We start from the raw sequence: 115343 nt of genomic DNA on the forward strand, positions 1-115343 counted from the left end.
ACCAACATGCCATAACGTGACTGTAATATTTTCTTGCAGCGCATTAGCGGCGACAATATATCCATCCCCGCCATTATTACCTTTCCCGCAACATACTAAAATGTGAGTCAGTCTTGGGTAACGGTCTTTAAGTAATTCGAAAGCGGCTCCACCAGCTCTTTGCATCAAAGTATACAGCTCTATTCCTGCATGCAAAGCAGCCTGCTTTTCACCAAGCTTGACGGATTCGGCGCTATAAACCCTACTGGGAAGTACACTGCTATACTTTGGTTTTACAGTGGGCTTGGGCATTCCACTCTATCCTTCTCGAAACTTGGTTAAGTTTCCACGCGCTCTAACCTAATAACTTACCGCTAAATTAGAATTGTGGCCAAAAAATGTGAAATGCAAACCGTATTACAATGGCAGCGATCACAAGCGCAACGCCAAGGCGATAGCGCTTATATTCAGACACATTCATTGGTACACGTTTGTAAAACATGGTCACAACGCCTTTCCAATCGTGACTTCTACGACCGTACTGCACCATCCCAGCTAAGATGAACAATATACCGACGATGAGTAATCCTTTTTCCGCTAAAAATAGACTGGTTTCCATTTGTCCTGCTCCTAGTGCATATTTCTAACTTCGATTGTAAGCCGAACCAACAATCAAAGCTGTAGGACTATAGTCTAACGCCATTCCCGCCATGAGATCGGTAGCAATATCTCGCCATTCATCAATTTCTTTAGCCAAATGTTGCTGCTGCTTGTTAGATAGCGTATTCAACGATTTAGCAATATACTCCGCGGCGATGACTCGGTTCTTCTTTATTTTTTCCATTAACGCATCAGTGTAGTAACTCTCTGGATCATTCATAAAGCGTTGAAATTCAGGTTGATAATAAGCAATGTCACTACGACGACGTAGCAGCTGATTGACGTACTTTTGCATGTTTTCTCGGTGCATTTGCCAATCAATAACGGTAAGCGTCATTTCTTGAGACCAACGATATGCGAGGTTTTGATGTTCATCGGTTACCTCCCCATACCAACGTTCAAAACTGCTTTCTATTCGTTCTTGATAAATTACGCGAATCGCTTTTTCATCTAACCCTTGGTATTTTTCCAACAACTTGTCATCTTGATCGGCCAAATTAGCGACTAGCTCCTCCACTTGCTCATCACTAAGTTGTTGCGTTAAGGCGTACAAGTCTGGAGTCATCTGCTCAACTAATCGCTTTCCATGAGCCCGAAGCTGGGTCATTTGTTCGGCGACAAAACTCGCACTCACTAGACTAGGATCCTGATTACGGATCGTATCGAGTTGACGAAGATATATTGGAAGCTCTTGTTTTTTATGCCAACGACTTAACAGTTCAATTCTGTCACTTAGAATTGCCTCTTGCCCACGACTTAACGATACATAGTCATCAATATATTCAATGACTATCCAATCTAAGTTGCTATAGATAAACTTGGTGCCGCAACCTACCAATGTGAACAACAGCGACGCTATTGCAATGCTTCGTTTTATTTCCTTTATCTTCATGACTAACTTTCCTAGCTAAACGTTTACCGCAGGGCACTGCGCTTCCTATGCCCCACGGTATTGTCTCACTATTAATAATAGATGAAAAAACTGCGCTAACTCAGGAAAACCAACCCTAACTATTATCATTAACCGCCCGGACACGACCCAATATTGTTAAACCGCCGTGTTCCTAGGGTCTTAGCGCAAAGGAAGCCGTTTGATACTCTCAATCACCCCCCAATAACCCTACGTTGGACGATTCTAAATTCACACTGTAAATCCCCACTAATAAAGGGCTTTAACACACTAAGCAAGTGTTTCTATCCGTACTACACCGTTAACTTTTAGGCTGAACTATTTCTCGTTGTTACGATGAAAGCTGCACAACACTCTTATTGTCAAAATTACCATTAATAAAGTGCCATCAACCCAGAGTGAATGGGATATGAAACTAAGCCAAATAACTTTGCGAAAGTGCCACTGCTACACTATTTTTATCTGTGATATCTCTAATCAAAAAAACAGATTGAATAATAAAGGACGTTGTTATGAGAAAGACAGTGGTAGCGGCAGCAATTATGAGCGCCATGACCGTTCCTCAGGTTACGGCTGACGAAGGATTTTACTTAGGTGGACGTTTGGGGGGCTCGCAGCTTTCCGATGCTTGTAATGTCTCTGGAGCTGAGTGTACCGATACCGGATTTAGCGCTGGTTACTTCGCCGGATACGATTGGAATGACTATATTGCCTTAGAGTTTGCCTATGACTGGCTGGGCAGTTACAAAACTTCGTTTAACGCAAACAGCCTGAGCTATACGCAAGACGCGAGCTTGAGTGCGATAACCCTAGCCCCTAAATTTTCTTACCCATTTACCGATGACTGGTCAGTCTTTGGTAAAATTGGTGCCGCTTACACCATCTATGGTGATCGGAAAGCAACGGCTCTAATGGGTGGCGTCGGAGTAGAATATGATTTTGCAACGGCGTGGTCTGGTCGATTTGAATATCAACGCATCAACGATGCTAAAGATGACTGGTTTAACACCGATGTAGACACTCTTTGGCTAGGTATCTCGTATTCATTTGGTAACGCTGCGGCGGCGGCCGCGGCAACGGCTGCTGCAGCGGCAACAACGCAAGTTGAACCGGCGCCAACAGAAACCGCGACGGTTGCTGTTGTTATGACAAAAACATTCGAACAGGCTTCAGGCCAAGAAAACTTTGCACTAAACAGTACTTCCCTCGATGAGTCTCGACAATCCGACTTTGATCCCTTGGTTGCTCTCATGACAGAGCACCCAGAATCGACTGTCGAAATCGTCGGCTACACTGACTCTTCAGGCCCAGAAGCGCTAAACCAAAGAATTTCTGAAGAGCGTGCAGAATCCATTGCCGCTTACTTAGAATCTCAAGGGATTGAACGCTCTCGAATGACAGTAAGTGGGATGGGCGAAGCCAATCCAATTGCTGACAACGCCACTAAAGAAGGTCGTGCTCAAAACAGACGGGTAGAAATTACCGTTCCGGAGTTTGAATATACCGTCGAAGAGATGCGTAGCGAATAAAACTGAAAAAAGTCATGTCGAGTGAATGAAGCGTAACTACTTTCCCTTCGCTTATTGCATTCGTCGAGTTAGCGTCACTTAATAAAATGCCAGTCTCGTATCAGACTGGCATTTTTAGTTCTAGGCAGGACTTAGAGCAAACTAAGCAAGCGCAAACTGGATAACAAACAACTGCGTTTCACCGGGATAAATCTCAGCAATCACGCTTTTCAATTGCGCTAGAGTCATATTTTCTTGCTCTGCGTGTAGGTCATTAATGTCATCAAAATCAATCGCCTCGACAGAAAGTACTTTTAGGTGACAAAATAGACGCCCATCCTCAAACGTGGATACTGGTACAACAGCGCCAATCTCATAGTCTTTTTCAGACGCATCTCTAATTGTGATGGTTTTGGTACCCGCTAAAATATCCGTTTCAAAGCGCTCGAAAAATGTCATTGCTGTTAACATAGCTTTACCTATTTAATGGATCCGTTCACGGATCTTAATCGACGAAATTCGTCGTTCTAATTAACTAAACTCACCGTGCTGCCCACCCTTGATGCGTGAACATCTAGGCGAAGCGGCATTTGTTCCTTTAACTCGGAAACATGCGAAATAATACCAATGGTACGCCCAGACTGCTGCAGTTCGATCAATGTTTGAATTGCTAAATCTAGGGACTCAGGATCTAAGCTACCAAATCCTTCATCAATAAATAATGTATCTAACCGTATACCACCACTGTATGACTGCACAACATCTGATAAACCTAATGCCAACGATAACGCAGCCATAAAGGATTCACCACCCGATAAAGTCGCAACGTCGCGCCACTTACCTGTATAGGCATCTTCAACGATCAAATCTAGCCCCGAGCCAGCATTGCCTTTACTGCGTACTTCTTTGCGTTTCAAGTCGTAACGACCTTTACTCATTAGCCTTAGACGTTGTGAGGCTTGTATAAGAACATCATCCAGCAATACCCCTAGCACAAAGCGGTGTAAGCTTACTTTACTGCCAGTGCGACCATTGGCGACGTCACTAAGTGTCCCAACCACTTTATACTCTTGCTCAAGTGCATCGTTCTGTGCGTGCAAGGTTGTTAAAATACGTTTTACTTTCAATATATTATCGAGTTGAGACTGAGCGCTTTGGACTTGCTGCAGTGTCAGTTGATAGCTTGCCTCCGCCTGTTTTACTGCGTCGCTAAAGACCATAATATCAAGTCGTTGGTTACCTTGAAGCTCATCTGAAAGCAATGTTAACCGCTCGGTTAGTTGAGTCGTTCGCCGCTCGTAGGCGCGAATGTCGCTCTCTAACTGGTCCAAAACAGGCTCTGTCACTAAAGCGTCCAAAAATGCCTGCTCATGCTCAAATTCGCTGCCTTGTAAACTCGCTTGCCATTGTGCTTCACTCACCTTGCACTCTTGTTGCAGCTGGGTACTTTGTGTTGTTAGCGTATCAAAATGCGCCGTATAACGTGTCAGTAAATCTGTCGTTTCCGTGGCTTTAGCGCGAGCGGCCTCCAGCATGGCATCCAATTGGCGTCGTTCAGTCTCCACTGTCTGCTGCCTACCCGTAAGTTCAGCTAAGGTTTTATAGGGAGAGGCATTTTGTGACTCCAATTTTTCCGTCACCGCTTTTAGCCCACCGATTGTGGTTGTTAGCTGTTCTAATTGCTGAAGTTTTTGTTCAACTTGTGTTTGTGTCTCTGTATAGCGTTTATGTGCTGTCGCGACCTGAGCGCTAATCGCATCGAGGTTTGTCTGATTTAATTGTGCGATGTTAGATTCTAACGTGCTGATGTCGTGTGCCAATTGCTGACTCACCGTATTTACCGTCGATAAATCAATAGCAAACCGCACGATCATGTCCTGTTGACGCTGCTGCAGTTGAGACAACTCACTCTCAATACGATTACATTCAATGACTAATGCATCCAGCTGGTTCTTACGCGCTTGCTCTTTCTGACGATAGCCGTCAACCATATCAGCGGTCACTTCATTACCGTTAGGCTCCGCTTGGTTTGGGTGTGTTTCACTACCACATACCGGACACGGCTTGCCGCTTTCCAGCGTCTTTGACAGTAGATAGGCTTGACCTGAATGCCAATCTATTTCTGCCCGAATACGTTGCTGTTCCGCCTTTTTGTGTTCGGCAGTTACTTCTGTGATCTGAGCTTGTATCGCGTGATGTTTGGGAGTCATCTGAGATACTTGTTGAACTAACTGATTAAGCTGCCCAATCGATTGCTGCTTACTTTGTAACGCGTCTAGAGATAAACGCTTTTCGTTTAATGTCGCTAACGATTTTTCAGATAGTATCTGATGTTCTTTAGCTTGCTCATAGCCATTAAGTAAGTTTTGCAGCTGTAACTTACTGGCGTTAACGTCATCGGTTAACGTTGTTAATGCCGTTGCGGTTTTATCTTGCTCGATACGTTGCTGTTCAAGTTGCTGAACATTAACCATATAGCCTTTGAGCTGATACAACTCTTCATCTAGAACCTTACTCACTAGGTGCTTTTGCTGGCTCTCTTCCAGCGCCTTCTTAGCTAGGACACTCAACTCATTAGCCTGTGCAATTTTCTTGGCTCCAACGTCTAAACGCTGCTCCAGTTCGTTGCTGTCTTTGGCAAGCTTACTTCTTTGTTCAAACACCGCGCGCAATTTTGTTGCGGAATGATACGCCGCGACCTGTTTTCGGTTGAGCACATCAGCCGTTTTATTCTGTTCATGCTCATGAATAGCAAGTTGAACGTCGTCGCGCTCTTTGAACTTACGTTCTTGCGTTGTGGCCAAATCACACTGCTTTCGCTTGTCAGCCAATTGTGCTTCGACGCCGGTCAATTGCACTTTAAGCTCGTTAAGCTGTGGAAGTTGCGCCTGCTCTTGATCAAGTAACTGCTGCTCAGACTCCAACCCTGCGACTTCTAGCGCGCCTTTAATTTGATTATCGAACTCGTCCTTAGCTTTACGAATACTTGCCGCTTTATCGAAAAGTGTTCGCTCGATATTACTGTATATATGCGTCTGAAATAGTTGACCAAAAATCAGTTCCCGCTCTTTCGAACTTGCCGTCAGCAACTCTCTAAACTTACCTTGTGGCAGCACCATCACTTGACGAAACTGTTTAACATCCAAGCCAACTAACTCGTGAATCGCCGTCGCCACCTGCTTAGGCTTGTTAGCAATCAGGCTTTGATCGGTGAGCTTGGTTAGCACCGCTGAATGTGTGCGTTTTGTCGTACCCTCGCCTCGCTGTTTAGGCACTTCTTGATCAGGGCTACGCTCAATACAATAAACGTGTCCTGATAGCTCAAACTCGAACACCACAGACGTCAATAATGTCGCTTCCGCGTAATCACAGCGCATTTGATCGCCAGTTCGCTCACTGCCTGTGGTTTCGCCATAGAGTGCGTAGCATATTGCATCTAAGATCGAGCTTTTTCCCGCACCTGTTGGCCCATTAATCAAAAACAACGGTGATGTGCCCAGCAGTGAGAAATCGATCACTTCAGTCTTAGCAAAGGGTCCAAATGCGGAGAGGGTTAATTTAATAGGTTTCAACGTGACTACTCCTTATTACCTTTGGACAACGCGCCAACGATATCAGCGACCATTGATTCTTGCTCAACCGTTAAGACTTCCCCTTGAACGTCATGAAAAAAGTCTTTGAACATGTCGAGTTCAGAATGTGCCAGTCTCGCCTGTGTCATTTCTCTATCCACCCCCACCAACATCCCCGGCTTTTCCAGGTGCAACACATTAGGGTATACCTCCCTCAATTTCGCCATCGGGTCTAAGATGGCGTGCTTATCCATTAAACGTACTAACAAGTAATCCTCGTTATGCTCATCATGTTGCCCTGCCTCGAGTAACTCAGACAAGGTTCCTTCCAAAATACGCATATTATGAGGCGCGGTCAGTGGGATCATGCTCGTCGTAACGTTGCCATCACCATCAAGCTCAACCAATGTCATGCTCTTATTGTGGTACTGCTCTGAAAAGGAGTACTTCATGATAGAACCTGAGTAGCGAATATGCTCAGCACCGCGCTTTTGCGCCTGATGCAAATGCCCCAATGCAACATAGTTAAAATGGCTAAAATGACTAAAACTTACACGGTCAGCACCGCCTATCGACAGGGTTCTTTCTGATTCTGAGGGTTCTGCGCCATCAATAAAACAATGGCTAATGAGAACATTCTGCTTTGATGAGTCCATGACTTCGCTGAGCTGCTGCGCCATGATGCGATGAGCATCATCATGATTACTGACCGTCACATTATAAAAATGACGGACATGCTCGGGGTCGCTATAAGGCATACCGTAAAAGTAGACGTCTGGTTTATCCGTTGACGAGATTACGATTGGCGTGGTCATCTGTTCAAGGCTGCTGATGATATGAAGTCCTGAACGGTCTAGCTGGCGGGCACCAAATCCCAATCGCTTCGCACCGTCATGATTTCCTGAAATCATAATGACGGGAACCCCAATGTCTTGAATGACCTTGGTTAAGAAATCATCTAACACCTCAATCGCACTAGTCGGAGGGACTGAACGATCATAGATATCGCCAGCAATAACGAGCGCATCGACGTTATGATCTGTTAAATAGTGCTCGATTTGCTGCAGTACGGCGCGCTGATCGTCTAATAATGAGACGTTGTGAAACTGCCTGCCTAAATGCCAGTCTGAGGTATGGATAAATTTCATACGGTTCAATTCGTTACCTTGTTAATACGTTAGCTTGGCTAGTATATAACGTTAATGAACACTTGGCAGCGATAGATTTCGGACGAAAGAATTTGCTGATGGCGAGAGAAACGTGGACTTAGTAACCGATACCGACATCCACGTATAAAAAGGAAAACAAATGGTGAGATATCGGCTTTATTCCGCAGGTTTGTGTGGGAAGATGAGACAAAAACAGGCACCACCTAACTCGCTATCACACACGCTCACTTTTCCATTGTGTCGAAGCATTATGTGTTTCACGATTGCTAACCCCAATCCATAGCCACCCGATGTACGATCACGGGCTTTATCGACCCGATAGAACGGTTCAAACAAGGATGCCCAGTGTTCTTTTGGAACCCCGCACCCATCATCATGAACCTGAATCACTAAGTGTTCTTCGTTACTTTGTACCTTAATAACAATCTTCTCATTGGCATAGCGTTTCGCATTACTCAATAAGTTAACGACCATTCTGCACAGAAGAAACGGATCGACATTCGACATATGAGGAACATAATTATCAGGATGACCAACAGGATTATCCAAGCGATTCAAGAGTGAATTGTTATCACTTGAGTCTTTAGCTGAGGTGGTAGAACCACTGCAACTCAGGGCACTATCGATATTGAGAGAAGGATCAACATAGATTGAAAAATCGACGCCTACATCTTTTTTCCATTTGTCTTCATACTCTTGCAACCACGCTGCTACATCGATATTCTCCAAATGAACAACGGCGTCAGGCCTTTCTACCCGAGCATAGTAAAGTAATTCATCGACAAGCGTTTCCATGTCCTCTGTATCTTCAATAATACTCTGCAACTGTTTTTTATGTTCCGGTGAGGCAACTTGATCAAGTAACACTTCACTTTGCCATTGAATGCGAAAAATAGGCGTTCTTAATTCATGTGCTACTGCATTGGTCAGCGCCTTGTTGTTGACCATTAGATTAGCGATTTCATCGGCCATTTTATTGAATTTTCGGTTGAGTTTCCCCAACTTGATCCAGTGCCTTTCTGATGCTCGAGCATCAAAATTACCACTTGCAAACTCAACGGCGGTTTTTTCCAGCACTCGCAAACGTCGGCTAAGAAACCAAATAAAACCGGAACTAAAGGCGACAAAACTGGCAAGGAAAAACAGCCAAACCACTTGATTACCGAATTCTATCGCCTGCAGCAATTCCGACTCAGGGTCGTCATACATTTTGATGTAATCGCTATTGGTATCAAACTTGAGCCAGAGCTGGTCATCGTCATCGAGTAAAAAAGGGGTATTAGGCTGCTCAATGAAGTATTGCGCGATCTCATCGGGAAGTTCAGACTCCGGCATGGTATCGAGTAATCGGTGGGTTTTGGTTGCGAACATTTGCAATAAATCTGTCGCGCGTTCATCACTTTCATTCACCGCGACATGATTCATTATGTCTCTAAACGCTTCAACTCTCAGGTTTGCATCTACGAGGTCAGGGTCGGATTTTCCGTATATTAAATACTCATAACCGACAATACTCGCCCCAAATAGTAAAATGAGCCCAATGAGAGATTCTACAAATATTCGCCACATACTCTGATTGACCCTAACCTAGCCAGCCGTCAGAAACAAACAAGTAACCTTTTCCTCGTACTGTGATGATCCCCTTCGGATTGGTCGCGTCATCAAACAGTTTTTTTCGTAACGTCACAATGCGGTTGTCTATTGTACGGTCGATACCGTCATAATCGATTCCACGTAGCTTTTTAGTTAGGAAGTCACGCGACAAGGTTTCGCCAGGCGACGATGCCAATAACCACAATAGGTCAAATTCACTATCAGTAAGAGATACATCAATGTTTTGATATTTGCAGTTACGGCTTAATTGACTGATGACCAACTGTCCGTACTTCAGTGAATGTCCCGTCTTAACGACCTGTTCATCGGCTGATTTACGTAACAGGTTGCGGATTCTCGCAAGCAAGACGCGAGGTTTAACGGGTTTAGTGACAAAGTCGTTTGCACCCGTTTCTAGCGCGGCCACATGGTCAAAATCGTCATCGCTCGCGGTTAGCATGAGGATTTTTCCGAAATAATTATCTCGTACAGAGCGACAAATCGACAGGCCATCTTGCCCGGGAAGCATTAAATCTAATACGATAAGATCGGGTTCAAACTCATGAATAGCTTTTTCGGCTTTTGCGCCGTCTAACACCGTTTGAACTCGAAAACCTTGAGTTTCAAAGTATTCCGCGAGCATCTGATTTAATTTGACATCATCTTCAACGATTAGCAGCTTTTGACTTTCCATCACCCATCCATCACATCTATACAATCTGCCGCTACCATACAGAGTTTTACATATTTACTCAATCACACCTACATTGTATGACATCAGCATCAAAATAAGACATATTTGTGAATTTACTAGGGCATCCTCAGCATTTACTACCACACTCATAGAAAGTTTAATACCGCTTCAATCGATTTTTCGCCACTTTCTCATAAATCGCCAAATGAATACGTTGTCTCCCTCCATTTAATGTAATCCATCGTCACCAAAATAATGACAAACCCATACAAAAAAAGCACCTCATAGGAACCCTATGAGGTGCTTTGTAAATCATGATACTAATTGATATTTAGAATCCGTTAGTCGTCATCAAGCGGTATTAACTTAGTACTGCCCCCTTTCACTTTTTCACGACGACGCTGAATCAATGCATAAAAACCAGGTATGAGTAATGTACCTGCAAGTAATACACACAATAGGCCACCCACAAGGGAAATACCTAGTGAGTTCTGGCTGACATGCCCAGCTCCAGATGCAAACACTAAGGGTACAATGCCTAAGATAAATGACCATGACGTCATGTTGACCGCTCGGAAACGTAGCATACCGCCGCGCACGGCAGCGTCACCAATCGGTACGTCTTTATCTTCACGCTCATTCTTGGCAAACTCAACAATAAGAATGGCGTTTTTGGCGGCGAGCGCTATCAACAAGACTAACCCTATCTGAGCGTATAAGTTCAGTGGCGTACCGGTAAGGTTTAACGCCAAAAACGACCCGAGTGTAGCAACCGGCACCACTAAGATGATTGCCAAGGGGATGGACCAACTCTCGTACTGCGCCACCATAAAGAGGTAAATAAAGATCAGCGCTAAGGCAAAGGCATAAATAGCCTGATTCCCCGCTAAAATCTCTTGATAAGCCATACCCGTCCATTCGTACTGGTAACCCATTGGCAATACGTTTGCCGCTACACGCTCCATGGCAGCAAGGGCATCGCCACTCGAGTAACCTGGTGCGGGCTGCCCTTGTATTACCGCACTTCGGTACATGTTATAACGCCACGCTACATCAGGCTCAAACACCTGATCGTAAGTCACTAATGTACTTAAAGGGATCATATCACCATTGGCGGATCGAACATGGAACAGTTGCAAATCATCCATGCCACTACGATATTCCGCATCCGCCTGCATCGTCACACGGAAGTTCTTACCAAACATCGTAAAGTCATTGACGTAGAGTGACCCTAAGTTGCCCTGCAAAGTTTGGAATATAGATGATAGCGGTATGCCAAGTTGCTGCGCTTTTTCCCGGTCAATATCCACGTAGTAATGTGGAACGTTGGCTCGGAATGTACTAAACGTATAGGCAATTTCAGGTTGCTTGTTCGCTTCTTGAATCACCTCTTGCATCACATTCGCCAAGTCGGTACGACTTCGCCCTAACGTATCTTCGAGAACAAATTCAAACCCAGATGCGGCACCCATACCCGGAACCGCGGGTGGTCCCATAGCAAAGACGACGGCGCCTGGAATTTCCTGAGCCGCCATACCGTTGATACGCGCGGCAATGGCGTTGGCAGAATGATCGCCTTCAAAACTATTACGTTCACTCCAGTCTTTTAACTTGATGAACATCGACGCACCATTAGAGGCAGCAGCGCCAGTCATGAACGCATAACCGTTCGCGACAGTCACACCATCAATGCCTGGCTCTTGCTCAACGAGTGCCATTAAGTTGCTTGTTGTTTCCGTCGTTCGAGACAAAGATGCGGAGTCGGGTAACTGTACGTTAACCAGCAAAATACCTTTATCTTCTTGCGGGACAAACGCCGTTGATGTCGATTTCGCAAAGAAGGTTACCGCCGTTAATGCCACGACAAAAAATGCGATTAGCAATAGCGTTTTCTTAACGAGGAAGCCGGCAATTTGACCATACTTTCGTGTGATACGTTCCAGGCCTTTATTAAAGGTTTGGAACCAACGAGCCGTATTGCCGCCCCCTTGTTTTAGCACCAATGAACACAACGCAGGTGACAAGGTCAATGCATTAATAGACGAGATGATTACCGAAATACAAATGGTCAACGCGAACTGTCGGTACATAATTCCGGTGATGCCGGGTAATAACGTTACCGGAATAAACACCGCCAGAAGTACCAACGTCGAGGTGATGATTGGGCCGGTTACCTCTTTCATCGCCATTAAGGTTGCTTTACGTGGCGACAAAGTCGGATCACGCTTCATGATGGTATCCACGTTTTCAATCACGAGAATCGCATCATCTACCACAATACCAATTGCCAGAATCAAACCAAACAAGGTTACCGTGTTGATGGTAAACCCTGTCATGTTCATGATGGCAAAGGTACCAATCAATGATACGGGTATCGCCACAACAGGAATTAACGTCGCACGGGCACTGCCTAAGAATAAATAGGTAACGGCAATAACCAATAAAATCGCTTCAATGAGCGTTTTAACTACCCCTTTAATCGACTCAGCAACAAAAATAGTCGTGTCATAACTGGTTTCGTATGCCATACCATCAGGGAAGTTAACACTCAACTTATCTAGCATCGCCATGACGGCCTTGCCACTTTCAAGCGCATTGGCATCGGATTGAAGTGACAATGTCACGATAGAAGCATCTTGCCCCCTAAATTCACCCGAACCATCATAGAACTTTTTACCTAATTCAACACGAGCCACGTCTTTTAGATAAACCGTAGAGCCATCAATATTTGCGCGTAGCACAACATTTTCAAACTCACTGACACTCTCTAAACGGCCTTTGGTCACCAAGTTGAATTGCACTTCCTGTGGATCAGCATAAGGTGCAGCGCCCACACGGCCAGCAGCGACCTGTACGTTTTGTTCAGCAAGTGCTGAATACACGTCCGACGTCGTCATTTTTAGGTTGGCGAGCTTGTCTGGGTCTAACCAGACTCGCATCGAGTACTCACCGCCCCCAATCACACCTACTTCACTGATGCCCTTAACTCGTGCCAGCTGATCTTTGATATTCAGGTTAACGTAGTTTATTAGGAACTTGTCGTCGTAGGTGCCATCTGGAGAATAGAAGTTCAGTACCATTAGCAAGTCAGGTGAACGCTTCTTCACCGTCACGCCAACCATACGCACTTCTTGAGGCAATTTAGATTCAATTTGAGAGACACGGTTCTGTACATTGACTTGTGCCATGTCAGGATCGGTGCCGATATCAAACGTCACATTGAGTGAATAAGAACCATCATTCGCACTTTTTGAAGACATATAAATCATGTCTTCAACACCATTCACTGAGGTTTCAATGGGGTCTGCAATGGCTTCTTCAACAACCTCGGCGCTTGCACCAGTATAATACGCGGTGACACTTACCGAAGGAGGGCTAATTTTGGGATATTCCGCAACAGGAAGGACCATTAAGGAAATGGCGCCTGCTAGCGTTAATATAATAGAAATGACCAAAGCAAACTTTGGTCTTTGAATAAAGAAACGACTTAACATCTAGGCACCTTGTTCGGTTGATTCCGGTTGTTCAACTCGTACAGGAACTCCATTCCTTACACGCTGTAGACCCTGCGTGATCACAACATCGTTAGCACTTAAACCAACTTTGATAATGATGCCACTGTCTGTCTGAGGACCTAATGCGACGTTTCGGCGTTCAGCAACATCACCTTCCGTAATGACCATTACAAAGTCGCCTTCAAGATCGGTTTGAACCGCACGCCTTGGTACCGTTACGACATCAACCGCTTGCTTCTCCATTAACTCAACGCGAACATGTTGGCCCGGCAGCAAGCGCTGCTTAGGGTTTTCAACCACAGCGCGCATGGCCAATGTGCCAGTGTTTAGATTGATTCGATTGCCGAGAAAATCCAGCCTTCCTTGATGATCAAACAATTGTCCATCTTCAAGAATAATATTGACCGCTACACCGTTTGATTCATCGCTACCATCACCTTCTATTTCATCCATCCCTAATACCAGGCGCTCACGCTCACTGATACTAAATGAAGCATAAATAGGATCCATACTGACAAGCGTCGTTAGAACACCTGAAGAAGGTGACAATAAATCGCCGGTACTCACCTTGCTATCAGCAATACGGCCAGTAAAAGGCGCGCGTACTTCTGTATAAGATAAATTTACCTCTGCAACTTTCAGCTGAGCTTTACCCGCTGCTAGTTGTGCACGCGCGCTCATTAATGCAGCGGTGAGTGCATCGAATTCAGCTTGAGAAATGTTATTGGATTTGACTAGGTTTTGGCCTCGAGCGAAATCGAGTTGTGCCTTTTTGAGGGTGGCTTCTGCTTCTGAAACCTGTGCGTGAGCACTGGCAACTTGAGCTTCGAATGATGAAGGCTCAATGGAATACAGCAGTTGGCCTTTTTCTACAATTTGTCCTTCATAAAAATGTCTTTCTTTGAGATAGCCAGAAACCTGCGCAGTAATAGCAGTATCTTCAACCGCATCCATACGACCGATATAAGATTTGCTTTGCTGGTGCTGCACGACACTCACCTCTTGCGTTTGTACAAGAGGGAGCGGCGCGGCAGATTTATTCGCGGTATTATCACCACAACCCGTTAGTAACGCAGTTGTAATTAAGCTTAGAACAAGTATTTTTTTAGGCATTGAAACACCAATATATTTTAGTTGGAACAGGCATTGCACAGTATCCAACGAAAAGTCAGGTCAATGTCCGAGAATCATCAACATATCATATGAAAGTGTTTCAAAATATAACAGTATGTTTTTAAATACGTTTCCTATTTTTCTTTCGGGAATGCGTTGGAATATATCAACATAAAGTCGGCACGAATTTCTTGCTCTAAATGTGTCGCCAATTCAGTCGGGCAAAATATCATCACATTAACGATCTGCTCACCAGTAGCACCGCTCGAAAGATAGACATGAGGTTCCGATCCTGGCAAATCGACGCCTGCATGTTTTTCAATCACGCCATTATAACGACGGGCGACATCAATAAAGCTTTCACTGTGGTTTTCTATTTGAGTGATCAGGTCAGGGACGAGTGGAAACAAGTTGTCAAAACCCGGCACAATAATGGAAAAGTGATGATAGACATAGCGCTTCATAAAGTTGAGGTTTTTCACCGCGTAGGTGAAAAACATACTATTAGGCAGCGTGATGGTTTTGCCCGTAAAGTGATAATGACCATGATACAGGTCGATTTCCTGTACAACGGTGGCCATTAGATTATGTTCAATCACTTCCCCACTGGTTTTACCGACCTCGATCCAATCACCAATTCGGAACGAGCGAGAGCTGGCTCGTTGAATAGAGCCCGTAAAGCATAAGATAATTTCTTTGGATGCAACCACTATTGCAACGGCAATCGCCGTTACTGACAATGCAAATTCACTGATCTCTGATTTCCAGATCAGAAATAGAGTCAACACAATGAGTGCAAATGACCAGTTTTTGGTACGAGACATCCACTTGCGTTGATCTTCAGAAATAAACGCCACATCGCCGCGGATTGCGCCTAGCGTAATCCGACGAACAATGAGTATAAAAAAGAGAATTAAAGCACTCAGCAGGAGTTTGTTTTCGTATAAATACGCGATGACTTTTTCTGTATCTTCCATGTGAGCCTACATCAATTATGGTTTGGCTCAACGATACCGAATTGCTGTCTCTTTCGCAATTTGCACAATCACTTTTACTGCTAATTCCATACCTTGCACAGTAATAAACTCATGAATACCATGAAAATTGTAACCACCAGTAAAAATATTCGGACAAGGAAGTCCCATGAATGACAATCTAGCACCATCGGTCCCACCGCGGATTGGTTTGATATCCGGTTGCACGTCACAGGCGATCATCGCTTTTTCAGCAAGCTCAATAATATGTGGATGAGGCGTCACCATTTCACGCATATTCGAGTAGTTATCGACTAACTGTAAGCTCACTTTCGCGCGCTTACTGCCTAACTCAAACGCTGCCACCTTGTCCTGAAGGTACGCCTTTCGCCTTGCCAATCCATCACTATCAAAATCACGAAGAATATAATGCAGTGTCGATTTCGCCACGGACATATCGGCAGACCCCAGGTGATAGAACCCTTCATACCCTTGAGTGGTTTCTGGGGTTTCATCGCTAGGCATTTCAGCATGGAAGCGGGATGCCAGCGTCATAGCATTGACCAGTTTTCCTTTCGCGGTTCCAGGATGAACGCTAACTCCGGTAAATTCTACGGTCGCGGCAGCGGCATTAAAGTTCTCATACTCTAATTCCCCCACAGGTCCACCATCAACCGTGTACGCCCACTGTGCTGAGAACTTTTCAACATTAAAAAGATTTGCACCACGCCCTATTTCTTCGTCAGGCGTAAATCCAATTTGAATATCACCATGCGGAATATCAGGGTGTGCCAGCAAATATTCAACTGCAGTAATGATTTCTGCAATACCGGCTTTATTATCAGCACCGAGTAGCGTTGTGCCATCCGTGGTAATGATGTCATGCCCATGCAAGTCATGAAGATCTGGATATTGAATCGGTGATAACACCTCATCCCCTTTCCCTAATGCAATATCACCGCCAATATAGTTCTCAACAATCTGTGGCTTCACATTACGACCAGAGGCGTCAGGTGCCGTATCCATGTGAGCAACAAAACCAATCGCCGGAATGTCACCTGCTACGTTTGAGGGTAGCGTCGCCATTAGGTAACCATTGTCATCTAGGCTTACATTCGATAGACCTAAATCAATCAGTTCCTTTTTTAAATGCTCTGCGAAATGCGCTTGCCCTTGAGTACTTGGGCAACAACCTTTAGATGAGTCTGATTGCGTGTCAAATGTGACATATTGAAGAAACCGATCCGTAAGACTTGCCATGTGTTTCACCTAGTTATTATATGTAATCGCGAACCATAATACGGATTAGACGCATCGAGACGTTGAGATAAATCAGATTATATTGCTTCAGTAAAAATGAGTTCATTTAATATCCTCCCCTTTACCTACGCCTTAAATAACTGGATTTGGGTTGATGTTGCTTAAGACTAAACTGACTAAAATCAACTGAATACCTTACCCAAACGCATACTTATCAACGCAAAACCATATCTATGTAAGCGATCATATCTATGTAAACGACTAAGGTACGCGCTTAATTTTGATAGAGAGTGACAGAACAATGAACGATATCTATTACGTATTTTCTCCTACATATATAGGGCAAGATCCCTGCACAACAGATGAGGAGTTTGAGACCGAACAAAAAAGACGCGAGCTCATCGCGCAGCGACTAAGAGAAGGCGGCCTGACAGACTGACCTCAGTTACGGTACGACGAACTGCTTTGGCCCTTTCCTAAAAATTTGCTGTGTTCTTCCGATGTACAATGGGTACCAATAAAAAAAATGGGCACCAACTCTTGTTGATGCCCACTTTAGGTATTCGCTTTGCTTATGCTTGTTATCGGTTAAGGCCGATATCTCGCTGCATATGACTAGACAGTTCATTTGAGTAGTAAGTATTTTCTACTTCACCTTTACCGAACATGATATCTAGTAGGTGTGCAATCAATCCTTTGAAGTTAACCGCGTAGGCTTTCTTATCCATAGAGGGTGCTAGAGCGATGGTGTCGATATTCATTGCTTGTGCCATGATTGCCTCTCTTTACAAATTCATTTTTTGTCGTTGTTGGAGCAATAATAGGCAACAAAACGCGTGTAAAGAAATGACAATTTTTGGAAATTCAGATTAGTTATTCTAATGGAACAATGCGTTAACAAGTGCCGTTTTTAACCATTCAAAACTGCTGCATAATTACCCATAAGAAAGCGATTTGGATAAATAATTGCTCACTTACCCAAACCGCTACGTTCAATTGTTAAGCATTTGTTACTTAAAAATATTCAGTTTTTCTTATAGAATTCAACAGCCTCTCGTCAACCATTCTAATCTATTGCTTTAGGCAAATTACGCTCATGATACAGCGACGCTAATGTTGCTAGTAGCATAGTGACAAGTATAACGCTGAGTGATACCCATGTTGGTATCGCCCAAGCGCTGCCTACCAATAACATTTTGATACCTATAAAAACCATAACGAATGACAATGCTGGCTTTAGGTACACAAAACGGTTCATCATACCTTCCAGTACAAAATACAATGAGCGCAGACCTAACAAAGCAAAGACGTTCGCTGCTAGTACCAAGAACGGCTCTCTGGTGACAGCAAAAATTGCTGGGATAGAGTCAAGTGCAAACAACACATCCATAAACGCGATGACACCGATAACAATAAACATTGGCGTAAATACGCGTTTACCATTCTCTATTACCGACAACTTATTCTCACGATAATCATCTGATACCGTAAAGAGCTTTCTGATAATTCGCTCTGGCAAAGGATTAATCTCATCTTCACCATGATCTCGTGCTAACTGTATGCCCGTCCAAATTAAAAACGCCGCAAATAAGTACATGACCCAGTGGAACTGAGCAAGAAGCTGTGCCCCAACACCAATCATGATAGCGCGTAAAACCAGTGCACCAATTACGCCCCATAGCAACGCTCTTGGTCGCAAATGAACTGGTACTGTGTACTGGTGGAAAATAATCGCGAATACAAACAAGTTATCGATGCTTAGCGATTTTTCCAGTAAGTAACCCGTTAAAAACGCAACGGTTGCCTTTTCAGCACTGTAATCACTACTTGGTGCGTAAACATCCCAATAGAAGTAAATCGATGCTGCAAAAACAAACGCCAACAGGAACCAAAAACCACTCCAAAGTGCAGCTTTGCGAATGGTGATGAGCCCACCACGGGTTTGGTAAATATCCAACGCAACTAAACCTAGCGTTAGTACTAGAAATGAAAGATAAACAGATAAGGGCATAAGTCCTCCAGGCAGAAGGACGATGAGTGAGTGTCGACCTTCCGCAAACCAATATACACCCGAGTGAAAATGCTCACTCGAACTTTGATTGCGTTGGTCTCGTCAAAGCACACAAGGTGCTCTTATTTGCCGGATAAGCATTGGCTTAACGAGATGACGACAAATAATTTAGGTGACTACTCCCCAAAACGAGCGGATTGTATGCCTGAATTTGTGGGTTGTCTATTGGTTTTTTAGAAAGATTTTTTCGAGGGCCAGAAATGCAAAACCAGCAATTAAGATTGCCGGTTCACTAGTGGTTTTTACAAATTTTATAGCATTGATTAATTTATGCTTTTTCTCTATCCGTTGTTTTTTGATTGGTTTCTTTCCAATACTGGATACGACAACGATGAAGTCGAGCACGTCTCATTTTTTTCATGGGTTAACTCCTTCTCTACTCTACGCATTCCAAGTTACTTACGTTATGTAACAGTGAAATGACAACCGTAAGACTATTGTGTGACAACGTTAGAAAGCTGGATTCGAAATCCATTCGAGCGAAATCTGCTCTTTGTCACTTTTCATACAGAGCTTTTCTGCAATGAACCTATTCTGAATCTCATTTTTATGAATCCAGGTAAACAGTTTAGAGTCGGAAATGGGATGTAAGTTCAAAAATTCAACCAGTTTCTTATCCACTTCATTTGAAGAATGATTTTTCAGCGATTCTGGTACGTTAAATTTTTCTTGGCCAATCGTCACTTCTTCCAGCTGATAACTATCAATACGAAGGTTATAAGGAATGCGTGTGTAATGGTATGGCGTCATATCGGCTGTGAATTTAATGTGAGTGACCTGCCCTTTCGCAAGGTGTATTTCCGCATTCATTGGAACGCCGCGATAATCCAAATCAAACCCACAATAATATTGATGTTCCGTTTCGCCGCAGTCATAGACCTCCATCAATGCTTCAACATCCTTTAAGCTAGTAACCTCTACATGTCCTGCGATGAAGTCATCGATCCAACTCGCTTGCACAGGAAAAGTGACGGTAAAGCATAACAACGTAGTGAGAAGTAACTTTGTTAAATGGCGATTGTTCCGCATATGTAGCCTACTCCCCTGTCAAAGTCTGATTGTTATTTGCAGGCTATCTTGCCCTACTTACTTCGTGGCTAGTTGATACTTAAGCGGCTTAAGTCCGTCATTTTTCTCACTGCTAGGTCACTGAATTTTCGATAATTCCAGATATAGATGTCACTATATCACCACACCATCGTTTACTTCGCAGTTTCGCAGAAAATTATTCCTGATTCCGTTCTGAATAATTGATGACTCTGATAGAATTCACCAGTCCTATTTAAACTCAAAAGAAGTCATGAACGTTCGTCAACACTCTCTTTCTATTCTGATTGCCTGCACTTTGCCGCTGATTCTCACCGCATGCAATAGCGATGACACCGTATCACTCGGGGATATTATCCCTCCAGCCCCTGTTAAAACCTTTGGGCCAGAGTGCGACGTGTCAGCCACGTCTCAAACCGTGCGGTTTATTCACGTCGCCGATCTTCATGGACATTTCGGGTTCCAAGAAAAGTACTACAGCAAAATCAAAGCGATACACAACCAAGCCCTTACCGAGCAACCTTACACGCTATTTACCAATGGCGGAGATGACTATGAAAAAGGGTCTGTCGCCGAGCAACTATCGCGAGGAGACGCGACGCTGGAAGCGACCCAAGCCATGGCTTTCGACTATCGTGTTATCGGTAACCATGATTTTGCCTGGGGACCAGAACAATTAATTAAGTACTCCAAAGATGATGTTGCAACTGTACTGGCTTCAAATACCGAGTATTACGGCAACGATCCGCAAGGATTTGACGGTATTAACTTTGCCATTGCTCAAGTTGGCTGTATCAAAATTGGCTTTTTTGGCATGACATCCGGCCCATGGAACGAATTAGATCAAGAAATTAAGCCTCAAACCGATTTTATTCCAGATTTTCGGATGCGTTGGGATTGGAACGATCGAGCAAGGCAGTTAATCAGTGACTATGCTCAAGATGTTGACTATATGATTATGCTCAGCCACTTAGGCTTTGGTACTGATAAAGCCCTGGCCACCTATGTTGACGGCATTGATTTGATTCTGGGAGGACACTCGCACACCTCACCTGACGCTGAGTTAGTCAATAAGACCATGGTGGTTCTCCCGGATTTTAACGCCAAAGGCTACACCGATATTGAAATCACCTTTGACCTCAATGATAAGTCAGCGGTGATAACCCAACCTATTGTCAGCACTGACATTGAGCTCTCATCAAGCGTAGATAGCACAACACAACACAAAATCGACGCAATTCTTGGTCGCTACGCGCCAGATGCCCATACCGAAATCGCCGTATCAAAAAGCCAGCCTACTCGCACACAAATGCGCGATATCTTGTATAACGCTATGCGCTCTTTTACCAATCCAGAGACTCAAGAGTATTTTGAAATAGATGCTAGCATTCTTGATGAAAACGAAATCGAAGACAGCGAAATCTGGGCTCCAGGTTCACTGACGCAAGAGCATTTCCACCGCTCCTACCCAATTGAGCGACAACCCGCTAACACACCCGGATTTAGCGCTTTATATCAAGTTCAGGTCTTGGGGTCAGAGCTTAAACTCATGGTGAATGCAAGAAATGAGCTACAGTACAACGGACCTGCAATCGATGACATAAACGACCAACAGGTGTACAAGGTCGCCTTATTCAAATCTGCGGCTTGGAATCCGGAGCTGTTTTTTAATGCTGACTATTACCAAAAAGAAGACGCAGTGTTAATTGCAGAAGCGTGGCAAATTTACGACGTTTACGCGCGAAATAGAACAGCAAACTGCCAATTTATCGATTCAGACGACCTGCTTTATAGCTGTGATAACGATGTCATTAATGCGACGACAATCTGGAACTTCAATGACCCGGCTAATATTTTTGGCGGCGAACAGAGCCAACTATCATCACTATCACTACACACCAATGACAAGGCTTCCGCTGACTGTGATAGCGCTATTATGTCGTGTGGCACAACGGCATCATTTGGCATCCCTTCCCTTCCTGATGGCTCACAAGGCAATGTTATTAAGCTTGAAGCGCTTATCGCCGATGATAACGGCGAGATGCTGCTAACAACATCCCATGCTGCTAACGGCGACTTCGCATCACAAGATCTCATCTCTAATTACACCTTAGTCTTTGACGTTCTCTGGCCCGACAGCAGCAGTAATGAATATCGAGCGATCCTTGATGCTAATGACCTCAACAACAAGGTCGAAATATATTTAAATGAAAGCAACCAGTTAGGGTTATATTCACAATATGCTGGTACGTTTGACGCCAATACTTGGTACCGAATTGCATTGGTTTTTTATGCCTCAGAGGCGGGTGATGTGGTTTACAAACTCTATGCGGATGGAAAGTTTATCTCAACCATGAGATACAGCGCTGGCGAAGGGTACAAGTGGGCAATGAGCAAAGATAAGCTGCGTTTATTCACCGATACCGAATATCAAAAGTATGAAGCTGAACCCGTTTATCTGAACGCTTTACTTTATACACCAAGGCCCCTTACCGATTCTGAAATCGCGAGCATGGGCCCGGTTAAAGGTGCATTGACCTTCACGCCCTCAGTTCGAGCGCTAAATCAAACCGTTGAGCGATACTATGAAAATGCGCCCGAAGACTGGGCACACAAATGGATTAATCAGCGTGCTAAGTTTATGAAACCCGGTCAAAAACCATCAGATACTCAAGGTATATCACAGCCAATACGCCTTAATTAAGCACCTCTATTAAGGCGGTGGCAGATGGTTCAATTAAGTTGAGTTTAAACAACTAGGTTGAGTCAAAACAACTAGGGCTATGATTATTTTGAATCAGCCCTAGTAATAACTCGAGTAAAGTCTTAATGGGTCAGGTTGCAGCTCCGCACGTTGCCATGCTGGATCAAAGTGATATTTGAAATAAAGGTTAAACAAGCTCGGCTGATAGTCACTGGAGAATTGCTGAGAAAGGTAACCCACCAATGTCCAATGATCACTCATTTTATATTCTGTATAAAGCTGCAAGGCACTACTTACGCCTGAGCTTGTTGACGCACTTCCGTCGAGTCCATATGGGGCATCAAAGCTTGCGTTGGACACAGACAAGGTACCTCTCGCACCATATGTCCAATCGTAATTAACCCGTCGGTAATAAGAAACGGGCAGTGACAACGATACATAAGACTGTGGGCTGTAATAATTACCATGGCCAATCACGACTTCATTGACGTTTTTGTCATAACCCATATAAAACACTGAACCGCCAAGTGACAATGATTCATCATTACTACTGATCAGGTTGTAATAGCCCCCAAACATTCCAGATAAGCGATCATTATCTGCGACATTTTTACCCGTCAATTGATGATATTCACCATAGCCCCAAAAACCATAAGGACGCCCATCGTTCCATGACGCGCTGACAGTTCCCCCCGTACGTGTTATTCCCCCAAACTCGGTGACATTGCCACGACGGTCAGCCACTTCAAGACCCGAGTAAGAAATAAGGCTGGATGTCACAGGTCGTTTACTCAGGCTGCCACGCACCGAAACGTCTCCCAATGACACTGTTCCTTCCACTCCTCCTACCCAATCGTTAATACGAAAACCCATAGGCGTTGTGCCTAAATCGGCACGCCATTGGTCCGCTTCCCAACCAATTGAAAATGCTTGCCCAACGCGGTCGCGCTCAAAGCTAACACCCTCATTATAATAGGTAAGCTCACCACTATTGAGGTAAACAGATTCAGTTCGAAGCTTTAAATGACCATCCCAGTCAGGCATAGCGATGCTAAGTTCAAGCGGTGCGGTAAGAAATGTGGCGCCATTGGGTACCGAGTTGAACTCAGTACCAAACATAACATAACTTTGATTTCGCTCTCGAAGCACATCTAACGTTGAAATAAGATCATTCGTCATCCACTGATCATCGGCATTTCGATAGGCCGCTCTCATTGTACGGACGTTGGCGAGTTCATGGCGCTCTTTATCATCAAGAAGCAAACTCTTTTCCGCATAACGCTGTACAAGGGCATGATTGTCTATCTCATTGGCTTCTTCCTCTAGTCGCCAATAATCAAATGCCGTCAGCGTTTTTTGCGTCGAATGATTGTTGAAAAAGTTGATATACGCTTGATTATTCGTTCTTATTGCTGCAATTTCAGCGGTCAAGAACTGCTCTTTTGTCAGCTGAAATACATTATCCGCAGAAGCTTTAATTAACGCTTCTGCATGCTCGGGGGACTGCTCTACGAGTGAAAGGTATCGCTCCGAACCTAAATCAAAACCATCATTGATCAATTCAACGTAAAGCGCTGTCGCTTTCCCTGCTTGGTTATTGGCAAGGTAGCGGTCTGCGTTAAACGCCTGTTCTCGCTCATTGATAACCGATACGTTTATTTCTCGGTTGTGCACTTGGCTATAAACGGCGTGATGGAGCGCGGCTTGATTGAGGTCAAAGCTCACTTGAGAATAAAGAACAAGCTCGTAATCTTGCAGTTGGCTAACATCCACCGAGGCTAGCGCTGTATTCGCCTGATCTTGATACCCAAATTCGTTCCACAGCACGATTGCAATCGGCAAGTTTTGCTTAGAAAGGCGGCGAATATAGGGTTCAATAACTTGGTCATTAGCTTGTTTGTTTCGTACCACCTGACGGTGATATTCAAGCGTAATTCGAGTGAAGGTGGCTTGCTCAGACGGCGTTAAATTTACATACTTATTCTCATTAACAACACCGTACGCCTCTTCCCAGCGATTTTGTGAAACCAAAAACAATGAGTAAGCGTGGCTGTGTTGAGCATCCTGATGCTCAATGTAAGCGTTACGCATCGTTCGGTTGGCTAATTCAGGTTGACCTAAACGAAGTAACTGCTCGGCAATATCTTTTTTCAACCAAGGTAAATTCGCTGTACTTGCCACGACATCTTGAAACAATTTTGATTGCGCTAACGTAGGGGATAAAGCGTCCACGACTTTCAACCGGTTCAATATAACGCTGTGCTCAACACGCGCAGAAAAAGCGCGTAGTGCTTTACGCTGCTGCGACGATAACGTATTAAGGGCGAGCATTTGACCTTCCACACCAAGATTCGGGCGATACGTTTCAACCCAAAGTTCAAGTGCGCTGGTGCTTAACGGCTCTATCACTATAGCTTTTTTCGCCCACTGATTGGCCTGTTCTAGCTCGCCTTTGCTGCGTAATATTTGCCCTTTGAGCACATAACCCAGAGCAATGCTTTCATCCGTTTTTAGCGCTCTATTAATATAGGCTTCCGCCTGAGTAAGATTCTGCTCAACAATCGCTTGACGCGCCAAGTCAATCGCTTGCCAATACTCGATTGAACGCTTCTGAGACGAATAGAAAGCCGCTAAATCTGGATTGTCATCATTAGTCTCTGCTCGATGCAGATAGGCTAATGACGCTTTGTAATTACCACGTTGAAACTCATGTCGGCTCAGTGCTATCAGAATATCAGGTGAATTCGGCCACTTCTTATTGGCAGCTAGCAACGCGGTCAATCCCGACTGTGAATACTGACTGTTATCCACCTCTTTTAACGCACGTAGCTTTGCACGATAGCGGGGATCTTTTCGCAACGTCTTTTCCTGCGACCAACGATTGACCGCAGTTTCATATTTTTGCTGGATCGCTAAATCAGTAGGGTGATAACTGGCAACCCGTGAATAGGTGTCAAACCATTGTTGAGAAAGTGGCTGTGAATCGAGTTCATTTAGCCATAAACTGCTTGCAAAAACGCCAAGCTGAGCGTCATTCGCTAAGTCTTGATAAATGGCGATCGCTTGTTTTTCATCGTAATAACGAGCTAAATGACGTGCCAGCCGAATTCGGATCTCCCCCACATCTGGAAAAGCACTATCAAGTGCTTGATAGCCTTGCAGGGCTTCATCGGCACGCTCGGGAAAGGTGGATAATAAATCTAGATACTCAAGCTCATAGGTAATATCTGGGCGTTGGTCACCAAACAAAACATTAAAACGTGCTAGCGCGGCTTCATTCTGTCCACCTTTTTGCAGCAGGATAATTTGGTTAAAATCACTTTTGCGCTCAGCATTGACTAACAGGTAAGACTCGAATGCACGAATAACGTCTTTGTTGCTTTGCTTTTTCACCTTCATCAGCAGCGATGAAGCTAAGTCAGGCTGATCATTTCTCACCAACCAACGACCTTTTGCAAACAAGGCCTCGGGATTTTCCGGGTCAATGGCAAGCCAGCGCTCTACCGCAGAGAGTACTAACTCTTCGTCTTTTTTAAGCTCACCGATAACAATCTGATTTTCTAGCCAAGTTGGCGCAGATTGATAATAAATCACTGGCGCAACGGGTGTGGCACTTACAGAGATGACACTCGATAAAGCGAGTGTACATAAACCAACCGCAAGATGAGGCACTTTGACCATTATTCAGCCTGACCCGTAGATTGTGCGTTACTGGCCCAAGGTACAATCAATTCCCCCTTGGCATTAAATCGAAATTTGTCGGTATACCAAGCGGTGCCGAACATCGCCAACACATTGTTGTAGTATTCGTTATCTCTATCGGTAATGAGTTGTGTTTTCACCTCTAAGTTAAAGGTAGCAGCGAGTTCTGTCTCACCACTCGCGACCAAAAAGGGCAGCATTGCAGCGGTAAAACCAACGGGAGACGTACCTTGAGTCAAGCCACTATCTGCGTACGTCGTCAATGGAACTTGCTTATTTTTGCTAATCGACTTCGCCAAGGGCTGTAAAGAATGAAGCTGTTCCACCTGCCCTTCCATGTCTGAAGGCATCATACCAGCCCACAAATACGTACGAATGGCGTTATAGCTTCCTACCGACGTCGTATTGCTATCGTAAAAATACTGTTTCCCATCATAAAGGACCCAATCAGGGCTGACACCGTGTGACTGAGTTTGCAGTAGTAGCTCGACTGACCCTGCCCATAGTTCCTGCCAGCGTTTATCGTCGGATGAATAAGCAAACTTCGCCAGTAGCGGTAAGGGTACATAGCTAGGATTGAGCTTTGCGACAGACTCGCTCATGAAGCCCTTTTTGCCCGGAAGTAACTGACGAGTTCCTGCCGTTAAACTGACTGTTTCTTCAGCTAAAATGCGCAACGCTAATAAATAACCTACATTTTGGTAGTAGTCACTTTGCCACAGCCGCCCAGCCTCTATTAACGTATAAGCAATCCATAGATCAGAATCTGATGCTGAATTATCGTCCAGCACACCTTGATGCTTATTTTCACTTCCCCATAACCAAGCAGGCAAACGAGCAGTCAAATCACCTTCGGCAAGGTGAATACGAGTCCACTCATATAAGCGATCAAAGGTTTGTCGATCGTTTTCCACTAATGCAAAGAACAACGCATAAGACTGTCCTTCAGAGGTGGTGATCCGTCTGGGATCCGAGCCATCAATCACTCGTCCATTATCGATGATGTAGACCCTTTTAAATTCCTGCCACGCTGATAGGTCTTTCGCCCAAACGTTAGAAAAAGACAGCAAAAGAATAAAAGTAATAAGTAGCTTATTCATTGTGCTGCCCCGTAGATTCATTTAAACGACGTGACGCATAAGCTCTGAGTACTCGCCATATCACTAAGGTGAAACCCATGACCAGCAGTAACGCGACGATAACCATCAACATGGGTCTATCGGAGAAGTGATACCACACTAGGTCATATAAAGGGAGTGAACCAACAAAATAGTTATCCCCTATCTGATAACCGTTAATATCATATTTGGTAATGGCGACTGCCGAACCTGACAACTTGGCGCTGTTCTCAGCAAGAGCCTTTTGCAACAACGGGATCGAATGTTCATTACGAGCCGATAATACCGTCACCGTCCGGTTGGCCGTCAATGGCGATTCAAAGCTGGCCATTGACGCAAACTCTCCGCGGGTCGATAAATGCGTTGCTACCGTTGGAGATTGCCCGCTTAATTTCGCAAACCCGCGCGGTTTGGTTACTTCCGCTTTCACTGTTGCCGTCATAAATTGACCATCTTCCGATGAATTGACGTAGGCCAGTGACTCAGAGGCTAGTCCAAATTGAGAGGCTGACTGGATACCCAATACCAGAATATCCTTATCCGCTAGCTTAGCCTCATCCCATGTATCTAAAAGCGTATAGCGGTATGCCGGTAAACCCGTCTTCTTTGAAATAAAGCCAACGGTTTCTAACAGCAATTCTATTTCCTTGTTACTTGGTTGAGGCGTAATCACAATCGCGGTCTCAGATAGATCAGCCATTCTAGAATATGGAAAACCCGAGCTCGCAAACACTTGACTGTTTGGCATACGTATATAGTGAGGAAATCCTGAAAAATCGAGCGTTGAGTTACCATCTATGGCCGCATACTGTATTGAAGAAGAACTTCCCTGACACTCCCCTGCGACGCTTTTCGCTAACTCAAAATTAAAACCAACAGTATTGCTTGTCGCGACTTTAAAGCCTGGGACATTTACCTTTTTAGATTCGCTGAAGGACTCACTGCCTAGAACAGGAAGACGCCAAACCGAAACTTGTTGCGGATCAGTGTCATCAAGTGAGAAAGCTCGGACAAAACGATCGTTGACAGTAACACTCATTTTTGAGCTGGCTGTCCCCTCTTGAGGCGGTGAATGACGGAAGTTCAACTTCATCGGTATAGAATTGGCGTTCCAGGTAAATAGATCTGGAGGTAAGGTGAAGCTCACATTGATTGGCGCTAAATTAACGCCTTGTGTTTCAAGTTGGTAGTCGCCCTCAATCAACTCAGAAAATCTCACCGCCCTATCAGTTGGCAGCCAGTTGGGTGCATCGTAAGGTTTGCGTTGCTGTAAATTTTTCACCTTTTTCACATAGGCAACTTCCCCAGACATTAACTGATTACTTGAGGCCAGCCCTTTCACGGCCAATGACAGTTGTTGCTCATCCGCTCCTAGAAGCAATAACAGTTTAATATTTGGGTTTTCTGGATGACTCACCATCTGGATCGTCGGCTGTGTAATGTCAGGTAAATCTTTTAGAAATGCGGGTCTGGCATTATTGGTGGCAAACACGACGGCGTGTCGAGTTGGCAATCGATCGCTATAAACAGGAAACTCAATGTCTCGCCATTTTACGTGACTGGCAAAATAGCTGGCCACCGTCGACACGGAATGAACGTCCGTCAACGTTAAACCTTCTGGCACGACAAATGGAATAGTGACGTCATGAAAATCACGCGCGTCAAAAAACGGCGCCGGTAATAGACTTAATTCATTGGCTATCGCCAAACTACGCACATTAAGCTCAATTGAGCTTGCTGAACTAAGCTCCCACCAAAGCGCAGGATCGCTTCCGTCACTGCACATCGCGTCGATTTGACCGCTCAGTTCAAACTTTAGTTGGTTGTAATTCTTAAAAAAGCGACCGTCGAGTGCAATGGTTTGACTCTGCTTCTGAACAGAATCGTTATTACTGATTTGAACCACGTCCATCAGTTCATTATTTAGGAAGACTCGAACATGAGATACGGAGGCCTTGAGAGCGGGTGAAGGCAAAAACTCCAAATGTAGCGTTCCGCCAGTGATGACTTGATCGAGTCGAGAACCAAAACCAAGAAAAGCGGTACTTTGGTTGCCCCTCATCGCAATAGATGAGTCTCCAGAAATGTCCGCAAAAGTATATTCCACCTTACCATTAGACTGACTCGTTAGATCGGCGCTTGTCGCTGCAGCCGACAGTACCGATGAAATCATGCTCAATGATAAAATAGAGAGAGCTCGCATTATTTTCATTATTACTTTCCTAAGACGTCCATTTCGGTCTAAACGACACCAAAATCAAAATACACTTTTCCATTGCGAAATATGCCCGTTGAACCACCTTTGGGCTATAGTCCACTATTTTTCTAAATCCAATAACACTCACAAAAGCCATGCCTTTCAAACTTTCCAATGGCTTATCTTCATCGTATGATTTCTGCCATTGTGACCACGTGTCTGAACGAGCAAACGTGCACTGGATAAAGTGTTTCTCTTTTTCCAATGTCATCGGCATAAGTTGGGTACCTACCGTGCCGTTTCGACAAAATTTAATCTCACATAAAAACGATTCTGTAATGCCATAACGCTGCAGTGCCACATGAACTTTGTCGCCCACCATAAGCTTAATCTCTGGGTGTGTTTCAAAGCCGAGTCCGCCAAAAGAAAAGTCTTTTAGCTGAGCAGGGTAATGATGGCCATCTGCCGTGGTAAAAGAGATAGGGTAATCCACATCAATCCGATGCGTTTGACGAACTTGCTTCTCTTCTGCGGCTACCGCTAACGCAACTCCTAAAACAAACAAGTTATAAGTCGTCCAGAACAAGTTAACCAGCACCGTGGTCGTTTCAGTAAATTGATGATCAAATAGGCGATAAACCCCTACGCTCATACCCAGTAGATTCAACAGTAAAAGTGCGATGATCGGCTTACTAATGTTCCAGTCAAAGAAGCTCGATTTGATTAGTCCGCCCTTCGCCGTTACGTTAAATGAGCCTTTATTTGGCGCAATGAGTGCCACTGTAGTGGGGATAGCGATATACCAAGCAAGTACTGTTTCGTATACTTCACCCCAAAACGAATGACGATATTTACCCTGAATGCGCGAATTTGCCACATTAGCGTGAAAGATATGCGGCAGAACAAACAACACAATCGCGATGGCTGGTGCATAGATGATATAAGCATCAAGGAGCAAAAACGCCAGCGGTGCGACCATAAATACAAGGCGCGGAATACCACTTAAAAAATGCATCATGCCGTTTAAATAACAAAGCCGTTGCTGCCACTTCAGCCCACGGCCAAGTAATGGGTTATCAACCCGGAAAATTTGCGCCATACCTCTGGCCCAGCGAATTCTTTGCCCAATATGAGCGGATAAGCTATCCGTTGCTAAACCTGCCGAGATAGGCTCTTTCAAGTAAGCACTTCGATAGCCAAGGCGGTGCATTTTTAAAGCGGTATGAGCATCCTCTGTCACCGTTTCAACTGCTACGCCTCCAACCTCTTCTAATGGTTTTCGTCGCAATATGGCACATGAACCACAAAAGAAGGTTGCATCCCACATGTCATTGCCGTCTTGTATCAAGCCATAAAACAAGTTGCCTTCATTAGGCAGTTTTCTAAAGTTTGATAGATTACGTTCAAACGGGTCAGGTGAGAAAAAATGATGAGGTGTTTGCACCAATGCAAGCTGTTCATCTTTAAGAAAGGCGCCCATCGTCACTTGAAAAAACGCACGGGTAGGAATATGGTCACAATCAAATATTGCCACAAACTCTCCCGACGTCTGTGCTAACGCGTAGTTCAGATTGCCCGCCTTGGCATGCTCATTTTTTGGCCGGCGAATATACCCCACCCCAACTTGTTCAGAAAACGCTTGGAAATCATCTCGCTTACCATCATCGAGAATCACAATATTTAGCTTACTCTTAGGCCAGTCTATCGTTTTCGCCGCCAATACGGTTGCTCTTACGACTTCAAGTTCTTCATTGTAGGTTGGGATGAACAGATCAATAGTGGGCCATGTTTTCGTAGAGGACGGAAGCAAAATAGGTTTGCGATTCAGTGGCCAAATTGACTGAAAATAACTAAGTAGCAATACTATCCATGAATACGTTTCGGCTATGAGCAACACCAAACCGAGGATCATGTCTAAGTCTTTATCCCAATTAATCGTCGATGTATATCGCCACCATATGTAACGGCAGGAAGCGATCAGCGAAAGAATAATAAGAAGTAAGTTTGGAAGACGCCCCTTCAAGCCTCGGATAGAGAAAGCAATAACCGCTAACGTACCCACAAACACAACTTGAGCAGAGATAGAAAATGGGACGGTTAAGCACAATAGCGTGAGTAGAGAAAGGATGCCATATAACAGAGGATTTGGCAGTACTCGGTTCGCTCTCTTTTCTGAACCCATAGACTCTAGTTTACTATCAAGCAATGAAATAATGGCCTGAGTGAGATATCGCAACCCCGAAACACACTGATGCATCCCTGTTCCAATAACTCGTAGATGAGTAACAAAATGCCATTGCCCAAAGACAAAATTTTGTTTAACACATAACAGCCACAGTAATTGAATGCATACTCGGAAGTTATCTGAAGCTTTAAAGCGATCAAAGTTCACCTGAGGGAATGTCTTAGCCCAGGTTTTCCGAGTTAAAGGTCGTCGTAAAAATGCTACTGAGCACAAGTACAACATAAAAAGAAATAAGTGTCGGGTACTCAGCGAGTATTCGGGGATCTGTAACGATTCAGAAAACGCTCGATAAACTTCAGGGGAAACAAATGTCTTAGCTACAATCATCTCATTTTTCCTGACGTTGAACCTGTTCCAGATATGACAGTGTGACTGTGGCAAGTTGTTTGAATTCTGTATGACTCTGCGCATAAAGCGCCGATACCATGACGTTTGATAACTCTGCAAACGCCTCCTGAATCGCAATATCAAAATAAACGTAGGAAGAAAACAATCTATCGCCAAGCATTTCTTCCAGTACTAGCGTTAAATCTAGGCACAATCGAACATCATGCCGACACAAGTTCATCACAAAGCGAACATTGCTCTTCGACTCGTTATTTTGCAGCCACCTAGACAACATCATGACAGACACGGGAGTGGGGTTAACGACCTTGATCGCTAAATCACACACTACTCCGTAGTCCTCGATGTTAAGATCGCTAGGAAGTAGAACGATGATGTGCTCAAACTTAAGTGACGCGGCTTGGAGCATTTCTTTTAAAACATTAGTTGCGATTTCAATATCAAGCGCTGCATCCCCATAAGGAAGAAAGTACGTTCCAGCGGGGCTTTTAAATAGACCTTGATTCCACGACTCTCCGCTAATGTAAGCGCGCGTCCAACCGTCACTGTCTAATGCATTCTGACCAAACCAACAACCTATTAGATTACGAGTATCGAGTTCAATAAGAAGGGCTTTGTGGCCACGTTCAGAATAGGCCGCTGCCATATTTGCAGCAATAGTGCTTGCACCAGCACCATTATTTATCGCTTGAACCGAAATTACTGACATTTATTACTCTCTCGCACTAACAAGCTTATTACTTGCTTTACCCTCTGCGCATTGCACCAAGTTGCTTATATTTTTATCACTTTCTAACGTTTTACCTAAAAACTGCCATTTATCATAAGTCGACTTTAATTCTTGTTCTCTTTCTAAATTCTTATAAGAGCCACAATCCAAACCATACGACTGGTAAATTTGCGAAATATCCGACGCACCCTTTGACATTTGCACCCTGAATGTAATTGTTAATAACCAGGCAGCATAGTACACTACTTTTAACAAAACGGCAGCCCCTAAGGTACCTTTCTTCAATGATTCAACAAGTTATCGGCATCGATTCATGGGAAAACATGCACTCGCTCGCAATTAACAACTTTAACACCCCATTAATAAACAACAACTTTACCGTATTACTTTCAAATATGAATAAGATGGGTATATTACAAGATCAAATTGCCGACATATCAGTGTTATATGACCTAAAGAGTGCCCTCAACATTATGTTCTCAGCGATTTATTTGCCCGATAATACATTGCCGGCTGCGGACTTTCTGGATGATTTAACACAAATCAACCATGCCAAAGGGGCACATTACGTTGTCATTTTAGATAGAAACAATTTGAAACAATTTGATGTTGAAGTCATCATTCAGCGATGTGTTGAGATATTCAGCACCCTTACAATAATTGTGGTTAACTCAGAATATTCTTACATTACAGAAGTCACAAAAAAAATAACACCAACACGCAGCTATTACCTTGGTGAAATAACCACGATTCAAGGAAGTCTCTATTCTAATGTCATAAAGTACGTGTCTGGCGATCGTAATATTAGCAACAAAATATTTATACTGGATAACTCGCCCACCAGCCACGTACTGACTGAGTCATTGCCGGTTTTTGTCGATAGTGGTGCAGCATCACACCATTTTGTTACCGCACATGGCTACCACGTATTTAGTTGTAGCAGTGAGATCGAATCCAGTGTTTCTCGTATGCAAGACGCGGTTATTGTCTTTAACTGCCAAGGCTTTCATGATATCGAACGTGTGACTCAACAAGTTTTTATGTTTAAACAGAAATTTGGCGCGTCTCTTAGGGTTCTAGTAAAAGAAAGTAAGCCCTGCATTCGCTATAATGATTTTCATATGCTGATCAATGCAGGGGCGCAAAGCATCATTGAACACCACCGCTCAGATTCCGTGCTATTTGACCAAATACGCCTTGCCTCACTGACTAAGATGGATTGTCATGACATAGACTTACCTACACTACAACGCTACTTTCAAAGCCCATTAACCCATAGCGGCATTCAACCATTTGACGCGTTTTTCAAAATAACAAATGATGTCATCGGTAAGATACAGCATTCTCAACTGGAGTTTGCTCTTGTTGAGCTTATCCCATTTTCATCAGTGCCGATGAGCGAAGCCACTAGCTATTGCAAATTAAAACGTAAAGGCGACATTGCCACCTGCGTAAACGGCCGCTTAGTACTCTTTTTCAGCTCGCTGAGACTGTATGAAGTTTCTCAAGCGCTCTCAAATGTATTTACGGTAGCGACAAGCGAAATCTTTTCTCAAACCAACACATTAACCAAACACAATGAAATAGTGGCGAAATTGCACACCCTTAATCAATATAGCTCGAGAATTGAGGAAGCTTCACATAACACAGCGGTCAAAAAAGCCGTGTTATCGAGTAGTAAAGCAATAAAAGTCGACTGGGAGGTGGTATGAACATCAATGAGTTCCTTATCGTCGCCTTTTTCTTTACTGGGCTTGGCATTGCTATTTGTTTGTTAGCACCAATAGGGTTTCGCTTAATGAAAGTACTCTATTTATTTGCTTTTAAGCACCCTAAACATCTGAAGAAAACTAAGTTTTAAACTATGAATACGACAACTTCTCGCACTTACTCTTGGTATCTAGGCTGGTGGACAGTCTACTTCGCATTAAAAGTTATTTTGTTCTGGAGTGATACCCTAAAGTTTGACCCCCTATATAACTTTGCGTTGCTCGCTTTGATTGCCCTTCCGCTTCCTAGTGGCTGGTTCAACAGACTCCGTCATTGTATTGCTGCAGGCGCTGCGCTACTGCTATTGCATCATGATTCATTTCTGCCACCACTAGATCGATTAACCAGCCAATGGGGGCTCATCAGCCAATTTGACTCAAGTTACTTACTTTCTCTTGCGGTTGATTTTGTTTCTCTCGACTTTGTCCTTTTAGTATTACTCGCCAGTATTGGTTACCTCTATTTAAATCAAATTTTCCGACTATCCACCTTTGTGATCATCGGAATGATTACCTGCTCCATCCCCCCATCGGTGTGGCAACCTTCCGCGACGGCTAACCTAGTACAAGCGAGCGCAGGAACCCTCTCATCGCCTAATGGAATAGCAAATCAAGCGAATATCAATCCAGCAAATAGCAATATCACGGAGATAGACACCTCATCAGCTGGGTTGAATCGTTACCTCACCGACTTTTTTTCGCTTCAGTCAACCCTCACCTCGTCGTTATCGTCGGTTGAAAGCATCACACCTAACTATGACATTCTATTTGTTAATATCTGTTCGTTAGGCTGGGATGACTTAGAATTTAGTGGCAACATCGATCACCCACTCTTTAAAGAGTTGGATATCGTGTTTAATCATTTCAACTCCGCTACCTCTTATAGTGGCCCTGCGGTGCTTCGTATCCTTCGAGCAAACTGCGGTCAACAAAGCCACGCCGATCTCTTCAATAGCAAGCTAACCAAGCAGTGCTCTTTATTCGATCAGCTCCATCGCCTTGGGTTTGAAAAAGAGGTATTAATGAATCATGACGGTAAATTCGACGGGTTCAACAAGCATATTGCCAGTAACATCGGTCCTTTTACTGCAGCGATCGATGTAGATACAATGCAACCCTCCCAGTACGCCTTTGACGGGACAAAAATTTATAGCGACCGAGACATCCTGTCGAAATGGAGTGAGTTCAACCACGCTAAGCCAACGGTAAGCTTATACAACACCATTAGTATTCACGACGGTAATCGTGTTATCGGTCAATCTGGGTCACGACTTGTCACCTATAAACGGCAACAAACTCAACTCCTAGATGACCTTTACGAATTTTTCCAAAATTTAAAAACAAGTGGACGCAATGTTGTCGTGGTTGTTTTACCAGAACACGGTGCAGCTGTACGTGGTGACCGTATGCAGATATCTGGTATGCGCGAAATACCAACCAAAGCGATCACCTCAGTTCCTGTCGGTGTGAAATTTTTTGGCGACGCTTCAATGACTGAACATCAGCAAGTGACCGTCGATACCCCTGTAAGCTTCTTGGCGGTAAGTGACTTAATAGCCAATATTGCTTCCAGTGGTATCTATAACGGAGAAGACGTATCACTTAGTTCGCTCGTTGCAGACTTACCACAAACCCCTGTTGTTTCTCAAAATCAAGGAACAACGATGCTAGAGGTCAATGGCAAACAGTATTATAGCTTCGATGAAACGTCGTGGACGGAATATAAACAGTAACCGCCTTCGATGTTTAAACCGATACATAGACGCCTAATGATACTATTAGGCGTCGCTCCCCTTCCTCAATTTTGATATATTTCCTCACGATAAGTGAAACTTAGTCCTAAATGTATAAGTGGGCGAAATCACCGCATTCGCTTCATCCCTACTCGACTTAACGGAGCATTCATGTCAAAAAAAGTCATTCAATTTGAATATGAAAAAGAAACCAAAAACAGTGTTCGCTATAAAGAGGTTCCAGATGAAGGCGCGCCACCTATAGTGGGATCGCTGTATATACAAAAGTGGTTTGCAGGCAGCAGCAAAACCATCGAAGTGACGATTGAAAAGAAAGATTAACAAGAAAGCAATACAACAACTCTCTCGTTCATTACTATTACCGTTCTAATAAATCGACACTAGGTAGCTATCGTTATCATGCCTAGTGTCGTTCATTAAATATCTATATTTGCAAGTACGGTGCTTTATCCGCTTGTTTTACTGCTAAACAATAACTTTAACCCTACCCACTTCGCCACTTTCCAATCGCACCTTAATACCGTGAGGATGAGTCGGAGAGTTCGTGAGTAGATCTTTGACAATACCTGACGTCAATACTCCACTGCGCTGGTCTTGTTTGAGGACTATTTTCACTTCGATACCGGGTTGGATATCGGCGCGCTTGGTTCCAGTCATAATTATACCTTTCTATTATTTTATAAGACTAACATCAAAATCTTGCACATCAATCGACAACGCTAACGAATCTATCTTCTGTTGCAACTGTTGGATATTCTTCTCTAATTCAGCGAGCGTTAAGGTATTGTTATCAAGGATGTAAACCTGCTTTAAACTATGATAATAGAAATAGAGTACGATAATCGCATCTCTGTCGTTTTCACTAACACGCTGCTTTAACTGTTTCATTTTTCGATAGATGCGATTTTGCAACGCTTTCAACCGCCATACATAGTAAACCTCAACAAAATAAGCGGTCTTTTTGAGGTTGGAAAGTATGACGGCACAAACAATAACCGCTGCGATTACACCCAAGACGTTCAAATGAAAATTACCCGTTGATTCTGCGGTAGGCTGTTGCGAGCCAAAAAAAGCAATCAACAAACTGCCAAAACTAATAGAAAGCGCGGCTAATGTGGCAACAATCGCAATGGTTATGACATTGAGGCGCTGCTTATACGTCGATTTATCTATATGAATTAACTGCATGAATCTACACTATTTAACGGAAAGTAGTAGCATGATAACTCAATGAACTAGTCTCAGACTACTTCCTATCCATCCATTTACTAATAAAGTGGGCTCTCTTCAAAAACAGCAGCTATCTCACGCGGAATGTAAACGGTCACCGCGGTAAAAAAGAAAAACCCCGAGACCTTTCGGCTTCGGGGTTATATCTCTTACTCGCCGCAATCCAGCGACTAAAGGTGCTCCATGCATCAATCCGTGACAGTAATACTGAACTCCGTCAGTTTAATCCATCCATCGCCATCCTAGCGGTGTCCTAATGTGGTTATCCTAACCGGCTAACACATCCTCGCTAGCCTTCATCACTCATTCCTTAAGTGGTGTCCTAACATCATCCTGATGTCTGTTCCATGCTTCATCCAGAAGTATCCACTGCCTTCCTTAGTTCGTTAGCTATCCTAGCAACGATTGCATCCTTTCAATGTCCTATTTGCTTTCCATGCCGACCGTTCATCCTAAACCATCGATTCGCCTTCCTGACGATGCCCTTTCCTTGAGCGTTTCCTATCCCATGTCGCCATCCCGTCGACAAGAGACATAATAATTGAGTCTGACTAATTTGACGTGTTACATTTGTGTAAATTTCGCTAACACGCTGGACAAAAACAAATATATACCATTAAATACAATGACTTAATAACATCACCATCCAAAAGCTTCATGACAATTTCTGCCATCACTCACAATGGTGTAAGCGATCTCGCACACAGAGAAGCGATGATATAGTCAATCCCTCTTGATAGCGTTAAAGATACGTTGATGAGCATAGAAATAACCAATACACGAGCATCAAACTATCACTCCGCCCCCAACTGACATAACCGAAAACTATAGATAAAAAAACGACCTCACTAGGAGGTCGTTATTAATATATGACTCAGTAGCATATGATTCAGCGAAAGCTCAAACCACTACGCCATTCTCTGGCTCGGTGTCCAACGCGCTAACGAAGGGACAAGTTTGATGCCTTGAGAAGTCAGTAGGTTCACGCGAGCCAAGTACGCAGCACCATGCATTAAGTGCTTGGCAAGGTCAACCGCGTTACGCTGCTGATAATCATCAAGGTAGCTGTCTTTTGCCCACGCATTAAATGCGCCTAGTGCGGGACCCGCCCAGACTTGGTAGTCCATCTCACGACCTTTTTCACCGGTATTTGACCAACGACTAGAAAGCCCTAGATACCAGCGGAAGATAAGGGCCATTTTACGCTTAGGGTTGCCTTCTGCTCGTTCAATCTGCTTAGGATCGCGCTCGTTAAAGTGCGCCACGGTGCCTGCCCAGATATCGTCGAGTGTTGAGCGGAAGACTTGCGTCTCAAGCTTATGGCGTTCATCAGCGGGAATCGCTTCGATGGAGTCATAGCGAGTGTAGATCTCGTATAACTTGTTAGCACGCATCGGGAATAATGTACCTCGCTTCACAACTTGCAGCTTCACACCCATCTCAAACATATCGGCAGCAGGTGCCATGGTGACATCCGCCATTTCTGTCGTCGCCAATAGTTTGCGAGTATGTTCACTGGCACCCGCTTCAACACACGCTTGGTTGATAGAGCCAGTGACAATGTAAGCCGCACCCATGTTGAATGTCGCTAATGCTGCATCAGGTGTACCAACGCCCCCACCACAGCCCACACGAATTGGTGTTTTAAATTGATACTGAGCTTGGATTTTATCTTTCAATGCTAAAATCGTTGGCAACAATGTCACCAATGGACGGTTATCGGTATGGCCGCCAGAATCTGCTTCCGCTGTAATATCGTCTGCCATTGGCACCAACTGAGCCAGCTCCATTTGCTCGGCGCTAATACGCCCTTCATCCACTAACGCTTGCAACATTTTGGCTGGCGCAGGCGCCATGAACTTGCTTGCCACTTCGGTACGGCTGACCTTCGCAATGACCTTATTGCCAATGACAATTTCGCCCTTAGCATCACGGCTCAACCCTGCCGCTCGGTAATGAACGATTTGTGGTGTCAAACCTAAGAATGCAGACGCTTCAACCGTCTTAACGTTGTGCTTCAAAAACAGTTCGACACTGCCGCGTTCAAGTGCTGGTTCACTTGGACTATGAATCAGATTAAACGCATATGGGCCATTTGGCAGCGCCGCTTGAATGCGGTTAATTGCTTGTTCAACGCGTGATGGAATAAGACCTGCTGCGCCAAATGAACACAGGATACCCGCCTGACCAAGGGCTATGACAAGCTCCTCTGAAGAGATACCATTTGCCATCGCTCCTGCGTAGTAGGCATATTTTACCCCGTGGCAGCGACGAAATTCTTCATCACCAAGGCTTTGAGTACCTAATGCTGGTGCGTATGCACTCACTGGTTGGCTGTTAGCTGCACTTGCTGAGTCACCTGAGGTGACTTCTGCTTGTTGGCTAAGCCCTAGCCCTTTTTCGGGGTGGTTCACCACATAGCAACCAAGACTAAGATCTTTAAGAATGGTCGCCATAGTTGCGTGGTCAAAGTGCGTCGTGCTGTCTTCAATTTGCCACGGCCACGGAGAAAGCTTTTCATTGTTCATCGTTAGTTGTGTTGTCATTATTTGTCCTTTCTCACTTAAGCTTCTTCAATGCAAATTGCGATGTCTTTTACTTCATAGATACGAAGACCGTCTTTGCTCAAGTTGGCATCACCAACAATGATTTTTTTACCATCTTCATCTTTAATAGCGGTAATGTGCACATCAAGCGACATTTGTTTGTTCAACGGGTTGATTTGACCACGGTATTTCCACTTCACTTCAGATTGAATCTGACCAAATTTCGGTGAACGGAAACCCGCGCCAAGGTCTTTGTTAAGTGCATAGGTTTGCATCAATTCAATGATGGCTTCTACACCCAACGAGCCCGGCATTACTGGATCTTGATGGAAGTGGAATTGGAAGAACCAATCACTCGGATCAATGGTGCGCTCGGCATACAAGTAACCTAGCCCTGACTTACCACCATCACTGGTAATCTGTACCTTGTCGATGAAGTTTAAGCGTCCACCAGCTAACTGGTAATGAGGTTGTGTTGCACCACTCGCCAATACTGGCGCATTAAAGTAACGGCTCGACTTATCTAATAGGTCAATGGTGACATCTGGTGTGCGGTTATTATCAATATGCCATGGTTGCGTCACTTTACCGTTATCCAGACCAAGCTGGTCTTTAAGCGCTGCGCCTTTGAAGTAACCAAAGACCGCAGTTCCTTCATAGAAAGGCACGCCATCCGTACTTAACTCAAAACTAAAGCTTTGCACAATATTCGTGCCCATCATCACAGTTGAAAGCAAGCGTGAATCATTTGTGATGGTTTTACCGCGTAAATCGACATTGCGCAGCATCTTGCCGCTGCCATCTAAGTTACGGAAAAACAGTTCTTCGCCTGGGAAGCCAAGCGTGGTACCCATATAACCTGAAATGAAACCATTTGGTTGTAGGGAAATTTCCATAAGCACTGAATATGGCATTAATGTCTGATGACTATTCTCGTCAAAATACCAGGCATTTTCTGGAACTTCGTACTCTGCAATACACGATGATGGCTTTTTAAAATCGCCACGTTTGCCATTAATTTCAACAACGCGTGTCGTTAACTGCAGATCGCCACATGGGGTACGTGGTGGGATCATGCCACGGTAGATAGCGAAGTCTGGTCCGAAACATTTCTCAATGTCACCAGTCGCAAATTCAAACATATGATACGGCGTGAACGGAACCGTATCTGGTGTTCGATTTGGGTAGTCAGGTGTAACGGGTGCCTCTACGTGTTGCAACGGAATCACGCCTTTATTCGGTGCCGTCGCTAAGTCTGGAATTTGCGCCATCAAAGGTGCGTTTACAGACGCTTGAGTCTTAGGCTTAGACCCTGTCTGTACTGGACTAGCGAACGTTTCTGTCGTCGTGGTTAGTTGAGTCGTATTCAATTGACTCGCCAGCTCAGGATAAAGCGTACATTCTGCTTCTTCCTTAATCATCACGCCAAGATTTTGGAAATCAACAATCACTTTACCGTTAAGCAAAATATCAATATTCGCTTTGGCATACGGACGTGGGCTTACACCAATTTCCGTCACTTCCATGCGGTACGTTAGCTGTGCCGACTGTGGTAATACTTGACCACGGCAACGCACTTGCTGCGGCGCGTTCGCTAGCGGCTGGAAACGACCATTTTCAACAAGCGTATGCATGCCAAGATGCATCATGTAAAACTGCAATAATTGACCACAGCCTTCTGCCATCAATGAACCAGCCATCACGTTGTCATCTTTAAAGTGACAAGGGAAATACCAGTGCTCTTTCTCTAGTTGCTTGTGACCTTCAATAAGCCCTAAGCCCCATGTACCGCCTTGTGGTTCAACTCGACTGACTTGTTCTATCATCATGAATTTCTCTGAACTAAAACACAGAGAGGGTTGATGACGATTAGACTGGTGTGTTGCACCAAAACATTCAGCAATATTCGCCGTTAGAAGATGACGAAGTGCCGTATGATCAAACTGTGATTTCGGGCAATGTAAGAGTGGCTCAAAACGCTGCTTAGTCGCCAGTTGACGAGCTTTGATTTCACTTTCGGTATGAATCACGCCTTTGCCGTCAGCCAGTTCTTCATCAGTAAAGAAACCAGCACAACCGTTGTCCATTTTTAGAATCATCTTGTCGCCGATAAAACACTCGTACGAGAAGAAGAACAACAGCGTATCGCCATTTCGAGCATAATTATTAATCGAAATATCGTAGCGTAGCGTATCACCACCACGTGGTAAGTCACCGAGGAAGGTTAACGTACAATCAAGAAGACGGTAAACACGCTCGCCTTTGTTCTCAAAATCAATGCCTAAGTAACTGATTAGCATCAAATCACACTGGCCAGATTCAACCGCAACAGCCCATGGGATTTGACCGTCTACAAGATAAGGTGCATCGACTGGAATATCATACTCGGTTGTCATAGTGCTTGGCTTGTATTCCAACATCGTTGCATCAAGCTTGGTCACACGTGACACCAATAGATAATCGGTCGTTGGTAGCCTTACACGGCGCTTATAACTATCGATAATGGCGTAATCTGGGCCGAATACCTTAGCTATATCCCCTTCTGCGTATTCAACAAGATCGTCGTAATCCCAAATACATGGCTTGCGTTCTGGTCTTGGTGGCGCCGCATAAACATTAACGGGTGCCGCCTGAACGGCTGATTGTGCTGATTCAGCTTCTACGACGTTTGGTGCCGTGCTCATCTGACGAATTCCGCTTACCGAACCAGCCTCTAGTCCTTTGGTAATATCATTCAGTTGCGCTTTAAGTAAGGCATCTGCAATTTGCATACCTTGCGCTCGTGTGTTCAAGAATTCTTGGTGAACCTTTTGCGTCAACTGCTGATTTTGTTGAAATGCAGTATGTGAAGCGGTCGCTACCGGTGTATTTTGCGCGGTTAGTGCGCCATTTTTCTTGGATAAAACATCAGTCATCGTACTGTGATTACCTATTAACAGATTTTGACTTGCCGCAGGCTGGGCTGCGACAGTCGAAGTTGAAGGAGCAGAAGCAGACATAGTGGAAGACGCTGACACATGAAGTGGCGCATTCGCTAATTTCTTAGACACAGGTTCCATTGCTGGCGATACTGCAGGCATTGCTGGTATCTGTGTCATTTGTGCCACTGTTGGTACAGCAGCGCGTCGCTCGGGCTGCTTTCCGGCTGATTTTTGTTGAATCGTAGCTAATTGGCTAAGCGGAGACTCAGTAATATGCTGGAAGATATCGCGGCCGCCTAAGCTCACTGACCTAATCAATTGACGCTTGGCATCCGTCGCTAATTCAGTTTGTAACCGAACCGCCAACGCTTGAGACTCTGTACTCGACTGACGAATCAGCAGTTGAGAACATTGTCCTTCACTAATACTGGCGACAAGCGCATGTTTACTCGCACCATTTGGCACGCTCTCAAGATTCAATAAGCCATTTAACACGCTCGCCATTCCAGAAGCAGAGGCACAATGCCCCACCACTTGACTCGCTTGAGTACGTTTGGCATTCACTGTTGGTAAAATTGAATCATGGTTAGTCTCACCGAAACTGGCTGGTGCCTGGTTAAGTTCAAGCACATCTATCTGGCCTGGAGTGGTCGCCGTTTGTGTTAGCAATACATCCGTAACGGCTTGACTGCTTCTACTAGAGCCAAAAGCAAGCGCAGTGACTTGACCATAGCTGGTCGCCGGAACTTGGCTAGCGTTGGCATGACTCTCATCAACAAGAACCATCGCCCCCGCTCCTTCACCCACATTCCAACCTGAATCTTGAGCGTTAATCGCAACCGGTGTGACACTGTTTTGCAAAATGACATGTTCCGCACTGCCACTGAGATCGACCGCGGCGATAACCACTGCATCGATTGACTCTTGCGACATCAGATTTTGCGCTACGTCGATACAACGAGCCACAGACTGTTCGGCCGCTGAGATAGTGAAGGCTGGACCGTTAAAGTCCCACAGCGAAGAAATACGAGACGCCATGATATTGCCAATAAAACTGGTGTATTGATTCAGCTTTGCTGCATCCATCACACTGTCCATAGCAATTTTTTCGAGCGCTTGATATTCATCTGTCGTGAGCTCGATGCCCATGTTGGCAAAACTATCGGCTAACTGACTGTGCAAGTTTACGCGGCCACGGAACTGATGCATTTCAAGTTCTGTTTCCATCGCCACCAATACCGCGACTTTCTGCCCCGACACTAATTTTGCATCCCGAATCGCTTCGTCAGCGACTTTCATCAACAGTAACTGCTGAGAAATCAAACGGTCATCTTCATTTGGTGGGATCTTAAAACGCAGAAAATCCAACTCAAACTGATCAATATACGCGCCATGAGGCACAGCATTAAGGCCAAATTGGCTCAGTAATTCAGGGTGCTTATCAAGTCCCTTCCAGCGCTTGTTAGGCAGCTCAATAAAGGCGTTACTATCCGTCTTAATGGCATGATCAAACGCATTAATACTTTGCAAGGAACCAAAATGAGACGCTAACCCCGTTATGTTTAGTTTCGAAGTGCTCGGTGCTCGCTCAGTATTTGCCAACGTCGCGACATTAGAAGCAGAATAGGCTTCCAACAATAAGTGCGCGTTACAGCCACCAAACCCAAATACCGATACGCCAGCACAGCGTTCAGTATTACCCGTTTTAACCGGCCACGGCTGAACCTGTCTAGGCAATGTCTGGGAACCAAACAGCCCTTGCGGTGACGACAGTGGATTTTCAAGGTTAATACTCGGCGGCAGCACGCCCTCTTTCATGGCAAAGATCATTTTCATGATCCCCGGCATTCCCGCTGCGGTAAGCAAATGTCCTAGGTTCGATTTAGCCGAACCAATTAATGGCACGTTAGTCCCATTAAGCTTGTCAGCAAAGAAGCGCTCCATCGAAGTCAATTCGACTTTGTCACCCAGTGGTGTGCCGGTGGCGTGACACTCAATCACTTCAATGCTATCTGGCGTTAGCTCTGAGGCTTGGTATGCACGCTCAAACGCTTGGATTTGGCCTTTGCTGTTAGGACTCAAAACAAACTGGCCGCGTCCATCATTAGATAAACCAATGCCGCTCACGACGGCATAAATATTGTCACCATCACGCTGCGCATCCGCTAAACGTTTGAGTACTAATACCCCGGCGCCTTCACCAGCAAATAAGCCTTTACTATTGCTATCAAAAGGAACAGACACACCGTGATCGGGATAAGCATGGAAAATGGAGAAACCCATGTTGATAAAGAACGGATCAGCACCAGAAACCGCACCCGCCAGCATCATGTCAGCCTTACCGGTATTGAGATAGTCACAGGCCAGCTTCAATGAATAGACGGAACTTGCACAAGCAGCATCAAGACTTAGCTGTACGTTTCCAAGCCCTAGAGCGTCAGCGACGAGTTTGGATGCATTGTGCGCGGCTGCCCCGTTGATTGGGTGAAGATCACCCGCCTGTTCATTGGTAGGCAACAGAGAAAACTGCTCATTACTTAACTTACTCTTTAACGCTTTTTCTACCACGGAATGGTAGATGGGCAAAAATAGGTCGTTTGAACGTGTCGTTGGGAATGATAGCGCGCCCATAATGACGCCAGTACGCTCAAGCACCTCCGCACTCAAGTCAACCCCGGCATCGATTAGCGCCTTTCGGCTAGTATCAAGTGCCCACAAAAAGCTCTGGTCGACGCCGTTGAAATACTCCTGCGCTACACGGTAACCATGACCGTCAAACGTGAAGTTTTCGATATAGCCGCCCTTGTCACAGTAGAAGCGATCAGACTGTCCTTGAGAACCCTGATAATCCTTTGGATTCGCTCCCAGCTTTTCAGCGCTTAATGTTGAACGTGCATCTTTTTTATCTAATAAGTTTTGCCAAAAATCTTGTGGCGTATCAGCCGATGGATATTGATTGGCAATACCTACAATGGCGATTTTGTTGTTATGTTGAGAACTCACACTGGCTCTCCTTGGTGATGATTCGCTACTATTTCTGCTGGCGATAAACCACACTTAACAGACACATGATTTATCTCACGCTCTAAGCCCGTTAAAAGCGGTGTTACAGAAAGAGGAATTTGATGGGTAATAAGCTGACCGATGCATTTAAGTAGCGTGACGACATCGTCGCCACCTTTCGCATTCGCCGCAATCGTACAATAGTCACTCGAGACATCGTCACTGCGGTTAATCTTATCAATCAGTGTGCTCGTTTGACGGTCTGCGCCCACTTCAATAAATAAACGAGCGCCTTGCTTACGAGCGCTACGAATTAACGAAGTAAAATCAAGCGTTGAACAGAACGTATCCGCGATAGACTTGGCAATACTGGCACTATCAATCCGAATAGGATGATTGTCCGGCGTTGCTGAATCTTGCCCGTGAGCAGGAAGTCCAGCAGCACTAATAAAACGGATGTGCTCTGGCAAGTTGTCAAACAAGGGTTGCGTATAAAATTCACGAACTTGATCGTGTTGACTCAAGGCCGGTGTCGTATGCATCGCCGTCACTCGGTTTGCTGCAATGCCGCGCTTACCCAGTTTTTTGAGCAATGCACGACAACTTGCTTCACACCCAGCAAGAACACAGGTGTCCCCTTGTATAATCGCAAGATACGCACGAGGATACTCAGGTAACAATGCCTCGATAGCTGGAGCATCGCTGCGAACCACAAAGCTATTCCATTGAATGTCTTCATCGCTATCTAGTTGCCAATCTTGCCGAACGGCAGTGAGCTTACCTGATATTGCTGTAGTGAAAATCGGGCTCGTCTGCGTCATCTCGATAAGTGCGTGTGGATTACGCCACACTCCAAGACTTGCCCACATCGAGGCCTCCCCCTTGGAATAGCCTAAGGCGAAATCTGGCGTCACTTCAAACTCATCACACAATAGTTGTGTCAGCAGGTAACTGCTGCCCACACCTGCAATGGCGAGCTCACTCAACGACATGTGTTGCGCTTCGTCGGCGTACGTCTTACGCGCTTGCAGCATTTCTTCCAAATTTCCTTCTCGCTCTAATCGAGCAAAAAGCGCTGGAAAGTAGCGATGGAAATCCGCTAGCATCCCCGGATAGACAGTACCGACGCCCGGATAGACAAACGTTACGCCATCTTCACTTTCAGGAGCCGCAGAGAAGCAGCTACCCGATGGGGTCTTATAATGACCGCCATCAGCAAATACCGACACTAACGACTTCGACATAGCCGAAATTTCTTTCAGTGCGCCATCAGCGCTCGTCGCTTGAATGACGACAGTCGCCTGAGTAACATCATTGTCACTACCTGTCTTTTGCTGAAAATTCATCAGATTGGTGCGCATAAGCTCAAGCAAACCAATTGGATTACTATTGTCTGCGGCGCGAATGTCACCAGCCAATTGAGTTAAACTAGCCTCAAGGCTCGCTTCTGTTTGTCCTGAAAGAACAAACATGACCCTCTCTTCTGACAGTAATGATTTAGCCTGTGCCAGCCCTGTTGCCTGAGTGAGTACTAAGCTATTGGTAGTCAGACTGGTAGGGGTTTGATTGCAGCCTGGTCGCGTGCTGAAAGTTAATAAAGCGACGCGCGCGCGATGCGGTTGTGTAAACCAGTAATGGCCAGACAAAGTTCGCTCTGAAATAGCCTCAACGGTTTTAGTCAGCTCTGAAAATTGCTGGGCTGATGATAGCGCGTCAAACGACCGTTCAAAGCTCACGTCAGATACACTGCGCTTAGCTTGCAGCAAGGCTTGCTCAAGGTTTGTGCTATAACCCGAAAAATAGGCATCTGGGTGAATTTTATTCTTCGCGGCCGTTAACGCACTCAGCATCAACAAGCGCTCTACTCGGTAACCTTCGTTAGCGTCAGAAATCAATTCCACGCACTCTCCATTAGCCACTGCCTCAATGGCAGTTTGGAGTGCGTGGTGAAAGTCTGACCCTATAACGATTTTTTGAACCGCTGGCAGTAGTGATAATAAGTCGACAGAAAGCTCAGTGGCGTTTGCCGACTGAGCTAAAAGAGCGATGCGCAATGGCATCGCTTGTTGAGAAGATAAGCTCACTATGACGTCAGCTCCTTTTCTACTGTTGATTTCACTAAGAATGCATCATTCAAACTCTTACTGATGGTCACCTTAGCGCCCATCATTGTCGCGCTCAAACGGCCGTCTTGATGATACAGCGAGACATTGGCTTGCAATGAGCGAGCCGTGCTTTTAATCACTTCTAACTCTATCCAGCCTTTGTCACCAGCCTGCAACGGTTGATAACAAACAAACTCACCAATCGTTGATGGCAGGCTTGCCGCACCATATTTCATACGAGCCCAAACCAACATAGCTTGCAACAAGTAATCTTCCGCAAATGGTTGGCTATCTGCAAAACCATTTTTCGCCACAAATACACCGCAGTCGCTATCAGCAATCGCCGGTAACTGACACTGAGCCAGCAAACTTATGTCATCAAAACGCTCTATCGTCGTGATACCTTGCAATCTCGGTCCATGGAACAAGGTTCCATCGCTATACAGCGTTCGCTTCGTCGCAACACTTCCCGAGTCAGACGCCTTAAACTGCTTCACTACAGCGCTCGGAATATCCGATAAAGCTTGTACTTCAGCAATTTGTAATTCCGCTTGATACTGAGGGCGACCTTGGCAATGAATCATTGCTTTCATTCGTCCTGAAGACTTAGTTAAAGGTGACAACGTCACCGTTAACTCCTGAACTTCATCAGTGTCAAAAATCACACCTTTCAACAATTTATAGTTATGAACGCTAACGCTCACGCCTAACTGTTGCTGCGCTGTTTCACGCATCCATTGAATGGCACACACTGTCGGTAACACAGGGTTACCGGCAATGCAGTGGTCTTGAATAAAAGGCAATGCTTTTGGGTCAAGGCTACGTGTCACAGTGATCGTTGTGTTTAGCGGACTCTTTGCAAGATGCACAGACTCCGCACTAAGCTTTTTTACAGCAGCTTCCTTATTGTCAGAACCTTGCATGCTCGTGCCCACAAGCAATTGGATACCCGTTTCGCCCAGCAGTTGAGAACTAAATAGCTCGGCTCCCGCTTGAAGAGGAATCACGTACACACCGCGCTCTGTAAACATTTTCTTCAAAGCAGCGTTGACCATACCGCCATCCCACGGTCCCCAGTTAAAGCTCATCACTTTCGCTTCTGGGTGACGTGCAGACAACTGTAGTGCCGCTTTGTTTAAGATTTCATTCGACATTGCATAGTCACTTTGGCCCGTATTGCCATAGAAACCAGCCGCAGAAGAGAACATCGCAATCAACTTAAGCTTACTGCTATCAAGACCAGCTAATACCGCTTCAAGTCCACCAACCTTTGTACCGTAAACCATGTTCAATTCATCAAGCGTTTTATCTTGAATGTGTTTATCAGCAAGAACACCTGCACCGTGAATAAGGCCTGTAATATCGCTATGAGCGGCTAAAGTCTTGCCAACCGATTCGCGGTTAGATACATCAAGGCTTAAATACTCTGCGCTCGCACCGACTTGGCTAAACGCAGCAAGCGAGGCGTTAATTTCTAGGCTGCTTAGCACTGGCTTTAACAACGCATCCACTTTCTTTGGTGTTGGCTTATCACCAGATGCTTGTAAATGAGCAATCGCTGCAGGTTTTAGTTCGTTCGGTTGCTTACCTTTTGCCCACTGTGGAAGCTCATCAGACGTGATGTGCTTGCTACGACCAGCAAGAATAAAGTGTGATTGACACTGCTTCGCTAGTGTTAGTGCACATTCAAATGTCACACCTTTTGCACCACCAGTTACCAGTACTTTGTCGCTTTTGGTTAACTGGGCTGCGGTGTTTTTAGTCAGTGCAGAGCCTGGCGTCGTCGCGATTAATGTTGCACGTCCCGACTCATTTTTTGTTGCTTCACTCAGACCAATTTCTACCGTATTCGTCTCGATATCAAACAACTCTGCAGTAATAGCATCACCGAGATGACGAGCGTCTAGCGATGCTGAAGCATCCAGTGCACGACAAAACACGCTAGGCCATTCATGACTCAACGTTTTCGTTAAACCCGATAATGCCGCTTGGTTTAACTCAGCGCCTTTTAATTGTTCGTTGTCTAAATATCCAAAACCACCATCAATACGACTTAATGTAAAGAACACGCTACGACCCGTTGCTGCGTTCAATTGTGTTTTAAGGTGTTTAGCGAACAAAAATGCCACAGTCAAAGATGCCTTAGCATCAACGCTAAGATTAATAGCCGATGCCTCACTTTCGCTGGCAGTCGCTTGTAAATGAACAAAGCCCGCAATGACTTTATTTGTTTGTTTCAGATCCGCTTCGATATCACCGATCACTGCGCTCACACCTGAATCATCAACGCTGGCCAGTGTATAGCTCGCCACTTCTGAATTTAAAGGTGATGCTGCAGACTGTGGGCAGCGTACAACCGCAACCTCAATACCATTCGCCGTCAGTTTTTCCGCTAACACACCCGCGTTATGACCATCGTCGGTAATAACAACACAGGTATCTTTTGAGAAGCAATCGACCAGTTTATCGGCCGCTGGTAGCTTTTTTAGCGCCACCTCGCTGTGAGGAGGAAGTTCAGTTACTGGTGTTTCAACAATCTTCGCTTCGACAGCTCCCGTTTGGGCAACCGCTGCTACATTAGCTGTAGTCGCAAGTTTGCTTTGCATGTAAGTGACAATTTCACCTAATGTACGACACTCTGCTAAATCTTCTGGGTTTAACTCAGGTAGATTTGGTAGTTGATCTTGAACGGTTCCTAAGATCTCAACGCGTTTAATCGAGTCGATACCTAAGTCAGCTTCCATATCCATGGCTAAATCAAGCATTTCTGCCGGATAACCCGTTTTGTCGGCGACGACTTCAAGCATTGTTGCTTGAACATGCTCAGCGTTTAATCCATTTTCAGCGGCAACTGGCGCAGATTCCACGGCTTGAACCGTGTCTGTGGTCAGTTTGCTATTCATGTAATCAACGATTTCGCCTAATGTGCGACACTCTGCAAGATCTTCAGGGTTCAACTCAGGCAGTGTCGGTAACTCATCTTGTACCGTACCTAAGATTTCAACACGCTTGATGGAATCAATGCCAAGATCCGCTTCCATGTCCATGGCGAGATCCAGCATTTCTGTCGGATAGCCTGTTTTCTCTGCCACGACATTTAGCATTGTTGACTGAACTTGCGCTGCATTAAGGCCGCTAGCAGCTGCTGGCGCAGCAGAAGCTACAACAGGTTGAGCAACAACAACGCTGAGCTTACTGTTCATGTAATCAACGATTTCACCCAATGTGCGGCATTCCGCTAGATCTTCAGGGTTGAGTTCTGGCAACGTTGGCAGTTCATCTTGTACTGTACCTAGGATTTCGACACGCTTGATTGAATCAATACCTAGGTCGGCTTCCATGTCCATCGCAAGGTCTAGCATCTCGGTTGGATAACCCGTCTTCTCTGCCACAACGTCTAACATGGTGCTTTGGACAACATTTGCGTCTAAGCCACCCGCTACTGGATCAGTCCCGGCAGTGACCACTTGATTCGTTATTGCAGGAAGCTTGCTGTTCATATAGTCAACAATTTCGCCCAGTGTACGACACTCCGCAAGATCTTCTGGATTAAGCTCTGGTAATGTTGGCAGCTCATCTTGCACTGTACCAAGAATTTCAACACGCTTAATCGAGTCAATACCAAGATCCGCTTCCATATCCATTTCTAGATCAAGCATTTCTGTTGGGTAGCCCGTTTTCTCTGCGACCACTTCTAACATAGTTTTTTGAACCGCTGCAGCATCAAGACCGCTAGTCGCAGCTGTGGTGCTTACTACGGCTGCCGACGCTGCCGTAACAGTCACTGACGATTCAGAAGCCGCTGGCATCTTGCTGTTCATGTAAACAACAATCTCACCTAGCGTGCGACACTCTGCTAAATCTTCTGGATTGAGCTCTGGAAGATTCGGCATTTCGTCTTGAACCGTCCCTAAGATTTCAACACGTTTGATTGAGTCGATACCAAGATCTGCCTCCATGTCCATATCTAGGTCCAGCATCTCTGTTGGATAACCTGTCTTTTCTGCTACTACTTCTAGCATCACTTTCTCAGCGTTCGCAGACTCTACCGCTACGGGTGCCGATACGCTCTGTACTGCAGGACTAGGTACCAAAACCGGCGCTTTTGGTGCAGATTTCGCTGCCTGTAATGCTGTGTTCGCAGACGCTGGAGTCGCTGGCACTGGTGCAACCGAAGGCTTAACTTGACGTTCTTGAGCCGCTGCTGGCGTTGGAGCGACAGGGTTAACCTGTGCAGCCACTGGCGTTTGTGGTTGAGCAACTGAACGTTGAGTATGAGAAACACCTTGCGACGTCACCATGTTAAGCGCAGAGGTATTGCTCGCCGCTTGTTGCGCAAGGTAGTTAGCATGGGCTTTAAGGGTTTCAGTTTGATGTTGATGGAACATATCCATAGAGCGTTGTAAGCTCTCTGGAATTGCCACACCCGCCGTTGCCATTTTTGCTTGCTCAGACATTAAGGTGTTAAAGGTATCACCGTATTGTTGAGGAATAGCCAAGAACTGCTGATGCACTTCAGCGGCTTGTTGTTGTGCATTAAAAAATGCTTGTAATGATGACTCGTCAACGGAAATCGCAGCGGTTACTGTTGGGCTAACCTGAGTGTCTTGAGTTGATGCGTCTTGAGTTAACGCGACTGACGTATTGGTCGGCGCTATCGACTGCCCTGCTGCGGCAACTGGAACTTCTACCGGCACTTCTACAATTTCAGTTTTAATCACTTCTTTTTCCACAATTTTTTCAACTTCAACTTTGACTTCTACAATCTCAGTTTTCTCTGTCACGGTGCCCGTAGCCAAAGATGCATCCATCTTTTTGCGTGTCGCTGCACTGATGTAGTTGGTTGCGTTCAACTTAATATTCATAGGAGAGGTCGCGGCTGGCGCAGCAATCTCAGCTTGATACGGGTCAATGCTGTCTAGCGTGACACCTGCAACACACAGCTGCATCGCCGCTAAACGTAGCTGCTGATCGCTATCGCCTTTAGGGCTTGGGTTAAGACTGATCGTGCACAGCTCTTCACTCTTATCAGCGAGGGTCTTCTCTACCAGTTTTTGCAAAATGTTCTTTGGACCAAACTCAACAAACACACGAGCACCCGCCTCGTACATTGCTTCAAGTTGCTCACTGAATCGTACTGACTGCAACATATGTTGTTTAAACGCTTTCTTAATCGCTTTGCTGTCTTTGCTGTGCAACTTACCCGTTGCATTCGAGTAAAGTGGTACGGCAGGTGAACTAAACGTCACTTTGTCGATAGCGGAAGCAAATGGTTTTTGAGCATGGGCTACTAACGGCGTGTGGAACGCACCAGAAACAGGCAACGCAATGGCTTTGAAACCCTGCTCAGTTAGTGCTTGCGCGGCTTGTTGTGCTGCGGTTGTTGGACCGGCAATAACCAGTTGCGTTGGCGCGTTATAATTTGCGATGCTGACACCTTCAAACGCACTAATACAGCTTTCAACAACAGACAGCTTATCCGCATCCAAAATAACGGCGTACATCGTGCCGCTATCACCTTCTGCTGGCGTAGCTGCCATCGCATCACCACGTGCAAATGCCAACTGGTAGTAATCGTCTTGTGAGATTACGCCAGATGCACACAAGGCGCTTAACTCTCCAAAGCTATGTCCAGCCACCATATCGGCTTGGAATCCAGCTTGTGTCAAAATATCAAACTGACCCATAGACACGGTACCAATCGCACTTTGTGCGTTAGCCGTATTCGTCAATTGCGCTTCTTGTGCTTTAGTTGCATCAGCGGTAAAGGTTGGGATTGGGAAAAGCACTTGCGACAGTGCCGTCTTTTTATGATGCCCAAAGACCTGATCCGCTTTTGCAAGCTGCTGACGCATCTCTGGATAATGACAGGCAAGCTCGCGACCCATATTTAAATACTGCGAACCTTGACCTGCAAACAATGCGGCAACCTTGTTTGCGCCCTTCTCTGCGACTAATGCAGATTCACGGTAACTGGTACCATTTGGAAGCTGCCAAGTCGCTTTAGCTTGACTCTCGATCATAGAAATGGCTTGAGTCAATTGAGCTTGTAGATCGGCAACATCGGTCGCCACTAAACCTAAACGTGCATGGGAAGCATTAAGCTCACGCAATCCGTGTTGCTGCGCTAATTCAGTCAGATCAACAGAATTATCGGCAAGATTAGTAGAAAGCTGCTTTAACGTCGCGACTAGCGCCGTTTTTGATTCCGCGCTAAACAATAGACTTTGCGGTACTTGGCGCTGACGGTATTTATCACCACGGGCATGTTCTTGCGTGTACTCCTCAAGTACCACGTGGAAGTTTGTGCCGCCAAAGCCAAACGAGCTAATACCCGCACGACGTGGCGTACCATCAACACGCTGCATCCATGGACGCGTTTGTGTATTGAGATAAAACGGTGAATTTTCAATATCTAGCTTTGGATTCGGAGCAGAAACATTGATCGTTGGTGGCAGTACTTTATGATGCAGTGCCAGCGCAGCTTTAATTAAGCCTGCTGTACCCGCTGTTGATTTGGTATGACCGATTTGCGATTTCACCGAGCCAAGCGCGATGTGTTGTTTTTGCTCGTTGTCTTCACTAAATACCGAGTTTAAGCCACCAAATTCAGCCACGTCACCCGCAGCGGTTCCAGTGCCATGCGCTTCTAACAAACCCAACGTATGAGGGGCAAAACCAGCGTCATCGTATGCACGTTTTAGTGCTTTAGCTTGGCCTTCTGGGCGCGGCGCATAAATACTCTTAAATTTACCATCAGAAGAGGAACCTACCCCTTTGATCACTGAGTAGATTCTATCACCGTCACGTTCCGCATCTTCAAGACGCTTTAGCGCAACCATGCCAATACCTTCACCAATCATCATCCCTTTCGAGTCAATATCAAAAGGTTGAATGGTTTCATTAGTAGTAAATGCTGGTGTTTTAGAGAAACTCATGTACATCGTAGGTGAGTTATCGGTACAAACACCACCAGTGATCATCATTTCACTGCGGCCTTCAACCAATTCGCTCAATGCCATACGCATTGCAGCAAGCGAGCCTGCGCACGCCGCATCAACCACACAGTTGATGCCACCTAAATCAAAACGGTTAGCAATACGACCAGAGATCACGTTACCTAAAGAGCCCGGAAATGAATTCTCTTCCCAGTGAATATACTGGTCTTGGAATTTCTTAATCATCATTTCACTGTCTTCGTCGCTTATACCACTGCTCTTGAAGACTTTCTTTAGGACTGGATATTGCAAACGAGCATTAAGGCTCTGTGCGATCTTCTGACCACCGCCCACACCTAATGTGATACCGATTTTGTCACGGTCGTAGCCATCTGGTAGTTTTGCGTCCTCCAACACTTCCTTCGCGACAATCAGTGAAAGCAGCTGAGACGTGTCAGTCAATTCTAAAATGTTTGGCGGAAGACCAAACTCCATTGGGTTGAAGTCTACCTCTGGAATAAAACCACCGCGCTTACAGTAAGACTTATCAGGTGTCGTTCTATCTGAATCGTAGTAATCCTCTGGACGCCAGTGCGTGTCCGGCACCTCGGTAATCGCATCGATTTTCTCGCTGATCAGATCCCAAAATTTATTCAGGTAACGCGAGTTAGCAAACATGCTTGCCATACCAACTATCGCGATAGGCATATCTTTAAGACGTTTATTCAGACGAGTATCGTCTACGGATTCGGGTGTCGTTGTTTCTGGTTGGCTCATTTATGAGTCTCCACTGGAAATCACAGAGGGTGATGTCTGGTTTTGGGGCTGGGCTTTTGGGTATATGAAAGAAAAATCTGAGACAGATTTGGAAAAGCACAGCCGAAAAGTTAGGTTGCTGAATTCTAGCAACCAGATAGAGATTTGATTTGCAAAGTGCAATAACTTGCATTGGTAGAAGTGATGCTTCATGCGCGATATAAGCGCTCAATTCGTAGGGTGGTGTCCATTAAAATCCTGTTCAAATGATGACGAAAAACACAGCTAACTTCGCCAAGAAAACGAGTTATTTTGTCTAATGGATGAGCAGGCTACCGGACAGGGCAATTCGATACAATGCTCATACTGGCCACTATCATCTCTTCAGACCAGTTAAAATCCCACACACTAAGCAAAAACTAACAATCCAAGCCAATAACAACTTGATTAGTAAGGGTTTAGAGTAATTACTTAGTGCTTTTACTCTACTTTGTGACAAAATGCGATCTAGTTATCATTTTTAGCAGTTTTGCAGATCAAACGTCGATACATCAAGGGGAATGAACTAGCAATAGGCAAATATCATCTGCAGACAAATCGGCGAGCAAGACATAATTTCGACCTGTTTCAGGCTTGTTTTACAATGGATTCAGCAAGGTAGAAAAGGTATGATCTAACACTATTTTTGAATCGCTAGGAGTATGGCATTGAAGGCAGTTCAGCAAGTTGATTTATGGGTTTGCCCACTCGTCGATCTCAACCAGAAAACAAATCGACTTAACGAACTAAAATCTTGGCTAAGTGATGATGAATTAAGTAAGGTCTCTCGTTATCGTCAGCCGCAAGCACAGCTTACTGCACTCTATGTACGCTGTATCTTGCGAGCAATTTTATCTCGCTATTCACCTATTCAACCTCAGGATTGGGCATTCGAATATGGCGAAAAAGGCAAGCCTCGCCTAAGCACCTTACAACGCGAACAAACGGGCCTTAATTTTAACCTCAGCCATAGCAAAGATTACTTGCTCATCGCAATCCTCAAATCCGACGATGAATCATTAATGCTAGGTGCGGATATTGAACATTCGAGAGATAGCACGGATATTCACGCCATTATTAGCCATTACTTCGCCGCACCAGAAATCAATGACCTCAATGCATTACCTCAAGAGAAGCAACGAGGTCGCTTCTTTGACCTGTGGGCATTAAAAGAGTCGTATATAAAAGCGACTGGGGAAGGTTTAGCCACCTCGCTTAAAGAGTTTGCTTTTGATTTCTCTTCTTGCGTAGCAAACACACTTGAGTTCCCTTCCGTTCACGCAACAATGTCTGCAAATGAGATCGACATATTGCAAGACATTAACATTCACTTCACTAACAACATCCCAACCTGCATTGCTGTTACACCGACCAAAAATAACCGTATACGCTGGCAAAGCGTTTTGGGGCATCTAGATTCAGATTATCGTTTTGCTATCACGCTAGGAGGTAGCATTAAGCCCATTGAGTTGAAATTGCATACGTTTTCTCAGCTTAATTTGCTGGCATAAGCTTTATTACCTTGAAAATCGAGTAGCGATTTCAGGCTTACGTGGCACACAGCGCTAGGTCGCTGTCAGTATGGGTTTATATTCCGATTATCATGCCCTGTGGGTTAGGGTGATTACGCTCGTCCTCAGTAAATAAACGTCGAAGTATGTGAATGTTTAGAGTCACTTAACGGCTGTTTAATTTTTACCTACAACCTCAATCTTGCACCAGAAATTAATGACCGTTAGCATGCCTGAGTCGCTCATAGAGCCACTCATTTTGAAATTAAACAGCCTGCTAGCGAACTATAGCGAGATTGTATTAGGGTAAATATCATGCATTGGAAAATAAAGTCGACGCAGAAAAAGGGAAAGGAATTTATCATTAACCAAATTAGAGGAGATGAAATGAAAATCTATCCCAATGGTTTCCTCAATTTTTACCTCAACGGTACGGTCATTGCCGCATTTAGCCACCACGAATGGTTATCCATGAAAGAAATCAATAGCTTTGGCCAAACTCATCGAATTTTCACCAATCCTAAAGCGGTCCCTCAGAGTAGCGAAAACTGCCAACATAAAAATATCAGACAAACAATCGCAACCAGCTCCCCCCTAGCCCACTTTCTCAAAGCTCATAAGGAAACGCACCACAAACGGGGAGAGTCTGCGTTATAATAAGTGATAACGTGAACCAAGGAGGAAAACACCATGGATCAGGTGTTTTTCTCACAGTTTAAGCAAGCTAGCCAGCTAACATCGCCGTAAGCACCTCTTCAGGAACCGGTTGCAAGCGCTTATCTTTATCCAAGCACACCATTTCAATGTCGCCAATTACTGCAGGTTTAGTCGCCCCTTCACGCCACACTTCCTGACGCCATAGCGTTTTGTATTTCCCATCCAATTCGAATGAGGTACGAATATCGCAAATTTCAGCAAATTCAACACCATCTTGAAATGTCATGTTCGCTTTATAGACGGCAAAGCCTAGCCCATGGTCATTCCATAACTGGGCTAATTTATCGCTGCCAAGCACATGTTCACGGGCTCGCTCAAAGTATTTTAAAAAGTTGGGGTGATAAACCACTCCCGAATGATCAGTGTCTTCGTAATAAATTTGAACGGGGTGATGATAGATCTTGCTCATGATCGAGGGGTCTCTTTTTTAGAACGGATAACTTGGAAGATTTCATGCCACGGGCCGTGTAAACCATGAAAGTCACCAACATAAGGCTATGCGGCACTGTACCTTAACTATCTCAATCACTTCAATCCTGCATCAGGCATTGTGGCCTTGGTCAGACCTCAATAGACCACATACCTGCACTGACTACACAATCTAAGGAACACCTCACCTGCCATACAAATAAATCATTATTTTTACTAATGCAGGTATTGACAGTGGCAATTCGGAAGCATATATTGATTACACTAACTGCCATATGGAGTTCATTAATGACCAAGTTCGCCTTATATAGGGAACAATTGGTCGTTGTAATCGTAAGAAGCGCTCTTTCAATCAGACTGTTTCTTGCGCATTTTTAACAGCAGAACCCTACGTCCACATTAGCGAGTTAACGCTTCGGAGTATGAGTTCTTTCTCTTAGCTCGGTGCTAAGAGAACTATTGCTTTAATAAAGGATAGTATTATGCGTAACATAGATTTTTCTCCCCTATACCGCCATGCCATTGGTTTTGATCGCTTGTTTGATCTTGTAGAGAACAGTGCAAAAAAACCATCTCAAAATGGTTATCCTCCTTATAACATCGAACAGAAAGACGAGAACCACTATCGCATCACGATGGCGGTTGCGGGCTTTTCTGAAGATGAACTTACCCTCACACAAAACGAAAACATGTTACTTGTGACTGGTGAAGTCAAATCAAATGACACGAAGCCGACCTATATCTATCAAGGTATCGCCGAAAGAAACTTCGAGCGAAAGTTCCAACTTGCCGACTATGTCACGGTTGAAACCGCGAACCTAAAGAATGGTCTACTGCATATTGATTTGGTACGAGAAGTCCCTGAGGCCATGCAGCCACGCCAAATTTCAATCAGCAAGTAACAACGCCTCAGCTCAAAGAGCAGGCACCATCAATTATAGATTTCGTTTAGCTATGTGCAGTCATCATTATAACAGTGACTGCACAGGGGTTATTACATCAAAAATTCAACGATAAGCATTAGATTAATTAATCCTTATCGTTTAGAGGAACATCATTATGGGTAAAATTATTGGTATCGACTTAGGTACAACCAATTCATGCGTTGCTGTATTAGACGGCAACAAACCACGTATCATTGAAAACGCCGAAGGCGAACGCACGACAGCATCCGTCATTGCTTATACCGATGGTGAAACACTTGTCGGTCAACCAGCAAAACGCCAAGCCGTCACTAACCCAGAAAATACGCTATTCGCGATTAAGCGCCTGATAGGCCGCCGCTTCGAAGACGAAGAGGTTCAGCGTGACATTGAAATCATGCCTTATAAAATTGTTAAGGCAGACAATGGCGATGCATGGGTAGAAGCGAAAGGACAGCCAATGGCTGCACCTCAAGTGTCGGCTGAGATCCTAAAGAAAATGAAAAAAACGGCGGAAGACTATCTAGGTGAAGCCGTAACTGGCGCAGTGATTACCGTTCCTGCCTACTTTAATGATGCACAACGTCAAGCAACAAAAGACGCAGGTCGTATCGCAGGCTTAGACGTTAAACGAATTATTAACGAGCCAACTGCAGCTGCACTCGCTTACGGGCTAGACCAGAAAGGCGGTAACCGCACAATCGCAGTTTACGACCTTGGTGGTGGTACTTTTGATATTTCGATTATTGAAATTGACGAAGTAGAAGGAGAAAAAACATTTGAAGTATTAGCGACCAACGGGGATACCCACCTTGGTGGCGAGGACTTCGACAATCGTCTGATCAATTACCTCGTTGACGAATTCAAAAAAGACCAAGGTATTAATCTAAAGAACGATCCACTCGCGATGCAACGTGTAAAAGAGGCCGCAGAAAAGGCGAAGATTGAACTGTCTTCCACTTCTCAAACCGACGTTAACCTGCCTTACGTTACGGCTGATGCGACAGGCCCTAAACACATGAATGTGAAAGTGACGCGTGCGAAACTAGAATCGCTTGTAGAAGATTTAATCGTGCGCTCTATAGAACCACTTAAAACTGCGCTATCAGACGCCGACCTAACGGTCAGTGACGTCAACGATATTATTTTAGTCGGTGGTCAAACACGTATGCCGATGGTGCAAGCTAAAGTAACAGAGTTCTTTGGTAAAGCACCACGCAAAGACGTCAATCCCGATGAAGCGGTGGCAATGGGCGCAGCGGTTCAAGGTGGCGTTCTTGCTGGAGATGTGAAAGATGTACTGCTATTGGATGTGACACCACTTTCTCTTGGTATCGAAACCATGGGTGGCGTAATGACCAAGCTTGTTGAGAAAAACACGACGATCCCAACCAAGGCAAACCAAGTGTTTTCTACCGCAGAAGACAATCAAAATGCGGTTACAATCCATGTGGTTCAAGGTGAACGTAAACAAGCAATGTACAACAAATCGCTAGGGCAATTTAACCTAGAAGGCATTCAAGCGGCACCACGTGGAATGCCACAAATCGAAGTGACTTTTGATATCGATGCGAACGGTATATTGAATGTATCGGCGAAAGACAAATCGACTGGCAAAGAACAGAAAATCACCATCCAAGCATCAGGTGGTCTAAGTAACGAAGACATAGAAAAAATGGTACAAGAAGCGGAAGCAAACAAGGAAGCGGACAAAAAGTTCGAAGAATTGGTTGCGGCTCGTAACCAAGCAGACCAATTGGTCCACAGTACTCGTAAACAGCTAGAAGAATCGGGTGACTCCCTTCCCGCTGACGAAAAAGGTCACATTGAGGTTGTCATCTCCGAGCTAGAAACCGCTCGTAAAGGGGACAATAAATACGAGATCGATACGAAGACTCAAGCGTTAATTACGGCGGCTCAAAAGCTGATGGAAATGACTCAACCTAAATCAAATGACACGGGTTCTGAATCAAAGACGAAAGCAGATGACGATGTCGTCGAAGCCGAGTTTGAAGAAGTAAAGTAACGATTTAGTACTGCATTAAATCGATCGGGGTTAGCACTAATCCCCTACCGTTTGGGCGTATGAGGTAACTCATACGCCTTTTTTAATTTTCGTCGCTAAGCGGCTTGCTCTCTAAAGTGACGCACTATGCAAAGTGATTAACCGCGAGAAATGAGATTGAAGCACCTTGCTGACATTCCTTCCCGTACTCCATTTTCTCCCCATTTCTACTAACGCTATCATTCACAATAAAACACAAAGCAATTATGTTCTTGTTTTGTGTGTACTGTTGCTCAGTTAGGTAATTGGTGAACACAAAACAACCTTATACTATTTTTCGTAAAATACTATGTATCGCAAAATACTATGTATCCCGAACCCTACTTAGGGTGCTAGTGGACAAGTCCACTAGCCTTTTTTATCACCTCTACAGCGATCGAGCTCAATGGCAAAGACGATTAAAATATTACTGATTATATCTGTAGCACTTACTGCCTATGCTGTATTCAACTTAACGAGCAAAGAACGCGACGTATCCGATATAGATCGCGCTAAACAACAAAATACAATTTCGACCTTTAATGATTCAAAATTTAAAGAAGTGATGAAGCATACCAAATCATGTTCGAACTGCTCTCAAAGCCACACTTAACGTTATCATTTACGTGAACACTATCTTTTACATAAACCAGTCTTTTACATAAACATTATCTTTTACGTAGCTAATGAGCGTGCCGACTGTTGAATGCGGTAAGCGGTGACCAAATTAAGTACGATCAAACAAGATTCCAACATTACCCCACCCATAGATCCCATCAAGATATTATTTACTAGCCAACAAGACGCACCAACACTCAGCGCTAATCTCAGTTTTATACCAGTGAGCTGAAACACTGCATAGGTCCCAATTGAAGTGCCTATAATAGAAAAAACCTGGATCCAACTCGTCGCTAACACGCTACCACACGCCGCGAGAATGATGATCGTCACCCAGCACAAATATTTTCCAGAGTATCTGATCGCCAAAAGTGTACGCATTAATGACAGCCCTGATGCAAACGCTGACGTCATACTACCAAGCAAGACAAAGTGCAGTGCATGGACACTATAGAAACCAAGCATGCATAACTTTAGTCGCCGATCGTCTTTCTGCCAGAAAGATAACAACCCTAGACCAAAACTACAAAACCCAATCCACTGCGCAAGTTCCATTTTCCTACCCAAAAAATAAGCCTCAACAGTCGTTGAGGCATAAGGTGTTAATTATGTAAGCCTATTAGTAGATAATTCAGGCTCACCAAACTTTACTGCGAACTAATGACTTCTATTACTGTAGGTAAGTTGAGTTGTTCGCTTTATCGACTTCACTCAGGAATAGATCGAGTAGTTCAGATCCTTTCTCACCGTGTGTTTCGCGCACATACTTCTTCACACCTGGTTGAGTTGCTTGGCGCATCGCTTCACGCTGCTCATTCGTTAAAGAATTAATCTTCATTTTTTTCTTAAGGCCAGCTAAGCCGCGATCATCAGATGCTTCGATCAAACGCGATAGACCACGGTTTGCACTTAATGCAATCTCTACAGCATCTGCAACAATTTTTTGTTCGTCCGCAGTTAGACCATCATAGAAGTCTTTATTCACCATGAAGGTATATGGGGCAAAAAGGTGATTCGTTAACGTCAAGTATTGTTGTACTTCGTTAAACTTAGCGAATGAGACCGTTGGTACAGGGTTCATCTGACCATCGATAACACCTGTCTGCAACGATGAATATACCTCTCCCCATGATAATGGGTACGCTTCCGCCCCCAGTGACTGAATGATTTTTTGGTGCGTCGGTAGAGTCATTGTACGAATGCGTAACCCTTTAAAGTCTTCCAGCGTTTCAATTGGGCGCTTTGAGTTAGTCACAGAAAAGAAACCGCCTGTATCAGGGAAGCCTAGGATCTTCACATCTTTCATTTCAGCTTCAATATCACGCGCTAGGGTTTGTCCAAACGGACCGTCAAGAACTTGATAGGTGGAAGCGTTGTTATCAAACGCAAAAGGTACATCCAACACCCCTATTCTTGGGTAATATCCCGCTAAGGGGCCGACTGGTGACAGCGTACCTTGTAGCTGCCCATCACGAACCATTTGAATATGTTCTTTGGCGTTACCAAGCTGGTTACTTGGGAAAACCTGCACCTTTATCTCACCGTTTGTTGCCGTCTCTACGATATTTTTGAATACGCCAGTAAAAGCATGAGCCGGATTTTCCATAATGTCCGCTTTATTATCATGACCAATACGAAGGACTTTCTCTGCCATAGCAAAAGGGGCGGTAACAAAACTTGCAGCAAGAGCAGCAGCGACGAGCGTTTTAGTTAGTGTTTTCATAATGACTCCATTTTATGAACTGGTTTTTATGTAGGGGTGTATCTAATTCATTTTTTATAAACGCGAATACGACATTTTTAGGGCCTCTGCGTTCATAACTTTCATAACTTTCATAACTTTCACTAATTTAGCGGGTACATCACAAGTCCGTTACACACCCGCTAGATTCATATTCAGAACGTTAATACCCGAGTAGTCTTGGAATAAATAACACAATGTCAGGGAAGAACGCGATGGCAAACAACAGTATTAATTGACCAATTAAGAACGGCATCAACTCCTTGGAAATACCTTCTATTTTGGCGCCAGTGACCGATGAAAGCACAAATAAGCAAGCACCTATTGGCGGTGTCATCAGCGAGATATTCAGAGCTAGGATGAACACAATGCCCGCATGCAAAGGATCCATACCGATTTCTGCGGTTAATGGCACCAAAATAGGCGCTAAAATAACCAGCATGACGTTGATATCCATAATCATGCCAACTGTCAGTAGTAACACGATGATCAATGCCAAAATAACATTTGGGTTATCCGATAAGGCGATAAACATATCCGCAATCATTTGAGGAATTTGGTTGAAGCTCAACCACCAGCCAAGAATTGATGCCGAGCCAATAATCAAATAAATCACAGCCGATATTTGCGACGTACGGACAATCATATTAAACAAAGCATTAACGGTAAGATTGCGATATATAAACGTACCAATAACCAGTGCATACGCAACCGCTATTGACGCCGCTTCTGTTGGGGTGACAATGCCAAATACAATGCCGCCAAGAATGATGAGTGGCATCAACAGAGCTAAAGCAGAATTTTTAAAGTGGTCAAGAACTTCCTTAAGCGTTGCTCTCTGGCTCATTTTTGGTAAGTTTTTACGCTTACCCATCGCGCCAATGATCGCCATACACACCAAGCAGACAAGTATTCCCGGTAAAATACCCGTCGCAAATAGTCCTCCTATCGACACACCCATTAGTGAACCGTATACCACCATTAAACCAGACGGCGGAATCGTAGGACCAATAATGGAACCTGCTGCGGTAACAGCACAAGCGTAGTCTTTGCTATAGCCTTGTTTGACCATGGCTGGCACCAATGTGCGCCCAAAGGCTGCAGCATCTGCCGTTGCCGAACCAGTAATACCCGAAAAGAACACCGATGCGACCATATTTGAATGGGCCAACCCACCTCGGAAGTGTCCTACCAGCGCCTCAGCTAAATAAACCAAGCGATTAGTAATACCCGTGTGATTCATTATTTCACCCGCTAGGATGAAAAACGGCATCGCCAAAAATGGGAATATGTTCAGACCATTAAATATTTTACTTGGTGCCAAAGAAGTAAAATGTGCGCCACCAACATCATACATTCCGGCCAAACCTGCAATACCGAGCGCTATTGCAATGGGTGCACCTATTAACATAAGACCTGCAAATATGAATCCAATCATGACTGCTCTCCTTCAATGGCAACGATATTTTGAGATAAGCTCAATTTAAATGCGTATAAATCTTCTAACCAAACAAGAAAAGCTTGGAATCCCGATAGCGCAAATGTCACCGGAACCGCAGCGTAGGCATAGGACATAGGCATTGAAAATACCGTCGATAATTGGCTCGCCCCTTTTTCTGCAAATGCATACCCCAAATAGGCGACATAGCAAAAGAAAGCACAAGTAATCGCTCCGACAATGATTTTAATGACGCGTTGTACTAATTCAGGAAAGCGTTTAGTAACAAACTCCAACCCCATATGCTCTCGACCTGCGGTACAACATGGAACGGCCATCAAAATAGCCCATATCATGATATAACGTGCCATTTCTTCCACCCATACTAGCTGGAGTTTCAAGATATAACGGTCAAGAACCCCTAGCCATACATCTAGGATTAGTAATGTCGTTAATATCCCAACACACAATTGATTGGCTTTATTCAGCCTAAGCTTTGTGGTGGTAATAATATTATTTGGTAGTGTCATAAGGTCTAATTCCTTCCCGTTGAATACAAACCTATAGAAAGATAAATCATCGAAATAATGCGCTTCCTCAGCAGGTCATTGCACTCTACCTATTAATTTTGTCAGTAAAAATGACAGCGGTCACAAAAGAATAAAAGCATGATAGTTTCAAACATAAAGAAGGCGAACTTAAATGTAACTATTTGAATAATATGAGATTAATCAAGAATCAATATAACCACTACTAGTTGACAAGCTTACATTATGTTAGAAAATAACATGGGATAATCGAAAGAAAAATCAATGGGTTACAAACCCATAACATCAACAGTGATAAAAAGTAACACGGGTTGTTTTGTAAGATTCAATTACGGAAATTTGATGTGAAGCATGTTTTGGCAACGTCAACAACGTGAGGATTTTGAAGTGTTCATCGTGGATTATGAATAGTATTACCACGACGTATGTTAATTTTTAATTATGCGATAGACAGCGCAGAATATGTTCCCCACTGTTTATCGCCAAGTATATTCATTAAATTGAATAATAAGCACTTACTTAGTTTGATTAAGTCCAATCTTACCAGCATCATTACTAGTAAAAGCTTGATACGGACGTAGCCCAAAATGAGGCATCATTGAATAGATGTGGTCAAACAAATCAGCCTGAACACCTTCATAAACAGCCCAGTCGGTATTATTACAAAATGCATATACCTGAAGTGGAATTCCTTGTGGTGTGGGTTGCAACTGGCGAACCATAATCAACATGTACTGATGAATATCTTTGTTTGCTCGTAAATAGGCATTAATGTAAGCGCGAAATAGACCCAAATTCGTCATTTTACGTATGTTGCCCACGCCCTCTACTTCACCTAGCCCATCATTGTAATCGGCAATATCACGTGATTTTTCATAAATATACTGACGCAAAATACGAATATTTTTCATTTCCTCTATCTCACTGTCAGACATAAAGCGAATCGAAGTGACATCAATATTCAAAGAACGCTCTATACGTCGCCCACCCGTATCCGACATTCCTTGCCAGTTGATAAACGCATTTTGCACCAACGCATACGCCGGGAGCATCGTAACCGTGTTATCAAAGTTGCGAACCTTTACAGTGGTCAACGAAATCTCTTCCACTGTGCCGTTAGCGCCATAGGCGTTCATTTGAATCCAATCATTCAAGCTGATCATACGGTTTGCTGACAGCTGGATACCGGCAACAAATCCTAGAATCGTATCTTTGAAAACCAGCATAACGAAACCCGTCGCGACGCCTAGCCCCGATAAGAATATTACTGGTGACTCGTTCGCTAACATCGACATTGAAACGACAATTCCGACAAAAAACGTAAACAACTTAGTCAGCTGAACGAAACTCTTTATTGGCATTCGACGAGTCATGCCTTTAAACGTCGCAATGTCATTGAGGACGTCTAGAATAGAAAAAACAATCCAGACAATCATAAATAAAACCAAAATACCCAAAATGCGATCAAATACACTCGCGAGCACGTCGTAATGACCCACCGAGATGGGAATCAATACGTCCAATACCATAATGGGTATCAGCAAGGTAATTTTTCCCAGTAAGTCGTATTTGGTTAAACTGTCATTCAATGAGGGGTTGGTTTTTTGCAGCACGTTTTTTACCGACCGTACTATTAAATGATGTATCACCAGATAAAAGATGGCCGATACGGCAAGGCTCGCCAATATAAATACTGAGGTCAACTCAATACCATATGGGTCGCTATGAATACCCACCGCCGATAACTTTTGTGAAATATAATTCCGAATATGGTTGTCTAACACGAACTCACCCTCAACAATGCGCATAACTACATCATTTCATTCTAAAAAACCAGGAGACTATACCAGATACCAATAGTTTCACCTGAAATCATTAGGAAATTATAGAGGAAGTTTGCCATCTTCCCTCTTGTGGAAGCTCCTCACTTACTCTGCGACTTCGCTTTCAATTGCTCAACAACAGCAGAAGGAACAACGGCACTGAGTTCATTGAAGCATTGCTCGATCGCTTCGGCTAGTGCACCTTGTTGGTTGTTCCTCGCTAATACCTCGCACTGCGCATACAGATGTTGAGGGTTGCCACTTAATCGATACGCTTTATTAAGTGCCTGCCCCGAAGCCAGTACATCTACAGATTCGAGAGACAACCCATAGACATACCAATATTGCGAATTGCTACTGGCTTGCTTGGCGGCTTTGTGTAAATACTGTCTTGCTTCGACATAGTCTTTTTGTCTCAACAGAGCTAGCCCTGCACTATATGGCAAAACACTTGATTGAGGTTGCGCTGCTATCCCCTGCTTTAACGTTATTAACGCGGTTCTTTCATCGCCTTGCGCTCTATACAAGTCTGCCAAATTAACATAACTATTTTCAAAATATGGCTCTATTTCCATGGCTGCTAAATAGTAGTTAATGGCTTTATCTATCTCTCCAATATCTCGATATACGTTGCCTAGATTCGTGCGGCCAAACCCTCTGTCAGCATTGAACTCTTGGATTGCAATGTAATCATTCAGTGGTTGTCTCAATGCCTGTTTTTGCATTGGATTAAGCTCTCGCCAATAGCGCACTAACGCACTCGCCGCCTCTGCGCGTACAGATAACACGGGATCAACTAACAAAGGACTTAAAATTTGCCATCGGTCTACGCCACTGTACCCAGATGAGCCCGCAATCGCGCCAAGGCGAATCATCTCATTGTCATGTTTGACGGCGCGACCCAGTGCGATAAGTGTGTTCTTACCGCTGTTGCCGCTCATTCGCTCCAAAGACGAGGCTCGAATAATGTCACTTAACGTCCCATCTTGGGCAACGTATGCCAATGCATCTGGTGCGGCTTGATGCCCTATCGTATCGGCATAAAAAGCAACAGAAAAATGCTGCTGATTCCGATAGCGCGAATTAGGGAACCATTCCCCGATCTTCTCATCAGCCCATTGATCCGTTTTATCATCATGGCATTGTGTGCACACGTTTGGTGTCTTGGTATGCTGACTTAAATCAGCTCTTGGGACATGCCAGGAATGATCTCGACGCGGGTCAACCTGCATGTATGTGGTTTCCGGCATATGGCAGGTGGTGCACTTGGATGCTTCACTGTTTGCCACATGAAAGGTGTGTTTTTCTGGAGTGTATTCAACCGCACTGTGACACTGGCTGCACACCGCTTCTTCCGGAATCGTTAATTTGGCACTATGTGGATCGTGGCAATTGGTACAAGTGACGCCTTTTTTCGCCATCGCAGACTGCAAAAATGAACCATAGACGTAATCTTCATCGTATATCTGCCCATCTGAGTGATAGAGCTCAGCAGAGATTAAGCTGAGACGATAGCGATCAAAAAACGACCCATTGACATGGTCACCGCTTTCATTCAATTGTGTACGACGACTGTGGCATTGCGCGCACGTTTGAAGCTGATTTGTCGCCACCATCTCTTTTGGCTGTAACGTTTTGCTGCCTTGCTGGTAGACCCATTCTTTTACCGGTTTGGACAGATCACGATCAAACCCAAAATGCTTCGGAATTAACGTTTCTGGTGTTTTTCTTGCGGTGTTCGCCAACGTTATATGTTTACTCGCCGCTCCATGGCAGGCTTCGCATCCTACATTAATCTCCGACCAACTCGTATTATAGGTATTTGTCGCAGGTTCATAGTTCTTTTGTAGATTGGTGGAATGGCAATCGGCACACATAAAGTTCCAATTCTGTCCGGCGTTCATCCAGTAGAATTCGTCTGTGGGTGTCATATCTGGATATAAGTGGAACCAGCGTTGTCCCCCTTCTGTTTTCGCTCTCGAATCCCAAGCAAAGGGGATAAGCTGTACACGACCATCGTCAAACCGCACCATATATTGCTGTAACGGCTCAAAGGCAAAGGTATAGTGAATTTGATAGTCATGGAACTGGCCATCAGGACCCTCAATGTTGACCCAAAACTCATCGCCTTTACGAAAAAAACGGTTGCTCTTTCCTTGATGCTGAATCGTCTGATCGTCAAAGTCTCCAAGCACACTCTCGTTATCAGCATGCTTCATTGCCATATCATGATGAGAGCCCTGCCATGCTTGCGTCGCTTGTTGGTGGCAATCAGCACACGCCTCACTCCCTACAAACTCCGCTTGAAGCGCCAATGGGACACCCTGCTGTGCCAGAACATTGGGCGACATCAATAGCGACATCAATAGCAACATAAGCCCAAGCGTTCTGACTATAAAAAGGCCCACCAAAACTTTACAACCGCACTTCTTCATAACCTTCCTTGTTATCTATCGCGACGCTTCACAGAAGGAACAAACGTAAGTTTCTTTCACTCCTACGCTGAAAGATAGGACACTTTTTCTTTACTAGACAAGTAATTAAACAACTTTTAATTAAACAACTTTTGATTGAAATGAATGACTGAATCAAAAAAGAGCTCTATTGAGCTCTTTCTATTCTTAACCCCCATCTACCCGTTATTTATTGGGCGATTCTTGTAGCTTGTCCATTACCTGATCCAAGCTAAAGCTTGCCGCCTTTTGGCGAGGAGGAAACTCTTTGAAGGTTTGTAAAAACTCACCTACATACGCCTGAGCTGGGACGAACATATATGCATGGTCAAGCAACCAGTCATAATAAGTGTTTGAGGTAATATCTGCCGTCTCATATGGGTCCATACGTAAGTTAAACAACTTGGGTAAACGCAGTGTCACAAACGGTTCTGCCCATATTTTCATGGTACCTGTAGCTCGCTGCTCCATGAACACCGCTTTCCAATGGTTATAACGCAGCGCCGCGAGATCGCCATCATCAGTGAAATAGAAGATTTCAGAACGGCGGCCTTTCTCCTCTTCTCCGGTTAAATAAGGTAAAAAGTTATAACCATCCAAGTGGACTTTAAAGGTTTTATTGCCCGCTTGGTGACCCTTCAGCAATTTCTCTTTGATTTGGTCATCACCTGCCGCGGCAAGGAATGTCGGCATCCAATCCATATGATGCATGATTTCATTGGAGACCGTACCCGCTTCAATTTTACCCGGCCAACGAACCATCGCTGGCACCCGATACGCCCCTTCCCAGTTGGTATTCTTTTCACCACGGAACGGAGTCGCACCAGCATCCGGCCAAGAATTCATATGGGGGCCATTATCGGTTGAATAGAAAACAATGGTGTTATCTTTAATCCCAAGGTCATCTACTTGCTTAAGTAGTTCGCCTACTTGGCTATCGTGTTCAACCATCGCATCCGCATAATAGCTGATACCAGTTTTACCTAAATTGTCTTCTTTAACGTGAGTTCTAAAATGCATTCGCGTCGCATTCCACCAGACAAAGAACGGTTTATCCGCTTTCACGGCACGCGCCATAAAGTCCAAAGCTACCTCTAGCGTTTCTTCGTCAACGGTTTCCATACGTTTGCGGGTTAAAGGACCGGTATCTTCAATCTTGCCATCAGCGGATGATTTAATAACCCCACGAGGTCCAAATTTTTTACGAAATTCAGGATCTTTCGGGTAATCAATGTTCTCTGGCTCTTCCTCAGCGTTTAAATGATAAAGATTGCCAAAAAACTCATCAAAGCCATGCGCTGTAGGCAAAAACTCATCTTTGTCACCCAAGTGGTTTTTACCAAATTGCCCCGTCATGTATCCCATCGGTTTTAGTAGTTCTGCGATGGTGGCATCTTCTGCCTGAAGGCCGATGTCCGCCCCAGGAAGCCCCACTTTACTTAACCCCGTCCTTAATACGCTTTGCCCTGTGATAAACGTTGAACGACCCGCGGTGCATGACTGCTCGGCGTAGTAGTCGGTAAACATCATGCCTTCTTTGGCTATGCTATCAATATTGGGCGTTTTGTAACCCATTAAACCAAACGTATAGGCGCTAACATTCGATTGCCCAATGTCATCGCCCCATATCACTAGAATGTTTGGTTTGTCAGCGGCTATCGCGCTCGTCGCTCCCATTAAAGCAACAGTAACAATCGCCAAGTGACGCTTAATGCCATACTTCTCTATCATAAAAACCCCTATCCGTTATTGTGCATCCTGCATACAACGTATAGTTCATTTCTTATACAACCGCGAATTGTCTACCTTGTTAGTAAAAATATCATCACACAGCGAAAGCGACGGCTAAAATTACGTCCCTAGGCTCATTACGTTGCGCTATCTTGATAGCGACGTAACTGTTCTGCTCGCTCTGCCTCTTGCTCTATCAATATGTTTTCATGGGCTCTAAAAAATGGCAGGTATAAAAAGTAAGCATTAATCATGGCAAAGCCCACCATACAAGCATTGATAATACTGCCATTTGCCGCCCATGCTGCGCCGATCGGAGCGGGAACCGACCAAGGAAACATGATAACGATGCGATCCAAGATTCCGGCTGAAGTTAAAAACCAAGCAATCGTGGCATTAATCATAGGCACCATAATAAAGGGGACTAAAAACAGCGGGTTAAGAATAATAGGGAAGCCAAATAAGATAGGTTCATTGATATTAAATATCGACGGAATTAGCCCCACTTTTCCGACAGACTTTAACTGATTCGAACGACTTTTTATCGCTAAGTAAACCAAAGGAAGTGTTGAGCCTACCCCTCCAATTAAAACAAAGAAGTCCCAAAATGCTGGAAGGTAAATATGTGGAATAACGTCGGCTCCAGACTGAATGGCTTGCTGGTTTTCAAGTAAATTAGACATCCAGAAAGGATTCATAATACCAGTAACAATAAGCGCGCCATGAATGCCAACAAACCATAATAGCTGACAGACTAATATTGAGATCAATACGGCGGCGAGACTATCTGAAGCTAAAACAAGTGGCCGAAATACTGCTTCGATAAGTTGCGGAAAATGAACCCCAAATTGGCGCTCAATCCAAACATTGAATATCGATAGAGTGATAACAACAACAAAGATGGGCACCATCAATTTGAAGCTCTGTACCGTCAAAATGGGTACGTCTTCTGGCATTTTAATATACCAACCTCGAAGAATAAAAAAGCGAACGATTTCAACGGAATATATGCCAGCTATCAAAGCAGAAAAAATTCCGGCCCCTCCAAGGTAGCGAATATCGGCGGCCTCTAAATCATAAAAGCCAACCAGCATTAAAAATGCAACACATCCGGTTAAACCACTAAGGCGTTCCGGTAACTGATAGTGTTTTGCCAGGCTCGCAGAGACGCCAAAAGAGACGATTAATCCAACCACACCAAGAGTCAGTTGATACGTTGGCAATAATATTGGCCTGAGTATGTTAGCAATATCCAGCCACCACACAGAAATTGCCGACTCCGCATTCGCGAATGGAGGAAAGATGATTGGCACAAAAAAGCACCCAACAAAAATAAACGGCATCGCAAGCTGAAACCCATCTCGTAGCGCCATCAAGTGTTGGCTACGCGTAAGTAGCTTAGCGATAGGGTTCATTATCTCCTCCACTTGAGAAGCAAAGACCCTCATGATTGAATAGTTCATTGTTAAGTTCCATCCCTTGGAGTGACAGCAGAATACCGCAACATTCACGCCTCATGGAAACCGTTAGTCCAATTTTGATGCATTGGACACATAAATATGTAAACCATCATTAAATCATGGCTGAACTGACGCACGCCTACAATCTCAGAGCTTTCCTCTACACGATCTTACTTTAACGCCATTTACCACAATATTTATCGGACATTACGCGCTATTTCGTTAACTTCATCACGAAATAGTAAGCCTCTTTTCCGTTTCTAGTGATCGTTTTCACACGCGCTTGGAAATGATTTGGAAACCGGTTTCCAAATCATTTCCAAAGGAGCATAGTAAAAAGGAACTCAAGACTTAGGAATAACAAAAATGAAAAAAATTATGCTTTGCTGCTCTGCTGGTATGTCTACATCAATGCTAGTAAAAAAAATGGAAGCCTCTGCACAAGAGCGCGGTATTGAAGCGGATATTAAGGCATTTGGTGCCAGTGAATTTAGTGCCAATGTAGGGCAATACCAAGTGGTACTACTGGGGCCACAAGTGAAATATATGCAAGGTGATTTACAAAAAGTGGCCGATGAGTTTGGTATCAAGGTTGAACCTATCAACATGATGGATTATGGCATGCAGAAAGGTGACAAAGTTCTTGATTTTGCTTTGGAATTAATCGATTAGCCGGTACCAATGCGCCCGATGACACATCGAAAGTACGGGCGCAACACATCCTCTTATCCCTTTAACGTTCAAACAGAAGAGACAAAATAATGAGCGCTTTATACGATAGAATGGTCAATATAATAGAGCAAAAGGTCACGCCTGTTGCGGGTAAAATTGGTCAGCAAAAATACGTAACCTCTATTCGCGACGGCTTTATCGCCGCCCTACCCTTCATGATTGTTGGTTCATTCATGCTGGTATTTATCTTTCCTCCTTTTTCGCCAGATACGACCTTTGGATTCGCACAGGCCTGGCTTAGCTTTTCAGATACCTATCGTGAACAACTGATTCTTCCGTTTAACCTGAGTATGGGAATCATGACCGTATTCATATCCGTCGGAATAGGCTCAAGTCTGGCAAGACACCATAACCTTGATCCTGTTACCACCGGACTATTAGCATTAATGGCGTTCTTGCTGGTGGCCGCCCCCGTCCAAGACGGCACGATTTCTATGCAGTACTTCTCTGGCCAAGGCATATTCACATCAATCATCACCGCCATCTATGCTACTGAAGTCTATGCCTTTTTGAAGCGAAACAATATTACAATCAAGCTTCCTCCTGAGGTACCAACAGGTGTGGCGCGCTCATTTGAAATATTGATCCCTGTGCTTGCTATCATCTTAACGCTGCATCCATTGAACCTCTTTATTGAAGCTCAAACAGGCATGATTATCCCAGAAGCGATCATGTCTCTTATTCAACCGCTTGTTGCGGCATCAGATTCATTACCCGCACTTTTATTAGCGGTGTTGGTTTGCCAAATTCTTTGGTTTGCAGGCATCCACGGCGCACTAATTGTCACTGGCATCATGAATCCATTTTGGATGGCCAATTTATCAGTAAACCAAGCTGCAATGGCCGCTGGCGAAGCGATTCCACATATTTTTGTGCAAGGTTTTTGGGATCACTACCTCCTAATTGGTGGCGTAGGTTCAACCTTACCACTTGCGTTCTTATTAATGCGTAGCAAAGCGGTCCACCTAAGAACAATAGGTAAACTGGGCAGTGTGCCTTCAATGTTTAACATCAATGAGCCTATCTTATTCGGTGCGCCAATCATCATGAACCCCGTGTTCTTTCTACCGTTCATTTTGGTGCCAATGATTAACGCTACACTTGCATGGTTTGCTTTAGACTTTGGCCTCGTAGAGCGTGTTGTATCCCTAACACCGTGGACAACACCGGGACCAATCGGTGCATCTTGGGCGGCAAACTGGGCCTTCAGTCCTGTCATCTTGTGCTTCATGTGTATGGCTATGTCCGCAATCATGTATCTACCTTTCTTAAAAGCGTATGAAAAAACATTGCTTGACCAAGAAGCAAGAGACCAAGAGAAACAGCCCGAATCAGACGCTCAACCTGTTGCAGCATAACCTGATTGACTTGAATTAATACGACTCAAATAAGGGCAAATCACTTGCCCTTCTCAAAGGACACGCATCATGAACTATTCATTTCCAAGAAACTTTCGCTGGGGCAGCGCAGCGTCTTCTACTCAAACCGAAGGCGCATCATTTGAAGGTGGCAAAGGGGAAAGCATTTGGGATCACTGGTACAAAGAGCAACCAAATCGATTCCACAACGACGTTTCATCGACGGATGCGTCAACGTTTTACAACAACTACAAAGCTGATATTCAGTTGATGAAGGATATTGGCCACAATAGCTTTAGAACCTCTATTTCTTGGTCACGCCTGATCCCTGATGGAGCAGGTGAGGTTAACCAAGAGGCCGTCGACTTTTATAACAATGTCATCAACGAACTAATTTCCAAAAACATCGAACCTTTCATCTGCCTTTATCACTTTGATATGCCACTTGCGATGCAAAACATCGGTGGATTTGAAAACCGCGAAGTGTTGGATGCCTATGCTCACTTTGCCGAAGTCTGCTTTAAGCTATTCGGTGACAGAGTGAAAAACTGGTTTACCTTTAATGAACCAATTGTTCCCGTTGAAGGCGGATACCTATACGACTTCCACTACCCTAATGTTGTTGATTTTAAACGCGCTGCAACCGTTGCTTATCACACCGTTCTTGCACACGCTAAAGCCGTTGATAAATACCGAACAATGAACTGTGATGGCCAAATCGGTATCATTTTAAACCTAACGCCTTCTTACCCACGCTCGCAAAACCCCGCCGATCTGAAAGCATCAAACGTTTGTGATCTGCTGTTCAATCGTAGTTTCTTAGACCCTTGTGTAAAAGGTGAATACCCTCAAGAGTTAATTGAGTTATTAGCGCAACACGAGCAAATGCCAATCGTTGAACCGGGTGATTGTGAGCTGATTGCAAAAGGTAAGATTGATGTACTTGGCGTGAACTATTACCAGCCACGACGTGTAAAAGCGCGCGAAAATGCTGTTCACCCTGACGCCCCATTTATGCCAGAGCACTTCTTTGATTACTACGAAATGCCAGGGCGCAAAATGAACCCTCATCGTGGCTGGGAAATTTACGAAAAAGGCGTCTATGACATCCTTACTAACTTACGTGAAAACTACGGTAACTTGCCTTGCTACATATCAGAAAACGGCATGGGCGTTGAGGGCGAAGAGAAATTCCTAGTCGATGGTCAAATCCAAGACGACTACCGCATTAACTTTATCCGAGGTCACTTAGAGTGGTTACATCAAGGTATTGAAGAAGGTTCGGCATGTTTCGGTTACCACCTTTGGACCTTCATCGACAACTGGTCTTGGGCAAACGCCTATAAAAACCGCTACGGTTTCTACCAACTTGATCTTAAAACTCAAAAGCGCTCAGTGAAAAAGAGCGGTGAATGGTACGCGCAAGTCTCACAGAATAATGGCTTTTAATCGGCGCTAAATTTCACTTCTTTACCGATAAAGTCTAGTGCGGTGGCACCGTTTTCCGCACTATCAAGAACAAAACAATTAAGGTTTGCAACATGGACAATATGGATCTAGAAGAACAAGTTATGGGCATCATCATCAACGCAGGGCAATCGCGTAGCTTGTGTTACGAAGCCCTACGACATGCCAAAAAAGGCGAGTTTACTGAAGCCGATGGCCTGTTAAAAGAAGCGCAAGAATTCGCCAACCAAGCGCACCTTGTGCAAACAAAATTAATTGAAGCGGATGAGGGGGCAGGCAAAACCAAAATGACATTAATTATGGTTCATGCCCAAGATCACTTAATGACCTCGATGCTAGCAAAAGAGCTTGTCACTGAAATGATTGATTTGCATAAAAAAATCGAAGCTAAATAGCAGGTAGCGCCTACCCCCTTATTGCTATAAACCTATTTATGCTCAACAACACCGCTCAGCACCATGACGGTGTCTTTCCACTTGTTATGGCACGTTGCAAGTTTTACCAAAAATCGATCAAGGTAACCTTGCTCAACCCATAACAAGTGGCCTTTTCGAATCAAACAATTACCGCTTTCAACACTTGAGATACTCCTCGGTAAAAGAGTACAATAACGAAACTGTTGGGAACCGATTGCCCAAACTCTGAAATTTGATAGAAAAAAGGGTAATTTAATGGCGACAATCACCGATGTTTCTCTACTAGCCAACGTTTCCAAAGCGACCGTATCGCGGGTAATGAGTGGTAGTCGTGGTGTAAAAGCCGAAAGTAGAGAAGCGGTATTGCGCGCCGCAGAAGAACTTAACTATCGTCCCAATGCTGCAGCACAGACACTCGCGAATCAGCGTTCTGACTATATCGGAGTAATACTTTCCTCTAATGATGCAGGACAAGTGTCAACTTACCTCCCTATTCTAGCCAAAGCACTAAAAGCAAAAGGTAAACACATGCTGGTTCAATTTTCAGAATCGGCAGAAGAACAGTTACGCTGTATTGATGAGCTAAACCAACGTCATTGCGATGCAATCATTACTCTCGGCGGTGATCTTTCTACTCTTCAAGACAAAAACATCATCGCGATCGATGGTGCTGTATCTAACGCCCAAGCCGCAATTGGCTATGATTACCGCTTCGCGGCAGAAAGCGCTTGTCGCTATTTGTCCAGTAAAGGTCACACGAGCATTGCAATCATTGTGGATGACGAAGGAAGTGCATCACAGCAAGTCCTCGACGGTTATAAAACCTCATTACAAAACTCATCAATGCCTATCAATCGCCAACTAATTGTCAGTGCAAATGGTAATAGTGAACAAGCCATAATGTCACTACTTAACAGCTACCACCCCTTTACCGCTATCGTTGTGATGCGTGACAGCCAAGCGGCCGTGGCTATGAATTTATTGCGTAACTTTAATCTTGCGACACCGAATGAAGTCTCCATCATTTCTTTAGAGGACTCTCAATTAGCAAGCCAACTTAATCCTCCGCTGACGTGTATTAGTTACCCTTCCCAACAAATTGTCGATGACGCGATGGATCAACTGGATGCATGCTTAAATGATCGTGTTATCGCCACAAAACCGCTGGCAACAGGAAGACTCATCACCCGTGATTCCGTTGCAAATCGTAGTTAATCCCCTATCTCGTTAGTCCTCGATATCGCGAATAACCTCTTCACCCTAGCTTGGATGACACGCAAGTCGCCCCGTTATATCAGCGACACCCTTACCCTTCCGGGGGTAATCCTAATGATGCTCAAGTCAACCAATCAAGCTAAACTCATGATTGCTCTCCTCTTTACCTAACCCCAACACAACTAAAAATATTAACTATCCAACCATCCGCATCATGCCTCCTTGTGATTTATTTCCATTGATTAAAACCCCAAACTCTATCTATAACTTCCTACGTTTACGGCACAAATTACCGCATAGCATCACGTTGCACTCCTTTATTACGTAACTTATTAACAAATATGGGTTATTACGCGCAAAATGAGCCTGCCTTTTTCTCATCGTGATATAGACTTAATTGATAACTATCTAACTAATTACAAACAAAGGATTGTTTATGTCTTACATTCCAAGCGCCAAGCGTTTCGTTACTCGAGTCTCTGCCCTTTTTATACCTATTGTTATTCTTGTTGGTTGTGACACAGCCCCTCCCGCTCCAGAGGCTGTTAAACCGAGCGTAAAAGTACTCGAAGTCATCGTTAAAGAAATTACGCCAACCGAAGAGTTTGTTGGGCGTACAGAAGCCACGCAAGATATCCAAATTAAGGCAAAAATTCGTGGTAATTTACTTAAAACCAACTTTGAAGAAGGCAGTAACGTAGAAAAAGACCAACTGTTATTTGAAATTGATCCTGAGCAATACCAAGCGGCATTGAAAGCGGCGAAAGCCTTGGTTGCACAATCTCGTGCCGCTTACGACACGGCGGTTAGGAATTTCAAACGGGGTGAAGGGTTAATACAAGATAAATACATTAGCCAATCCGATTACGACAACCTTTTATCTAAAAAACTACAAACTGCCGCGGCACTGCAAAGCGCTAACGCCGAATTAGACAACGCAAAATTAGAACTTGGCTACACTAAAATCTACGCGCCGTTTAGTGGACGAATTGGTCGTGCCGAAGTCTTTCTTGGTGACTTAATCATCCCCGATCAAACGGAGTTAGTGAATCTTGTACAGATGGAGCCAATTTGGGTCAACTTTCAGCTTCCTGAAAAAGTGCTAATTAACGCGCAACGCGCGCATAAGTCATCTACTTCAAATTATAAAATCGAAGACCTCCCCATTAAATTGCGCTTTCCCGATGGCAGCATGTTTGATGAAGTCGGCATGATTGACTTTATTGATAACCGTGTTGATGCAAGCACGGGCACGTTGGCTGTACGCGCTGAGCTTGCTAACAAAGAACATATCATAGTTCCCGGGCTTTATGTGACCGCGATTATCGAAGCACCTGCCGTTGAAGAAGTCATGCTGGTTCCTCAAAAAGCGGTGCAAGAAGATCAGCAAGGGCGATATATTCTTACCGTCGATAAAGACAGTATCGTTAAGCGTAAAAATGTTGAACTCGGAAAACGCTATGGTATTGATTGGGAAGTAGAAAAAGGTCTAGAAAAAGGTGAACTCATCATTACTGAAGGCTTGCAAAAAGCCAGAATAGGCGCCGAAGTCGAGCACGAAATGGACACCGTGCAACCGTTCTCTGAAGACAAGTAGGAAGGAACCACTATGATCAGTAAGTTCTTCATACATCGCCCCAAGTTTGCGTTTGTAATTTCAATCGTTTTGACTTTATCGGGTTTGCTCTCTATTCCGGTATTACCGGTCGCGGAGTTTCCTAACATTTCTCCTCCGATGGTATCAGTCACCACCTCCTATCCTGGAGCAAGCGCCGAAGTCGTCGCCGATACGGTCGCAAAAGTGATTGAAGCGGAAGTGAATGGCGTGGAAAACATGATTTACATGGAGTCCAAAGGCGCTAACGATGGCAGCTACAACTTGAGTGTAACCTTTGAAGTCGGCAGTAATGTCGATATGGCTCAGGTCAACGTGCAAAACCGAGTGCAGCAAGCCATGCCCCGACTGCCGTCCGAGGTTCAACGAAACGGTGTCAAAGTTGAGAAACAAGACCCGAACATCCTAATGATGCTAAACCTAGTGTCTCCCAACGAATCACTCGACAATCTATTTCTCAATAACTATATGGGCATCAATATTAAGGACAACCTTGCCCGTGTTAATGGCGTTTCAAAAGTCAGTATTATCGGTGGTATGGATTATTCGATGCGTATTTGGCTCAACCCTACTCGTATGGCAAGCCTAAATATTACGGTAGAAGAAGCCATTGCTGCCATTCAAGAGCAAAATATACAAGTTGCTGCGGGACGAATTGGGGCAGCTCCAGTACCAAGGGATCAGCAGTTCCAATACACCCTTTCAACCAAAGGACGCTTGAGTCATCCAGAAGAATTTGAAGAAATCATTATTCGCTCCAATCCAGATGGCAGCGCCGTCTACCTAAAAGACGTATCAAGAATTGAGCTCGGTGCAGCAAGTTACGATGCCGAAGCCATGCTCGATAACAAAGCCTCAGCGCTTTTGTTCATCTACCAAGCCAGTGGCGCTAACGCGTTAGAAGTTGCCAAAGGCGTTCATGAAGAATTGTCACGATTGCGAGAACAGTTTCCAGAAGATATGGATTACAAGGTTCTCTATGACACAACCCAGTTCGTCGAAACCTCTATTGATGAGATGATCGAGACTCTGCTCATCGCAGTATCGTTAGTTATCTTTGTTGTCTATATATTCTTGCAAGATATTCGGCAAACCTTGGTTCCTGCGATTGCGATTCCCGTATCGCTCATTGGTACCTTCGCCTTCCTACTTGCGACGGGTATGAGCATCAACACTGTGTCACTTTTCGCACTGATTCTCGCCATCGGTATTGTGGTAGATGATGCTATTGTTGTGGTCGAAAACACCACTCGCCTCATGCAAGATGAAGGGTTAAATGCTGTCGATGCAACGACAAAATCAATGCAAGAAGTGACTGGACCAGTTGTCGCCACAACACTAGTTTTGCTTGCGGTGTTTGCTCCGACAGCGGTCATGCCGGGCATTACCGGACAAATGTATGCACAATTTTCCATTACTATTTGTATTGCGGTATTAATTTCTTCGGTCAACGCACTGACGCTCAGCCCTGCGCTGTGTGCGTCTTTATTGCGCCCGCCAAAAAACCATGAGTCTGGGTTCCACGCCAAGTTTAACAAGGTGTTTGACAAGGCAACCGATAAGTATACCGGCTTCGTATCCGGCATGGTTCGTAAACTGATGTTAGTTGGGGTGGTATACGCTCTGCTAATTGGAGCGACCGGGCTACTTGCCACTTCTTTACCATCAGGTTTTGTACCCACCGAAGACAAAAAAGCGTTTTTCGTTGACGTACAACTACCAAACGGGGCGTCCATAAACCGAACCAAAGAAGTCATGACCAAAATGGTGGATGACCTTAACCAAATAGAAGGTGTAACGAACGTTATTTCTGCAAGTGGTTATTCCATCATTTCAGGTGCTGTCTCTTCGAATGCAGGTTTAATGGTGGTGATCCTCTCTCACTGGGATGAGCGACAAGACCCATCACTGGTTGAGTCACAGATCGTTCAGCGTGCTAATGGCGTCCTTGCTCGTTATAGTGAAGCTCAGGCAGTTGGGTTTTCGCTTCCTGCCCTACCGGGTGTTGGTACGGTGTCGGGTGTTGAGTTCTATATTCAAGATACATTAGGCCGTTCACCTGCAAGCTTAGCAAGCGTCATGCGAGCAACGTCTATTGAAGCGACAACAGAGCCAGAACTCACCGCTGCGTTTAGCACCTATCAAGCGGATGTACCTCAGCTATTTGTTGATGTGGATCGACAAAAAGCCAAAGTTCAAGGCGTCCAACTAAGCAGTATATTTACCACATTGCAAACCATGCTTGGCTCTATGTATGTCAATGACTTTAACCGTTTTGGGAAAGTATTTAGAGTCAACATGCAAGCTGAAACCGAATTTAGAAATTCTGAACTCGATATCGCTCAGTTCTATATTCGCAATAAGGATGGGGATATGGTGCCACTCAATACTCTGGTTACCGTTGAACCCAAACTTGGACCCGAATATATAAACCAATTTAACCTTTATGGCGCAGTAAAAGTGAATGCCTTCCCAGCCCCAGGGTATAGTTCTGGGCAAGCCATTGAAGCAGTAAAACGTATTGCCGATACGACCTTCCCTAACGGCTATACCTATGAATGGTCTGGGCAAACATATCAAGAACTCAAAGCAGGAAATCTCGCCCCGTTTATCTTTAGTTTGGCACTAATATTCACCTACCTATTCTTAGTGGCGCAATATGAGAGCTGGACAGTACCCGTTTCCGTTATGTTAGCTGTCCCGGTTGCCATATTAGGCGCCTTTGTTTACATCTGGATTATGGGCTCAGATATCAACCTTTACACTCAAATTGGTCTGGTACTGCTGATTGGACTTGCTTGTAAAAACGCAATTTTGATTGTGGAGTTCGCCAAGCAATTGAGAGAAGGAGGTATGAGTATCAAGGATGCTGCGGTGAAAGCCGCTCGATTGCGCTTTAGAGCAGTACTCATGACGGCGTTCTCGTTCATTCTTGGGGTGATCCCACTTGTTATTGCGACAGGTGCTGGCGCCGCAAGCCGCGTTTCCTTGGGCTACGCAGTAATGGGTGGCATGATTGCCGCCACTATCGTCGGTACGTGTTTGGTGCCAGTCTTTTACGTGATGCTTCAGTCTATGCGCGAAAAAGTAAAAGGAACCAAACCAGACGCGCAGGCGTAATAGATGGCTCCTCGCGAATTATAACCTGATTCATAGCGGAACAAGCTAACGAAATAAAGCCTGACTCATCAGGCTTTATTTTTGTCGCCCAGCCTATTCGCAGTCGTATTAACATTCGAACGTTTCACAATCGCAGGTGTACCAACACACACTGTATTGGAGGGCAAATCCTTTACAACCACACTTCCCGCCCCTACGACAACGTTGTCACCAATACTCACACCGGGGCATACCGTGACATTTGCGCCTAACCAAACGTTATTGCCAATAGTAATCGCTCGTGCATATTCATCCCCTCTCGCCCTTTCCTCAGGGTCTAAAGGATGACCAGGCGTTGCTATGACAACGTTGGGACCAAATAGACAATTATCTCCAATGGTGACCTTCGCACCATCTAAAATCATACAACCATGATTACAATAGAAACTTTTTCCCAGCGATATGTTATAGCCATAATCACAATAAAAAGGCGGCTCTATCCACGCGTCGGTTTGGTCTCCAATTATTTTTTCAAGAAGCTCACCGATACCCTCCCTGTCTGTCGGGCACGTTTTCGATAACTCAAAACACAGCTTCTTCGCTAAGGTTCTATCCTTGGTTAGCTCCTCATCAAAGGGAATATACGTTAAGCCCAACCGCATCTTTTGTTTCTCGGTTAATTGCGCGATGTCCAACTGTTCTTTTACCATATAACTTACCTACGAAAACCCATCACTTATCTAGCAAAGAGTGATTGATAACGACTGTCTCAAATAAAAACCTTCTGAGCCCTACCTCAGAAGGTTTCCCTATAACGTGAATGATTAGTGCACAACGAAGCACTAACGCCTAACTAACAACCTAACTAACAGCCTGTGACTGAGCCGGAACATTGCCCAATATCAAAGAGCTGCTCCTTAGCAACCGATAGATTTTCAACAGTCATACGACTGTTTTGCTCATTCGCTCTCATTTTTAATTGCAGCTCGAAACCGATTTCACCAGGACGCTTGCGCATAGCGAAGCTCAGGTTATCCGACGATTCATCACTCACTGACATCACTTCTTCCCACTTCACTTCAGCACCTGAGTCGGTGCTTATCACCGCGCTGATAACAAACTCGCCATCATGAATCTGTCTCTCGTTAGCATCGAACGAAAACACATAACGCGTTCCATCATCGTCTGCGCTAATGTCGTATTCTGTTGTTGCAGAAATCCAACCGTTATTCCCCTTAGAAGCAGAGAATAGTAAACGACCATCACTTTGCGTTACCCCAGACAAGCTCCATGGCATATCCTTAATACTAAAGCTATCATCTTGCGCACCAAAGGACTGTAACGCGGTGTTATCGAAGGCAAACTCTCCACTTTCAGTGACAAATTCAATATGTAAATACGCTAGCCCGGCAGGTTGATTGGTCATCACCGTGACAAGCCTTGGCTGATCACCTGGCAACACTTTTTCACTTCGCCCTACCACTACGTCACCCTTATCGTTTGGACTCGAAGACCACGTTAACTGAAGGTAACCCGCTCCTGATGAGCCCGAGAGCGGTGCGACATAAGCGGACACTTGATATTCACTCCCAGCTAAGCCAAGAGGCAGGTAAGCACTTTGTGACAAGCTCGCTGAACCAGAGAGTTTGGCGGACGCTCCGAGTTCTCCGTCAATAATCGTCACATCCCCTGAAGGCTGCCAGCCTTGAAGTGTCCCTGTATCAAAGTTAGGGTTTTCAAATCGGACAGGCTTATCAGTCAAAATACTCACGATATCATTCAGCTCTACCCAATCACCTATAGGATCAATCACATTGAAGCTTGAAAACGCGTCATTATTTGGAACAACAAACGGTGATGTTTGATAACCGAATGACCTTACTTCTCCACTGGTTTTTACCCCTTCGATTAGACGAGGCGTCAATTTAGAAAAATGTAAAATCCGACCATCAGAAGTCAGCTCTTCATGATATTCAGGGTAATAGAACTCATTACGAAATTGAGCCATCACGCCCGGTTGAATAGTTTCAACCAATCCTATCGACCCAAACCAAAAATCTGCGATTCCGATGCCACTCATCTCATAGCCAGTGTTGTCTTTTGACCATCGCGTCAACAATGAAATCTGTTCGTCCCCCGCACTTTTCATGGTTTGACGCCTGTCATCTCGATAAGCTTTATAGCCCCCAAGTACGGCCGCTGAATGCCCCATCTGCCCAAAACCAAGCACAGCCGGAAAATGAATATAGTTACCAGGGTGATCTGAAGGACCATCATTATAATACCCCCCCTTATCAGGATTGTTTCCTGCTGAAAACGCAGCAAAGTATTTAGCGCCTAAATCATCCGACTCTGCTTGCGTAACAGCGTAATAGTTATCATTTTGTTCTTTCCAATTTTTATCGCTATAGTGGTGTTCCAAGATCAATGGCGCACCCATGACAATAAAGGCAGCATGAGATGCGCTAATGACAGGCTCCCCATTGAGCCATTCATCGTATTTAAAGCTCTCTCGCCCATACACGTAATTGTTATATAGATCCGAGACTCTAGGGTCTTGGGCAGCTGCCAATTCACCAAATAGCCAGGTCTCATTACTCATTCGATGGTTCATACGCTTAGGGCCAAAATCATCAGACTCCCACGTGATTCGTTGATGAGATCGAATAACGTCACCTGAGCGAAGTAAGGTTTGGTCTAAAAAGGTTTTGTACAATGCGAGATTGGCATTATTAGGGTACATTTCTGCGGCCTTATGTACCGCAGGCAAAAACTTCATGCTGATATAAACTTGCATCTGAGGGTTGTTTGGCTCTGTCTCTCCGTTAGCAATATAATTGCGAACAAAATGGCCATCGACACTTTTAATTCCGCCTTGCTCATCTTGATGTAACCCAGCATGACGTTTAATCAGCAATTCAATTAATGGTTCAATTTCTGAGTCTGGCTGCACTTTGTCAGCCGCCATAAGTAGATATAACGCCCAACCTACATTGTCCGTAATAGGCAATGTATTGACACGCTGGCTCTCTAGCTTTCTATGTAAAAACCCTTCAGGAGAGGCATTGTTTCCGGTGAAGCTAGAAGCGGTCAGCCCTTTAATTGCTCGCACATATTGGCTTAGTTCATCTCGCAACCAATCATCAAACGTTAACCGTTGATCCCTGTCGTCCTTTAACTTTGAGGCTTGTCCATCAGCAAACAATAGCTGACCGTCTGCTGTTAATGAAAAGCTGTTCCACTGCGTCGGTGATGAGTAATAAGGGCGAAATGTCATCGCATCGAGTTGACTTTTAGGAACGTAAGATAGGTTGGTATAACCCTCATCTTTCGTCGCTAAATACAAGCCTTCACTGCCCTTTTCTCCAAACACACTGCTAAATGATAACCCTATAAAATCTGTTCCTTGATGCACGACTGTTGGCTTGGATGTGGTATGCCAAACCTTGGCAATTTGGTCTTGAGACATCAAATAAATTTGCTGGTTTTCCGCATCAACCGCAATGTCTTGCACAGCGCTCCCCAGTGCGATGTTTGTGATGACTGGCTGATAGTTATTGTGAGTCGTTCTGTATACAGTATTTCGCGCAGCCTCTATTCGATAAGCACCTTGATGGTTACCTACGTAGAGCTTAGATTTGAAATAGTTCATCCCATAAGGATGAGTTTTCTCAACATCGGAGGATTGCAGCGTCAAACGGGTAAATTCTGAAAGCTGTTTAGTGTTGGTGTTATAAGCGAGGATCGCGTCATCTTTCACACCTGCGTCAGCATCACATACCGCCATATACAAAAAGCGACCCGATGGCGTCAACGTTAAACCACACAGACTATTAGCATGCGAGAGATCCATATCAGGCACTGCGTTAATAATGTCTTGATATTGAATAGTATGTAGCAGATTTTCACGAACATCTCGGATCTCAATATGCAGTGAGTCCTGGCTAGCAATCGCATAATAACCCGCATTTTTAGCAGCAACCGCGATATCGGCGCTGCCCCCAGAAAAGTGCCAATCGCTGATCACAATATCGTTATCTGAAGGAGGTGGATTGCCACCCTGACCTCCTTCATCGGTGCCACTTCCGCCATTACAACCCACTATCAGTAGGCTCACTACGCCAATAGTAATTGTTTGGGTCAACATTTTCGCCAAATCACTTTTTCGCCAAATAGCTTTTTCGCTTAACGCTAAACTTGTATTGCCATTCATAACCATTCAACCTTTACCAATGCCGAATGAGCATTGCGCTCAATCATCCTATTTATTGATCACATGGCCCTGTATACAGAGCCACGTTGTATTAACAATGTGTTATTGCTGAAAACTGTCGGGAAACAAAGATTCGAGCGAAGGGTTAGGCTGCCTCATTAAATCAGCGTCTTTCCACTCCTCGATTGGCGGCACATCGTATTGTTTTTGCAAATTCGTCAACTGCTCTCTGAGGCGCTTTATTTCAACTTGATACTCAGGAGAATCAATCGCGTTGTTCATTTCAGAAGGGTCGACGGATAAGTCATAAAACTCCCACTCATCATTTGGGTTATAAAAATGAATAAGCTTATAACGTCCATCTGATACGCCATAATGCCTAGCAACATCATGGAATCCTGGGAATTCATAATAGTGGTAATACAACGCCTCTCGCCACTCTGTTGCTTCTTCACCAGCAAGCAATGGTTTAAGAGATTGACCGTGCAATTTTTCGTTAATTTTGACGTCCGCAATATCAAGAAACGTTGGGGCATAATCGATATTTTGCACCAATTCATCAATCACAATACCCTTCTCAATTACCCCCGGTAATTGCATCACTAACGGTGTAGAAAAAGACTCTTCATACATAAATCGCTTATCATAAAATCCGTGCTCACCGAGGAAAAAGCCTTGGTCTGAGGTATAGACAACCAACGTATTGTCGCTAAGGCCGGTCTCTTCTAAGTAATCAAGGACTTGACCAACGCTTTCATCGACAGCAATGATTGTCGCGAGATAATCTTGCATATAACGTTGGTATTTCCATTCCGCCATTTCCTGTTCGGTCCATTTGGCTTCGTTACGGTTCATCTCATCATTACGCGCCTGATAGGCCGCATCCCATTTTGCTCTTTGTTCAGGAGTAAGGCGGGCTAGAAGGTGAGGCCAAATATCTTCACGCCATTCACCACTGTCTTCAGCAACGGTCATCTTTAAGTCATGTCCGTCTTGAGTATGATGTGCAATGGTCATCGTTTGGTTACTCGCCGCTTGTCGATTATCGTAATTGTCGAAAAAGTTCTCTGGCAGTGGAAATTCTGTATTTTCAAACATTTGTGTGTGTCTTGGTGCTGGCATCCAATTTCGGTGAGGGGCTTTGTGGTGCATCAATAACGCAAATGGTTTAGTTTTATCACGGCTATTAGCAAGCCAGTGTAACGACTTGGTGGTAATAATATCGGTGGTATAGCCCATCTCCATAGTGACACCGTCACGCGTAATAAAATCGGGGTTATAGTATTCGCCTTGGTCATTCAAAATATCCCAATGATCAAACTTAAACCCATTAGGAATACGATTAATATGCCACTTACCAATCATTGCAGTGGTATAACCCGAATCTTGTAAGGTATTCACCCAATTGAATTGGGTTCCATCAAATACTTGGCCGTTGTAGGTAAATCCATTCTCATGACCAAACTTACCTGTTAGCATCGCCGCACGGCTTGGGCCGCAGAGTGAGTTCGTCACGTAAGAGCGCTCAAACCTTGCCCCGTTTTCAGCAATTCGGTCAATATTGGGGGTAGGCGCAAGCTTAGATATAGGGTGCCCATAAGCACTAAGAGCTTGCACTGCGTGATCATCAGACATAATGAAAAGAATGTTTGGACGCTCGCTCTCAACTGAGATAGGCGTATCAGCCGCAACGGCGGGCACTGAAACTGAGCATAACGCCCCTACAACCAAACCTGACAATACCGACTTTTTCATCGTTTGTTCCTTCAAAAAGAGCCCGCCAAGGCAGGCTCACTCGTTCATAAGTAATGGATTAATGAGTAATAGAAAAACTGGCTTGCTGAACGTTATCTGACGCCGTTCCTACGAAGACATCAAACGTGCCCGACTCGTAACCCCAGCTCATATCTGCGCGATAGAATGCGAGGTCATCGGTCGAGAGCGTAAACGACACGGTTTTACTTTCACCGGCTTCAAAATGAACTTTTTGAAAACCTTTTAGCTCTTTTACTGGGCGAGTAATCGAACCCACATGTTGACGGGTGTAGAGTTGGATCACTTCCTCGCCAGCGAAATCACCAGAATTTGTCACCTTGACGCTGACTTGTAAGTCTTTTTCAGAGCTTAAGAAATCCGAACTCAATTCCAGATCAGCATAATCAAACTGACCATAACTTAGACCATGACCAAATGCGTATAAAGGCGTATTCGGTGAATCGTCATAACGCGACTTATAATGCTCTTGGCGTTGATTTGGGTTATCAGCTTTATAAGGACGACCAGTGCTCTTCGCGTTGTAGTAAATCGGTATTTGACCGACTGAACGTGGGAATGTCATGGGTAGCTTGCCTGAAGGCGAGTAATCGCCAGATAACACATCAGCAATAGCATGACCACCAGCCGTCCCTGGATACCATGCATGCAAAATAGAATCGACGTTTTCATCGGCCCAACGTAAATCGTTTGGTCGTCCACTCATCACGACAAGCACCATCGGCTTACCGAGTTTTTTCAGCGCTTTCATTACTTCTTGTTGATTGCCAGGCAACGTTAGTTCCACTCGGCTTGCCGCTTCACCCGACATACGCTGGTCTTCTCCCATAACCATCACAATCACATCAGACTTTTCAGCCACTGCGATAGCGGCATTAAGGTCGGATTGCAACTGAGGATCTTCTTTATGAATACGCGGAACCGTTAGACCTTCTAAAGAATCCAGTTCATCCTGAGTCGACAAGTACTCGTTGCTTGCCCCCTTTGCATAGTGGATTTTTATGTCCTTTCCATAACGGCTTTTTAAGCCATCAAGCACAGAAACAGGATCACTCTTACGATCTCCCGCGGCCGCCCAATTACCAATCATGTCGGCTTTACTGTCTGCAAGGGGGCCTATCAAAGCGATTGAGTCGATCTTTTTCGTGTTGAGTGGTAAAACATCATTGTCATTCTTTAACAACACAAACGACTTTCTGGCCACATCTCTTGCGGCTTCAAGGTTTTCAATACTAAGTATTTCTTGAGCAGCTCTTTCTTTGTCGTTGTAACGATATGGGTCTTCAAATAACCCTAGTCGCCATTTCATTTCAAGAATCGAACGAACTGACTTATCAACCGCGTGTTCGGACACCTTACCTTCTGCGACTAACGACTCTAAATGTTCGATATACAGCTGACCAACCATGTCCATGTCCGCACCCGCATTGAACGCGATTTCTGCGGCATGTTTGTCATCGCGAGCATAACCGTGTGGTACCAATTCATTAATAGCGGTGTAGTCGGTAACCACAAAGCCTTCAAAGCCCCATTGGTTACGTAACACTTCGGTTAACAGTCGTTTGCTGCCCGAAGCTGGAACGCCATTCAGATCATTAAACGCCGTCATGAAGGTGCCGACACCCGCATCTACCATCGCCTTAAAAGGAGGCATCTGGGTCGTCCAAAGCTCATGCTCAGAAACGTCCGTTGAGTGATAATCTCGCCCAGCTTGCGATAGGCCGTAGCCAACGAAGTGTTTCGCTGTTGCCATTACCGTGTCAGGTTCACTCAAGTCATCCCCTTGAAATCCCTGAACACGGGCTACCGCCATTGCAGTAGATAAGAATACATCTTCACCCGACGCTTCAGAGACCCTACCCCAACGAGGATCTCTGACGAGGTCTGCCATCGGTGCAAAAGTCCACATGATCCCATCCGCTGCGGCTTCTTTTGCGGCAACCTGCGCGCTAATTTTTGCTGCATCCAAATCCCATGTAGCGGCTTCACCAATAGACTGGGGGAAAATGGTTTTATGACCATGAATAATGTCATGCCCTACAATTAGAGGAATACCCATGCGTGTTTCTTCTACCGCTATTTTTTGCAGGTGACGACCAAACTCTGCACCATAGGCATTAAAAATGGCACCAACTTGCCCATCTCTAATTTGTTGCTCATACGATTCATTGATAAAGGGTCCCGTCGTATTTCGAAAACCGCTTTGCAGATCAAGCTGACCAATTTTTTCCTTTAGTGTCATCTCATTAAGTAAGTCATCGATGAACTTATTCATCTCCTGTGAATCATCTTTCCAATGCACTTTTGAGGCCGGGCTTTGCTGTTCGACTTGGATTACATCTTTAAACATCGTTGTACTTGCCACTGCATAGCCTCCTAACGATAAACTTAACGCCAAAAATGTCGGTTTAAATACTGATCTCATAACTTTTCCAATCCGTTTGATTTCATTGAAAGTGCACTTCCCCCACGCTTTGAAGGAGGGTGCATTTCTAAAAAACCGGGACAAATACGCCTAATATGCCGATGAAAACCAATTGGTTTTCGTGCCTGACTCAGAAATTCAGCGCCGCCCCAATCAAATAATATCGTCACTTTAATGCAACTCGAAACATTTCGACAACGCTGTTATTTAAAAGTGAGATTTAGCGCATGTAAGTCATGATATAACGCTAACAAACACGATCAATCCCACAAAAATCAAACTAGAAACGTTTCTATTGCTAGTGATAGACATAATGGGAACAGTTGTGTTACTACATCACTCTAATTCGACATCATTTCTTATCTACAATTAGGTTTACTATGACAATCCATTACAGGACTTTTGGTATATCCATTCTCACTGGGACGCTACTCGCATGTAGTACCGATTCGGTTGACTCATCACACCCAACACGGCCCGACCCGATCGATCATATATACGTTTCTCAAAGCTTGTACCCTGCCGGCTTTGAACAGCAACTCACGAGTAACTTGCAGTTTTTCCAAGACGGTGTGGGGGTCAGTACGACAGCTAAAGTTCCATTTAATAGCATTAACTTTGATGAAAACGGAACCTTAATTAAAAAGCAGACTGGGCGCCTAAACGTAACGGCACTCGGCCTGTATCTCAACGTGCTCACCGAGATGGAACAAGCGGGGTCAGATAAGGCTCGCCAGCGGTTATTTGATCTTATTGAAATAATGGAAGCGATGCCGAAGTGGAAAGGCAATTTCTATTGGATGTATAGAATTGAATCTGATGGCCAAATTAACAAACTTCCCAAGGCCGTTGCCTCTGCTGTTGATTCAGCAAACCTGATCACCTCTATGGCAGCGGTTGCAGGCACCTATTGGACAAATACTGATCCAAACCTCAGAAGCCTGGCACAACGTTTTGATGCTCTAATAAGACATTCTTCAACAGCATGGCTTGCACTCTATGATGAGGAAAAAGGGCTACTAAGTGGGGGCTATAGGGATGAGCTGCCTGATAGCGGCGAGCCTGGTATCACCAGCTATTATATCGATAGAAAATCAAATGAAAGTCGACTCGCCCCCATTTGGGCTCACTTATTAACGCAACAAACCGTCAAGCCCATCCCGGAAACCGTATTCAACGCAATGCGTTTATATCAAGCGGACTATGCCGCAAATGACGGACGAATATTACAACCGATGCTCACTTGGAAAGGCGCATATTTTCAGGCCTTGCTGCCATCCATTTGGTTTAACGAGCACTATTTGGTTGGGCAACCACTACTGTTTGATCATGCCACTCAGACACAGATAGACTATACCAAACAGCATAATATTCCTTTTCTATCTTCATCCGCAACGATCGAAGGTGGTTACTCAGAATATGGCATCGATGCGATGAGCGAGCATTTTCATCGAAATGAAATAAACACCGTTCAAGAAGACGTGGGAACCCCTCACGCCAGTGCTTTATACTCGATTTTAAACCAGCAGCATGCTATTGAACTCATGCTCAATATCGAACGTCACCATCCCCAAATAGCTGGTGAGTATGGTTGGTACGATGCTATTAATATCAATGGCGAAGTAAGACGTCGATTAATTAGCCTTGATCAAGGAATGTTTGTGGGTGCTTTCATGGCACCACACTTACAAGAAGGCGTCAAAAACTACATAAAGAAATCATTAGGAAACGAAGCTTGGGCCGGGGTAACTTCCATGTACAGCACGTTCATCGCGGATGGAATTTGCGACGATGTGGGTTGTCGTGACTTATAATATGTCTTCTTAATAGTCCCCCCATTGTTGCGCTTCTAATAGCATAAATTACGATATTGGAAAGAGTAACAATGGGGATATGTCACATGAGATAGCTCTTGATATCTATCCGCTGTCTATCAATTACCCTCCAACACACAACTTATGGCACTAGCGTAGAGAGTGCGTTGTCATTAACGATACTCATTGGTTTGGCTTTTTTTCTTAATGCCTTCAATAACAACGACCTCGCTTCCTTGCGCTCAGACACATCAGTTGAATAATACGCAGCAATGTATTGGTTAAATTCAGAATCATAGAGACACTTTATCTCCGTCTTTTCATGAGTCCAGAAATACGCGGCTCTCTGAGGCTCATCATTTAAAACGGATTGATAAAGGCTATTCTGTGTCGCTGTCCGTGATTCGCTTTTTATTGAACTACATTGTTTTGTTTTTATATGGAGTCGATAAGCAACCATTAATGTCATCAACCACAACAGCGTCACAGCACCAGCAACCGTTCGCCAATCTTTAACAAAAGAGTCAGAAGTCGTTGGTATTATGAATTCATCGCTGTCAGAACTCACCATAGAAGACGTCACATTCAATTCAACGCCCCCTGCTGTTGTAGTTTGTATGGTGTTATTCGTCAGGTTAAACCATGGAATTGAAAGTGTGGGCAACACTAGCACGCCACTTTGCCTTGGAACCAGCGTTTGTTCTATCGTCATGCTAGTCCCCCCATCACGCTCCTTAAAGCTAACAGGCTGGCTGTAAACATTGACGGTGCTAGGGTTAGGAATCTCCAATGTAGGGAACTGATCTATCCCTATCCCCTGAATAAAAAGTGTCACGGTTCTAGTGACTGCATCACCGACTTCGATCTCTAATCGATGATCCGACCATGTCTGCTCAATCGTAACTTGATCAGACGGCAACCATAAACCACGATATTTTGATGGGATGTCATGCCCAGTAATGACTAACGGTTCCGCTTCGAGTGCGACCTGCTGTACCGCCCCCATATCATCAACTTTACGATGAATAACCGATGCACCACGCAACTCAAATTCACCAACAAGATCCGTTGATAAGGCAAATTGATAACTAGAAATTCTATATTGCTGGCTACCAACAAAATAGTAGTCATGATCTTGATTTACCCTTCTCACTGTGACGCCTTCAGCCTGTGGGGGAAGCACACTCGACAAATGAATATCTGCTGATGACTCAACAAAAAAGGTATAGATGACTTCACTATTCGGATACAAAAGACGATTTGAGAGAGTGTAGTGAACTAAAATACTATCTTGGCCACTTTCCTCTTGTTCCAATAAAGTTGCGGTATAACGCTGACCCGCTGTCCCACCATCGGCAAACACAGGGGCAACAGCCAATAAACAAGTAATTAAATAAAGCGCATATTTTTTCATGGGAGTTACCATTCAATCGGATGTGGTGATGACGGTGGATTATCTTGAGCTTGTAGAATAAGTTGATTTCTTAATAGCAGACTGGGGTCGACTTTTATCTGTGACAGTCTATTAATTACGGGATCAATCTCCCCTAGTTCGGCGAGTTGATGTTCAATGGCTTGCAAATCAGCTTCTGTTGGCGTCCCAAAGTCATCATCAATACTGCCCATACCAAAAATGTCAGCCGCATAATCTCCAACGTCATTTTGCGTTTGTTGAGGACCAGACGACTGACTATTAAGCTCATCACTTACATCATTTTGTTCTGGCTGTTCATTGGGCTGAGCTGAATTTGAGGATGCTGATGAAGCCCCTTCATGTGAATCATCATTTTCCCCTTGTTCTTGTGAGCTGTCATCGCCCTGATCCTCACCATCTTCCCCACCATCGTCTTCTCGCTCTTCGCTACCTTCACTGTCTCCAGATTCTTGTTGGTCTGAATTCCCTTCAGCGTTGTCTTGCTCTTGTTCCTCTATTGACTGCTCTAATTGCTTGTCGATAGCCGCTTCCACAACGTTCAAATTGGCGGTCGCGTTTGCGTGCTTAGAATCTCTCACCAGCACCGCCCTGTACAACTCGGCAGCCCTCTCATACTGACCTAGTTTTGCTAGTGCATTCGCTAAGTTGTAGTCATTTTCTGGCTCATCAACTTTTAAAAATGCCTTTACCGCCCCTTCAAAGTCACCCTTTTCATACAATACAACGCCTTGCCAGCGATTATCTGAAAAAGACATAAACGCCTCTTCATAATCTTTGATTAGAAATGCTTCATAGCCTTGACGATCGTCGTTACGCCAGAACGTGGCATGAGCATTCTCAATCGGTAATGCACCAAGTATCACGACAGAAAAAAAGACACCTCGACGGAACCCTGCAAGAAGTAGTAGCGCTAAAGGCCAAATAAACCAATAGCCATCATTCAACAACGGTGCAGACACAGGACTATGGCTCTCCATTGAATCCTGCCCTTCATGGTCCGCTATGAATTGATGTAGCTGTATAATATCTCTATCTGTCGCCTGGTAATCGACATAAATGCCTCCTACGCGTTTGACTAATTGATTCAGTAGTATTGGATCCAGAATGGATCTGGACGCTATGCCGTTACTATCACGAACGAGTGCACCATCATTATCAATAAACGTAGCGCCTTTTGGAGTGGCAACAGCCAAAACAGACAACCGAAAATGACTATTTTTGAATAGGCTTTGAATTGCTTGTTGCTCACGCTCACTAATACCTGAAGTCACTAACACAATATCACCGAAAACAATATTGGCCTGCGTCATAAGCTGAATCGCTTCTTTTACGCCTGCCGCTGCATTTTTACCCTGCGAAGGCATAATTTCAGGCGATAAATACTGCAACTGAGTCAAAACGGTATTTTTATCATGCGTTAGTGGACTGATAGTAAACCCTTGGTCGGTATAAGCGACGACGCCAGTATAACCGTGTGTGAATGAGGACACTAAGTCTGTCGTTTTGTAAAATGCTTGTTGAAAACGACTAGGTAAAATATCCGTCGCATTCATCGCATAAGACATATCAACCACCATCACTCTTGCCTGATTATCGATACTTGGCGACTGGGGGTCTTCACGCCAGCTGGGGCCAGACAAAGCGACCATCGAAATTAGCCAACCAACCAGAACCAATGGTTTCAAGATATCTTTACTTTTTGATAATTGATGCCTAACAAGATGCGGTGCTATCAATCCCGTCGCGTACGTTTTATGTTTTAAGAAATAACAAAGGGGAAGCACTAGCAAACCCACTAACCAAAGCGGTTCATTGAAACTAACCATGCCGCCTCCTATAGATGAATAGCAAAGACATAACAAGCAAAAAGCCGCAAATCGGGTATGGATACAGCTCAACTCTTGGTTGCCATACCGACTCAGCTTCTGCTATCGGCTCTAGTTCATCAATCAGATGATAAACATTACTGAGCTCTTGCTGGTTTCGAGCCCTAAAATACTGCCCTCCCGTGATATCGGCAATGTCAGTGAGTAGCGCCTCGTCTAAGTCATGTGAGGGGTTAGTTTCTTCCATGCCACCATAGGCGGTTTCAACCAGCATTGATTCCGCGCCCAAGCCAATGGTGTAGATCACGACACCACTCTCATCTGCCAGGCGAGTTGCCTCTTTGGGATCGATAATTCCAGCCGTATTACTTCCATCGCTCAGCAGTATCAACACGCGTTGCGAAGCATCACTATCTAAGAACGTCTTGGTGGCAACCGCTAAGCCTTCACCGATCGCAGTCATGTACCCCACTAAGCCAATGCTGAGCTGCGAGATCTGCTGCTCCAAATTAGTGACATCTAGCGTCAATGGCGTGTGCAAATAGCCATGGTCAGCAAATAGTACCAACCCAAGTCGGTCTCCTTGTCTCTGGCTTACAAACTGTGCCAATACACTTTTCATAGCCGATAAACGGCTAATTGGCTCATCTTGGCTTCCGTTCATATCTTCAATGTACATTGACCCAGATAGATCCACCGCTAGCATCACATCTCTATGCTCTGTAAACGTAAAAACGGGCTCCCCAAGCCACGTGGGTCGAGTCAATGCCATAACGATAAGCAACCATGCAACCGTCATCAGTAAAGCAGGTATTCTTTGTTGCTGACGCCCTGTAATAAACCCACTTGGTAGCTTACCAAGTCTTAACTCGATTGATGGCGAACAATGCGGCAACCAACGCCTCACGAGCCAAGCTAAGGGTAATAGTGCCCCCAAATACCAGTACTCTAGGGCTAACATTGGCGACTCCAATCGAGTTGTTCAATCCAAGCTTTCGTTCGCTCAATAGAGCCCTTCCAATGATCATCACTAAGTGGAATAGAGGCAAATAAAGCATGGTGCCATTCCGTTTCTATTGATGTAAACCAAGGCTGATCAAGCTGATTATCTAGCCAATCTAACCACGCTTTTCCGTGTAACCCTGCTACTTCCTCACGTTTTGCGATTGTCAGGGAAATTTTCCGCAGTAATTGATTCAGTTCAGATATATTCTTGGTTTTCTCAACTATGAATAATTCACACATCGCCTCAACTTGGGCACGAGGACGTCGCGCACGTTTTCTCCAAAAAAACAGGGCTGCCGCAACCACTAGTAAGAGCAGAAACCAAACCGAGATAGGAAGCGGCCAAATACTCGGCTCAAGTGGTATTTCAATAGGTGCTAACTCTATTAAATGGACGTCACTTGTCATGAAGCCCTCCTAATTGGTCCACTAATGACTCTCCTGACGACAACCGATAGAGTGAAGCCTGCAACCGCCTAGAAACACTAGCTAAATGTGTAAGTCGTTGCTCAAAGTCTTGCTTTAACGACTCTCGATGGGAGGATTTAGCAAAATTAATTCGGCAATACCCCCTGCTATCCGCAACCCAAGCTTGCTGTCTAAAACTCGTGTCACCTTGTTCAATGGGATCAGAAATATGCACAAGTCGTAGCGAGTTGTGCTTCGCTAGCCGTAACATGACATTTTCAGCGCGAGGTGAAAGTCCCAAGAAATCACTAATAAAAATAACATCACTCCCTTTTGGGCATAAGCGCGTTAACTGCTCCAATACTCGCTCAAAAATAAGTGCTGAATGTTGTAAAGAGGGGTGAGGCTCTACGGGCGTCGAGTGTAACGTTATCAACGCATTTAAAAGATGTAATGCCCCGTCTTGACGAGCAACGGGAGCACAATCTTTTACCTCATGTTGATTAAATATAATTCCCCCTATTCGATCCTTTTGCGCGACAGAAAGCCAACATAACAAACTAGCAAGGTGACCAGCCTGCACAGACTTATAAAGTAACTTAGTCCCCATTTGCATCGAAGTAGAGACATCGACCACCAGCATAGTGGGACGTTCAGATTCTTCGGTGTATAGCTTGGTGTAGGGTTTTCCCGTTCGCGCGGTAATTCTCCAGTCGATACTTCGAACGTCGTCACCGATTTGATAGGGTCTTACCTCAGCAAAATCCATCCCTCGCCCTTTTTTAGGGCTTGGGTGATGGCCACTGAGGTGTGACCAAATGCTCCGTGCCGGTGGCATCCAACGCACGCTCGCCTGTCGGTAGTGAAGTAATTCCTTTAAACACAGGTCATAACCGTTACTATGGGCAGGTAACATCATACCGCCGCGACCAGTGCTAGTAGAGTTTGAATAATTTTATCCGCGGAGATACCTTCTGCTTGCGCTTCATAACTACGGATTATGCGGTGTCTCAAAACGGGATAAGCCACAATCATCACATCTTCCGGCGTTACAAAATCACGGCCGGATAACCAAGCATTTGCTCTTGCACATCGGTCAAGTGCCAACGTTGCGCGAGGGCTTACCCCCATTTGTAACCACGCACTTAACTGATCGTCATAACGCTGAGGTTCACGCGTCGCCATCACTAACCGAATCAGATACTCTTCAACATCTTCCGCCATATGCAAAGAAAGGATCTGTTGTCGTGCCGCGAAGACCTCTTCTTGAGAAAGCAAGACCGAAGGTTCTGCAACTCTGCCTAACGCTTCACCACGATTTAGGCGCAAAATAGCCCGTTCACTCTCGTGATTTGGGTACTCTACGTTTAGCTGCAACAAAAATCGGTCGAGTTGCGCCTCAGGAAGTGGGTAAGTCCCCTCTTGCTCAATTGGGTTTTGTGTCGCCATGACTAAGAAAAGCTCGGGTAACGAGTAAGTATGCTTACCGACGGTAATTTGTTTCTCCGCCATTGCCTCTAGCATGGCAGATTGCACTTTCGCTGGTGCGCGATTAATCTCATCCGCGAGCACTAATGAATTAAAGATCGGGCCCGATTGGAATTGGAACTCCCCGGTTTCGGGGCGATAAATATCGGTGCCTGTCAAATCAGATGGCAGGAGATCAGGGGTAAATTGTAATCGATGGAAATCACCTTCAATACATTCAGCTAACGCTTTAACAGCACGTGTTTTTGCCAGCCCTGGTGGTCCCTCAACAAGGATATGCCCATCTGCCAACAAAGCGACAACTAACTGCCTGACCAGTTCATGCTGGCCAATCACCTGGGTTTCAAGATAACGAGTCAGTACAGAGAACGTAGCAAATATCTTTTCACTCGACATAATAGTCTCACTAATATCAATAGAAACATTATTCAATAAAAGCGCCTTATCTATTAAGCGCGTTAATCAATCGTGCACACGTTAGGGGCGCTAACCAAATAGATTCGTGGCTCGATAACCAAAAATCGCAAGTAAGACCATATATCTTGTCACGAAACCTGATGCGGTTAGCCAATACTTGAGACGTCACTGACGCGCAAACAATAGACACTAAACAGGTTATATTTAGGACTCATTCGACGTGAATAGTGCTTTATTTAGTGTGTATTCCGAATCTACATTTGCTTTACAGAACGTAATTACGATTGGGAAAAGGCTTAGCGTCCTCGCTAAGCCTTTATAAACAGCCATCATTGATATGACATTATGTTTTGAGGCGTGTAGCGCCCCTAACTGCGATGTATTCCTGTCATTTAAGCGCTACAAACCAAGCGCTCTACGCTCAGAACGCTTCATGTATGGGTACGGTGGCTCAAAATAGTCTTCAGGTACTTCATATCGTTTGCGAGCATTTTCAAGCTCAGCCATCATGTCCTTTTGCACTTCCGCGTACTTATCAGAGCCATAGACATTGTTCACTTCCTTAGGATCTAGCTTCAGGTCGTACAATTCAAACAGGCCTTCGCCACCATTTTGAGAGTAAAAATCAATCAACTTGTAACGGTCACTACGCACTCCATCATGGCGAGGAACGTTGTGGCCACCTTCCATGTAGTAGTGGTAATAAACAACTGGGCGCTCTGCTTGCCACTCTGCATCGGACGTTTTACCTAACAAGACCGGTAGAAAGGATTTACCTTGCATCTCTGCTGGTGCACTAAGCCCTACTGCGTCTAAAAATGTCGGTCCAAAGTCCATGTTTTGAATCATCGCTTGTGGACGTTGATCAGGTTTGATTTTTGCTGGCCATCTGATCATAAATGGCATTTTAAAACCCTCTTCATACATGTAGCGTTTTTCTGCCCAACCATGTTCCCCAATAAAGAAGCTTTGATCAGAGCTATAAACCACAATCGTATTCTCAGCTAAGCCTGACTCATCTAGATAGTCTAAAATGCGTCCCACGTTTTCATCGATGGTCATAACCGTAGCCATGTAGTCACGCATGAAACGCTGATACATATATTCAGTACGCGCAACTTTTTGATCTCTGCTCACATCGCCAAAGCGACGCTTGTACACTGGGTCCTGCATTTTTTTAAAGTAATCAACGTTAACGTCATCGTATGCGTCGTGGAAAGCAGCTAACTGCTCTTCATTAAGTTCATTTAAGAACTTCTCGTATTGGCGACGCTCACGATCTGGCATCGACTTAATCCACTCCTCACGAATTCGTGCTTTTTCTGGAGTAGACGGCGCAGGTGGAAATGCATTAATACCAACTGGCCCCATACCATATAGCTGCATCCACGCTTTTGAAGCATGCTCGCCACGTGTACTGTGGTCATCAAATAACGTTTCTGGAGTTGGGAAATTATGGTCGATAAACGTTTTCATGTGACGAGCCGGTGGACGCCTTGGTGTATGAGGCGCTTTATATTGCACCTTAAGCAAAAACGGCTTATCTGCGTCTCTCGTTTCTTCTAACCAATCAAGAGACATGTCCGTGATCAAGTCTGTTGAGTAGCCTTCAATTACTTGTTTTTTGCCCTTATTATCAATGAATTCAGGGTTATAGTACGTTCCTTGTCCACCTGCACCATTTAATACCAGTGAATAACCGAATTCATTAACCGGCGTTGGGTGCATATGCCATTTTCCAAACAATGCAGTCTGATAACCGTTTTGCTCCATAATCTTTGGAAAGATGACCTGATTAGGATTCCAGCGAGAACTATTATCGAGAACACCATTTTTATGAGAATGCTTGCCCGTCATAACCGACGCACGGCTGGGTTGGCAGATTGAGTTAGTCACAAAGGTGCGCTCAAAGATTGCTCCCTCTTCTGCAATGCGGTCTATTTGAGGAGTATGACCCAGTGTAGGGTTATAAGCACTTATCGCTTGGTTAGCATGATCATCCGAAAAAATGAATAGAATATTCGGTCTCTCTTGGGCTGCCGCTGCTGTCATAGCAGTAGTCGCAAGCATGAGACCCATTCCTTTTGAAAGGATCGAGCGTTTAAAATTCATAGTCTTTGCCTAATACAATAATCAGGTTCTTTCACGAACCAACGAACTAAAATACTTATCGAAGGTAATTCCGTCTTCGTATGAGCGTCCTTCTCGATACCAATAAAAGCGTTACTCGATAAAATAGTAAATCATTAAATTAAGTATGAATTTGACACAGTAGAAACCTTTCGACAAGTCAAATTGGATTTATATCGTCTAAACTGTGACAAGCACACGCTGAAACCCTTTATAAGTAGTAATTCATCCCTGTTTTTCTGTATCAACAATACTAAACAAGCAATTCACTCCCCCCTAAGCTAACCGTTGCAACCGCCACGTATCCACACGCAAAAGCAACCTTTAATTAGTTGATTTTATTCACCTAAAACCTCAACACCCAAAATTCAACTAAAACAGACGAAAAAAAGAAACGTTTCTTAAACTTCTTTACTCCTTACCAAATAATATGACTAACCACCGACCGATTCCTCACTCACTCTTGCGCCAATCTTCCCACCTAACCATAAACTCGATTACACTGATACTCCTTACTTGGTGTTATGTGGTGGTCGCTACTATGGAAAAGAAAACGAGCTCTCCTGAATGGTCTGTAACAGACGTTCCTCAAAAAACGGACAGCCGCCAACTTAAATCGTCATCCATGAATCTCATTTACGTGAGAAAAGCATCTTACCCTGATAATTTTGAACAAGATTATCAGTTGAATCTGCAATATTTCGCTGATGGAGTAGGCATAGATCCGGTTGCTAAAGTGCCATACGACCTCATAGATGTAGTCAACGGCTCCGCCATCAAAGCACGGCTACAAATGAACTCGACAGCGTTAGGCTTATATTTAAATGTGTTGGTTGAGATGGAACGAGCCAACTCTTCGAACGCTCGTCAACGCCTTATTGACGTTATTACGCTGATAGACAAGATGCCAAAATGGCATGGACTGGCCTATTGGATGTATCAAATAGAACCCTCTGGAGATCTGAGCCTTAGCCCAACAGCAACCGCATCTGCGGTCGATGCAGCTAATCTTGTCACATCTTTAGCTGCTGTTGCCGGTGCTTACTGGCATGACGATGATCCACAAATGCAAAACCTTGCCAAGCAGGTTGACGCTATAATTCGAAATACGAGTAAAGGTTGGTGTTCACTCTATGATGAAGAGAAAGGGTTATTGAAAGCGGCTTGGAGCTTAGAAAATAACGACTATGCCGAGTACCACATTGACCGAAAATCCAATGAAAGTCGTTTGGCTCCGCTATGGGCTCATCTTATCACCCGTGAGACAACCAACGAAATCCCCATTGAAGCGTTTACTAAAATGCAGGCATTCACGGCCAGCTATTTATCTTGCAATGGTGACACGTTGACACCACTACTAACTTGGAAAGGCGCATACTTTCAAGCCATGCTGCCATCCATTTGGTTTGATGAATACGCTTTAGTACCCACCCCCACTATGTTTGACGATTTAACTCAAGTTCAGATCGATTTTACATCACCACTCAACATTCCCTTTCTCTCTTCCGCATCAACAATAGATGCTCAATATTCAGAGTTTGGTGTAGATGCAATGAGTGAGCATTACTTTTTAGACCCAAACGAGTCAGTACAAGTAGAAGTGGGTTCTCCACACGCCACAGCCCTGTTAGCGATATTAGATCCAACATCTGCAGTAACACGCTTAAATGCAGTAAAAGCCCAACACCCTCAAATTGCCGGTCCGTATGGTTGGTATGACGCAATAAACAGTGGTGGTGACGTGGTTAATCGGTTAATTGGGTTGGATCAGGGAATGTTTGTGAGTGCGTTTTTAGCAACTCAAATCCAGCAAGACGTAAAGTGCTATATAGTAAGCTCGTTTGGGCAACGAGCTTGGGATGCAGTAGAGGCAATGTACGCTTCTTTTGTCGCGAACGGAAGCTATGACAATAAGCGAAATATGCACACTCCCTAACATAGGCGTTCAGCTCGAGATCTAATGTCCCATAAATGGGCACTACCCTAGGGTTCTGGACAATAGGAATTCAACTCTAACCAGTGCTCTAGGTCGTTGACTCTACCGGCCCGCTAACCCTAGAACTACTCCAATGATTATTCCGAAAAATAATCCTATACGTAAAATTCTAAGATTATTTAAGTGAAATTCCTTTCGTGTTATTTGCATACTAAAAATCCTTTTTAGTCATAATTTAACCAAGTGCTGCCAACTAGCACCCTATTGACCTACATTAGCAGGTCAATAGAACGATCAACCATTTTTATACAAAGTTATCTAAAACATGGTTAGAACGAGAAGTTAAGCCCTAACTTAGTTTTGAAACCTTTGCTGTCACCCCAGCCAACGCCAGTATGTCTTTCTGAAGTGACATACCCGAAGTTAGCGACTAAACGAACATTGCGCGTTAATTGTTTATTGCTGTTGACGTTGTAATCTAAATTATTCGAACCTTCCCAGTTCTTCCCTGATTCAGAATGACCATATCGAACATTAAACTCGGTAGTGATTCCAGCTAGATGGCGGATACGAACAAAAGGTCTCACATTGTAGGAATTACTACGTGTAAAAACAGCCGGAGCGGTATCCGCGTTGTCCAATGTCGTACCAGCATTTAAGTTTATGCCCCAGTTCATCTGTCTAGACTGACGGTATGTATAGTTAATTTCACCATTTACACGCTCCCAATCCAGATCCTCTTTAATCTCTGGGCTCCAGCCATTATTGTCTCTAGCGTATCGTTTTCTATTGAGGTTTTTATATTCACCCGTTACAAAGAAGATATGCTTGCCTACCGCATATTGCGCACCTGGCTTAATTTGCCATTCCGTATTCTCTGCACCATCACTGGTTGAACGACGATAGAAAGAGGGTTCAATAAAGAAACTGAAATTGGGGTTAACCCACTTTTCATATCGCGGTGCTATACGGTAGTTAATGCTTAAGCCTTTATCATCCGTCGATCCTTTCGTCTCAGAATGGCTCTCACTTAATACGTAGCGCAACCTGAAATTTTCATTAAAACGAGTTGAACCATCGGCAATGACAAAGTTGGTATTACTCAACTTACCGCTTTCAGTAAAAACCGTTTCGGCATATTCAATACCACTAAAGAAATGAGTTCTCATTGGGCCTTGGCTACTACTTGATGCACTCATTGGTGGTGGGGCAATAATGTGGTCCTGATCCCCTTCCATGATAAGTACATCATCTGGCATACCATCGTTTGCAAACACTGCCCCCGATAAGACCAGAGCGCTAACCCCCAAAGCTATATGCTTTTTGTCCATCTATTAACCCTTTAACGTTATTTTTATTAATACTCATCTCAACACAACCAACAATATCGATTGCATTGTATTTAACTGGCCAAATTAATACAGCCACTCAATCAATAAACACAAAGATAAACGTTTCGACAAGCAAGTCAAACCGTTGGGTAAAACACCATAAAAACACAAGATATTGATTTAAAAGAATAAAAAACAAATAGCGTGATACTCCGCAAATTTAAAAATCATTGGAATGTGAGCTAACTCTCGTACAGCCAGCTAAAAAAGCCCTTTCAGCTACCAATAATATCTATAAAACAGCGTTAACATTAACTAAAAATTAGTTATGGCTGCCAACTATATAGAATCGTTAAAACTCAATAAGGTTCGAATTTACGCTGTATTTCCCGCAAGGAATCCTATAACCCATCAGATAATTGAGATCAACCTCACAATAAGATCGCAAAACACACAATAAAAATGCGCACCACTCACGCAATTCATTTTTTAGTTTGATTATTAATCCAAAATTTCATAAAAATACAACGACACCAATGAAACGTTTCTACAAAAACAGTTTATAAGCTGAATTGGGAATTTATCCATGAAAAAATCACTACTAGCTTCGACGATGATTGCACTGCTTTCTTTCTCTACTAGCTCACTAGCACTTGGTGACTTACCAGAAAGGGACGCCAATCGTATAAAAGCAGAAGTCAATGAAATGACTAAAGTACTAAATCTAACTGAACAGAAATCTTCCGACATTCTCACTCTTAAAGTGGAACTCAATAAAGCGACGAACAAGCTTTTGGAAAAATACGGTTCACGTAATGCAGAGTGGCGTACAGAAAGAGAGCCATACTGGCAAGCTTATCGAAAAGGGTTGCTCTCGGTCATTACCGAAAAACAGTTAAAAGAATACAATCAGAAAAAGTCAATTTAGGAGCTATAAAATGAAATTTAAAAAACTTACCTTAGCCGTCATGGTTAGCTCTGCATTTGTACTTACAGGTTGCTTAGATGACACCTACGATTATGGAAACGACTCAGGCGGACAAGGTGGTGGTGGCGGAACAGACAATAAACTCTCTTGGGGGGTGCATCTTTATATGTCAGACAAACCCGATCACTACAAAGAAACGCCTTACGTGATAGAAGTGGAAGACAGTACAGGGGACTCTCAAGCTTTCGATGGTAACTTAATCGATCTAGCAAATATCTCTATTGAAAGTGATGATTTTGCGAATTTCTCCCCTATGACAGTCAAAATTTCTGAGGAACAAGCGAAACTTAAGTTTGTCGCTGATAAGGGTTACGACCTGGACACTACCTACAATGGAAATGGTTCAGAAGAGCACCAGAAACGTGGCGTGCTTAGGTTCATGCTAAAACCAGAGGCGCCTGTAAGCATTAGTCCTAATACGCCTGTTTCAGCATTACTCACCATGTCGGATGGCAGTAATACAGCATCCGTCGATATTAGTAGTTCTGTTGCAGCCTTAAAAGGGTCGGAAGCTCAGCGCATCACAGTACCTTTACATTGCTTTGAAGATGCTGGGATAAATTTAGCTAGCGTTGAAACAGCGATGTCGCTAGATATCGATGGAGCCATCAACTACGAAGTAAGTGATGTATTGATGACTGCAAATGCCCTTCCCCCAGCATGGGCAGTGCAGGATATTCAGGCTTGTACAAATAACTCACACGTAGAAAGTGCAGATCGCTCAGTATTGCGCTCAATGCTAAAAGGTAATGACGCAGAAGGTTGGGCGACGAGACTAATGAGCAACAATGGGTCACTTGGCTACGGCCAACCCGGCGGCTGGGATAGCAACTTACCACAATTTGCCGAAATTATTGCGACCGGAGACAATTACAAACCAGCAAACAAAACCTTTTTCCCACATCTTGTCTCACTTGAAGATATACCTACTGTAGATTTAGCTCAATACATTGAGACTGGTGCATTAGAGTTCTTGTTATTTATGAGTGGAGCTGGGACAGAACCCGGTCACGAAAACTACGAAATTCAGTTTAAATTCGATGCAACAACCCCTGAAGGTAGTGAAGGTGGAATTGAATCTGCATCGGTGGGCATAGATATGTCTGATGAAACTAAAGGCGCCACCGTTTGGAAAATCAGTATTCCAATGCGTGACTTATTCGCTAAAACCGACAACAACGGTGTTGATATCGGTGTTCGCCTAAATACAGCACAGAACATCAATAAACTGACAAGCTGGGCCGTTTCAATGAATCCCGACGATGGCCACAACTTTGAAGGGTTTAGATACGGGCTAGCCGATATTGCTATCGTAAAAGAACCTACTCAGAACGAACTTAAAACCGTCTATACACCACCAGCACCCTAGTCTTTCGTAAAGGGTTATAACTACGTCAACGGCCACTACGGTGGCCGTTTTTTCTATCATTTCTGGTTAATACTATGAAAACAAAACTCGCAAAACGTACGTTAGGGTTAGCTGTGCTCGCGGCACTTAGTGGTGGTGCCACCGCCACCGAAACGAGTGACACTAGAACTCAACCTAATGTCCTCCTTATCTATGTTGACGACATCGGTTATGCCGATATGGGATTTCAGAACATTAGTCAAGATGTCGTTACCCCAAATATGGATAACGTCGCCGCCGATGGTGCGATTTTTTCTGCTGGTTATGTCACGGGGTCGGTATGTGGGCCTTCACGAGCAGGTTTAGTGACTGGCCGTTATCAACAACGCTATGGATACGTCGACAATATCGGTCCATTTGTCCTTGAAAAAGGGGGGGAGCAAGGCCTTGAACTTTCCGCCAAGACCTTTGGCAATTTTTTCCAAGATGCAGGCTATGCTACGGGCTTTATCGGCAAGTCTCATGATGGTGAAGACCAGAAATTTTGGCCTCACAATCGTGGTTTCGACTACTACTTTGGATTTAACAATGGCGCGGCAGACTACTTTGTCACTGGCAAAAATAAAGAAAATGCTAAAAGGCATGCTTATTCATCTATTTATCGTAATGACCAACTTATCGAGAACTTTAACGGCTATTTGACTGATGTTTTTGCCGACGAAGCCGTTAACTTTATTGATCGCCACAAAGACGAGCCTTTCTTTTTGTATGTACCGTTTAATGCGTCCCATGGACCAATGCATGCCAAACAAGAGGACATTGCAAAATTTGCCCATATCGAAGACGAGACACGCCGTAAATTTGTCGCTATGACTTACAACATGGACGTAAACATCGGCAAGATGATCAATAAACTTGAAAAACATGAATTAATGGAAGATACCATGATCATATTCATGTCTGATAATGGTGGCGACCCAAAAGATAATGGCTCACTTAATACACCACACCGCGGCACTAAACGTGAAGTTTGGGACGGCGGTATACGTGTGCCATTTAGCATTACATGGAAAGGAAAAATCCCCGCTAACCAAATAATTGAAGAGCCCACCGTCGCGTTAGATATTACGCCGACGATGCTAGCCGCTGCCGATATCACGCTTTCTGAACAAGATAAATCTCAGTTAGAAGGAGTGAACCTGTTACCTCGTCTTATGGGTCAGCGGAAAAAACTCGACGAGCGATTCTTGTATTGGCAAACCCCAGCACAAGCAGCGATTCGAGATGACAATTGGAAACTTGTCATGCCCAACTTGTTTGATGGAAAAGACAGCATGGAACTTTACCATATCAGTACCGATATTAGTGAGTCCACCGATGTATCTGCCGCTCATCCAGAGCAAGTGACAAGGCTACGCCTCGCTTACGATGAATGGAATGCCGATAATCAGCCTTCTCTATGGGGTTGGAACCGAGATGCCTACCCATTTGATAACAACTGGCGTGGTATCAATCACGACAAATAACCGCACCTAGCCATTACTGCTGCGTTCATGCCGACAAAGCCTGTTCGCAGTAGCTTTCATAGAGAGAGCTATCCGCTGTTATAGTCATTCAAAATCTTGCTTCACCCTTAAATAGAAACGTTTATATTTCACACTCAATAGTCCTTCTACCCATTAGAATACTCATAGGAAGAGATCGTATGAACTTATTTAAAGTCGCTCCGCTCGTCGCGGCTCTTGCCACGATCGGCGCTCAAGCATCAGAAGTACCCATTAGAAATAATCTAGATAGCCAACCTAACGTCATCGTAATCTTTACCGACGATCAGGGTTGGGGAGATGTGGGTTATCACGGTTTCGATGATATCCACACACCTAATATCGATAAGCTAGCCGCTGGTGGCGTACATTTTCCACAAGCCTATGTCACTGCGTCTGTTTGCGGACCATCACGGGCTGGTCTTCTTACCGGCGTCAATCAACAACGATTTGGCGTTTATGGAAATTTTGATAATAATCATATCCCTCGCAGCCAACCATTAATGATGGAAATGATGAAAGACATCGGCTACACAACTGGTGTGGTGGGCAAATGGCATATGGGAGAGCCAACAGGCAGACCAAATGAGCGCGGTACGGACTTCTTTTATGGGTTTCATGGTGGCTCTCACAACTACATGAAATCTGATGCTAAAGAAGGAGGAAAGCCATGGCTCTCTCCCCTATATCGTAATACTGCAACCGAACCGCCGATTCAAGAAGGTAACGGCTACCTAACCGAACTGTTTACTGATGAAGCAGTAGGATTCATCGAGAGAAATGCTGATAAACCTTTCTTTTTACACGTTGCACACTTTGCCGTACACCACCCATGGCAAGTCCCCGATGGCTATATCGAGCGTTTAGATCATCTAAAAGTCCATCATGAAGAGCGCCGCTTTTTTGCCGCACAGACTTTAGTACTTGATGATGGTGTCGGCGCCATTATGGACACCCTAAAAGAAAACGGATTATACGATAATACATTGGTGTTCTTTATGAGTGATAACGGCACGCCATCAGGACAAGGGTTTGAACAACCGAGGCAAAAGAAACGCGGAGAGACAACCATGTCGAGCCCGGGGCCATTTAATGGCTTTAAAGGGGACACCTATGAGGGTGGCATCCGCGTACCGTTTATTATCCACTACCCTGCGCAAATTCCTGCTGGCGAAAGTTTTGAAGCGATGGTCAGTGCATTGGATGTCATGCCGACAATTGGCGCGCGTTTTGGCGTTACAGAGACCAACGCGATTCCATTTGATGGCGTAGATCTTTTCCCTTACCTATTGGGTGAAAAAGACTCTGCTCCTCATGACACACTGTATTGGCGTCGTGATAATGATTACGCCATCAGAGATGGTGACTGGAAACTTGCGGTCAATGATGACAACGGGCCACGAACCATTCGCTTATTCAACATGGTCGATGATCCATATGAATATAACGACTTAGCTTCCAAGGAGCCCGAGATCGCTCAGCAACTGCAAAATAAATTTGATGCATGGGAAGCAGAGCTACCCGTAAACAAACTCAGTCACAAACCGGTGAATAGAAATCGTGAGTTTAAGTCCGGTCATCGTGTCGATGTTCAAGCGTTTAATCGCACTCAATAAAACACCGCGCTACCTCTAGTCACAACCCGGCACTCCCAAGAGTGCCGGTTATATTTTCGCATGGTGGTGGCATTTACTCTTCGTAACACCCGCGTTCATCGACATGCGCTTGCGCGGCTACTTGGTAGCTGTCTGGATATAACTCTTGAAGCGTTGGGGCTGCGACAGCTTCTAACGGTGAATCTTCCCACTGCGAACGCGGTGGTACGTCATATTGCTTCTCCAGTTCTGTGATCGTTTGTTTCAGCCGTTGAATCACAGCCTGATATTGAGGGGCGTGGATAGCATTGTTCATTTCATGTGGATCTGCCTGCAAATCATAAAACTCCCATTCATCCATCTGGTAATAAAAATGCATCAATTTATATCGGTTGTCCCGCGTGCCGTAGTGACGTGTTACGTCATGCATTGCTGGATACTCATAGAAGTGATAATACAGTGCTGCGCGCCAATCCTTAGCAGGCTCTCCCGTTAACAAAGGTACCATTGATTGACCTTGAATATCTTGTGGAATGTCGACACCAGCGAACGCCAAAAACGTTGGCGCATAATCAATATTTTGTACCATATGTTCAACCACTGTTCCTGGTCTGATTTTGTCAGGATACTGTATTAGTAACGGTGCTCGAAACGACTCTTCATACATAAAACGTTTATCAAACCATCCATGTTCGCCCATATAAAAACCTTGATCGGAGGTATAAACCACAATCGTATTATCAGCCAAACCATGTTGCTCTAAAAAGTCTAGAACGGCCCCTACCGACTCATCAACAGAAATAATAGTCGCAAGGTAGTCTTGGACATAACGTTGATATTTCCATATTGCGACCGCTTCCTCCGTCATATTCTGTTCATTGGCATTAAACCAATCATTACGCGCTTGGTAAGCTTCATCCCACTGTTTTCGCTGCTCTGGTGTTAGGCGCTCAAGCAGAAATGGCCATATATCTTCTCTCCAGGCCGTCTCTCCAACGCCACGTGTCATTTTGAGATCATGACCTTCTTGCGCATCCCGATAGATATTCATCGTTTGCATAGCCGCCGCAGAACGCCCTTCATAGGTATCAAAATAGTTATCTGGCACCGGAAATTCTGTATTTTCAAACGCTTTAGTATGCTGAGGCGCAGGCATCCAGTTACGGTGCGGAGCTTTGTGATGAAGGAGAAGCGCAAATGGCTGATCATTACCATTTTGCTTTGATAGCCATTCGAGTGACTTTTCAGTGATCAGTTCAGTCGTGTAACCATGCTCCCGCCTGACGCCATCTTTTGTAATGAAGTCAGGGTTATAATACTCACCCTGATCGTTTAATAGCTCCCAATGGTCAAAATCGAACCCATCTGGCGTTAAATTAATGTGCCATTTACCAATGCATGCCGTGGTATAACCATGTTGCTTGAGTATTCTTGGCCACGTCGGTTGGTGTCCATCAAATAGCTGACCATTGTGGTTAAAACCATTTTTGTGACCAAATTTTCCCGTCAACATTGCCGCTCGAGAAGGTCCGCAAAGTGAGTTAGTCACAAAAGATTGATCAAAACGCGCACCATTGCGAGCAATACGGTCGATATTCGGCGTAGGGGCAAGGTGAGCAATATCACTTTGGTAAGCACTAACCGCTCGCATGGCATGGTCATCGGACATAATGTAGATAATATTTGGCTGTTTCTGACTTGGTATAGCTTGGTTTTCCATAGATTAACCTCAAAAAAAAACCTGCTCGTTGCAAGCAACAGCAGGTTCAAATTCATTTAATAATCACCAGATGTTTTAACCGTTGACTAAGCTAGGTGCTTGTAGCAAGAACGAAGCCTCTAACGACGCGTTACTATCAGAACCGACATAGAGATCGATACGTGACTCGGTGGCTTCTAGGCGCTGTGTTTCTCCGTAATATTCAAGTAAGCGAGATGGCATCTCTAAACACACAGTTTTCGCTTCACCAGGGCGTAAGTCCACGCGAGAAAACGCCTTCAATTCCTTTTCTGGTCGACTCGTCGTGGCATTGATCTGCCGCGTATAACACTGTACAACCTCTGTCGCCACATGGTCTCCAATATTGCGCACATTGACGTAAACCTTTAACGTATCATCCAAAGACAGTTCACTATGACTGAGTTCTAAATTACTGTACTCAAATTTTCCATAGGTTAAGCCGAAGCCAAAAGGATACAACGGCGTATGCTTTTGATCTTTATAGGGTTGATACTCTTGAAATGCACGCATTTTGCCTAACCGTTTACGTGCGTAGTAAATAGGAATTTGCCCAGTCGAACGAGGCACTGACATGGGTAAACAGCCACTAGGCGATACGGCGCCAAACAATAAACGAGCAACTGCATGTCCCGTTTCTGTACCACTTTGCCAAGCGTACAGTAACGCGTCAGCAAATTGTTCCGTTGCCATTGACGGTACAGGGCGCCCAGTACACTGGACTACAACTAACGACGTATTGGTTTCACCAATCGCTTGGATAAGCTGCTCCTGGCCTGCTGGCAACATGAGCTCAGCGATATTTCTCGCTTCTCCAGTTCTACGATGACTCTCCCCAGTACACAAAATAGTGAGATCAGCGCGATGGGCACACTCAACCATCTCATCAGTAAAAGCAGCGTCTTCAGTGAGCAGATCAACATTTAGATTATTTTGTTCTATATAGGCTTGAATACCGTCATAAATGGACGTCACATCCTGCGAGCGCCCATCCAAACACCAAGAGCCTAAATGCTGCCTTTGACTATGAGCATGAGGACCGACAACCGCGATCGTCAACTTGTTCTGTACAGAAGAAGGACTGGCGAGCGGTAAGATCCCAGAGTTCTTTAATAACACCATACTTTGCTCAGCGAGTTGCTGCGCTTTAGCGACATGATCAGGATGACGCAGTATGGTTTTGTGGCGAGCTTCATCGACATACGGTCTCTCAAATAACCCAGCTTTAAACTTGATACTGAGTATCCGGCGAGTCGCTTCATCGATGGTGGCTAAGTCAACCTGACCGGAAGCAACTAAATGCGGTAAGACGTCTTGATAGGCCTCATTGGTCATTGCCATGTCAACACCAGCTTCTAACGCTTTTTTTGCTGACTCCTTGGCATCTTTAGCTACACCGAAATACTCTAAATCAGAGATTGAACCCCAATCACTGACCACAAAGCCATCAAAGCTCTGTTGCTGCTTTAACCAACCATTAATTAAGTTGTTACTCGCTGATACAGGGGTGCCTCCTAAATCATTAAACCCCGACATCACAGTCGCAACGCCGGCTTCTACCGCCGCTTTGAAAGGGGGTAAGTACACATTATTAAGCGTATTTTCGGTAATCTCAGTAGTATCGTAGTCACGCCCCCCCTCAGCCGCACCGTAGCCAATAAAGTGTTTAGCGCAAGCTACCATAGAATTTTCATCGGCCATATCATCGCCTTGAAAACCCTTAACTACCGCTTTCGCCATCGCACTGGTCAAGAAAGGGTCTTCTCCTGCACTTTCAATTACCCGCCCCCACCTAGGATCGCGAACAATGTCCAACATGGGTGCAAACGTCCAGTGAATACCGAGCGAAGCCGCCTCTTTCGCAATGCAGCGATAAGCCGATTCAATCATTTCAGGGTTAAAAGACGATGCCTGTGCTAAAGGAATGGGTAATACGGTTTGCTGACCATAGATGACGTCTCGAGCGATAATCAAAGGAATACCTAATCGACTTTGCTCGACCGCAGCTTTCTGAAATTCGTTTAATTGCTTCGGATCAACACTTTCACCCGGTGCGTTGCCCGCCCAGGCGGTATCCGCTAAGATTCTTGACCCCCAAGCTCCCGTTCTCACCCCTTCTAAGTACAGCTCACGATTTTCATCATAATCTAGCATTGGGGTCTGACATAATTGACCGATTTTTTCTTCTGTCGTCATTCGCGCGAGTAAATCTTCTACTCGCTGATTAATAGATAGACTTGTGTCTTGATACGGCTGTGCCATATGTACTCCAAGAGTCGTTTAAGAGTGGAAAAAGAAAAGCACGACCACGAGAATGACCGTGCCTATCATTTAAATCTGAGAATGGATGTAATCGGGGAATGCTTGAATCAGAAACTCTTTCATTTCCGCTTCTAGCACTTCATCATTTGATGCTATAGCGCG

The 115343-nt window shown here is 44.5% G+C and carries 73 protein-coding genes and 2 pseudogenes (2 of these 75 running past the window's edge); 23 read left to right on the plus strand and 52 right to left on the minus strand.

Annotated elements, in window-relative coordinates; translation table 11 throughout:
* The 3 genes from L4D74_RS06610 to L4D74_RS06620 form a co-directional block, all read right to left on the minus strand.
* Positions 1-291, minus strand: partial view of an NAD(P)H-hydrate dehydratase gene (locus L4D74_RS06610; protein WP_428751338.1) — the 5' end (the start) only. Its footprint begins 1323 nt before the window's first position; the window shows 291 of its 1614 coding nt (coding positions 1-291); it begins with the start codon at positions 289-291; its stop codon lies beyond the left edge, outside the window.
* Between the two features lie 67 nt (positions 292-358).
* Positions 359-598: a hypothetical protein gene (locus L4D74_RS06615; protein WP_428751339.1), complete on the minus strand. Its 240-nt coding sequence runs from the start codon at positions 596-598 to the stop codon at positions 359-361.
* A gap of 24 nt (positions 599-622) precedes the next feature.
* Complete coding sequence (locus L4D74_RS06620) at positions 623-1531, minus strand: DUF6279 family lipoprotein (RefSeq protein WP_428751340.1); 909 nt, start codon at positions 1529-1531, stop codon at positions 623-625.
* Positions 1532-2061: 530 nt separating this feature from the next.
* Here L4D74_RS06620 and L4D74_RS06625 point away from each other — a divergent pair.
* The gene (locus L4D74_RS06625; protein ID WP_428751341.1) at positions 2062-3078 is read left to right on the plus strand and encodes an OmpA family protein; all 1017 of its coding nucleotides are present in this window, start codon (positions 2062-2064) and stop codon (positions 3076-3078) included.
* Between the two features lie 141 nt (positions 3079-3219).
* Here L4D74_RS06625 and yqfB read toward each other — a convergent pair whose 3' ends face one another.
* From yqfB to L4D74_RS06690, 13 genes and pseudogenes are all read right to left on the minus strand, one after another.
* The gene (yqfB, locus tag L4D74_RS06630) at positions 3220-3516 is read right to left on the minus strand and encodes a N(4)-acetylcytidine aminohydrolase (protein WP_428751564.1); all 297 of its coding nucleotides are present in this window, start codon (positions 3514-3516) and stop codon (positions 3220-3222) included.
* Between the two features lie 68 nt (positions 3517-3584).
* Positions 3585-4367, minus strand: a pseudogene (locus L4D74_RS06635) (SbcC/MukB-like Walker B domain-containing protein); the annotation flags it as partial.
* A 1503-nt stretch (positions 4368-5870) separates the two neighbouring features.
* Positions 5871-6629: pseudogene (locus L4D74_RS06640) on the minus strand (AAA family ATPase); the annotation flags it as partial.
* Between the two features lie 5 nt (positions 6630-6634).
* Positions 6635-7777, minus strand: coding sequence for an exonuclease SbcCD subunit D (locus L4D74_RS06645; RefSeq protein WP_428751565.1), 1143 nt, complete (start codon positions 7775-7777; stop codon positions 6635-6637).
* A gap of 177 nt (positions 7778-7954) precedes the next feature.
* Positions 7955-9367, minus strand: a complete 1413-nt coding sequence (locus L4D74_RS06650) for an ATP-binding protein (protein ID WP_428751342.1) — start codon at positions 9365-9367, stop codon at positions 7955-7957.
* Positions 9368-9380: 13 nt separating this feature from the next.
* Complete coding sequence (locus L4D74_RS06655; protein WP_265674031.1) at positions 9381-10085, minus strand: response regulator; 705 nt, start codon at positions 10083-10085, stop codon at positions 9381-9383.
* A 341-nt stretch (positions 10086-10426) separates the two neighbouring features.
* On the minus strand, positions 10427-13579 hold the full coding sequence (locus L4D74_RS06660) for an efflux RND transporter permease subunit (RefSeq protein ID WP_428751343.1): 3153 nt from the start codon (positions 13577-13579) through the stop codon (positions 10427-10429).
* Entirely contained in the window at positions 13580-14713 is a 1134-nt protein-coding gene (locus tag L4D74_RS06665) for an efflux RND transporter periplasmic adaptor subunit (protein ID WP_428751344.1), read from the minus strand.
* Between the two features lie 134 nt (positions 14714-14847).
* On the minus strand, positions 14848-15690 hold the full coding sequence (locus tag L4D74_RS06670) for a mechanosensitive ion channel family protein (protein ID WP_428751345.1): 843 nt from the start codon (positions 15688-15690) through the stop codon (positions 14848-14850).
* A gap of 27 nt (positions 15691-15717) precedes the next feature.
* On the minus strand, positions 15718-16947 hold the full coding sequence (pepT, locus tag L4D74_RS06675) for a peptidase T (RefSeq protein ID WP_428751346.1): 1230 nt from the start codon (positions 16945-16947) through the stop codon (positions 15718-15720).
* Between the two features lie 581 nt (positions 16948-17528).
* Positions 17529-17720 (minus strand): hypothetical protein, encoded by a 192-nt coding sequence (locus L4D74_RS06680; RefSeq protein WP_265674036.1) that lies wholly within the window; start codon positions 17718-17720, stop codon positions 17529-17531.
* Positions 17721-18013: 293 nt separating this feature from the next.
* Positions 18014-18958, minus strand: coding sequence for a TerC/Alx family metal homeostasis membrane protein (locus tag L4D74_RS06685; RefSeq protein ID WP_428751347.1), 945 nt, complete (start codon positions 18956-18958; stop codon positions 18014-18016).
* A gap of 510 nt (positions 18959-19468) precedes the next feature.
* Positions 19469-20047 carry a hypothetical protein gene (locus L4D74_RS06690; RefSeq protein WP_428751348.1) on the minus strand — a complete coding sequence of 193 codons (579 nt, stop codon included), beginning with the start codon at positions 20045-20047 and terminating at the stop codon, positions 19469-19471.
* 271 nt (positions 20048-20318) lie between these two features.
* Between L4D74_RS06690 and L4D74_RS06695 the strand changes: the two genes are divergently transcribed.
* The gene (locus L4D74_RS06695) at positions 20319-22769 is read left to right on the plus strand and encodes a metallophosphoesterase (protein WP_428751349.1); all 2451 of its coding nucleotides are present in this window, start codon (positions 20319-20321) and stop codon (positions 22767-22769) included.
* A gap of 99 nt (positions 22770-22868) precedes the next feature.
* Here the strand turns inward: L4D74_RS06695 and L4D74_RS06700 are convergent, their stop codons facing one another.
* The 6 genes from L4D74_RS06700 to L4D74_RS06725 are packed head-to-tail and all read right to left on the minus strand — an operon-like array spanning position 22869 to position 33361.
* Complete coding sequence (locus tag L4D74_RS06700; RefSeq protein WP_428751351.1) at positions 22869-26450, minus strand: cellulose synthase subunit BcsC-related outer membrane protein; 3582 nt, start codon at positions 26448-26450, stop codon at positions 22869-22871.
* Complete coding sequence (gene bcsZ, locus L4D74_RS06705; protein WP_428751352.1) at positions 26450-27571, minus strand: cellulose synthase complex periplasmic endoglucanase BcsZ; 1122 nt, start codon at positions 27569-27571, stop codon at positions 26450-26452. The genes L4D74_RS06700 and bcsZ overlap by 1 nt, the downstream gene beginning before the upstream one ends.
* Complete coding sequence (gene bcsB, locus L4D74_RS06710) at positions 27564-29801, minus strand: cellulose biosynthesis cyclic di-GMP-binding regulatory protein BcsB (protein WP_428751353.1); 2238 nt, start codon at positions 29799-29801, stop codon at positions 27564-27566. The genes bcsZ and bcsB overlap by 8 nt, the downstream gene beginning before the upstream one ends.
* A 10-nt stretch (positions 29802-29811) precedes the next feature.
* The gene (gene bcsA, locus L4D74_RS06715) at positions 29812-32358 is read right to left on the minus strand and encodes a UDP-forming cellulose synthase catalytic subunit (protein ID WP_428751354.1); all 2547 of its coding nucleotides are present in this window, start codon (positions 32356-32358) and stop codon (positions 29812-29814) included.
* Position 32359: 1 nt separating this feature from the next.
* Positions 32360-33085 carry a cellulose synthase operon protein YhjQ/BcsQ gene (locus tag L4D74_RS06720; protein WP_428751355.1) on the minus strand — a complete coding sequence of 242 codons (726 nt, stop codon included), beginning with the start codon at positions 33083-33085 and terminating at the stop codon, positions 32360-32362.
* A gap of 3 nt (positions 33086-33088) precedes the next feature.
* Positions 33089-33361, minus strand: a complete 273-nt coding sequence (locus L4D74_RS06725) for a hypothetical protein (protein WP_428751356.1) — start codon at positions 33359-33361, stop codon at positions 33089-33091.
* Between the two features lie 29 nt (positions 33362-33390).
* Between L4D74_RS06725 and L4D74_RS06730 the strand changes: the two genes are divergently transcribed.
* The 4 genes from L4D74_RS06730 (at position 33391) to L4D74_RS06745 (ending at position 36950) form a co-directional block, all read left to right on the plus strand.
* Positions 33391-34818, plus strand: coding sequence for a BcsE family c-di-GMP-binding protein (locus L4D74_RS06730; protein ID WP_428751357.1), 1428 nt, complete (start codon positions 33391-33393; stop codon positions 34816-34818).
* The gene (locus L4D74_RS06735) at positions 34815-34967 is read left to right on the plus strand and encodes a hypothetical protein (RefSeq protein WP_428751358.1); all 153 of its coding nucleotides are present in this window, start codon (positions 34815-34817) and stop codon (positions 34965-34967) included. Before L4D74_RS06730 ends, L4D74_RS06735 begins: the two co-directional genes overlap by 4 nt.
* 3 nt (positions 34968-34970) lie before the next feature.
* The gene (gene bcsG / locus L4D74_RS06740; protein WP_428751359.1) at positions 34971-36608 is read left to right on the plus strand and encodes a cellulose biosynthesis protein BcsG; all 1638 of its coding nucleotides are present in this window, start codon (positions 34971-34973) and stop codon (positions 36606-36608) included.
* Positions 36609-36779: 171 nt separating this feature from the next.
* On the plus strand, positions 36780-36950 hold the full coding sequence (locus L4D74_RS06745; RefSeq protein ID WP_428751360.1) for a hypothetical protein: 171 nt from the start codon (positions 36780-36782) through the stop codon (positions 36948-36950).
* A 144-nt stretch (positions 36951-37094) separates the two neighbouring features.
* On the opposite strand, the gene L4D74_RS06750 is transcribed toward L4D74_RS06745, so the two are convergent.
* The 6 genes from L4D74_RS06750 to L4D74_RS06775 all read right to left on the minus strand — a co-directional run bounded on the left by L4D74_RS06750 (position 37095) and on the right by L4D74_RS06775 (position 56149).
* Entirely contained in the window at positions 37095-37286 is a 192-nt protein-coding gene (locus tag L4D74_RS06750) for a YwbE family protein (protein ID WP_428751361.1), read from the minus strand.
* 15 nt (positions 37287-37301) lie between these two features.
* Positions 37302-37817, minus strand: coding sequence for a DUF3087 domain-containing protein (locus L4D74_RS06755; protein ID WP_428751362.1), 516 nt, complete (start codon positions 37815-37817; stop codon positions 37302-37304).
* A 950-nt stretch (positions 37818-38767) separates the two neighbouring features.
* On the minus strand, positions 38768-40405 hold the full coding sequence (pfaD, locus tag L4D74_RS06760; protein WP_428751363.1) for an eicosapentaenoate synthase subunit PfaD: 1638 nt from the start codon (positions 40403-40405) through the stop codon (positions 38768-38770).
* A 17-nt stretch (positions 40406-40422) separates the two neighbouring features.
* A complete protein-coding gene (locus tag L4D74_RS06765) occupies positions 40423-46329 on the minus strand; it encodes a hotdog fold thioesterase (protein ID WP_428751364.1) in 5907 nt (1968 codons plus the stop codon).
* Positions 46326-48413: a PfaB family protein gene (locus tag L4D74_RS06770; protein WP_428751365.1), complete on the minus strand. Its 2088-nt coding sequence runs from the start codon at positions 48411-48413 to the stop codon at positions 46326-46328. The genes L4D74_RS06765 and L4D74_RS06770 overlap by 4 nt, the downstream gene beginning before the upstream one ends.
* A complete protein-coding gene (locus L4D74_RS06775) occupies positions 48413-56149 on the minus strand; it encodes a phosphopantetheine-binding protein (RefSeq protein WP_428751366.1) in 7737 nt (2578 codons plus the stop codon). The genes L4D74_RS06770 and L4D74_RS06775 overlap by 1 nt, the downstream gene beginning before the upstream one ends.
* Before the next feature lie 686 nt (positions 56150-56835).
* Here L4D74_RS06775 and L4D74_RS06780 point away from each other — a divergent pair.
* On the plus strand, positions 56836-57678 hold the full coding sequence (locus tag L4D74_RS06780; protein ID WP_428751367.1) for a 4'-phosphopantetheinyl transferase family protein: 843 nt from the start codon (positions 56836-56838) through the stop codon (positions 57676-57678).
* A gap of 387 nt (positions 57679-58065) precedes the next feature.
* On the plus strand, positions 58066-58335 hold the full coding sequence (locus L4D74_RS06785) for a hypothetical protein (protein WP_428751368.1): 270 nt from the start codon (positions 58066-58068) through the stop codon (positions 58333-58335).
* A gap of 67 nt (positions 58336-58402) precedes the next feature.
* On the opposite strand, the gene L4D74_RS06790 is transcribed toward L4D74_RS06785, so the two are convergent.
* Positions 58403-58804, minus strand: coding sequence for a thioesterase family protein (locus L4D74_RS06790; RefSeq protein ID WP_265674058.1), 402 nt, complete (start codon positions 58802-58804; stop codon positions 58403-58405).
* 502 nt (positions 58805-59306) lie between these two features.
* Between L4D74_RS06790 and L4D74_RS06795 the strand changes: the two genes are divergently transcribed.
* Entirely contained in the window at positions 59307-59726 is a 420-nt protein-coding gene (locus L4D74_RS06795) for an Hsp20 family protein (RefSeq protein WP_428751369.1), read from the plus strand.
* A gap of 157 nt (positions 59727-59883) precedes the next feature.
* A complete protein-coding gene (gene dnaK / locus L4D74_RS06800; RefSeq protein ID WP_428751370.1) occupies positions 59884-61773 on the plus strand; it encodes a molecular chaperone DnaK in 1890 nt (629 codons plus the stop codon).
* 693 nt (positions 61774-62466) lie between these two features.
* Here the strand turns inward: dnaK and L4D74_RS06805 are convergent.
* From L4D74_RS06805 to L4D74_RS06840, 8 genes are all read right to left on the minus strand, one after another.
* The gene (locus tag L4D74_RS06805) at positions 62467-62964 is read right to left on the minus strand and encodes a YgjV family protein (protein WP_428751371.1); all 498 of its coding nucleotides are present in this window, start codon (positions 62962-62964) and stop codon (positions 62467-62469) included.
* Between the two features lie 115 nt (positions 62965-63079).
* Positions 63080-64132 carry a TRAP transporter substrate-binding protein gene (locus tag L4D74_RS06810; RefSeq protein WP_428751372.1) on the minus strand — a complete coding sequence of 351 codons (1053 nt, stop codon included), beginning with the start codon at positions 64130-64132 and terminating at the stop codon, positions 63080-63082.
* A gap of 181 nt (positions 64133-64313) precedes the next feature.
* Positions 64314-65588: a TRAP transporter large permease gene (locus L4D74_RS06815; protein WP_428751373.1), complete on the minus strand. Its 1275-nt coding sequence runs from the start codon at positions 65586-65588 to the stop codon at positions 64314-64316.
* On the minus strand, positions 65585-66118 hold the full coding sequence (locus L4D74_RS06820) for a TRAP transporter small permease (protein ID WP_428751374.1): 534 nt from the start codon (positions 66116-66118) through the stop codon (positions 65585-65587). The genes L4D74_RS06815 and L4D74_RS06820 overlap by 4 nt, the downstream gene beginning before the upstream one ends.
* Before the next feature lie 533 nt (positions 66119-66651).
* Positions 66652-67920, minus strand: a complete 1269-nt coding sequence (locus tag L4D74_RS06825; protein WP_428751566.1) for a mechanosensitive ion channel family protein — start codon at positions 67918-67920, stop codon at positions 66652-66654.
* Positions 67921-68060: 140 nt separating this feature from the next.
* The gene (locus L4D74_RS06830; RefSeq protein ID WP_428751375.1) at positions 68061-70394 is read right to left on the minus strand and encodes a multiheme c-type cytochrome; all 2334 of its coding nucleotides are present in this window, start codon (positions 70392-70394) and stop codon (positions 68061-68063) included.
* A 204-nt stretch (positions 70395-70598) separates the two neighbouring features.
* Positions 70599-72143 carry an arylsulfatase gene (locus L4D74_RS06835; protein WP_428751376.1) on the minus strand — a complete coding sequence of 515 codons (1545 nt, stop codon included), beginning with the start codon at positions 72141-72143 and terminating at the stop codon, positions 70599-70601.
* Positions 72144-72280: 137 nt separating this feature from the next.
* Positions 72281-73606, minus strand: a complete 1326-nt coding sequence (locus L4D74_RS06840) for a PTS sugar transporter subunit IIC (RefSeq protein ID WP_428751377.1) — start codon at positions 73604-73606, stop codon at positions 72281-72283.
* A gap of 363 nt (positions 73607-73969) precedes the next feature.
* On the opposite strand from L4D74_RS06840, the gene L4D74_RS06845 reads away from it, so the two are divergent.
* The 7 genes from L4D74_RS06845 to L4D74_RS06875 all read left to right on the plus strand — a co-directional run bounded on the left by L4D74_RS06845 (position 73970) and on the right by L4D74_RS06875 (position 83526).
* Entirely contained in the window at positions 73970-74275 is a 306-nt protein-coding gene (locus L4D74_RS06845) for a PTS sugar transporter subunit IIB (RefSeq protein WP_428751378.1), read from the plus strand.
* Between the two features lie 89 nt (positions 74276-74364).
* Entirely contained in the window at positions 74365-75693 is a 1329-nt protein-coding gene (locus tag L4D74_RS06850; RefSeq protein WP_428751379.1) for a PTS sugar transporter subunit IIC, read from the plus strand.
* A gap of 69 nt (positions 75694-75762) precedes the next feature.
* Entirely contained in the window at positions 75763-77142 is a 1380-nt protein-coding gene (locus L4D74_RS06855; protein ID WP_428751380.1) for a glycoside hydrolase family 1 protein, read from the plus strand.
* Positions 77143-77234: 92 nt separating this feature from the next.
* The gene (gene chbA / locus L4D74_RS06860; RefSeq protein ID WP_428751381.1) at positions 77235-77555 is read left to right on the plus strand and encodes a PTS N,N'-diacetylchitobiose transporter subunit IIA; all 321 of its coding nucleotides are present in this window, start codon (positions 77235-77237) and stop codon (positions 77553-77555) included.
* Positions 77556-77831: 276 nt separating this feature from the next.
* A complete protein-coding gene (locus L4D74_RS06865; RefSeq protein WP_428751382.1) occupies positions 77832-78791 on the plus strand; it encodes a LacI family DNA-binding transcriptional regulator in 960 nt (319 codons plus the stop codon).
* Positions 78792-79227: 436 nt separating this feature from the next.
* A complete protein-coding gene (locus L4D74_RS06870; RefSeq protein ID WP_428751383.1) occupies positions 79228-80388 on the plus strand; it encodes an efflux RND transporter periplasmic adaptor subunit in 1161 nt (386 codons plus the stop codon).
* A gap of 12 nt (positions 80389-80400) precedes the next feature.
* Positions 80401-83526 (plus strand): efflux RND transporter permease subunit, encoded by a 3126-nt coding sequence (locus tag L4D74_RS06875; RefSeq protein ID WP_428751384.1) that lies wholly within the window; start codon positions 80401-80403, stop codon positions 83524-83526.
* Positions 83527-83594: 68 nt separating this feature from the next.
* Here L4D74_RS06875 and L4D74_RS06880 read toward each other — a convergent pair whose 3' ends face one another.
* From L4D74_RS06880 to bglX, 4 genes are all read right to left on the minus strand, one after another.
* Complete coding sequence (locus L4D74_RS06880; RefSeq protein ID WP_428751386.1) at positions 83595-84215, minus strand: sugar O-acetyltransferase; 621 nt, start codon at positions 84213-84215, stop codon at positions 83595-83597.
* A 155-nt stretch (positions 84216-84370) separates the two neighbouring features.
* Positions 84371-87718, minus strand: a complete 3348-nt coding sequence (locus L4D74_RS06885) for a hypothetical protein (protein ID WP_428751387.1) — start codon at positions 87716-87718, stop codon at positions 84371-84373.
* Between the two features lie 102 nt (positions 87719-87820).
* Positions 87821-89473, minus strand: a complete 1653-nt coding sequence (locus L4D74_RS06890; RefSeq protein ID WP_428751388.1) for a sulfatase family protein — start codon at positions 89471-89473, stop codon at positions 87821-87823.
* A gap of 58 nt (positions 89474-89531) precedes the next feature.
* A complete protein-coding gene (bglX, locus tag L4D74_RS06895; RefSeq protein ID WP_428751389.1) occupies positions 89532-91916 on the minus strand; it encodes a beta-glucosidase BglX in 2385 nt (794 codons plus the stop codon).
* A 380-nt stretch (positions 91917-92296) separates the two neighbouring features.
* Here bglX and L4D74_RS06900 point away from each other — a divergent pair, with 380 nt between their 5' ends.
* A complete protein-coding gene (locus tag L4D74_RS06900) occupies positions 92297-93730 on the plus strand; it encodes a hypothetical protein (RefSeq protein WP_428751390.1) in 1434 nt (477 codons plus the stop codon).
* 142 nt (positions 93731-93872) lie between these two features.
* Here L4D74_RS06900 and L4D74_RS06905 read toward each other — a convergent pair whose 3' ends face one another.
* The 7 genes from L4D74_RS06905 to L4D74_RS06935 all read right to left on the minus strand — a co-directional run bounded on the left by L4D74_RS06905 (position 93873) and on the right by L4D74_RS06935 (position 102379).
* Positions 93873-95144, minus strand: a complete 1272-nt coding sequence (locus L4D74_RS06905; protein WP_428751391.1) for a hypothetical protein — start codon at positions 95142-95144, stop codon at positions 93873-93875.
* Between the two features lie 5 nt (positions 95145-95149).
* The gene (locus tag L4D74_RS06910; protein WP_428751392.1) at positions 95150-96991 is read right to left on the minus strand and encodes a VWA domain-containing protein; all 1842 of its coding nucleotides are present in this window, start codon (positions 96989-96991) and stop codon (positions 95150-95152) included.
* Positions 96984-97952: a VWA domain-containing protein gene (locus L4D74_RS06915; RefSeq protein WP_428751393.1), complete on the minus strand. Its 969-nt coding sequence runs from the start codon at positions 97950-97952 to the stop codon at positions 96984-96986. The genes L4D74_RS06910 and L4D74_RS06915 overlap by 8 nt, the downstream gene beginning before the upstream one ends.
* Entirely contained in the window at positions 97946-98404 is a 459-nt protein-coding gene (locus tag L4D74_RS06920; RefSeq protein WP_428751394.1) for a DUF4381 domain-containing protein, read from the minus strand. Before L4D74_RS06920 ends, L4D74_RS06915 begins: the two co-directional genes overlap by 7 nt.
* The gene (locus L4D74_RS06925) at positions 98394-99323 is read right to left on the minus strand and encodes a DUF58 domain-containing protein (protein ID WP_428751395.1); all 930 of its coding nucleotides are present in this window, start codon (positions 99321-99323) and stop codon (positions 98394-98396) included. Before L4D74_RS06925 ends, L4D74_RS06920 begins: the two co-directional genes overlap by 11 nt.
* Positions 99320-100288 carry an AAA family ATPase gene (locus tag L4D74_RS06930; protein WP_428751567.1) on the minus strand — a complete coding sequence of 323 codons (969 nt, stop codon included), beginning with the start codon at positions 100286-100288 and terminating at the stop codon, positions 99320-99322. The genes L4D74_RS06925 and L4D74_RS06930 overlap by 4 nt, the downstream gene beginning before the upstream one ends.
* Before the next feature lie 420 nt (positions 100289-100708).
* A complete protein-coding gene (locus tag L4D74_RS06935) occupies positions 100709-102379 on the minus strand; it encodes a sulfatase family protein (protein ID WP_428751396.1) in 1671 nt (556 codons plus the stop codon).
* 601 nt (positions 102380-102980) lie between these two features.
* Between L4D74_RS06935 and L4D74_RS06940 the strand changes: the two genes are divergently transcribed.
* Complete coding sequence (locus L4D74_RS06940) at positions 102981-104375, plus strand: hypothetical protein (RefSeq protein ID WP_428751397.1); 1395 nt, start codon at positions 102981-102983, stop codon at positions 104373-104375.
* A 329-nt stretch (positions 104376-104704) separates the two neighbouring features.
* On the opposite strand, the gene L4D74_RS06945 is transcribed toward L4D74_RS06940, so the two are convergent.
* Positions 104705-105706 carry a hypothetical protein gene (locus tag L4D74_RS06945; RefSeq protein ID WP_428751398.1) on the minus strand — a complete coding sequence of 334 codons (1002 nt, stop codon included), beginning with the start codon at positions 105704-105706 and terminating at the stop codon, positions 104705-104707.
* Between the two features lie 586 nt (positions 105707-106292).
* On the opposite strand from L4D74_RS06945, the gene L4D74_RS06950 reads away from it, so the two are divergent.
* The 4 genes from L4D74_RS06950 to L4D74_RS06965 all read left to right on the plus strand — a co-directional run bounded on the left by L4D74_RS06950 (position 106293) and on the right by L4D74_RS06965 (position 111202).
* A complete protein-coding gene (locus L4D74_RS06950; RefSeq protein ID WP_428751399.1) occupies positions 106293-106634 on the plus strand; it encodes a hypothetical protein in 342 nt (113 codons plus the stop codon).
* Positions 106635-106644: 10 nt separating this feature from the next.
* Positions 106645-108063: a putative glycoside hydrolase gene (locus L4D74_RS06955; protein ID WP_428751400.1), complete on the plus strand. Its 1419-nt coding sequence runs from the start codon at positions 106645-106647 to the stop codon at positions 108061-108063.
* 74 nt (positions 108064-108137) lie between these two features.
* The gene (locus tag L4D74_RS06960) at positions 108138-109568 is read left to right on the plus strand and encodes a sulfatase-like hydrolase/transferase (protein ID WP_428751401.1); all 1431 of its coding nucleotides are present in this window, start codon (positions 108138-108140) and stop codon (positions 109566-109568) included.
* A gap of 179 nt (positions 109569-109747) precedes the next feature.
* Complete coding sequence (locus tag L4D74_RS06965; protein WP_428751402.1) at positions 109748-111202, plus strand: sulfatase family protein; 1455 nt, start codon at positions 109748-109750, stop codon at positions 111200-111202.
* A gap of 73 nt (positions 111203-111275) precedes the next feature.
* On the opposite strand, the gene L4D74_RS06970 is transcribed toward L4D74_RS06965, so the two are convergent.
* The 3 genes from L4D74_RS06970 to L4D74_RS06980 form a co-directional block, all read right to left on the minus strand.
* A complete protein-coding gene (locus tag L4D74_RS06970) occupies positions 111276-112901 on the minus strand; it encodes a sulfatase family protein (protein ID WP_428751403.1) in 1626 nt (541 codons plus the stop codon).
* A gap of 75 nt (positions 112902-112976) precedes the next feature.
* Positions 112977-115181, minus strand: coding sequence for a glycoside hydrolase family 3 N-terminal domain-containing protein (locus L4D74_RS06975; protein WP_428751404.1), 2205 nt, complete (start codon positions 115179-115181; stop codon positions 112977-112979).
* 69 nt (positions 115182-115250) lie between these two features.
* A protein-coding gene (locus L4D74_RS06980) for a hypothetical protein (RefSeq protein ID WP_428751405.1) crosses the window boundary here: on the minus strand, positions 115251-115343 show its final stretch. The gene runs 387 nt beyond the window's last position; 93 of the gene's 480 nt are visible here — the last part of the coding sequence; its start codon lies off the right edge, out of view; the stop codon is at positions 115251-115253.

The sequence above is a fragment of the Vibrio cionasavignyae genome (genome assembly GCF_050337155.1).
In the GTDB taxonomy this organism is placed as follows: domain Bacteria; phylum Pseudomonadota; class Gammaproteobacteria; order Enterobacterales; family Vibrionaceae; genus Vibrio; species Vibrio nomapromontoriensis.

Bases quoted from the DNA above. Each gene is read 5' to 3' on its own strand.
- L4D74_RS06615 (WP_428751339.1), bottom strand. From the start codon at position 598: ATGGAAACCAGTCTATTTTTAGCGGAAAAAGGATTACTCATCGTCGGT.
- L4D74_RS06620 (WP_428751340.1), bottom strand. From the start codon at position 1,531: ATGAAGATAAAGGAAATAAAACGAAGCATTGCAATAGCGTCGCTGTTG.
- L4D74_RS06625 (WP_428751341.1), top strand. From the start codon at position 2,062: ATGAGAAAGACAGTGGTAGCGGCAGCAATTATGAGCGCCATGACCGTT.
- yqfB (WP_428751564.1), bottom strand. From the start codon at position 3,516: ATGACATTTTTCGAGCGCTTTGAAACGGATATTTTAGCGGGTACCAAA.
- L4D74_RS06645 (WP_428751565.1), bottom strand. From the start codon at position 7,777: ATGAAATTTATCCATACCTCAGACTGGCATTTAGGCAGGCAGTTTCAC.
- L4D74_RS06650 (WP_428751342.1), bottom strand. From the start codon at position 9,367: ATGTGGCGAATATTTGTAGAATCTCTCATTGGGCTCATTTTACTATTT.
- L4D74_RS06655 (WP_265674031.1), bottom strand. From the start codon at position 10,085: ATGGAAAGTCAAAAGCTGCTAATCGTTGAAGATGATGTCAAATTAAAT.
- L4D74_RS06660 (WP_428751343.1), bottom strand. From the start codon at position 13,579: ATGTTAAGTCGTTTCTTTATTCAAAGACCAAAGTTTGCTTTGGTCATT.
- L4D74_RS06665 (WP_428751344.1), bottom strand. From the start codon at position 14,713: ATGCCTAAAAAAATACTTGTTCTAAGCTTAATTACAACTGCGTTACTA.
- L4D74_RS06670 (WP_428751345.1), bottom strand. From the start codon at position 15,690: ATGGAAGATACAGAAAAAGTCATCGCGTATTTATACGAAAACAAACTC.
- pepT (WP_428751346.1), bottom strand. From the start codon at position 16,947: ATGGCAAGTCTTACGGATCGGTTTCTTCAATATGTCACATTTGACACG.
- L4D74_RS06680 (WP_265674036.1), bottom strand. From the start codon at position 17,720: ATGGCACAAGCAATGAATATCGACACCATCGCTCTAGCACCCTCTATG.
- L4D74_RS06685 (WP_428751347.1), bottom strand. From the start codon at position 18,958: ATGCCCTTATCTGTTTATCTTTCATTTCTAGTACTAACGCTAGGTTTA.
- L4D74_RS06690 (WP_428751348.1), bottom strand. From the start codon at position 20,047: ATGCGGAACAATCGCCATTTAACAAAGTTACTTCTCACTACGTTGTTA.
- L4D74_RS06695 (WP_428751349.1), top strand. From the start codon at position 20,319: ATGAACGTTCGTCAACACTCTCTTTCTATTCTGATTGCCTGCACTTTG.
- L4D74_RS06700 (WP_428751351.1), bottom strand. From the start codon at position 26,450: ATGGTCAAAGTGCCTCATCTTGCGGTTGGTTTATGTACACTCGCTTTA.
- bcsZ (WP_428751352.1), bottom strand. From the start codon at position 27,571: ATGAATAAGCTACTTATTACTTTTATTCTTTTGCTGTCTTTTTCTAAC.
- bcsB (WP_428751353.1), bottom strand. From the start codon at position 29,801: ATGAAAATAATGCGAGCTCTCTCTATTTTATCATTGAGCATGATTTCA.
- bcsA (WP_428751354.1), bottom strand. From the start codon at position 32,358: ATGATTGTAGCTAAGACATTTGTTTCCCCTGAAGTTTATCGAGCGTTT.
- L4D74_RS06720 (WP_428751355.1), bottom strand. From the start codon at position 33,085: ATGTCAGTAATTTCGGTTCAAGCGATAAATAATGGTGCTGGTGCAAGC.
- L4D74_RS06730 (WP_428751357.1), top strand. From the start codon at position 33,391: ATGATTCAACAAGTTATCGGCATCGATTCATGGGAAAACATGCACTCG.
- L4D74_RS06735 (WP_428751358.1), top strand. From the start codon at position 34,815: ATGAACATCAATGAGTTCCTTATCGTCGCCTTTTTCTTTACTGGGCTT.
- bcsG (WP_428751359.1), top strand. From the start codon at position 34,971: ATGAATACGACAACTTCTCGCACTTACTCTTGGTATCTAGGCTGGTGG.
- L4D74_RS06745 (WP_428751360.1), top strand. From the start codon at position 36,780: ATGTCAAAAAAAGTCATTCAATTTGAATATGAAAAAGAAACCAAAAAC.
- L4D74_RS06750 (WP_428751361.1), bottom strand. From the start codon at position 37,286: ATGACTGGAACCAAGCGCGCCGATATCCAACCCGGTATCGAAGTGAAA.
- L4D74_RS06755 (WP_428751362.1), bottom strand. From the start codon at position 37,817: ATGCAGTTAATTCATATAGATAAATCGACGTATAAGCAGCGCCTCAAT.
- pfaD (WP_428751363.1), bottom strand. From the start codon at position 40,405: ATGACAACACAACTAACGATGAACAATGAAAAGCTTTCTCCGTGGCCG.
- L4D74_RS06775 (WP_428751366.1), bottom strand. From the start codon at position 56,149: ATGAGCCAACCAGAAACAACGACACCCGAATCCGTAGACGATACTCGT.
- L4D74_RS06785 (WP_428751368.1), top strand. From the start codon at position 58,066: ATGAAAATCTATCCCAATGGTTTCCTCAATTTTTACCTCAACGGTACG.
- L4D74_RS06790 (WP_265674058.1), bottom strand. From the start codon at position 58,804: ATGAGCAAGATCTATCATCACCCCGTTCAAATTTATTACGAAGACACT.
- L4D74_RS06795 (WP_428751369.1), top strand. From the start codon at position 59,307: ATGCGTAACATAGATTTTTCTCCCCTATACCGCCATGCCATTGGTTTT.
- dnaK (WP_428751370.1), top strand. From the start codon at position 59,884: ATGGGTAAAATTATTGGTATCGACTTAGGTACAACCAATTCATGCGTT.
- L4D74_RS06805 (WP_428751371.1), bottom strand. From the start codon at position 62,964: ATGGAACTTGCGCAGTGGATTGGGTTTTGTAGTTTTGGTCTAGGGTTG.
- L4D74_RS06810 (WP_428751372.1), bottom strand. From the start codon at position 64,132: ATGAAAACACTAACTAAAACGCTCGTCGCTGCTGCTCTTGCTGCAAGT.
- L4D74_RS06815 (WP_428751373.1), bottom strand. From the start codon at position 65,588: ATGATTGGATTCATATTTGCAGGTCTTATGTTAATAGGTGCACCCATT.
- L4D74_RS06820 (WP_428751374.1), bottom strand. From the start codon at position 66,118: ATGACACTACCAAATAATATTATTACCACCACAAAGCTTAGGCTGAAT.
- L4D74_RS06830 (WP_428751375.1), bottom strand. From the start codon at position 70,394: ATGAAGAAGTGCGGTTGTAAAGTTTTGGTGGGCCTTTTTATAGTCAGA.
- L4D74_RS06835 (WP_428751376.1), bottom strand. From the start codon at position 72,143: ATGATAGAGAAGTATGGCATTAAGCGTCACTTGGCGATTGTTACTGTT.
- L4D74_RS06840 (WP_428751377.1), bottom strand. From the start codon at position 73,606: ATGAACTATTCAATCATGAGGGTCTTTGCTTCTCAAGTGGAGGAGATA.
- L4D74_RS06845 (WP_428751378.1), top strand. From the start codon at position 73,970: ATGAAAAAAATTATGCTTTGCTGCTCTGCTGGTATGTCTACATCAATG.
- L4D74_RS06850 (WP_428751379.1), top strand. From the start codon at position 74,365: ATGAGCGCTTTATACGATAGAATGGTCAATATAATAGAGCAAAAGGTC.
- L4D74_RS06855 (WP_428751380.1), top strand. From the start codon at position 75,763: ATGAACTATTCATTTCCAAGAAACTTTCGCTGGGGCAGCGCAGCGTCT.
- chbA (WP_428751381.1), top strand. From the start codon at position 77,235: ATGGACAATATGGATCTAGAAGAACAAGTTATGGGCATCATCATCAAC.
- L4D74_RS06865 (WP_428751382.1), top strand. From the start codon at position 77,832: ATGGCGACAATCACCGATGTTTCTCTACTAGCCAACGTTTCCAAAGCG.
- L4D74_RS06870 (WP_428751383.1), top strand. From the start codon at position 79,228: ATGTCTTACATTCCAAGCGCCAAGCGTTTCGTTACTCGAGTCTCTGCC.
- L4D74_RS06875 (WP_428751384.1), top strand. From the start codon at position 80,401: ATGATCAGTAAGTTCTTCATACATCGCCCCAAGTTTGCGTTTGTAATT.
- L4D74_RS06880 (WP_428751386.1), bottom strand. From the start codon at position 84,215: ATGGTAAAAGAACAGTTGGACATCGCGCAATTAACCGAGAAACAAAAG.
- L4D74_RS06885 (WP_428751387.1), bottom strand. From the start codon at position 87,718: ATGAATGGCAATACAAGTTTAGCGTTAAGCGAAAAAGCTATTTGGCGA.
- L4D74_RS06890 (WP_428751388.1), bottom strand. From the start codon at position 89,473: ATGAAAAAGTCGGTATTGTCAGGTTTGGTTGTAGGGGCGTTATGCTCA.
- bglX (WP_428751389.1), bottom strand. From the start codon at position 91,916: ATGAGATCAGTATTTAAACCGACATTTTTGGCGTTAAGTTTATCGTTA.
- L4D74_RS06900 (WP_428751390.1), top strand. From the start codon at position 92,297: ATGACAATCCATTACAGGACTTTTGGTATATCCATTCTCACTGGGACG.
- L4D74_RS06905 (WP_428751391.1), bottom strand. From the start codon at position 95,144: ATGAAAAAATATGCGCTTTATTTAATTACTTGTTTATTGGCTGTTGCC.
- L4D74_RS06910 (WP_428751392.1), bottom strand. From the start codon at position 96,991: ATGGTTAGTTTCAATGAACCGCTTTGGTTAGTGGGTTTGCTAGTGCTT.
- L4D74_RS06915 (WP_428751393.1), bottom strand. From the start codon at position 97,952: ATGTTAGCCCTAGAGTACTGGTATTTGGGGGCACTATTACCCTTAGCT.
- L4D74_RS06920 (WP_428751394.1), bottom strand. From the start codon at position 98,404: ATGACAAGTGACGTCCATTTAATAGAGTTAGCACCTATTGAAATACCA.
- L4D74_RS06925 (WP_428751395.1), bottom strand. From the start codon at position 99,323: ATGATGTTACCTGCCCATAGTAACGGTTATGACCTGTGTTTAAAGGAA.
- L4D74_RS06930 (WP_428751567.1), bottom strand. From the start codon at position 100,288: ATGTCGAGTGAAAAGATATTTGCTACGTTCTCTGTACTGACTCGTTAT.
- L4D74_RS06935 (WP_428751396.1), bottom strand. From the start codon at position 102,379: ATGCTTGCGACTACTGCTATGACAGCAGCGGCAGCCCAAGAGAGACCG.
- L4D74_RS06940 (WP_428751397.1), top strand. From the start codon at position 102,981: ATGGAAAAGAAAACGAGCTCTCCTGAATGGTCTGTAACAGACGTTCCT.
- L4D74_RS06945 (WP_428751398.1), bottom strand. From the start codon at position 105,706: ATGGACAAAAAGCATATAGCTTTGGGGGTTAGCGCTCTGGTCTTATCG.
- L4D74_RS06950 (WP_428751399.1), top strand. From the start codon at position 106,293: ATGAAAAAATCACTACTAGCTTCGACGATGATTGCACTGCTTTCTTTC.
- L4D74_RS06955 (WP_428751400.1), top strand. From the start codon at position 106,645: ATGAAATTTAAAAAACTTACCTTAGCCGTCATGGTTAGCTCTGCATTT.
- L4D74_RS06960 (WP_428751401.1), top strand. From the start codon at position 108,138: ATGAAAACAAAACTCGCAAAACGTACGTTAGGGTTAGCTGTGCTCGCG.
- L4D74_RS06965 (WP_428751402.1), top strand. From the start codon at position 109,748: ATGAACTTATTTAAAGTCGCTCCGCTCGTCGCGGCTCTTGCCACGATC.
- L4D74_RS06970 (WP_428751403.1), bottom strand. From the start codon at position 112,901: ATGGAAAACCAAGCTATACCAAGTCAGAAACAGCCAAATATTATCTAC.
- L4D74_RS06975 (WP_428751404.1), bottom strand. From the start codon at position 115,181: ATGGCACAGCCGTATCAAGACACAAGTCTATCTATTAATCAGCGAGTA.